This window comes from Streptosporangium sp. H16, from assembly GCF_051918855.1.
Lineage (GTDB): Bacteria > Actinomycetota > Actinomycetes > Streptosporangiales > Streptosporangiaceae > Streptosporangium.
On the sequence record NZ_JBPXMD010000005.1, the window covers coordinates 1 to 113,669 of the forward strand.

The following is a 113,669-nucleotide window of genomic DNA, read 5'->3' on the forward strand; positions in this document are numbered from 1 at the left end:
AGTGTTTGTGTGTTTCATAGGGTTACGGCGGTTATGGCGAAGGGGAAACACCCGGTTACATTCCGAACCCGGAAGTTAAGCTCTTCAGCGCCGATGGTACTGCACCGGGGACGGTGTGGGAGAGTAGGTCACCGCCGGACAATCTTTTGAAGGCCCCCACCATTGGTGGGGGCCTTCATGCTTTCACGGGTTCTTCCCGCTCACAGCCCGCTCACGGCCTTACCCGCGACTCGCTCACGGTCTTCTCACAATCGGGCCTCTCGCGATCTTTTTCACGGGGCTTTCTGGAGTTCACCGGTCTTCCCGAATTCGCACCGGGTGCCGGAAACACGGCCTCGTAATCGGGAACCCGGTAACCGGGAATCCCGATAACCGGGAGCGCTGTGAACGAGACCCGGACGAACGAGAATCCCGGACGATAAGAGTCCCGGACAACGGAGAAGCCCCGGCCCAGAAGGGCCGGGGCTTCTCCGTTTGATCACCCTCGTCAGGGCGTGATGAAGAGACCGTCGCCCACGGTCCGCTCCGCTCCGTCCGAAGGCCGGTTCACGGCCTTGTGACCGACGACCATCACGCTGGAACCGCCACCGTCGAAGTTGATGGCCTGCTTGGCTCCCAGCCACCGCATCAGCTGGGCCGCCTCCACCATCGAGGCGCCCACGGCGACGCCCGGGTTGCGCCCGTCGACGGTGGCCAGGATCAGCCCGCCCGACTTGTCGATACCGACCATCGTGCGCGGGTGGCGCCGGAGCATCATGTTGATCGAGGCGTGTCCGTCGGCCGCCGCGGTGATGCGTACCCGCCCGTTCCTGACCAGCCCGACCCCGCCACCCATGACATGTGTCTCCGGGGTGAGCGGTATGGCCCGCTGGGTGCGCAGGTCGATGACCTTGCTGTCCACCTTCATCCAGGTTCCCTGCGCGTGTTCCTGGAGCCAGACGGCCATGAGGCCGGTGCCGTGGAGCAGGTAGGTGCCCCGGGCGACGATGCCGCCGGCCTGGCGAACCTTGATGACCTTGCCCTGGGCGGCGTCGACGACGACCTCGATGCCGCCGTCGGCGGCCGTCTTGCCGCCGAACTCCTCGGTGTAGAGGACGAGCTCTTCGGCTCCGGCGGCTCGGTTGATGCCGTTGACCTCGGTTTTCGTCCCGTCGGAGGAGATCGCGGTGACCGTCGTCTTCAGCTCGGTGATCCGCGCCTTGCGGCCCTGGGTGATGACGAGACCGCTACGGCCGGGCACGGCCTCGCTGAGGAGCCTGCCGCCCACGACGGACACGCCGACCGGGTCGCCCTGCAGCGCCTTGGCCGTGTGGATGTTGAAGAAGCCGCCGTTGACCCCGGCGATGGCACCGGTCAGCTTCGACATCGAGCTGGTGCTCTCGCGCTTGGCCACGCTCTTGCCGACGCTCGTCTTGAAGGACCCCCTGAACACCTTCGGGTTGACCATCAGCACGCGCATGTCCCAGGGGCCGGTGGTCTCGGTGCCGTCGTCACCGAGATAGTCGGTCTTGGCCCGGACGTCGAACTCCTTGAGCTCCTTCACGACCTTGTCTGCCTTGGCCCGCTGGCCGAACGACCAGAGACCGGTCCGGACCATGTAACGCTCCACGGCGGGCGCGTCCGAGGCGGCGGGCTGCACGACCTTCAGGATCTCGGGAGTGAATCCCGCGGCCTCCACCGCCTGGGCCACTGTCTGTGCGGTGACAAGGGAACCGGCATCATGCCCGTTGGGCATGAGAGCGGAAACTGTCCACCCTTGGGTGGATTTGCCGTGTTTCACACTGAAAAGGGTAATTCCTGGCGCCACGCTCTGCTGGTTCTTCACCGGGGCCATGCTCACGCCCAGCGGGAACGCGGAGGAGGGAAACCCCGAACTCGCCTGCTCCGCCGCGGCGGGAATCGCCACGGCGGTGAGTGTCAGGGCCGTCAATCCAGCGACAAGGTGTCGCGACATGTGCATCTCTCCCCGTTGGTCTCCGACTTCGTGCACCATCGTGCCGAGATCCACGGGTGCGGGGGAGCGAAACACGCGAAACATCCCAAGAAAGTGTCATTACTCACGCGAGACCGTGTAGCTGGAGGGGAGCGGCGAAAAAGCCTCGGCCGGGTCAATGGGCCCGGTCAATGGGCTGATAGGCCTGGTCAATAAGGATTAGTCCCTTGATGTTTCGCCACGCGGGCGGGAAAGCGGCGCTACGGTGCGGTAGGCCGCATTTCCTCAGATCAAGCGGCACATCTTTACGAGAGGCAGCCGTCATGGGGCTGAGCGTTCTCATCGTGATCACCGCAAGTGTGTTCCTCGGTGTCATCCTCGGAGCGATCCTGACGCGTCCGCGCCGCTGGGATCTCCACATCTGCGCGGACGATCCCGTCGACCACGTCCGCATGGATACCGCGTCCGACAGACACGGTTGACCGGACACCATCGATTCAGGCGGGTCCGGTCGCGGGGAAGCCCGGACATCCGCGGGTCGTGCGGCGTCGAGGCGCCGTACGACCCGGGTCGCCGATGCGGGTCAGCCCACGCAGTGATACACCTTGCGCAGGGTCTCGTGGACGATCCAGACGGTCTTGGCACCTTCGGCGAGCAGGCAGACCGACCCGGGGACGAGCTCCAGGGTGGCGCCGCCGTCGACCTCCAGCGTGGCGCGGCCGGACAGGACCACGAACATCTCGTCACGTTCCACATCGATCACCGTGCCCGGCGTGATCTCCCAGATGCCCCGGCTCTGCTTACCGTCCGGCGAGGACCACAGCTCGATCGACGAGACGCGCGGGGAGCCCGCCAGGATTTGGTGGGGCTCCAGCTCGCCTGGTGACAGCCGTACGTCTTCGGTGGGGACGGAGAACGCCCCGGCGGCGGTGACCATCCGGGACAGATCGGCGGTCTCGGGGACGAAGATCTCGGTCATGGGGGCCTTTCAGGAACGGGGACTGTCTCTTCGGAAGGACTCCAGCGCCAGGAGGGCGACATGGAGGGAGAGACAGGATTCGACATCGTCCAGATCGGTGTCGAGGACGCGCTCCAGCCTACGGAGGCGGTCGTAGAAGGCGGGCCGGGACAGGTGGGCCCGCTGGGCGGCGACGGCCTTGTTACGGCCCGCGTCGAGATAGACCCGCAGGATCCTGGTGAGATCGCCGCCGCGCTGGGCGTCGTGGGCGAGCAGCGGGCCGAGCTCGCGCTCGGCGAAGGTCTGCAGCCGGGCGTCGTCGCGCAGAAGATGGAGCAGGCCCCTCAGGCGGAGGTCGGGCAGCCGGTAGAAGGGGCGGCCGTCGGGCTGCCTGACGGCGACGTCGGCGACCTGCTCGGCCTCCAGGAAACTCCTCCGCACGTCGCGGACCGACTCGACCACGGAGCCGGCGGCGAGGACGAAGGGGGTCGTGAAGGCGACGCGCAGGTGGTCGGAGAGCGTGGTCAGCGCGGACTCGGGCAGGACGCGCGGCGGCAGGGGGAGCAGGACGCCGACCCGGTTCTGGTCCAGCGCGCCGATCAGGGCGGGAAGGCGGGCCTCGCGGCAGGCCGCGGAGGCCGCGTCCGCCAGTTCGCCCAGCTGGGCGAGCTGTTCCTGGCCGTCCGGCATGTTCTCCGACGGCTCGGCCAGGCGGAGCACCACGCTGACGAGCTTGCGGCCGGTGAGCGGCACACCGACCGCGCGGGCGCGCGCCGCGGCCTCCTCGGGGTCGGCGTACGCGTGGGTCAGGATGCCGGTGATGATCGTGCCGTGCGCCTGGCGTTCCAGTGACTCCTGGTGGCGCTCCAGCAGGCGGCCCAGAGCGAGAGTGGTCGCGGCGCGCTCGGCGAGCACGATGTCGCGCGGCCCCGGCTCCGTGTCGCAGAGCAGGATCAGGCGGCCCCAGTCCTGGCCCCGCGCGCCGACCATGGTGACCAGCCAGCCGGAGGCCGCGTCGTAGGCGGTGCGCAGGTCGGGGGCGACCGCGCGGGAGCGGGTCTCCCAGCCCGCCAGCAGCGATCCGGTGTCGCGCCCGGCGGTCTCGCAGGCCAGCACCTGGTGCGCGAGGTTCTCCAGCAGCGCCGGGTATCCGGACAGCCGGGTGACCTGGCCGAGGACCTCCGCGGGGGAGGCGCCCTCGACCGACAGCTCGGTGAAGACCTCGTGCAGTTGCTCGGAGGCGCGGAGCTCCTCCAGCTGGGCGTCGATGATCCGGGCGTGCACCGACTCGGTGATCTGCACGAACGGTGTCTCCCTGGCCAGGGTGACCAGGGGAAGGCCGTGATCCTCGGCGGCGCGGACCACGGCGCCGGGCAACTCGCCGATGAACTTGCGGCCCAGCTCCACGATCAGCCCCGACGCGCCCACGGAGACCAGCTCGGCGATGTAGTCGGCCAGCTTGCCGGGGTCGTCGGGCAGCGCTATGCCGGTGGTGAGCACGAGCTCGCCGCCGCGCAGCAGGTGCGCGATGTCGGTGACCTCGCCCACGTGCACCCAGCGCACCCGGCTGTCCAGCCGGTCGGCTCCCGCCACGACCCGCGGATTGCCCCGGCGGACGGTGTCCAGAGCGAGGACGTCGGCGACAGTAGGGAGCACCCGCCAAGAATATCCGATCAGCATGTAAGCGCGAGTGGCATGTACTTTACAGCCTGTTTGCCCCCCGCCCGTTTCCCGGCTGCCTTCTCGCCCGTATGTCCCCGTTCCCCCGTTTCCCGCTCGCTTTTCGCCCGCCTAGGATTACCTCACCTTTTACGGCCGAGGGCGCGAGGGTGGACATGGTTGAGACCGCCGGCACGGTGCGGAGCAGGGCCACGAAGGGCGCTTCGGACGTGGAGGAGCTCGATCTCCGGCAGCTCCTGGCGGGCCTGACCGCGGTGCGCGACGGCGACTTCGGCACGCATCTGCCCGAGGACGGCGACGGGCTGCTGCAGGAGATCGCCACCGTCTTCAACGGGATGGTGGACCAGCTGTCGCTGTTCACCTCCGAGGTGACCCGGGTGGCCCGCGAGGTGGGCACCGAGGGACAGCTGGGCGGGCAGGCCGAGGTACCGGGCGTCTCGGGCACCTGGAAGGACCTCACCGACTCGGTGAACGCCATGGCGGGCAACCTCACCGACCAGGTACGCGACATCGCCCAGGTCGCGACCGCGGTCGCCACCGGCGACCTGTCGCAGAAGATCACCGTGGACGTGCGCGGTGAGATCCTGGAGCTGAAGAACACGCTGAACACGATGGTGGACCAGCTGTCGTCGTTCGCCGACGAGGTGACGCGGGTGGCCCGCGAGGTGGGCACCGAGGGCAGGCTGGGCGGGCAGGCGGAGGTGACCGGCGTCGCCGGCACCTGGCGCGACCTCACCGACTCCGTCAACTTCATGGCGGGCAACCTCACCGACCAGGTGCGCAGCATCGCGCAGGTCACCACGGCGGTGGCCAAGGGCGACCTGTCGCAGAAGATCACCGTGGACGCCCGGGGTGAGATCCTGGAGCTGAAGAACACCATCAACACGATGGTGGACCAGCTGTCGTCGTTCGCCGACGAGGTGACGCGGGTGGCCCGCGAGGTGGGCACCGACGGGAGGCTGGGCGGGCAGGCCGACGTCAAGGGCGTATCGGGCACCTGGCGCGACCTCACCGACTCCGTCAACTACATGGCGGGCAACCTCACCGACCAGGTGCGCAACATCTCGCAGGTGGCCACCGCCGTCGCCCGCGGCGACCTGTCGCAGAAGATCACGGTCTCGGCGCGGGGTGAGATCCTGGAGCTGAAGAACACGCTGAACACGATGGTGGACCAGCTGTCGTCGTTCGCCGACGAGGTGACGCGGGTGGCCCGCGAGGTGGGCACCGACGGGAGGCTGGGCGGCCAGGCCGACGTCAAGGGAGTATCGGGCACCTGGAAGGCGCTGACCGAGTCGGTGAACGTCATGGCCGACAACCTCACCGCCCAGGTGCGCAGCATCGCGCAGGTCACCACGGCGGTGGCCAAGGGCGACCTGTCGCAGAAGATCCGGGTCGACGCCCGCGGCGAGATCATGGAGCTGAAGGAGACCATCAACACGATGGTCGACCAGCTCTCGGCCTTCGCCGACGAGGTGACGCGGGTGGCCCGCGAGGTGGGCACCGAGGGCAACCTCGGCGGCCAGGCCACCGTGCGAGGGGTCTCCGGTACGTGGAAGGACCTCACCGACAACGTCAACTCGATGGCCAACAACCTGACCAGCCAGGTGCGCAGCATCGCGCAGGTCACCACGGCGGTCGCCCGCGGCGACCTGTCGCAGAAGATCACCGTCGAGGCGAAGGGCGAGGTCGCCGCGCTCGCCCAGACCATCAACACCATGGTCGACACGCTGAGCGCGTTCGCCGACGAGGTGACCCGGGTCGCCCGCGAGGTCGGCACCGAGGGCGAGCTGGGCGGTCAGGCCCGCGTGCCCAACGTGGCCGGCACCTGGAAGGACCTCACCGACAACGTCAACTCGATGGCCAACAACCTGACCAACCAGGTGCGCAACATCGCGCAGGTCACCACGGCGGTCGCGCAGGGCGACCTGACCAAGAAGATCGACGTGGACGCCCGGGGCGAGATCCTGGAGCTGAAGACCACCATCAACACGATGGTCGACCAGCTGTCGTCGTTCGCCGCGGAGGTCACCCGGGTGGCCCGCGAGGTCGGCAGCGAGGGGCGGCTGGGCGGGCAGGCCGAGGTCGAGGGCGTGTCCGGCACCTGGAAGCGGCTGACGGAGAACGTCAACGAGCTGGCCGGAAACCTGACCCGCCAGGTGCGCGCGATCGCCGAGGTGACCAGCGCGGTGACCTCGGGCGACCTCACCCGCTCGATCACCGTCGACGCCTCGGGCGAGGTGGCCGAGCTCAAGGACAACATCAACTCCATGGTGAAGTCGCTGCGCGAGACCACCCTGGCCAACCAGGAGCAGGACTGGCTCAAGTCGAACCTGGCCCGCATCTCCGGGCTGATGCAGGGCCACCGCGACCTCGCCGTCGTGGCCGAGCTGGTGATGAACGAGCTGGCCCCGCTGGTCTCCGCCCAGCACGGCACGTTCCTGCTCGCGGAGGAGAAGCCGGACGGCTCGGAGTTGCGGGTGGTCGGCTGCTACGGCCACCGGGAGACCGCCCGCCGCCACTTCTTCGGGGACTCGCTGGTGGGACAGGCCGCCGTGGCCAAGCGGTCCATCCTGGTCGAGGACATCGCCGCCGGATACATCACCGTCTCCTCGAGCCTGGGAGCGGCCGGCCCGGTCAACCTCATCGTGCTGCCGATCATCGTCGAGGACCAGGTCCTCGGGGTGATCGAGCTGGCCAGTCTCAACCGCTTCACCCAGGTGCACCGGGCCTTCCTGGAGCAGCTGGTGGAGACCATCGGCGTCAACGTCAACACGATCGTCGCCAACGCCCGTACCGACTCCCTGCTCACCGAGTCGCAGCGCCTCGCGACCGAGCTCCAGGTCGGGCAGGAGGAGCTGCAGCGCTCCAACGCCGAGCTGGAGGAGAAGGCGGAGCTGCTGGTCCGGCAGAACCACGACATCGAGACGAAGAACAGGGAGATCGAGCAGGCGCGGCAGGAGCTGGAGGACCGGGCCAAGCAGCTCGCGCTGGCCTCCAAGTACAAGAGCGAGTTCCTGGCCAACATGAGCCACGAGCTGCGCACCCCGCTCAACTCGCTGCTCATCCTGGCCCAGCTGCTGGCACAGAACCCGGCCCGCAACCTCACCGCCAAGCAGGTGGAGTACGCCAACGTCATCCACTCGGCGGGCACCGACCTGCTCCAGCTGATCAACGACATCCTCGATCTGTCGAAGATCGAGGCGGGCAAGATGAACATCAGCCTGGAGCCGCTGCCGCTGCGCCAGCTCCTGGACTACGTCGAGGCCACCTTCCGCCCGCTGACCACGGAGAAGGGGCTGCGGTTCGACGTCGTGGTCGCCCCCGACGTGCCCGAGGAACTGCTCATGGACGAGCAGCGGCTCAGGCAGGTGCTGCGGAACCTGCTCTCCAACGCGGTGAAGTTCACCGAGAAGGGCTCGGTGGAGCTCCGCATCGAGCGGGTGGGCACGATGAACCTGCCGGGGGCGTACGGGCAGGAGGCGCTCGCCTTCCAGGTCGTCGACACCGGCATCGGCATCGCCGAGGAGAACCTCTCCCAGATCTTCGACGCCTTCCAGCAGGCCGACGGCACGACCAGCCGCAAGTACGGCGGCACCGGGCTGGGGCTGTCCATCAGCCGCGAGATCGCCGCGCTCTTCAACGGCGAGATCCGGGCGGTCAGCGCCTTGGGCTCCGGCAGCACCTTCAGCCTCTACCTGCCGATCGCCGCCCTCACCCCGGCAGCCGCCCACGCGCGCACCGGAGGCGACCTCGGCGCCGCGTCCGCCCCGGTCCCGCCGGCGCATCCCGCGCCGGTGGCCGTGCCTCTCGAGAGATTCCCGGGGGCGGAGGTGCGGCGCCTGCTCGTCGTGGAGTCCCGCCCCAACGGGCTGCTCTCGCAGCTGGCCGAGAGCGTCGTGGCCGACCTGCCCGAGACGCACGGTCCCGTCCAGGTGTCGACCGCCAACGACCCGGTCTCCGCCCTGGAGATCCTGGCCGCGGACGACCACCACTGCATCGTGCTCGACCTGGGCATGCGCCAGGACGGGGCGGCCGACTTCCTGCGCATGCTGGACGACGACCCGGCGCTGCGCGGGCTGCCGGTGCTCGCCCACCACACCCGCACGCTCACCCGGCCGCAGGAGAACCTCCTCAAGGGGCGGTCCAACACCCAGCCGCTGGAGCGCCTGCCCAGCCTCGACGAGCTGCGCGAGCGCATCACCCTGCACCTGTCCGCGCCGGAGCCCGGTGACGTGCTGCCCCTGGTGCAGGCCAGCCCCGACGAGCGGCCGCAGCCGGTGGAGGAGGTGGACGCCGTGCTGGTGGACAGGAAGGTCCTGGTCATCGACGACGACGTCCGCAACGTCTTCGCGCTCACCAACATCCTGGAGCTGCACGGCATGCAGGTCCTCTACGCGGAGAACGGCCGCAAGGGCATCGAGATCCTGTCACGCAACGAGGACATCGACCTGGTCCTGATGGACATCATGATGCCGGAGATGGACGGCTACGCCGCGACCGCCGCCATCCGCAAGATGGCCGACTTCGCGGATCTGCCGATCATCGCGGTGACCGCCAAGGCCATGCAGGGAGACCGGGAGAAGACCCTGTCCGCGGGGGCCAGTGACTACGTCACCAAACCCGTCGACGCCCAGGAGCTGCTCCGCCGCATCCAGCGGTGGCTGGAGATCTAGGGCGAGGGCGGCGTCCCGCGTACCGTCGGCGTCCCCTGGCGCCCGGCGTCTCCCGGGTTCACCCCCGGTGTCCCCCCGGAGGCGCTGCCGGCCTCGTCCCCGGCGGCCGGGCTGCCCGCCTCCGGGCGGCCCCGCGACGCCGGAGGTGACGCGGCGCGGTTCAGGCGGGCCTCCAGGCCGTCGAGGAGGCAGGTCAGGCCGAAATCGAAGTTGAGCGCCCTCGTGGTGTCGACGTCCATGCACCTGAACTCGGCGTAGCGGGCGGCCAGCTCCGGATGATCGGCAGCGGCCTTCTCCACCATGGGCTGGATGGACTCGTTCAGCTCGTCGGAGGTGAGGCCCGTCCGGTCCAGCATGGACCGCCAGGAGAGTTCGGGCGCGGTGATCCCGAGCACGTAGGCCATGAGGGTCGAGGCGGCGTAGTCCTGGTCGAGGCCGCGGAACCCCGCGTGGTCGAAGGTGGCGACGAGGCCGCTCATCATCCGCATCGCGTTGGGGCCGATGGCGGGGGTCGTCCCGATGAAACTGATGACCCAGGGGTGTCTGAAGAGCGCCTGGCGGATGCCGTACGCGAAGGAGGAGGCGGCGTTGCGCCAGGTGGTCTCCTGGACGTTCAGGACGGTGAACTCGCCGTAGACCTCGTCGAGGACCAGCTCGAGCAGCTCGTCCTTGTTGGCCACGTGCCAGTAGACGCTGGTCGTCCCCGAACCGAGCCTGGCACCCAGGCGGCGCATGCTCAGCGCGTCCAGCCCTTCGGCGTCGAGCAGTTCCATCGCCGCGCGCACGATCTGCGCGCGGCTGAGGGTGGGGCTTTTCGCGGTGCGCTGCTCGCGCGTCCAGACGGAGCTGAAGTGCTCTTTCACCGTTCAAGCATAAATCCGCTGGCACGCTGTTCGAGGTTATCGTACAGTGTGCGAGTGGAATCGAACACTGTACGAGTCGAACGCGATCCGAGGCGCTGGTGGATCCTCGGAGTGCTCTGCCTGAGCCTGCTGGTCCTCGTGGTGGACAACACCGTCCTGAACCTGGCGATCCCCGCCCTCATGGTCGACCTGGGGGCCGGCCCGTCGGACATCCAGTGGATCATCGACGCCTACGTCCTGGTCTTCGCCGGGTTGCTGCTCACCTCGGGCAGCCTGTCGGACCGCTACGGCCGCAAGCGCTTCCTGATCATCGGCCTGGTGCTGTTCGGCGGAGCCTCGCTGCTCGCCGTGCTGGTCACCGAGCCCTGGCACCTGATCGGCGCCCGCGCGCTGATGGGCGTCGGCGGCTCCATCCTGATGCCGAGCACCCTGTCGATCCTGATCACCGTCTTCGACGAGGAGGAGCGCCGCAAGGCGATCGCCGCGTGGAGCGCGGTGGCGATGGTCGGCGTGATCGCCGGTCCGACGCTGGGCGGCTTCCTGCTCGAACACTACTGGTGGGGGTCGATCTTCCTGCTCAACGTGCCGGTCGCGGTCGTCGCCGTGATCGCGGCGGTGCTGCTGATGCCCGAGTCGCGCGGCCCGGCGAGAAGGCTCGACCCGGCCGGCGTGGTGCTGTCCACGGCCGGCATGAGCGCCCTGGTCTACGTGGTCATCTCCGCGCCGACCGCGGGCTGGACCTCGGCGGAGTCGCTGGTCGCCGCCGGGGTGGCGGTGGTCGCGCTGACGGCCTTCGTGATCTGGGAGTTGAAATCGGAGCACCCGATGCTCCCGCTCGAACTGTTCCGCAACCGGAACTTCAGCGGGGCGTCGTTCTCGATCGTGCTGATGTCGTTCGGCACGGGCGCGCTGCTGCTGATGCTCACCCAATACCTGCAGTTCGTGCTGGGCTACGGCCCCATGCGGGCCGGTCTCGCGCTGCTGCCGTACGCCGTGGCCGCCGCGCTGTTCAACGGGGTCGGCGCCGGTCTGGGGCAGAAGGTCAGCAACCGGGTGCTGGTCGCCGTCGGTCTCGCCGTGATGGCCGGCGGTTTCGGGGTGCTCGCCTTCATGACCGCCGACACCGGGTACGGCCTGCTGATCACCGGTCTGATGCTCATGGGGATCGGTGGCGGCCTGGCGGGCCCCGCGGCCTACGCGACGCTGATGGGAGCGGTGCCGCCCGCGCACGCCGGTGTCGGGTCGGCGCTCAACGACACCGTCCAGCAGGTCGGCATGGCGCTGAGCATCGCCGTGCTCGGCAGCGTGCTGGCCGGGGTCTACACCTCGTCGATGCCCGCCGACGCCCCGGCCGCCGCGCGCGAGTCGATCGGTGAGGCGCTGCGGCTGGGGGACGCGGGGCTGATCGGGACCGCGCGCGAGGCGTTCGTCTCGGCCATGTCGTTCGGCTCCTGGGTGGGAGTCGGCTTCACCCTCGCCGCCGCCACGCTGGCGTTCCTGGTGCTGCGCCCCGCACCCGCACCCGTGCCCGGGGTCGGTTCGGACACGGACCTGGTGAAAGCGGAGAGCTGAGAGGTCTCCCAGGCCGTCGATCCCGTGCGGCTCGCGCCATCCGTCGCGTGGCGCGGGGCGCGAGCCGCACAGGCCCCTCACGGAGGGCGATCCGCGCCGGCGTGACCTGACAGTGTGATGGGTTAGGCGCGAACATCCCGACATGTTGCAGGTATGAGCGATGGCATCGAGAGGTGATACTCGATGTATGTCGGACCTCCTTGCGCGCCATCGCGCGGTAATGCCCAACTGGCTGGCCCTTTACTACGACGAGCCCATCGAGATCGTCTCGGGCAAGGGAAACCGCGTCGTCGACGCGTCGGGCAAGAGCTACCTCGACTTCTTCGCGGGGATCCTGACCAACATGATCGGGTACGACGTGCCCGAGGTGCGGGAGGCCGTCGAACGGCAGATCGCCACCGGCGTGGTGCACACCTCCACGGTCTACCTGCTGCGCGGCCAGGTCGAGCTGGCCGAGAAGATCGCCAGGCTCTCCGGCATCCCGGACGCGAAGGTCTTCTTCACCAACTCCGGCACCGAGGCCAACGAGACCGCGCTGTTGCTGGCGACCTACGCGCGCAGGTCCGACCAGGTGCTCGCCATGCGGCAGAGCTACCACGGCCGCTCCTTCGGGGCGGTCAGCGTCACGAGCAACCGCGCGTGGAAGAACAACTCGCTGTCGCCGCTGAACGTGCACTTCCTGCACGGCGCCGACCGGCACCTCGCCCAGTTCCGCGGCCTGTCCGACGACGGCTACATCGCGGCCTGCGTCGACGACCTGCGCCACGTGCTCTCCACGGCCGTCGCCGGCGACGTGGCGGCACTGATCGCCGAGCCGATCCAGGGGGTGGGCGGCTTCACCATGCCCCCCGACGGGCTGTTCGCCGCCTACAAGGAGGTCCTCGACGCCGAGGGCATCCTGTTCGTCTCCGACGAGGTGCAGACCGGCTGGGGGCGCACCGGCTCGGCCTTCTTCGGCATCCAGAACCACGGCGTCACGCCCGACATGATGACCTTCGCCAAGGGGCTGGGCAACGGCTTCGCGGTGGGAGGCGTCGTCGCCCGCGGCGACCTGATGGACAACCTCCACGCGGTCGGGCTGGCCACCTTCGGCGGCAACCCGATCTCCATGGCCGCCGCCAACGCCACCCTGGACTACGTCCTCGACCACGACCTGCAGGCGAACGCCGCCAGGACCGGTGCCCTGATCATCGACGGGCTGCGCGAGGCCGCGCCGCGCCTGCCGATCGTCGGCGACGTCCGCGGCAAGGGCCTGATGTTCGCCGTCGAGCTGGTCGACCCGGCGACCGGCGAGCCCTCACCGGCCCTCGCCGCCCGGTTCATGGAGGAGACCAGGAAGTCCGGCCTGCTCGCGGGCAAGGGAGGCCTGAAGGGCAACGTGCTCCGGATGGCCCCGCCGCTCACCCTCACCTTCGACGAGGCCGCCGAGGGACTCGGGATCATCGTCAGCGCGCTCGAAACCATCAACGCCGAGGTCGCCTCGTGAAGAACGTCACCCACTGGATCGGCGGCGGCCCCGTAGAGGGCTCCGGCCGCACCTCCGAGATCTTCGACCCCGCGACGGGAGAGGTCTCCGGGCGGGTCCACCTCGCGTCCGCGGACGAGGTCGACGCGGCCGTGGCCGCCGCCGTCGCGGCCTGGCCCGCGTGGCGGGACGCCTCGCTGGTCAAGCGCTCGCAGGTGCTGTTCCGCTTCCGCGAGCTGATGTACGCCCACCGCGACGAGCTCGCCCGCCTCATCTCGGAGGAGCACGGCAAGGTCCACTCCGACGCGCTGGGCGAGGTCGCCAGGGGCCTGGAGGTCGTGGAGTTCGCCTGCGGCATCCCGCACCTGCTCAAGGGCGGTTTCTCCGAGGGCGTCTCCACCCGGGTCGACTCCTACTCGATCCGGCAGCCGCTGGGCGTCGTCGCCGGGATCACCCCGTTCAACTTCCCGGCCATGGTGCCGATGTGGATGTTCCCGATCGCGATCGCCGCGGGCAACGCCTTCGTCCTCAAGCCGTCGGAGAAGGACCCCTCGGCGTCGCTGCTGATGGCCTCGCTCTGGAAGGAGGCCGGGCTGCCCGACGGCGTCTTCGGCGTCGTCCAGGGTGACAAGGTGGCGGTGGACCGGCTGCTGGAGCACCCGGACGTGCGCGCGGTCTCGTTCGTCGGGTCCACGCCCATCGCCAGGTACGTCTACGAGACCGGCACCGCCCACGGCAAGCGGGTCCAGGCGCTCGGCGGCGCCAAGAACCACATGCTGGTCCTGCCCGACGCCGACCTCGACCTCGTCGCCGACGCCGCGGTGTCGGCCGGTTTCGGTTCGGCGGGGGAGCGCTGCATGGCGATCTCCGTGGTGCTGGCCGTGGACCCGGTCGGGGACGAGCTGGTCGACAGGATCGTCTCCCGGGTCTCCGCGCTGACCGTCGGCCCCGGCGACGACCCCTCCTCCCAGATGGGCCCCCTCGTCACCGGGGCCCACCGCGACAAGGTCGTCTCCTACCTCGACCTGGGCGTCTCCGAGGGCGCGAAGCTCGTCGTGGACGGCCGGCTGACCCCCGTCCTGGGCGGCGGCGCCGCCCAGGAGACCCCCGGCTTCTGGCTGGGCCCCACGGTCCTCGACCACGTGCCCGCCGGTTCCCGGGTCCACCGGGAGGAGATCTTCGGCCCGGTCCTGGCGATCGTCCGCGTCTCCTCGTACGAGGAGGGCCTGGAGCTGATCAACGGCGGCGAGTTCGGCAACGGCACCGCGGTCTTCACCAACGACGGTGGCGCGGCCCGGCGCTTCCAGAACGAGGTGGAGGTCGGCATGATCGGCATCAACGTGCCGATCCCGGTGCCGATGGCCTTCTACAGCTTCGGCGGCTGGAAGTCCTCGCTCTTCGGTGACACCCACGTCCACGGCACCGAGGGCGTGCACTTCTACACCCGGGGCAAGGTCGTCACCTCCCGATGGCTCGACCCGAGCCACGGTGGCGTCAACCTCGGCTTCCCGACCAACGGGTAACCTCCGGACCGCGAGCCCGCGCCCCTCCTGCCGGGGCGCGGGCTCGCGTATTCTCCGGCCTTTTTCCGGCATCTCCGACTCCTCCGGCGCGGCGTGCGGATTCCGCGCGTTCACGGACCCCCGGGGCGGGGGAGGGCCGGTAGGCTCCCGGGCAGATCGGTGGCGACGTCGGGAGGAAACCTCGTGGGCCTCGTGGGCAGGGACAGGCTCCGCCGGGCGCGTCTCGGAGCGCTGCTGGGAGTGGGAGGGCTGGCGCTCGCCGCCTGCGCCCAGGCGGGAGCCGTGAGCGTGGCCGGGCCGGCGCGCGGCCCCGCGCCCTCCGCCACACCCGTGACGCCCGCCGCGACGCCCACCTCTGGGTCCGGCTCGACACCCACACCGGCACCGACCCCCGCACCGACACCGTCGGCGTCCATCGGCAAGGGCGAGGGCACGCTCCAGGTGCTGACCTTCCAGGGGTACGTCGAGTACGGCGGGACCAGCTCGCGGGCCAACTGGCTCGCCCCCTTCGAGCAGGAGACCGGCTGCGTCGTCAAGCTCGACCGGGTCCGTACGAGCGAGGAGATGGCCGCCAGATTCGCCGCGGGCTCCTACGACGCCGTCTCGCCCGCCCCCGACCTGGCCGGTGAGCTGGTGGCGCGGGGGAAGGTGGCGCCGCTGGACACGGCGCTGGTCGCGGGCTACAAGCACATCCCCAAGCGCCTGCGCGAGCTGCCCGGCCTGCGCGTGGACGGCAGGGTCTACGGGATCCCCTACCTGTGGGGGGTCAACCAGGTGGTCCACGAGGAGGGCGGGCCCAAGGAACCGTCGGCGCTCTACGGAGCGGCTCCGGCGGCGATCAGGAACAGCCCGCTGAGCATCGCCGACGCCGCGCTCGCCCTCGGCGGGACGCGTCCGGAGCTGGAGATCGAGGATCCGTTCCAGCTCACCCCCGCCCAGCTCGACGCCGCCGTGAAGCTCCTCGCCGAGGACGCCGGTCCCGACCGGGTCTACTGGGACAGCTCCCTGGAGCTGGTGAGAGCCCTGTCGGCGGGGCCGGTGCGGATCGCCCAGGCCCTCCCGTACCACTTGGACCTCTTCCGGCGCGCGGGCCGGCCGATGAAGGCGTCGGAGGCGCCGGTGACCGGGTGGGCCGACGCGTGGATGCTCGCGGCCAGGCCCGCCAGCCCGAACTGCGCCTACCGGTGGCTGAACTGGATGAGTTCGGCGTCGGCGCAGCGCCCCGCCGCGGCCTGGACCGGGCTCGCCCCGGCCAACCCGGAGGCGTGCGGCGGGCACGCCCGCCGGATGTGCGAGATCTATCGCGTGCGTGACAGCCGGTGGCTGCGCGACGTCCGCTTCGCCACCCGCCCGACGCGCGATTGCGGGGGCCGGAGCGGGGAATGCACCGACTACGCCGACTGGGTGGAGCGCTGGAAGCAGCTCGTGAAGTGACCGGTTCCCCTCGGGGCCGAGCCTGACAGATCAGGTTCCGGCGGATCAGGTCCTGGCGGGGCCGGTGGGGGCCTGAGGGGTCCTGGGCCCGTCCCCTTCCTGGCGGGGCCCTGCCTCTGGCATGTCCGAATGTCTCGCGTATGGCCGCGCTTTTCGTTGTCTTGATCGCTTTTAACGATGGATTCGGTGGGAAAATCATGGTCAGTCTATCGACTGGTCAACCAGTCAGTGGGTAGGCTACCGGCCATGAGAATCCTTCTTGTCGGAGCGGGCGGCGTCGGGTCCGCCGTCGTGCCGATCGCCGCACGCCGAGATTTCTTCGAACACATCGTGGTCGCCGACTCTCAACAGGACCGGGCCGCCGCCGTCGTGGCCAGGATCGCGGATCCGCGCTTCAGTGCCATCGGGCTGGACGCCTCCGACCGGGCCGGGGTCGAGGCCGCCCTCGCCGAGCACCGCTGCGACGTGCTCTTCAACGCGGTGGACCCCCGCTTCACCATGTCCCTGTTCGAGGCGGCGCTCAACGCCGGCGCCCACTACCTCGACATGGCGATGTCGCTGTCGCGGCCCCACCCGCGCAGGCCGTACGAGCTGACCGGGGTGAAGCTCGGCGACGAGCAGTTCGCCCTCGGCGAGGCCTGGCGCCGGAAGGGCGGGCTGGCGCTGGTCGGCATGGGCGTGGAGCCGGGGCTGGCCGACGTGTTCGCGCGCTACGCCGCCGAGCACCTGTTCGAGACCATCGAGGAGATCGGCGTCCGTGACGGCTCCAACCTGGTGGTCGACGGCTACGACTTCGCGCCGACGTTCTCCATCTGGACGACCATCGAGGAGTGCCTCAACCCGCCGGTGATCTGGGAGAACGGCGACTGGCACACCACCGAGCCGTTCAGCGAGCCCGAGGTGTTCGACTTCCCCGAGGGGATCGGGCCCGTCGAGTGCGTCAACGTCGAGCACGAGGAGGTGCTCCTCGTGCCCCGCTACATCGACGCCAAGCGGGTGACGTTCAAGTACGGCCTGGGCGAGGAGTTCATCGGGGTGCTGAAGACCCTGCACAAGCTCGGCCTGGACAACGCGAACAAGATCAAGGTGGGCGGCGTCGAGGCCTCGCCGCGCGACATGGTCGCGGCCAGCCTCCCCGACCCGGCCACGCTCGGCGACCGGATGCGGGGCAAGACCTGCGCCGGGACCTGGGTGAAGGGCGTGGGCAAGGACGGCGCGCCGCGCGAGGTCTACCTCTACCACGTGGTCGACAACGAGTGGTCGATGCGGGAGTACGGCTGCCAGGCCGTGGTCTGGCAGACGGCCGTGCACCCGGTGGTCGCCCTGGAGCTGCTGGCCACCGGCGTCTGGTCGGGCAGCGGGGTGCTCGGCCCCGAGGCGTTCGACGCGGTGCCCTTCCTGGAGCTGCTCAACGCCTACGGCTCGCCGTGGGGCATGCGCGAGGAGACCGTCAGGACGCTCCTGTCGGCCTGATGCCCACTCCGTGAGCTTACTTCGTAAAGGCCGCCTAGGGTTCCGGCCGTGCCAGCCGGGCGGCCCTGCCCTCCAGGTAGCGCTGCTCGGGGAGGCTGGTGGTGCGGCGCGCGGCCTCCCGGTAGCCGGCGCGGGCGGCCTCGCGGTCACCGGCCGTCTCCAGCAGGTGCGCGCGCACCGCGTGCAGGCGGTGGTGCCCGGCCATCCGGTCGTCGCCCTCCAGGGTCGTGAGCAGGTCGAGCCCGGCCTTCGGGCCCCGCACCATCGCGAGCGCGACGGCGTGGTTGAGCGTGACCATCGGGTTGGGGGCGAGGCGTTCGAGCAGCCGGTACAGCGCGAGGATCTGCGGCCAGTCCGTCTCCTCCGCGCGTACCGCCTCGGCGTGCACCGCGGCGATCGCGGCCTGGAGCTGGTACGGGCCGAGCGGGGCCCGCGCCAGCGCGCCGGTGACGAGCGCCACCCCCTCGGCGATCGACGTCCCGCTCCACAGGCTGCGGTCCTGCTCGGCGAGCGGGATGAGCGCGCCACCGGGCCCGGTGCGTGCCGGCCGCCGGGCGTCGGTGAGCACCATGAGGGCGAGCAGCCCGGTCACCTCGCCGTCGTCGGGCAGCAGCCCGTGAACCGCGCGGGTGAGCCTGATCGCCTCGCCGGTCAGCTCGCGGCGCTGCAGGTCCGGGCCCGAGGTGGCCGTGTAGCCCTCGTTGAAGATCAGATAGAGCACGTGCAGGACCACCCGCAGCCGCTCGGCCCGCTCGGGCTCGGGAGGCAGCGCGAAGGGGATGGCCGTGCTCTTGATCCGCTGCTTGGCCCGGCTGATGCGCTGGGCCATGGTCGCCTCGGGGACGAGGAACGCGTGGGCGATCTGCGCGGTGGTCAGACCGCCGACGGCCCGCAGGGTGAGCGCGATCTGCGAGGCGGGGGTCAGGGCGGGGTGGCAGCACAGGAACAGCAGGGTCAGGGTGTCGTCCTGCCCGCCGGCCTGCTCGGCGTCGGCGGCGGGCGACAGGAGCTCGTCGGCGGGCGCCCGCGCCGCGACCATGTTCTCCCTGCGGCTGCGCGCGTACTCGCTGCGCAGCTCGTCGGTCAGCCTGCGGGACGCGACCGTGATCAGCCAGCCTCGGGGGTTGTCCGGCGGGCCCTGCTCGGGCCACTGCAGGGCGGCGGCCAGCAGCGCCTCCTGCACCGCGTCCTCGCACGCGTCGAAGTGCCCGTAGCGCCGGACGAGCACGCCGAGGACCTGCGGCGCGAGCTCGCGCAGCAGGTCCTCGGCCTCGGCGGAAACGGTCATGCCTCGGTGCCGGCCCCGTCCATGATCGGCCGTACCTCCATCGCGCACAGCCGTGCGTCCGGCCAGCGCGCGGCGATCTCGGCCGCCCGCTCGGGGGTCTCGCAGTCGATCACGCAGTATCCGGCCAGGTGCTCCTTGGCCTCCAGGAACGGCCCGTCCGTGGTCGCGGGGACGCCGTCACGCACCCGCACGGTCCTGGTCTGCGACGGATCGGCCAGCGCCTCCCCGCCGACCCACTCCCCGGAGTCGGCGAGTTCCTTCATGAGGGCGTCGGCCTCGCCCATCAGGCCGTCGAGCTCCTCCTTGGAGAGGGTCTCCCAGATCGCGGTGTTGCTGTAGATCAGCAGCATGTACTTCACGGTCTCGCTCCTCGTGCTCGCGGCACCCGGTGCGGGCGCCTCTCACAGGCATGTCGGAGCGGGGGAGCCGGTCTCGACATCCGTCCGCGCGGGAGGGAGGGTTCTCGCCCCCCGGGGGGTGCGGGTGCCGTTCCCGGCCGTACGGCGGCTCGATTCCGGGCGTGTGGGCGCGCTCCGCTGCTCCGATGCCTCGATGTGGAGAAACTACCGGAGTGGGCCGCTTCGGATGGGCTGCCGGGCGGGACGTCTCAGGCGGGCCGCAGGGTGAGCCGGTTCCGGTGGATCGCCGGGCGGATCGCTTGCGGGGGGCCGTCGGGTGAGCCGGTCTCGTGGCCGGCGCGGGGCCGGCGCGGGGCCCGCGGGCCCGCACCGGCGGTCCGGGGAGGTTCGGCGTCAGGGAAAGTTCAGAAGTTCGGGAAGGTCAGAAGAAGGCCACGCGCCGGGGAAGGGAGCGGGTGTCGTCCTGCTGCGGCAGCAGCGCGTCGGCGCACTCCGGGCAGGCGAAGAGGGCTGTGCCGTCGGGAAGGCGGCCGATCCTGATCCGCGGGCGGGGCCACTTCTTGTGGCAGGCCACGCAGGCGTCGCCCTCACGCTGGGTGCGGGTCAGCCCTTCCGGATCGAAGGTCATCGTGACGTGTGCCGTTCTGGGCGGCCCCCAGTTCATGCTAAATACCTCCAGCGTGGTGACCCCTTGTTTTCTCCCGTGGCTCGGCCGCGGGGAGGACGTCGACACGTTTCCTGTGTTGATCGCGCACTTTCTTATCGGAACCGTTATAACGCGGTCGCAGCCCGTGATCGCTGTGGCGGATGTCAAGCGGGGGTTAAATCACGGCCTACATGCGAGCCGCATAACGGCAAAAGGGACACTCGGCATCAAGCCGGGTGCCCCTTTTGGTGCGTTCTAAACGATCAGACCTCGTTCACGGCCTTCTCCAGGATCGCGAGCCCCTCCTCCAGGAGGTGGTCGGGGATGACCAGCGGCGGCAGGAAGCGCAGCACGTTGCCGTACGTGCCCGCGGTCAGCACGACCAGGCCCTCGGCGTGGCACCTTCTGGCGATCTCGCCCGCCGCCGTGGGGTGCGGCTCCTTGGTGCCGGGGACGACCAGCTCGATGGCGATCATGGCGCCCCGGCCGCGCACGTCGCCGATCATCGGGTTCCGCTCCGCCATGGCGCGCAGCCGGGGGAGCATGGTCTCGCCGATGCGGCGGGCCCTGCCGGTCAGGTCGTCGGCCTCGATGCTCTCCATCACGCCCAGCGCCGCCTCGCAGGCGAGCGGGTTGCCGCCGTAGGTGCCGCCGAGGCCGCCCACGTGGACCCTGTCGAGGATCTCGGCGCGGCCGGTGACGGCGGCCAGCGGCAGGCCGCCCGCGATGCCCTTGGCGGTGACGATGATGTCGGGCACGATGCCCTCGTCCTCGCAGGCGAACAGGTGGCCGGTACGGGAGAAGCCGGTCTGGACCTCGTCGGCGACGAAGACGATGCCGTTGGCGCGGCAGAACTCCAGGATCCTCGGCAGGAAGCCCCTGGCGGGCTCGATGAAGCCGCCCTCGCCCGCGATGGGCTCGATCACCACGGCGGCGACGTTCTCGGCGCCGATCTCCTTGGTGATCTGGTCGATCGCCTGGGCCGCGGCCTCCTCGGCGCAGTTCTCCGGGCCGGTGGGCCAGCGGAACGGGTAGGCCAGCGGCACCCGGTAGACCTCGGGGGCGAACGGGCCGAAGCGGTGCTTGTACGGCATGTTCTTGGCCGTCAGCGTCATCGTCAGCAGGGTACGGCCGTGGTAGCCGTGCTCGAAGACGACGACCGCCTGGCGGCCGGTGGCGTGGCGGGCGACCTTGACCGCGTTCTCCACGGCCTCGGCGCCGCTGTTGAGCAGGAAGGTGCGCTTCTCGTGGTCGCCGGGGGTGATCTCGTTGAGCTTCTCGGCGACCCGCACGTACGACTCGTACGGCGTGACCATGAAGCAGGTGTGGGTGAAGTCCGCCACCTGCCTGCGCACCCGTTCGACGACGCGCGGGGCGGAGTTGCCGGCGCCGGTCACCGCGATGCCGGAGCCGAAGTCGATCAGCGAGTTGCCGTCGGCGTCGACCACGACACCGCCTCCCGCGTGCGTCACGAAGACGGGCAGCGTGGTGCCGATGCCCGGGGGTACGGCGGCCTGCTTGCGCGCGAGCAGCTCGCGGGACCTCGGGCCGGGAATCTCGGTGACGAGGCGGCGCTCCTGCGGAAGCGAGGGGCCGCCCTCGGTGACGGTGCTCATGATGTGAAGCTATGTCGCGAATGCCGGTGTGCCGATGATGCACTATGGCAAAATTGCAGAGAGCATAATAGACATAACGTACAAAATGGGGGTGGTGGTGGCGCCGACGCTGAACACCGTCGTACGACGGCTGCCGCTCGGGCTCGTCGTGCTCGCCGGGCGGGAGGCGCTCGACCGGCCGGTGCGCTGGGTGGCGGTCAGCGAGCTGGAGGACCCCACCCCGTTCCTGGAGGGCGGCGAGCTCGTCCTCACCACGGGCATGCGCCTGGACGCCCGCAACGCCGGTCCCTACGTCGAGCGCCTGGTCGCCAGGGGGGTCGCCGGGCTCGGGTTCGGCGTCGGGCTCGGACACGAGACGATCCCCGAGGCGCTGGTCGAGGCCGCCGCGCGGGCCGGGCTGCCGCTGGTCGAGGTGCCGCGCGACACCCCGTTCGTCGCCATCGGCAAGACGGTCAGCGAGCTGATCGCCGCCGAGCAGTACGACGAGCTCAGCAACGCCTTCGCCGCCCAGGGTCGCCTCACCCGCGCCGCGCTGCGCCCGGAGGGCCCGCGCGCGGTGATCGACCGCCTGGCCCGCGAGCTGGGCGGCTGGGCGATCCTGCTCGACGAGGCGGGGACCGTACGGCACCTGGCGGGCAGGGGCGCGGCGGCGGCCGCCGGAGACCTCGGCCCCGAGCTGGAGCGGCTGAGAAGGATCACGAGCCAGGGCGCTCCCGCGAGCGTGGCCCTCTCCTCGCCCGAGGAGCACGTCATCGTGCGCCCCCTCGGGGCCCGCCGCGTCAGGGGATTCCTCGCCGTCGGCATCGGCCGGTCCTTCACCCCGGTCGCGCACACCGTGGTCAACGCCGCCGCGTCCCTGCTGACGCTCGCCGTCGAGCACGGCGGGGAGCACCTGGCCGCCGAGCGCCGGGTCCGCTCCGCGGTGCTGCGGCTGCTGCTGGCCGGGCAGGCGGACGCCGGGCGCGAGACGCTGGAACGGCTGGGGGAGCGGCTCGACGACGGGCCGCTGGTGGCGGTCGCCTGCGCCGGCGAGCCGGAGGCGCTGCTGGAGGCCGCCGGGAGCGAGTTCGCGGCGGCCGACGGTGACGCCGACGGTGACATCGACGGTGACAGGGTGGTCCTGCTGGTCCCGGCCTCGCGGGCCGGTGCCGTGGCCGCGGCGCTCGGCGAGCACGGCCTCGTCGGCGTCGGTGATCCGGTGGGTCTGGGCGACCTGCGCGCGGGGCTCGACCAGGCCGACCGGGCGCTCGCCGCGGCCGGGCGCGGCACCGCGCGGGTGGTGCGCTTCGCCGACCTGGCGGGTCAGGGACTGCTCTCCCTGCTCGACCCCGGCGTGGCGGAGGCGTTCTCCTCGGCGTTGCTCGCCCCCCTCAGGGCGTACGGCTCGCGCGCGGACCTGCTGGGGTCCCTGCGCGCCTACCTGGACTGCAACGGCCACTGGGACGCGGCGGCGCAGCGGCTCGGGGTGCACCGCCACACCCTGCGCTACCGCATGCGCCGGGTCGCGGAGCTGGTCGGCCGCGACCTCGATGATCCCGCGGTCCGCGCCGAGCTCTGGGTCGCCCTGGCCGTCGCCAGGTGACGGGCGCGCCCGAGTCCCCGGGAGGGGGTCCGTCGGGATGGGGGCGGGACAGGGGTGGTCGGCGGCCCCGTCCGGAGGGCGCCGTCAGGAGCGGTGGCGGTCGACGACCAGGTAGCGGGAGATGACGGCGTAGGTGACCGTGTCGTAGGTGTTGCCGTCGCGCAGGTGCCCGGCACGTTCCAAGCTGATCGCGCCCTGGGCGGCGGCCCACACGGCGTCGGCGATCTTCCTGGGCTGGGTGGGGACGATGTACCCGGCCGAGATGCAGTCGGCGATCACCCGGTCGACGATGTTCAGCGCCGCGCGGGCGAGGGTCCTGGCCCGCTCGCTCGGCATGAAGCCGGGGATCGCGCGCTCGAACATCAGGGCGTAGTAGCCGGGTTCGTTCAGCGCGGCCTCCCGGTAGGCGGGGCCCAGGGCGATGAGGTGCTCCAGCGCGTCCTTGCGCGAAGGGACGGCCTCCAGGCGGCGCCGGAAGCGCTCGAAGCCCTCCAGGTACAGTGCCTCGGCCAGGCCCTCCTTGCTGCCGAACATGGTGTAGATGACGGTCGTCGAGCATCCCGCCTCGGTGGCGATGCGGCGCATCGACAGGCTCTCAGGCCCGACGGTGACCAGCAACTGGCTGGCGACGTCGAGCAGCCTGGCGCGAAGCTGGTCCTGGGACGCCCGTTCACCGATCAGATAGGCACCCTGAAGGCCGCGCGGCGCCGAGGAGGTCATGCGCCCACGCCCTTCCACTCTCATCGTCCAACCGGTGACTTAGCCACGCCCGGGATCCTTCAAACCGGCACCTGTAAGGAATATCCCCGAATACCCCTGTTTTCGTTACAGGGGTTGGGGGCGGGTTTTATGCGGAACGGTGTGCCGCCACGGGGCTGTTGTGCGGAGTGGAGCAAGGCCGCTTCCGCGCCGGTGACATAGCGTCGGAACATGGACGTGCGCCCCTTCTGGCTCGCCGGACGCCCCGCCACGGGCGAGGCCGAGCTCACCGTGACCAACCCGCATGACGGCCGCGTCGTCGCCGTCTGCTCCGTGCCGACCGACGGCCAGGTCGAGGAGGCCGTCGCCGCGGCGGCGGCCGTGCGCAAACAGGCGGCCGCGCTCCCGATCCACGTGCGGGCCGAGGCTCTCGCGCACGTCTCGCGCCGCCTGGCCGAGCGGGCCGACGAGATCGCCGCCCTGATCACCGCCGAGAACGGCAAGCCGATCTTCTGGGCCCGCGGCGAGGTCGCCCGCGCGGTCTCCACCTTCAGGTTCGCGGCCGAGGAGACCCGCCGCCTCGGCGGCGAGACCGTGCGCCTGGACACCGAGGCCGCCTCCGCCGGCCGCCTCGCCTACGTCTCGCGCGTCCCGTACGGCCCGATCCTGGGCATCAGCCCGTTCAACTTCCCGCTCAACCTGGTGGCGCACAAGGTGGCCCCCGCCATCGCCGCCGGGGCCCCGATCGTCCTCAAGCCCGCCCCCGCGACGCCGGTGTCCGCGCTGGTCCTGGGCGAGATCCTGGCCGAGACCGACCTGCCGGAGGGCATGTTCTCCGTGCTCCCGGTGTCCAACGACCGCGCCGCCGCGCTGGTCGAGGACCCGCGCCTGCCGGTCGTCTCCTTCACGGGCTCGGCCCCCGTGGGGTACGCGATCATCGATCGGGTCCCGCGCAAGCACGTGACCCTGGAACTGGGCGGCAACGCCGCCGCGGTCGTGCTCGCCGACGCCGACCTCGACTGGGCCGCCTCGCGGATCGCGCTGTTCTCCAACTACCAGGCAGGTCAGAGCTGCATCGCCGTCCAGCGCGTGATCGTCGAGGAGTCGGTCCACGACGACTTCGTGTCCCGGCTCGTCCCGGCCGTCGAGGCCCTGGTCACCGGTGACCCCGCGGACGAGAAGACGCAGGTCGGCCCGCTCGTGTCGGCCGAGGCCGCCGAGCGCGTGGAGCGATGGGTCGGCGAGGCCGTCTCGGCGGGGGCCCGCCTGCTGACCGGCGGCACCCGCGACGGCGCCACCTTCGCGCCGACCGTGCTCGCCGACGCGCCGGCCGACGCCAAGGTCTCCCGCGAGGAGGTCTTCGGCCCGGTGATGGTCGTCCAAAAGGTGTCGGGGGTGGACGAGGCGTTCGCCGCGGTCAACGACTCCAGGTACGGGCTGCAGGCCGGGGTGTTCACCCGCAGCCTCGACAACGCCTTCCGGGCGAACCGGGAGCTCGAGGTCGGCGGTGTGATCATCGGTGACGTGCCGTCGTACCGTGCCGACCAGATGCCCTACGGAGGGGTGAAGGACTCGGGGGTCGGCCGCGAGGGCCTCCGCTCGGCCATCGCCGACTTCACCTACGAGAAGGTCATGGTGCTCACCGGCCTGACCCTTTAGAACCGGCCGCGCCTCAGCGCCGCCTCCGCGCCGGGGTCACGACGCGGAGGCGGTGGCGTAGAGGGCCTTGGCGGAGGCGCCGAAGTAGGGGCCGTACATGGTGTGGCGGTCGTCGCTGTACTTGAAGCTGCTGACCGAGACGATCGTGCCGCGGCCGGTGGAGGCGTTGAAACCGCTCAGCCACGGGCCTCCGCTGGATCCGGCGGTCATGTCGCAGCGCATGCCCTGGTCGCCGGTCTGCCCGTTCGGGTCGTCGCGCAGCGGGCCCGCGCAGTAGACCAGGTGCTCGCCGTCGTAGGGCGAGTCGGCGGGGAAGCCGAAACCGCTGGCGAGGCGTCCCCGGGGGGCGCCGAAGGCGATGTCCTGGCCGCCGACGGCGTCGCCGAGGTGCTTGCCGCCGCTGGTGTCGACCGCCACCATGCCGATGTCGTGGCTGTCGTCGCCCTCGCGCGACCAGGGGCCCGCGACGAACATGCGGCGCGCGGTGTACTGCCCGTACGGGCGGCGGCCCTGGCTGTAGCCGGGGACGAAGGTCCAGTTGTCGGCCCAGGCGCCGGTGCCGTCCTTGACGCAGTGGCCGGCGGTCACCACCAGGTCCTTGTTGGCGCTCCTGACCGAGCTGGCCGAGCACACGAAGTCGCTGCCCTTGATGGTGAGGAACACCCGCCCCGTGGTGCGCCCCACCGCCCCGCCGGAGGTCCAGCGGGCGCCCGCGGTGCGGGACGCGGCGCCGTGCGGGCTCCGGCGGGGGGTGACCCCCCGCCCGGCGGCGGAGAGCCGCCCGAGCATCCCGGTGACCTTGGCGAGCCGGTCGACGGGGAGCGCCGAGGCCATCCGGCGAGGGGTCCAGTAACCGAGCACGCGCTCCCGCTCCGACGCGGTGAGAGCGGTCGCGTGCCCGACGACGTCCGGCATGCCGGACGTCGCGCCTGTTCTCTGGGTGAGGGGTGTGACGAGGGTCTTCACGGCCCGTTGCCCGGACGTGGTGGCCGACGCGGTGGCCGTCTGCCAGGTGGCCGTCGCGCCGGTCGCCGGGGCGCTCAGCAACCCGGCGACGAGCGGGGCGGCCGCAAGCAGGGGGAGGCTTGAGGTCATGAAACCCGAGTTTGCACTACGAGGGGTGTTCTTGTGATTACTTCTGGTGAATATCAGGGGGCGCCGGTGGTCTGGGCGGCCTCGTAGACGGCCTGCGCCTCGGTCCCGAAGTAGGGGCCGAACATCCAGCCGGTGGCGAAGGCGTACTTGAAGCTGTTCACCGAGTTGAGGGTGCCCAGGCCGGTGCTCTCGTTGAAGTCGAGGAACCAGGGCCCGCCGCTCGACCCGCCGGTCATGTTGCAGTTCAGCCCGATGTCGCGGGACATCAGGAAGTCGTCGAACGCCCGCCCGGCGCAGTAGATCAGCCTGGAGCCGTTGTACGGTGCGGCCGCCGGGTAGCCGAAGGAGTGCATCTGCCGGCGGCGCGCCTGGTTGAAGGAGACGCCCTGGCCGCCGACCACGTCGGTCAGGGACCTGCCGTTCAGCGGGGCCACCACGGCCGAGGCCACGTCGTAGTTGACGTCCTCGCTGTTGTTCCACTGCGGGGTGGTGTAGAGGGTGGTCGCCACCCAGGTGCCGTGCGGCCGGTCGCCGTTCTCGTACCCCGGCACGAACACCCAGTTGCCGTGGAAGGCGCCGCCCATCCGCACGCAGTGCCCCGCGGTGATCACGGTGCTCTTGTTCTCGCTGGTCACCGCGTTCGCCGAGCACGAGGCATTGCGGCCCTGGTAGGTGAAGAACACGCGTCCGGCGGTCTTGACGATCGCCCCGCCGCGGGTCCACGCCGCGCCGGTGGAGGCACGGGCGGCCGCCGAGCCCTTGAGGGCCGTGACGGTGTCGCCGCCGGGCTCGGTCGCGGGGACGGAGACGGGGTCGGCCGCGGCCTGCGCCGCGATCGCCCCGGCGGTGAGCCGGGCGCCGTCCTTCTCGGGGACGAGGGCGGCGAGCGGCTTGGCCGCCTCCATCTTCGCCTCGGTCCAGTAGCGCTGGACGGTCTGCTGCTCCTTCCTGGTGTCGGCCGCCTCCTTCTCGACAGGCTGGGGAACGGCCCGTGCCGAGGTGACGCCGCCCGCGCCCGCCGCGCTCGCTGTGCCCGCCGTGCCCGCCGTGCCCGCTGTGGCGCCCGCGCCGGCGTCCGCCGTGGCGCCGTGCGCGATCGTCGTGGAGAGCAGGGCGCTTCCCGCGATGGCGGTGAGAATAGGGACGAGCCGTGCCTTGCGCCGCATATGTACCTCCCGAGGGCCTGTTGCTGTTCCGGGAAGCTAGTGCGCCGTACGTACGCATTTCTCAGGCTTTACAACTATTGATATGACGAAATTCGGACTTAAATACTGACTTTTATCCCGTGTTCCACGCCTAACAGATTTTCGCCATGATCCAGCCTGATCATGAGGGGTACGGCCCGGTACGGCCGATTCGACAGCGCGGTCCGAGCCGGGAGAATGGGGCGGTGCAGCCAGACACCGTCCGTTCCGTCGTCCTGCTCGGCTCGACCGGGTCCATCGGGACCCAGTCCCTCGACGTCATCGCCCGCAACCCCGGCAGGTTCCGGGTGGCCGCGCTGGCCGCCTACGGCGGCCGGATCGACCTGCTCGCCAGGCAGGCGGCCGAGTTCCGGCCCGACGTGGTCGCCGTCGCCGATCCCTCCGCCGTGCCGGAGCTGCGCGAGGCCCTGACCGCGTACGGGGTGGGCGCGCGTGTGCTGGCCGGGCCCGAGGGGGTGGCGGAGGCCGCCGCCTGGCCCGCCGACGTCGTCCTCAACGGCATCACCGGGGCGCTGGGGCTGACCTCCACGCTGGCCGCGCTGGAGGCCGGCCGGGTGCTCGCGCTCGCCAACAAGGAGTCGCTGATCGTCGGCGGGCCGCTGGTGAAGCGCCTGGCCAAACCCGGCCAGCTGATCCCGGTCGACTCCGAGCACGCCGCGCTGGCCCAGTGCCTGTGGGCCGCGGGGCCCACGGGCCCCGACGCCTCCGCCGTGCGCCGCCTGGTCGTCACCGCGAGCGGCGGGCCCTTTCGCGGCAGGTCGCGCGCGGACCTCGCGGACGTCACCCCCGAGCAGGCCCTCGCCCACCCCACCTGGTCGATGGGGCCGGTCATCACGGTGAATTCCGCCACACTCGTCAACAAGGGCCTTGAGGTCATCGAGGCCCATCTGCTCTTCGACATCGGCTTCGACCGCATCGAGGTCGTCGTCCACCCGCAGTCGGTCATCCACTCGATGGTGGAGTTCGTCGACGGCTCGACCATCGCCCAGGCCAGCCCGCCGGACATGCGCCTGCCCATCGCGCTCGCCCTCGGCTGGCCCGAGCGGGTCGCCGACGCCTCCCCCGCGGTCGACTGGACCACCGCCCACACCTGGACGTTCGAGCCGCTCGACGACGAGGCCTTCCCCGCCGTCGCGCTGGCCCGGCGGGTCGGCGAGGCCGGCGGCACGGCCCCGGCCGTCTACAACGCCGCCAACGAGGTCTGCGTCGAGGCCTTCATGGCCGGGCGCCTGCCGTTCCCCGGCATCGTCGACACCGTGGCGGCGGTGGTCTCCGAGCACACCGTGACCGAGGCCGGTTCGGTGGCCGAGGTCCTCGATGCCGACTCCTGGGCGCGGATACGGGCACGCGAGCTCACTGGGACTGCCTAGACTGATGAGTGTCGTCGACTCTTCAAGGGCTGAAAATGACTTCTGTTGCTCTCGGAATCCCGTCCGTAAGGACCAGGCCGATCGCCGAGCGACGCATATCCCGTCAAATCATGGTCGGCTCCGTCCCCGTGGGCGGGGACGCACCGGTCTCCGTCCAGTCGATGACCACCACGGTCACCGCCGACGTCAACGCGACGCTCCAGCAGATCGCCGAGCTGACCGCCTCGGGCTGCCAGATCGTCCGCGTCGCCGTCCCCTCCCAGGACGACGCCGACGCGCTGCCGATCATCGCCAGGAAGTCGCAGATCCCGGTGATCGCCGACATCCACTTCCAGCCGAAGTACGTCTTCGCCGCGATCGAGGCGGGCTGCGCGGCGGTCCGGGTCAATCCCGGCAACATCAAGAAATTCGACGACAAGGTCGGTGAGATCGCGCGCGCGGCCGGCGAGCGCGGCGTGCCGATCCGGATCGGCGTCAACGCCGGCTCGCTCGACCCCCGCCTCCTGCAGAAGTACGGCAAGGCCACCCCCGAGGCGCTGGTGGAGTCGGCGCTGTGGGAGTGCTCGCTGTTCGAGGAGCACGGCTTCCGCGACATCAAGATCTCCGTCAAGCACAACGACCCGGTCGTGATGGTCCAGGCCTACCGCCTGCTCGCCGCCCGGTGCGACTACCCGCTGCACCTCGGCGTCACCGAGGCGGGCCCGGCCTTCCAGGGCACGATCAAGTCCGCGGTCGCGTTCGGCGCCCTGCTCGCCGAGGGCATCGGCGACACCATCCGCGTGTCGCTGTCGGCTCCTCCGGTCGAGGAGGTCAAGGTCGGCAACCAGATCCTGGAGTCGCTCAACCTGCGCGAGCGCGGCCTGGAGATCGTCTCCTGCCCCTCCTGCGGGCGCGCGCAGGTCGACGTCTACACCCTGGCCGAGCAGGTCCAGGCGGGGCTCGAAGGGCTGAAGGTCCCGCTGCGCGTCGCGGTGATGGGGTGTGTCGTCAACGGCCCCGGCGAGGCCCGCGAGGCCGACCTCGGCGTCGCGAGCGGCAACGGCAAGGGCCAGATCTTCGTCAAGGGCGAGGTCATCAAGACCGTCCCCGAGTCGCAGATCGTGGAGACCCTGATCGAGGAGGCCCTGCGCCTCGCCGAGGAGATGGGCGTGGAGGTCGACCTCGACGACGACGCCCCGGGTCCCCAGGTCGTCGTCAGCTGACCGCTCGCCCGGCCGCTCGATCCTCTGGTCCCTCAGGCCGCCCTGCCGGGCGGCCGGAGGGATTTCCGCCCGCCCCCGGGATCGCTCCGGGGTGCGGGCGGCTCCGTGTGACGGCCTCCCCTCCACCGGATCCGTACCGGGGAGGGCCGGGCCTTTCGCGAGGTCCCCGCGCGTGAGCTGTACCGGGACGGGCCGGCTCTTCCGCGACGCCCCCGCGTGTGACTCGCACCGGGGTGGGCCGGTCCTTTCGTGGCGCCCCCGCGCGGGGCCTTCGCCCGGACCTCGCGTCATTACACTTAGCAATCATCTGACTACACTTTGCCAGGCATTCGGCTGTGTTCCGGATGATCGCGCCGCCCCCGGGAGACCATCGCCTCTGCCGTACGAGTAGGGGGATCACACAGTGAAGAAGAGGGTCGTCGGGATCGCCGCGAGCATCGCGATGCTGGCCGCGGCGGTGGGGGTGCCGCAGGGGGCGGTGGCCCAGGAGAGACAGGAGCTGGTCTGGGGGCCCTGCGAGGGGGCGACCCCGGTGACCGGGGCGGTGCCCGCTCCCGCCGGACGGGTCGACAACCCGATGGAGTGCGCCACCGTGAGGGTGCCGCTCGACTACGCCAACCCGCAGCAGACCATCGGCATCGCCCTGAACCGGATCAGGGGGAAGGCCACCCACGACCGTCTCGGCGCGCTGCTGGTCAACCCGGGTGGTCCCGGGGCGTCGGGCCGGGACCTGGTCAGGGGCGTCGCGGCGGGGCTTCCCGAAGGCCTGGCCGACCGGTTCGACGTGATCGGCTTCGACCCGCGCGGGGTGGGGGCGAGCGAGCCCGCGCTGAGGTGCGTCGACCCCGAGAAGTATTACCAGGCGCCCCGTCCCGACCAGGTGCCGGTCACCAGGCGCGACGAGAGCGTGCTGATCGCCCGGGCCCGCAAGTACGCCCAGGCGTGCGGCGAGCGGTGGAGCTGGATGCTGCCGCACATGACCACCGAGAACTCCGCCAGGGACATGGACGTGATCAGGGCCGCGCTCGGCGAGTCGAAGATCAGCTTCCTGGGTTACTCGTACGGGACCTACCTCGGCGCGGTCTACGCGACGCTCTTCCCCGACCGGCTCAAGCGGCTCGTCCTGGACAGCGTGGTCGACCCGCGCGGCATCTGGTACCGCTCGAACCTCGACCAGAGCATCGCCTTCCAGGACAGGCACGAGGACTTCCTGAAGTGGATCGCCCGCCACAACCCGGTCTACCGGCTCGGCGCCACCGAGAGGGCGGTCTCCTTCGCCTGGAACGCCATGCGGGACCGGCTGGGCGACCGCCCGGCCGGAGGGGTGGTCGGCCCGAGCGAGCTCGACGACGTCTACACCCTGGGCGGTTACTCCGACGCCGTCTGGCCGCAGCTGGCTAAGGCCTTCTCCGCCTACGTCAAGAAGGGCGAGGCGACCCCCCTGGTCAACACCTACCGCAAGCACGCGGTGAACGACGCCAAGGACGAGAACAGCTACGCGGTCTACCTCGCGGTGCAGTGCCGCGACGCCGCCTGGCCGCGCGACTGGGCGCGCTGGCGGGCCGACATGACCAAGGCCAACGCCAAGGCGCCCTTCCTCACCTGGCCCAACGCCTGGTACAACGCGCCGTGCGCGTTCTGGCCGCAGCAGGCGGGCAGGCCCGTGCAGATCCGTGACAACGCCGAGCTGCCGCCGATCCTGCTGATCCAGGGCGAGCGCGACGCCGCCACCCCGTACGCCGGGGCGGTGCGGATGCGCGCCATGTTCCACCGCTCCCGGCTGCTGGCCGTGCCGGGCGGCAACCACGGGGTCGCGCTCAACGGGAACGCCTGCGTCGACCGTCGCCTGGCCGCCTACCTCAGGGAGGGCACCCTTCCCGGCGGTCGCCAGGGCTCCGGCACGCCGGACGCCCGGTGCCCCGGAATTCCCGCGCCCGTACCGGTGGTCGCCCCCGCGACCGTCCGCGTACCCGCCGGGCACACGGCAGGACGAGGTGACCAAAGCAGGTAGATGAGAGGCTCTGTGTTGGTTCCTGCCAAATTCGAGGGGGTCGCGTAGGCTGAGCACGTGATGCTGCGCACAACGGCGTCGCGCGTGCTCGACGACAACGATCGAGACGAGGTCCTGGCGCTTCTCGACACCGACCCCGTCGGCAATGTCTTCGTCGCCTCCAGGGTCCGTTCGGTCGGGCTCAATCCGGCCAGGCTCGGTGGCCAGATGTGGGGGTTCGGGCCGCGCGGCGGCCTGACCTCCATCTGTTACGCCGGGGCGAACCTGGTTCCGGTCAACGCCGGTACGGACGCCGTCTACGCCTTCGCCGATCGCGCGCGCAAGCAGGGCCGCCGCTGTTCCTCGATCGTCGGCCCGGCGGACGCTGTGGAGGTGCTCTGGGAGCGGCTGGAGCCGTACTGGGGGGCCGCCCGCGCGATCCGCTGGGCACAGCCGGTCATGGTGATCGGCGAGCCGTCGCCCGTCCCCGCCGACCCGCTGGTGCGCCGCGTCCGGCCCGACGAGTTCGACATCCTGCTTCCGGCCTGCGTGGCGATGTTCACCGAGGAGGTGGGCGTCTCCCCGGAGCTCGGGGACGGCGGCGCCCTCTACCGGTCCAGGGTCGCCGAGCTGATCAGGATCGGCAGGTCCTACGCCCGCATCGAGGGCGGCAAGGTCGTCTTCAAGGCCGAGATCGGCGCGGTGACGCCGCACGCCTGCCAGATCCAGGGCGTCTGGGTCCACCCCGACATGCGCGGCCGCGGCCACGCGGTGGCGGGGATGGCCGCGGTGATCAAGCACGCGCTCGACTACTTCGCCCCGGTGGTGTCGCTGTACGTCAACGACTACAACGCCCCCGCCAGGGCCGCCTACCGCAGGGCCGGTTTCGTCGAGGTCGGCACCTTCATGTCGGTGCTCTTCTGAGGTCTCTCGCGAGGCCGGGACTCAGGGGCTGCGGACCAGCCGGGTCACGAGGTGCTCCAGCTCCGCCTCCGGATCCGCGGTGAGGCCGGCGTGGACCGGGCCGGTCTGCACGATCGTGCTGCGCGGAGCGGTCAGCCAGCGGAAGCGGCTGCCCAGCGGTTCCTCGGTCAGGGGCCCCGAGTCACTGCCGCAGGAGCGCTGGTAGGCGCCGAGCGCGTGCCGTACCCCGTCGAGGTCCACCCCGGTGTCGAGGGCGCGCAGGCGCGCCTCGTCCAGCTCCACCCGGGCGCACAGGTAGCCGCGGGACTGGCAGTACAGCAGCACGCCGGCGTTGATCAGCTCGCCGCGCTCCACGCGGGGGATGACCCGGATGACCGCGTACTCGTAGACGTCCTTCACCGGTTGTCCTTCCAGAACGCGCCCACCGAGCCGGTCTTCCACTCCTGGTCCTGACGGGGCTCCTGGCCCGAGGGCCGCGGCAGCCAGGTGCGCGGTCCCTGGGCGCGGGCCAGCAGGTGCTCGACGTACGCCTGCCGCACGGCCTGCGCCCCGTCGAACCCCGGCTCGTCCTCCAGCCACTCGTCGGGGACCTCGTCCACCACCCCGTCGAGCAGGTCCCTGGTGATCAGCTCGCTGAGCTCGGCGTCGGCCTCGGGCATCCGGGTGGCGAAGGGCGCCATCACGTGGTCGCCCGCGTCGAAGTCGCGCAACGGGTTGGCCGAGGGCCAGTTGTGGTGGAACCAGAGCGCCGCGCCGTGGTCGATCAGCCAGGTGTCGCCGTGCCACAGGAGCAGGTTCGGGTTGCGCCAGCTCCGGTCGACGTTGTGGATCAGCGCGTCGAACCAGAGCAGGCGGGAGGCGAACCCGGCCTCGGGGGACCAGGCCAGTGGCTCGAAGCCCAGCGCGCCCGGCAGGAAGTCGACCGCCAGGTTGTTGCCCTCGCTGGCCTTGAGCAGGTCCTGGATCTCCTCGTCGGGCTCGCGGGCGCCGAGCTGCGGATCCACGTCGATCACCTTCAGCTCGGGCGTACGGAATCCCAGGCGCCGGGCCAGCCCGGCGGACACGACCTCCGCGACCAGGACCCGGCGACCCTGCCCGGCACCGCGGAACTTCACGACGTAGGTGCCGAGGTCGTCCGCCTCCATGATCCCGGGCAGCGAGCCGCCCTCGCGCAGCGGCGTCACGTAACGGGTGGCTTTGATCGCTTCAAGCACCTCGCCAGGCTACCGGGTCGGCTCGCGCCTCCCGTCCAGGCGGGGGGCGGTCCGCAGGGGGCGGGAGGCGGAGGGAAGGGGTCGGGGGAAGGAGGGCGGTCCGTGCGGGGCGGGAGATGGGAAAAGGGCCGGGGAAGGAAGGCGAGGAGAAAACGGCACGGTGGGCCGGAAGAAAAGGCGGCCGCGTATTCGGGGGATGTGTTGTGTCTTGCCCTGACCTGAGCATCACATGAGTGTCACGGTGAGGAAGACAAGACCTTCATTCCCGTTGACTGTCGGCGATGCTTCTTCTTGAGTGAGAAGGGTGGCGGCGAGGGGAGGCTCGCGTGCCGTATGCGCAGCCGCTCAAAACGGGGGATCCGGCGGCGCTCGGTGAGTACGAGATCATCGGGCGTCTCGGAGAGGGTGGGCAGGGGGTGGTCTACGTCGGGGTGCGCCCCGACACCGGCTCCGAGCCCTACGCGGTCAAGCTTCTGCACGGTTCTGTGGGGGAGGACCCCGAGGTCTTCCTGCGCGAGGTGGAGCTGGCGAAGCAGGTGGCCCGGTTCTGCACGGCCCAGGTGATCGACGCCGGGCTGGACGGCGACCGCCCCTACATCGTCAGCGAGTACGTCGACGGCCCGTCGCTCCACCGCGAGGTCGCGGTCAGCGGGCCCCGCGAGGGAGGCAGGCTGGAGCGCCTGGCCATCGGCACGGCCACCGCGCTGGCGGCCATCCACCGGGCCGGGATCGTGCACCGCGACTTCAAGCCGCAGAACGTGCTGCTCGGTCCCGACGGGCCGAGGGTCATCGACTTCGGGCTGGCCAGGGCGCTGGACGCCGCGGCCACCCAGAGCGGGCGCGGCGCGGGCACCCCCGCCTACATGGCGCCCGAGCAGGTGGAGGGCGCCGAGATCAACCCGGCGGCCGACGTCTTCGCCTGGGGCGCCACGATGTGCTTCGCCGCCAACGCCCACGCGCCCTTCGGGCAGGACTCGATCGCGGCCGTCCTGAACCGGATCCTCACCGCGGCCCCGCAACTGGGCCGTCTCGACGGGCTGCTCGGCGCGCTGGTGGTCGACTGCCTGGACAAGAATCCCCGCAACCGCCCCACCAGCAGGGAGCTGCTGCTCGCGCTGCTCGGTGACGACGGGGGCCGGTCGGTGGCCGAGTCCAGGTTCTCGCCGGTGCCGGGATTCCCGCCCGCGCCCGGCGGGCCCGACGCCTCCGGCACTCCGGTCTCCTCCGGCCCTTCGGCTCTCTCCGGCCCTTCGGCTTTCTCCGCTCAGCCCGGTGTCACGGGCCTTTCCGGCAGGCGGGGTGCGACGGGGACCGGTTGGCGGGCCGGGCTCGGCGGGACCGGTGAACCGGGCGGCGCGTCCTCGGCGGGCGCGCCGCCCGGCGGGCGCGCGTTCCCCGCAGGGGGCGAGGACTTCGACGAGCCCAGGACCCACCCCGGGCAGGCGGCCACCAGGGCCTCGGTCGCGGTCTCCGGTGCGCTGCTCATCAGCGCCGCCGTGCTGGTGGGAGTCCTGGTCCCGGCGCTGAGCGGCGTCGCGCCGGGCGGCGCGCCCGTCCCGCCGGTCGTCCCTGCGGTGGAGTCCACCCCCCAGGACGACACCACGTCGCACGAGGGCAGGGCGAGCGCTCCGATCAAACCGCTCCCGAACCCGCCGACGGTCCCGGCCAAGCCCCCGCGCGCGGAGGGCGTCAAATCCTCCCCCCTGCCGCCCCCCGCCGCCACGGTGGTCGTGCCCGCGCTCGTCGGGCTGGATCGTTCCGAGGCGGCGCGTCTGATCAAGCAGGCCGGGCTGGTCACCGGGGCCGTCAGGGCGGTCAGCTCCGACCGGCCGCTCGGTGAGGTGCTCGCGAGCAGCCCGGCGCCGGGGACCGCGCTGCCGAAGAGGGGCAGGGTCGACCTGCGGGTCTCCGGTGGCACCCAGGTGCCCATGCTGGTCGGCCTCGCCAGGAGAGCGGCCCAGGCGGCGCTGGCCCGGGCAGGGCTGGCCGCCGGCGGGGTCAGCACGCGCTGCTCCGAACAGCCGGCCGGGCGGGTGCTCGCCAGCACCCCCGGCGCGGGCAAGCGTGTCTCCCCGGGGAGCGCGGTGGAGCTCGTCGTCTCCAGGCACGGTGTCCCGGTGCCACCGGTCGCCGGCCAGAGCGCGACCGACGCCTCCAACACCCTCGGTGGGGCGGGGTTCGCCGTACGGACGCGGGCGCGGCTGGTCACCGGTGCGGGCCAGGACGGAGTGGTGCTGGCGCAGAGCATCGCGCCCGGCACCTGCGCCAGGCCCGGTGCGACGATCGTGATCACGGTCGGTGTCGGGGGCCAGAGCGGACCCGGACCGGGGCCGGGGGAGAGCACCGAGCCTCCCGATCCCACGGTCCCGCCGGTGCCCGTTCCCGGGGAGGCCGCCCCTTCCGGATGAGACGTCCGGGGTGACCGGACGCGAGGAGGGGTGCTTCGGAATCAGAAGGAGGCCAGCACGAAGGCCAGGAGGGTCTTCCTGACCTCTTCCTCGGGAAGTTCGATCGTCTTGACCACCGACTGGAGCGAGCCGAGTACGGCCCAGGCCCAGATCCGGCGGGCGGGGTCCGGGTCGGGCCCGGCCAGGCGGTGGTAGATCGCGTCGCGGAAGGCGCGGATGGCCTCGCCGGGGGAACCGGGGGGCGCGTCGTCGGCGCCGCTGATGTCCTCCATGATCAGCCGGATGATCGCCCGATGCCTGACCGTGAAGGTCACCAGGGCCTCGACGAAGGCGCGGTCGTCGTCGAAGCCGTCTTCGATCAGGGCCACGATGTCCTGGCCGGCGGGTGCGATCAGCTCCGTGGCCAGGCGGTCCTTGGGATGGAAGTGGTAGGCGACGGCCGTCTTCGTCAGGCCGACGGCGGAGGCGATGTCGGCGAGCGAGGTCGCCGCGTAGCCGCGTTCGGCGAACAGCTGGCGGGCGGCGTCGAGGATCCGCTCCCGCGTGTCGTGCCCGTGCTCGAGTGTGGTCATCGTCTCAGTCCCACGCCGCCTAGAGCATTTCCGAATTTGTCCCCCTACTCTTATACCGTAGGTTCTGTACGAGCGTACAGTACGGCTTTTCAGGACGTTTGACACTCTAAAGCGGGGCGGTCACCGATGTCTGGTTTGCTGGGGCGGCTGGGAAGCTGGTGCGCGCGGCACGGCAAGGTCGTGCTGGCCCTGTGGGTGGTCGCGGCGGCGCTGCTGACAGCGGGATCGGTGTTCTTCCCCGGCCCGGTCAGCAACGACGTCAGCATTCCCGGCACCGACGCCCAGCGGGCCGTCGACCTGATGAAGGACGGCTTCGGCCCCGGCTACGGGGTGGGGAGCTCGGCCCAGATCGTCCTCTACTCGCCCGACGGCCCCCTCATCTCCGAGGACAGGAAGCGCGCGGTGGAGCGCGCCGTGGACCGGATCCGCGAGGTGCCGCACGTGGTGGAGGTGAAATCCCCCTACCAGGTGGGCGGCCTCGCCCCCAGCCTGGAGATCGGCATCATCGCGGTCAAGCTGGAGGGGAACGACACCACCAAGCTGCCTGAGACCACCAGGCTCCTCTCCGAGGCGGCCGAACCCGCACGGGCGGCGGGCATCGAGGCGGTGCCCGCCGCCTCGGGCAGCCCGGCGGACAAGGAGATCAAGACGGGGACCAGCGAGATCATCGGCGTGTTCTGCGCGCTGCTGGTGCTGCTGCTCGCGTTCGGCACCCTGGTCGCCGCGATGATCCCGATCTTCACCGCGTTGATCAGCATCGCGACCGGGCTCGGCGTGGTGAGCCTGCTCGGCCACGTCGTGGACGTGCCCAAGCAGGCGTCGATCATGGCGACGATGATCGGCCTCGGTGTCGGCATCGACTACGCGCTCTTCCTGCTCAGCAGGCACCGCAAGCTGCTGGCCGACGGCCTGCCGGTCCGCGAGGCGGTCCGCCGGGTGGTCGCCGGCTCCGGCGGCGCGGTGGTGTTCGCCGGGGGCACCGTGATCATCGCGCTCAGCGCGCTCATGCTCGCGGGCTTCCCCCTGCTGCAGACGCTCGGCTGGATCACCGGCATCTCGGTCGTCTGCGCGGTGTTCACCTCGGTCACGCTGGTCCCCGCGCTGCTCGGCCTGCTCGGGCACCGGGTCAACGCGTTGCGCCTGCCGTTCACGGGACGGCGGGGCAGTCACGGCTCCTCCGGCTGGGCCTCGCTGGGCAACTGGGTGGCCCGGCGGCCGTGGAGCGTGCTCGCGCTCAGCGTCGCCCTCCTGGGCGCGCTGGCCGCACCCGCGCTCGCCCTCAAGCTGGGCCCGCTCGACAACGGCTACGCCGACCGCGGCACCGACACGCGGCGCTCCTACGAGCTCCTGCAGGCCGGGTTCGGGCCCGGCATGAACGGCCCTCTCGTCGTGGTGGCGGACCTGGACACCAGGGTCGTCGACCGGGAGCCGAGCCCGGCCGTGCTGCGGAACCTGAAGGATCGCGTCGCGGACGTCGAGGGAGTGGTCCACGTCGGCGACCCGGTCCTCAACAGGGGCGGTACGGCGGCGCTGGTGCAGGCGATCCCCGCCTACGCCCCCGGCGACCCCCGGGCGCTCGAGGTGGTCAGGGCGGTGCGCGCGCTCGACGTCGAGGGAGCCCAGGTGCACGTGGGCGGGCAGGTCGCCGGCATGGCCGACGCCGGTGACAGGATCGCCGGACGTACGCCCCTGGTCGTCGGCGTCGTGGTCCTGCTGAGCGCGCTGCTGCTGCTCCTGGCGTTCCGCTCGCCGGTCGTCGCGATCAAGGCCGCGCTGATGAACCTGGTCTCCCTCGGCGCCGCGTTCGGCGCGCTCTCGCTGGTCTTCTCCCTGGGACTGGGCAGCCGCCTGGTCGGCATGGACCCGCCGGTCAGCGCGGACGGCTCCTACCTGAGCACGGTGTTCTTCACGGTGCCGATCGACAGCTACATCCCGCTGATGCTGTTCGCGATCCTGTTCGGCCTGTCGATGGACTACGAGGTCTTCCTGCTCACCGCCGTGCGGCAGGCGTACCTGAAGCACGGCGACAACCGCAGGGCGGTGGCCGAGGGGCTGGGGTCGACCGGCAGGGTCATCACCTCCGCCGCCCTGATCATGGTCGCGGTCTTCGTCGCGTTCGTCGCCTACCCCGATCCCATGGTCAAGATCTTCGGCGTCGGCCTGGCGGTGGCCATCGCGGTGGACGCCACGATCATCCGGGGCCTGCTGGTCCCGGCGACCATGGCCCTGCTCGGCAGGGCCAACTGGTGGTGCCCCGCCTGGCTGGACCGCATCCTGCCCGACCTATCCGTCGAGGGCCACGAGGAGGACGAGGAGAGGCCGGAGAGGCCGGAGGAGCCGCGCAGGGAACTCGTCGGCGCCGGCCGCGGCTGACGGGAGCGGGCGTCCGCCCCGTGCCGCGGGGAACGCCGGCCGGTGTCCCAGTCGCTTCCAAGTCCTCCCCAAGCGGCCTCCGCCATGCTCTCGCCCGGGAAGCGAGTTTGGGGAGAGTACGAAGATGTGGGGAAGAATCAGCGCCGTCGCCGGCCTGGTGCTGGCGAGCACGCTGGCCCTGCCGGGCACCGCGGTGGCGAAGCCGAAGGAGGTCGACGTCCCTGTCGGGACGTGGCTGGCGGCCAGGACGCATCCGGCGGTCCAGCTGACCTCGGTGTCCTACACGGCCGACGTGGCCGTGCCGACGCCCGAGGCGAACCTGGAGGCGATCAGGACCCTGACCCAGCAGGGGGTCAACGCCGTGCAGAGCGGCAAGATCTCCTCCGACGAGAACAGCATCTACCGCTGGGTCGTCCAGCAGATGGCCAAGGACCCGGGCCGTTACTTCTCGCCCGGCGGGCGGGAGCGGGTCGTCGAGGCGACGGCGGGCGGGCTGTGCACCGGCTGGTGGGTCACGCCGGACGGCTACATGGTCACCGCGGCGCACTGCGTCGGCCAGGAGGAGACCGAGCTGGCACGGACCTTCGCGGCCCAGGCCCTCACGAAGATCAACGAGAAGGACGCCGCCGACCTGGTCGCCGACCTCGGTGAGATCGCCTCCGACGAGGAGATCCTCAGGACGGCGACGAAGATCTTCCAGGTCTGGAACGCGGACAACATCAAGATCCGCAACGTCAAGAGCTCGCTCTCGCTGTTGCAGAGCCTGCCGGGCGGTGGTGTCGACAAGACCACCAAGACGGTGCCGATCGAGCTGGTCGCCAAGGGCACCGTCTACCCGGGCAAGGACGTCGCGATCCTCAAGGCCAACGGGCAGAGCAACCTGCCGACCGTGCCGCTGGGCGAGGACTCCGACGTGCGCGTCGGCGACACCCTGTACATCAGCGGATTCCCCGGTACGGTGACGCAGACCTCGATCTTCAACCTGGAGTCCAAGCTTGATCCGGCGTTCACCGAGGGCCCCTACAACGCCGCCCGCCAGACCCCCGAGGGGGTGCCGTACATCCAGACCCAGGCGCCCTCGTACCCGGGCAACTCGGGCGGTCCGGTGTTCAGCAAGGATGGCAGGGTCATCGGCATCCTCGTCGGCGGCCTGATCCAGCAGGACGGCGGCTCCACCGAGGGTGAGAGCTTCGTGCTGCCGGTCAGCATCGTCAAGGAGAAGCTGAACGAGAAGAACATCAAGCCGGCCGAGTCGTCGACGACGAAGGCCTACAACGAGGCGCTCGACCTGTTCTTCCAGAACCGGTACTCCGACGCGCTGCCCAAGTTCCGCGAGACGCAGGCGCTGCAGCCGAACCACCCGTACGTCGCCAAGTACATCAGCGACTCCCAGCAGGCCATCACCGCAGGCAAGGACGAGAGCGGCACGCCGATCCTGCCGTGGCTGCTGTGGGGTGGCGGCGGACTGATCGCCCTGTTCGTGATCGGTACGATCGCCTCGGTCGCCAGGGGCAGGCGCCGTGCCAGGGTGCCGGCCTCGTTCCCGCCCGTTCCGTACGGTGCGCAGCCCGGCCACCCGGCGCACGGCGGCCAGTACGGCCCGCCGCACTACGGGCAGCAGGGACAGCCGTACGGTGCGCCGCAGCAGTACCAGCAGCGGGCGCCCTACCCGCTCCCGGCCGCGCCCGAGGACACCCGGGCGGTCCACCCGCCCTTGCCCTACGGCCCGCCGCAGCCCCAGCGGGGCCCGGGGGGTTCCGGAAGGCCGGGAGGTCCGGGGGGTCCGGGGGCCAACACCCGGATCGCCGGGCTGGAGGCGGAGCTGGAGCAGCTGCGCCGGACCATGGGGCGCCCGCCCGAGCAGCGCTGAGCACTCTCGCCCCGCCGAGGCCGGGACGGCTCCCCTCAAGGGGCCGGCCGGCTGTACCGGCCACAGAGGTCGAGTACAGCTAGACCAGTTAAACCAGCTGGACCGGCGCCTCCGCCCGGCGGCGTCCCCGGTAGCCGCTGTGGACCAGGATGTCGCCCGGTTCGGTGAGTGGCGCGGCGGAGCGGGCCGTGACGGCCGGGCCGGCCGGATCGCCCTGACCTGCCCGGGTCGCCGGGACGGGAACGGCCGCCCTCGGGTCGGTGGCCGGGCGGGCAGGCGCGGCGAAGCGGGCGGGCGCGGCGGGACAGGCAGGGCGGGCGGGACGCGCGGGGACGACCGGGATGGCGGTGGTGGCCACGGGGTCGGCCCTGCGGTGGCGGCGACCGCGCGGCGGGGAGTCCTGGACCAAGGTCGACGACTCCGCCACGGCATGCTCGTGCAGGCGACGTCTGCCCCGGTAGGGGGCGCGGGGACGGTCGTCGCGACGGTCCGGCACGCGGGGCTCCTCGACGTGGGCGACGGAGGTCGTGACCGAGGGGAACCCGGTGCTCGCGGCCGGGGCGAACGTGCTCTCGGGAGCGAGTTCCCGGGGGGTGACGGACCCCCGGGCCGGGGCGGGCGTGTCCGTGGCGGCGCGGGAGCCGGGCCTGGGAGGTGCGGCGAACAGGTTCTCGGCCTCGGGGGAGGAGGAGAGACTCTCCACGAGGTCGCGGGCCGGGGCCGGTGCGTACGAGAGGTCGCGGGCGGGGGCGTTCCTGGGCATGCGGCGGCGGCCGGGGGCGCGGCGGCGGCCCGGGGTCCTGCGGGCCGAGGCCGGGGTTCTGCGGGCCGAGGGGGAGAGGGAGAGAGCCGAGGCGGGTGCGAGGAGCCGTACCCGCGACTGCCGGGCCTTGCCGTGCGCGAGGATCGCGACCGCGGCGAGCAGCACCGGCGCGAGTACGGCGGGGGTGTCGAACCCCGGGGCGGGCGTGGCGAGGTCGCGGACGGTGGCGGTGGGCGTGACGGCGAGCGCGCTGGTGTCGGCGGTGGAGGCCTTGGCGTGCTTGCCCGGCGAGGTGCGGCCGGCGGAGGCCGGTGCCTGGGTCCTGACCGGCGCCTTCGCGGTCGTCCGATCGCTCTGCGGGGCGCTCGCGGCGGGGTTCTTCCCGGACGCGGTCCTGCCGTCGTTCCCCGAGGCGGCCCTGGCGTCCCCGCCGTCCTTCCCGGTTCTGCCGGTCGTCGTCCCGGCGGCGTGCCCGGGGGCGGCCTTGGGCCTGCCCGGACCCGTGCCCGGCCCGGTGGGCGTGCGGGTCTCCCGCGCGGGTACGGGGGCAGGGAGCATGGCGAGCAGGCCGGGTCCTGGGCCGATCACCACCGTGTTGTCCCCGGCCGCGTCGGCGGGCCTGACGAGCGTCTGCTTCTCGGTCGCCTCCCGGTCCAGCCGGGCCTTGATCTTCTCCGGATACCCGTAGCCGACGACCTTGCCGGTGTCGCGCTCCTTGCGCTTGGCGATCCCGCCGTCGATGTTGCCCTCGATCGTGTGGATCCTGCCCCCCTCGACCCCGGTGACGATCCCGACGTGGTCGATGTGGTCGATCCTGTTCGAGCCGCTCCAGTCGAAGAAGACGATGGCCCCCGGCTTGGGGACGGTGCCCCAGGCGTCCTGCTGCCGGAACCACTGGGCGTGGTGGACGGTATAGGCGAACTGGCCGACCCACTCCTGGTAGCCGAGCTTCTCCGCCGCCCACGACAGGTACATGTCACACCAGGGGGCGGCGGTGTAGTCGGCGTCGAACTCGACGTTCTTGCCGTACCAGTCACCGAACTTGGTGTAGCCGCCACTCTTCTCGGAGTATCCGAGCTGGCTCTCCAGCAGCTCGATGAACTTGCGCATCTCAGGTGTCATTGAGGATTTCGGGGGACCCCCGGCGGCCGTGCGGGCATGGTCGCTCCGCCTCGCGACCTGGCCACCGGGAGACGAGGTTGAGCGACGGCGCGTTCACGCGAGCCCACGGGGGGTGTGGAGGGACGCGTGTGGCGGCACCACTGGCCAGTTGTCTTCCGTGCCGAGGGAGGTTACCCGGCCCCAAGGACAGGTCACGACATGCTAAAGGGCGCGTCAAGGAGCTCGGCGTCACACATGCGGATAAAAGACGATGTCAGGGGGCCTCCGGATGATCTCCGATGGTAAACCGTCCGGGAAAAAGATCTACTGGGTCGCCGCGACCGGGGCCGGGACCGCCGTATCCGCCCCGTTCGATCTTGCCGATCGTTCTTTGCGCCAGCGCCTGGTTTCTTTACCTTTTCGGCGAAATGGGTAGACATATGGGTATTTATCCCGCTATGCGCGTATGGGTGCTGAGAGATGCTGGTCACACCAGGAAAGGCTCAACAGCAACCAGTGAAGGTCAAAAGGTACGAGCCATGTGTCAACACCAGCCGCGCTGCCCACTCGCAAGCGCACCCGATCACGAAGCCGCGTCTCTCGTGGCCTTCCACCCCGAGCAGGGGTGGGGCCTGCTCTGCAACGGCGTGGTGGTCTTCGACGACACCGGAGCGCTCCTGCCTGACGGTCGCAGCACTCCCGTCCACGGCATGCCTCTGCACCGCGTCTCCTTGGGGCAGGCGGCATGATCTCGTCGCGCGTGCCCGCCGGATCGGGACCGAACACGCCACGCGGGCGGACTGCTCCGTGGCGGCCTGAGGTCTCCGGCGGCGGACGCGCGTGCGAACCGCGCCCGACCGAGGTAACCGCCGACCACGTAGGTGAACGCTCATGAACGCTCTGCTCGGAGCGCCGTACGGCCAGGAGACGTCGTGCTCCTTCGCGCCCGAGTCGGCATCCGTGCCCCAGGCACGCCATCTGACCCGCGCCTGCCTGGCGGACTGGGGACTGCACGAGCACACTACGGTCGCCGAGCTGCTCGTCAGCGAGCTGGTCACCAACGCGCTGCGCCACTCGCGGGGAACCATCGGATTCGCCCTCTCCTTCCAGGACGGCCTGCTGCGCTGCGAGGTCGAGGACGCGGACCCGGACTGCCTCCTGCCCCGCGTGCGCCGGGCACGCGACGACGAGGAGCGGGGACGAGGGCTGCAGCTGCTCGAACTCCTGTCCTGCTGCTGGGGCAGTGCCCGTACGACCGACGGCAAGGCCGTCTGGTTCGAGCTCATCGCGAACGCCCCCGAGGCCTGACCGCGAGGTCGATCGACGCGCCGCCTCCGCGCCGGCCGTACACGCCGAGAGCCGACCGCGCGAGATCGGCCGCACGCGCCGCCCCGGAGAGCCACCCGGAGATCTGCCCGGAGGCCCCGGCTGAGAAGCCCCGCCCGCGCCGTTCCGGGCGTACAAGACCGCACGACCCCGGCCACGGGCCGCAGGACCACCGCCCCGGGCCCCCGCCACCCGGTTCCACGAGGGCCGGGCGCACAGACCACCTCCGAAGGCAGGAGCCGAGTCCCCCAACCCGGTTCCAGCCGGACGCCGGAGCCGACGGGATCATCGCACTCGTCGGCTCCGGCGTCCTAGCTTTCCCGTCGTCTCCGTCTTGCCCGTCAGCCGTCGGGCGTGCGGTTCCCGTTCGCGTTCCGGATGCGCTCGCCGGTCCAGACGGCGATCTGGGCCCGCGAGTGGAAACCGAGCTTGGTCATGATGTGCTCGATGTGACCTTCCGCGGTGCGCTGGGCGATCGTCAGCGAGGCCGCGATCTCCTTGTTGCTCAGCCCCTGGGCGACGAGCTTGGCGATCTCCGTCTCCCTGCGGGTCAGCGGCGACGGCTCCTCGGCCTCGCCGGAGGGCTCGCCGCGGGGCGCCTCCTCTTCGAGAGCGAAGGCGAAGGCCTCGTCGCACCGCATCTTCGAGCCCTGCCTGACCAAGGTGTCGAAGGCCTGCTTTCCGAGAGCCTCGCGCGTGCGCTCATCGCACTCGTCGTGGTAGCGCCTCAGGTGCCCGTAACCGGACAGCGGCGCCCCGATCACCTGCCAGACCGTCTCCAGCACCCCCAGCAACCTGGCCGCTCGCCGGTGGTCGCCGTCCGCGGCGGCGATCCAGGCCAGCACCTCCACGTTGACGCCGACGCCAAGAAGATCGTTGAGTGAGCGGTTGAACCTCAGGCTCTCCTTCTCCAGCTCCGTGGCGCGCGGGGCGTCGCCCTGGCACCAGACCCCGACGCCGAGCGCCATCATCGCGTACGCCCGGTGCCAGCCCTCCCCGTGGGCGTCGCACAGCGCGATGCACTCCTCGCCGGCGGAGACGGCGCTCGGCCAGTCGCCCCGGAAGGAGTGGGCGAGGCAGAGCCGGACGAGCGCCAGCGCCTGGCCCGCCGGGTCGTCGTCGGCGCGGTGGCGCGTCACCGCCTCCTCGTACAGGCTGATCGCGAGATCGACGTCCCTACGGAACATGGCGATCATCCCCGAGTAGAGCGCGACGTAGGCCAGGACCGGCTCGTGCCCGGGACGCCGGCCGAGTTCCCTGGCCTCCTCCAGCATCGTCGCGGCGGAGACGATGTCGGCCTGGATGACGGCCAGCCAGCTGTTGGACCACAGCGCGCGGCCCCGGACCTCGTCGGAGCCGGTACCGGAGAGGAGGCTCAGGTCCAGCCAGTGGCGCCCCTCCCTGAGGTAGTGGCTCGTGATCCAGTGGTAGAGCAGGTCGGTGGCCATGCCCAGGGCCGTGGAGGTCTCCCCGGACTCGCCGAAGCAGTACTCCAGCGCGGTGCGCAGGTTGGCGTGGTCGAGGTTCAGCCTGCCCAGCCAGGACACCTGGCGCGGGCCGAACCGCTCCGCGTACGCCTGCGCCGCCAGCCGGCGATAGTGGTCGCGGTGCAGTCGCTGCAGGGCGCTCTCCTGCCCCGAGGCCACGAGCTTCTCCCGGCCGTACTGCCTGATCGTCTCCAGCAACCGGTAGCGGGTCGCGGTGGACGTCGCGGGAAGGTCCTCCCGGACCAGGATCGACTTGCCCACCAGCTCGATCACCAGGTCGACCACCTCCTCGCGGCCGATGCCGTTCCCCGAGCAGACCGCCTCGGCCGCGTCGAGGTCCAGGCCTTCGGTGAACACCGAGACGCGCTCCCACAGCAGCCGCTCCTTCTCGGTGCACAGGGCGTAGCTCCAGTCGATCAGCGCGCGCAGCGTCTGCTGGCGGGGCCGCGTCGCGGGTGAGCCGCCGGTCAGCAGCCGGAACCGGTTGTCCAGCCGGGCCAGCAGCTCCTCGGGGGAGAGGGCGCGCAGCCGCACGACCGCCAGCTCGATCGCGAGCGGGATGCCGTCCAGCCGGCGGCAGATCTCCTCCACCGCGGACCTGTTGGCCTCGGTGAGCGTGAAGTCCGGCAGGACGGCGGTGGCCCGTTCGGCGAACAGGCGTACCGCCTCCGACTGCGCCGGCGGCTCCGCGGACGGCCCGGGGCCGCCGGGGCCCGGCGGCGGTGGCAGCAGCAGGGTGGGGACGACCAGTGTCTGCTCGCCGGAGATGCCCAGTGCCTGCCGGCTGGTGGCGAGGATCCGCAGGGAGGGGGCCGCGCGGACGAGGGTTTCCGCCAGGACGGCGCAGGCTCGCAGGAGATGCTCGCAGTTGTCGAGGATCAGCAGCGCCCGCTTCTCCCGCAGGTGGTCGATGAGCACCTCCACGGGGGGCAGGTGGGAGACGTCCACGATCGCCAGGGCCTCGTTCACCGACGCGGCGAGCAGCTCCGGGTTCTCCAGCCCGGCGAGCTCGACCAGCCACACCCCGTCGGGAAACGCCCGCTGGACGTCGGCGGCGACGCGCAGGGCCAGCCGGGTCTTGCCGACCCCGCCGGGGCCGGTGAGGGTCACCACGCGTGCTCCGGACAGCAGGCGCTTGACCTCGGCCATCTCGTGCCGACGCCCCACGAAACTGGTCACCTCGGGGGGCAGATCCGTCGCCTGCCACCGCTTCGGGGGGACCGATGCCACCTCATCCATCAGTGCCTCACGCCGGCTTCGGCGAGCGGATCGCCGTATGTCCGGATCCAACCGGCACAATCCACACTATGTGCAGGCCGTTTCCCCGCGCGTTCCCGTGTCCCGGGTCCTGTGACCTGGGCGGGCACCGGCGGGGGCGCGGGCCGTGACCCGCCGCCCAGGACCGGGGGTCCCGGTGGCCGGGTGTGCCTCCGGCCGGCGGGTCCTGTCCGGTTCGGTGGCCGCCGCTCATCACGCCGGCGCGGGCACGATCACCTCACAGGAGGCCGTCCAGGAGGCCGCCCAGGTCGATGTCCACCAGGGCGGGCCCGTTCCCGGAAGGACTCTCCGAGTCCCGGGGTTCGCGCGGGCCCGTGTCCGTGCTCGTGTCCGGGGTCGTTCCCGTGTCCGGGCCTGTCTCCGTGCTCGTGTCCGGGGTCGTTTCCGGGTCCGGGTCCGGGCCCGGACCCGGGTTCGTGCCCGGGTCGGGGGCGCAGGGGGGCAGGTCGATCCGGACGCTCCGGGTGGGGAAGTCACCCATGGGATCGGTGTTGATCACCACCACCCGCGTGGCGTGCCCCCCGCACCGGGGCAGGGCGGCGAACTTCCCGGTCACCTCCCGCTCGTATTCCGTGTCGCCGGACAGCTCCAGCTCCCGCGTGCTGCTGGTCAGCGTCTCTCGCGTGTCCCCGATCGTCTGGGCGAACCCGAGCCGCACGGTCACCGGCGAGGTGCTGGGGGCCTTCACCCGGAAGCCGACCGTGGTGCCGTCGAAGGAGGTGATCGAGACCGTGGACGGCGCGCACGGCTCGCCGCGGACCCTCTCCGTGCGGCCGGCCGCCCCGCCCGGGGAACGGGGCACGGTGGAGACCGTGACCCGGCGGTAGAGGGTCTGCTCGCAGGCGGGGACGGTGAAGTCGTGCGGGACGGTGTGGGAGTAGGTCTTCAGTCCGCCGATCACGGAGGTGCGCGGGGCCGCCCGGACGAGCCGGCCGGGATCGGGCCCCTCGGCGAAGGTGACGGTCACCGCGACCTTCCCCGTGGTGGAGGCGCGGAAGCCGACCGTGGCCCCGAGCGAGTCGATTCCCACGACCCTCAGGCCGCTGACCGTGTGTACGGACCCCGGCGCCCCCGTCCCGGTGGGTTCCGGTACCGGTGGCCGGGTGGACGTGGGTACGGGCGTGGGCGGGCGGGTGGGGGCCGCGGTTCGCGAGCGCGTGGGCAACGGGGGCGGCGGCTGCGAGCCGGTCGGCGAGGGAGGCGAGGGAGGAGCGGGGGGCGGGGAGACCAGCGTCCGGGTGGGGACCGGTGACGGGGGCGAGGTGATCTGGCCGGGGTTCGCGCCGTTCGAGGAGGAGCCGGGCTTTCTGGCGGCGGCACTTCCCGAGGGGCGGCCCGGCCCGGCGGAGGGATCGGGAGGCGCCGACACCTGGCTCCGCCGCCGCTGCGCGGGGGTCTCCTCGATCATCGCGGAACCGGGCGGCGGGGTGAAGATCGTGTCGGCGGAGAGCCGGTCCTGCGGCCGGTTGGCCGCGATCACACCGGCGGTCATCGCGACGGTGATCACTCCCAGCCCGGCCAGGGTCCTGGGGCCCAGCCGGGGACGGCGCACCCGCCCCACCCGGCCGAGTACCGTCTGGGCCACCGAGGAGGCTGCCTTCGGTGCGGGCTTGGCCAGCGGGAACGCCAGTGCCAGCAGCGTGGCGAGCTCGGCCAGGTGCCGCCGCCCGCGCTGCTCCCACTCCGGCCCGTACGCCGCCAGCGCCGCCGCCTCCAGCTCCTCCAGGAACGCCCGCGCGCTCTGCGGCCGGTCCGCCGGGTTCTTGGCCATGCCCCGCGTGACCAGCCCGCGTACCGAGCTGGGCACCTCCTCCACCGGGATCGCCTCGTGCCGGTGGCGGTGCATCAGCACGAGGCGGTGGTCGGCCAGGTAGGGCCTGCGCCCGGTGAGGCACTCGAAGAACACGCACGTGGCCGCGTAGACGTCGGTCGCCGCGCTCGCCGGCGCCCCCTCCCACTGCTCGGGCGCCATGTAGGCCGGGGTGCCGGCGGTCATCCCGGCCTCCCCGACGTGGGCGGCGATGCCGAAGTCGGCCAGCTTGCTGCCGCCGTCGGCCTGGATCAGCACGTTCTCCGGCTTGTAGTCGCGGTGCACGACACCGGCGGCGTGCGCGAAGGCCAGGCCGAGCAGCGAGCCCTTGAGCACGGTCAGCGCCGCCTCCGGGCTCGTGCTGCCGTGCTCGGACAGGATCCGCCTGAGCGCGACCCCGTCGACCAGCTCCATCACGATCGCGGCTTCGAGCACGTCCTCGTAGTACTCGTAGAGCTGGACCACGTTCGGGTCCTGCAGCTCCACCATGACGCGGGCCTCCGCGCGGAAGCGCGCCAGGAAGCGGTGATCGTCCTTGAGGGTCGCGTTGAGGTATTTGATGGCTACGTAGGCGCCGGTGGGGGCGTAGGTGGCCAGCACCACGCGCCCGCCCCCGCCGGCGCCGAGTTCCCGAACCTCGCGGTATCCCGGAACCATCCCGTCCCCTTCCGAGTGCCGTCGACTTGTTCGACGGTCTCACCCCTACGGTTGGTTGTCACGATTGGTCAACTTTTGCGAATGGTGACGTTGGAATCGTGCTCGGTAGCCGACCGCGCCGGGTCAGCGGGCCGGGTGGGCGCGGGGGAGCGACTCGTAGACGGCCTCGGCCAGGCGGTAGGCGCGGAGGTTCCCCGAGGCGGCGCCCGCCATCCTGTTCATCGTGTACGCCATGCCCAGGCCGTGCTCGACGTCGCCGAGGCCCAGCGACCCGCCCATGCCGGTGTGGCCGAACGCGGTCTCCGCGCCTCTCGCGGGGGTGAGGAAGGTCAGCGCCGGGCGCATGTAGCCCAGGCCGAAGGAGCTGTCGAGGAACAGCACCCTGTCCGGCCCGTTCACCCTCCTGCGCGTCGCGCCGCGCAGGGTCTCCGGGCGCAGGATCCGCCCGGCCACCAGGTCGCGGTAGAAACCCGCCAGGCCCCGCGCGGTGGTGACGGCGCCCATCGCGGGCCAGCCCGCGCGCAGCACGACCGGGTGGTTGGCGCCGCCCCGCAGCCGGTGGATCGGAGGGTTGCCCAGGGCCCGGTTCAGCAGGCTGTCCTTGTCGAGGGAGGCCCTGGCCATCTCGTAGACCGGGTCTCCCGGCCCCTGCCCCGGCAGCTCCGGTGCCGCGGGTTCTGCGGGCGGGGCGGACGGCGAGGCGACGGGCGGATCGGCGGGGGGCGCGGGGCGATCCCCGGCGGACAGCCGGGCCGCCCGCGCCGCCACGTCGTCCGGGGCGCCGACCCAGAGCTCCAGGCCGAGGGGGCCGGAGATCTCGGCGGCCACGATCTCGCTCACGGACTTGCCCGACACCCTGCGGACCACCTCGCCGACCAGGAACCCGTACGTCAGCGCGTGGTAGCCGTGCGCGGTGCCCGGCTCCCAGATCGGCTCCTGCCCGGCCAGCCGGTCCGCGATGGCGGCCTGGTCCTCGAACTCCTCGACGGGGACCTGCTCCTCGATCACGGGCAGTCCCACCTGGTGGGTGAGGAGATGTTCGACGGTGACGCGCCCCTTGCCGCGCCGAGCGAACTCCGGCCAGACGTCCGCGACCGGGGCGGTGACGTCGAGCAGGCCGCGTTCGGCCAGCAGCTGCGCGACCGTCGCGGTCACCGCCTTGGTGCACGAGTACGCCAGCACGGGGGTGTCGCGCTCCCAGGTCCGCCCGCTGCGGCGGTCGGCGACCCCGCCCCACAGTTCCACGACCGGCTCGCCGTCCAGGAAGACCGCGAAGGCCGCGCCCAGCTCCTCACCGTCGGCGAAGTGCGCGTCGAACACCTCCCGTACCCGCGAGAAGCGTGGGTCGCAGTGCCCGTACGTCCCCACACGACCCTCGGTCCCGCCGTCTGCCGCCATCGCCCGTCCTCACCCGTCCCGGTGCTCTGGAGTGAGCACTTGCTTGGTGGCCGAGCCTAACAACCGGAGCCGTCCGCGCCCAGGAGACCAGAGGTTCTCCGCCCGCAGGTTCCATGGTGTGGCCGGGCATGGCGACGCGCGGCGCGACCTGGGAAACTCTCCTCACGCGCGATACGGGCGGGCCGTGCCCCGTCAGGTGGGAGCGTGGCAGAAAAGCCAGGTCCGGCAGTGACTAGAGTAGTTGTACTAACATCTGAAATTACTTCCCCGGGGGAGAAGCATGAGCCGTCCACAGCGGGGGACCCTTCGTGACGTGCGCAAGGGCAACCGGTCCGTGGTCCTGTGGACGCTGTACTTCGCCGACGAGCTGAGCAGGCACGATCTGGCCCAGCTGACCGGCCTCAGCGCCGCCACGGTCAGCAACGTGATCGGTGACCTCATCACGGACGGCATCGTGGTGGAGACCGGTTCCGTCGACTCCGACGGCGGGCGACCGCGGATCATGCTCAAGGTCGATCCCTCGTACGGATACGTGGTCGGGGTGGGCGTCGGGGAGACGCGCGTCCGGGTGGAGCTGTACGACCTGGCGATGGAGGAGCGGGCGAGGAAGGAGTTCGCCCTCGACCCCAGCCACCACGAACCGGCCGTGGTGGCCCGGCACATCCTCGACGGTCTCCAGGCGGTCCTGTCCGACGCCGGAGCCACGGAGTCCGAGGTGCTCGGTATGGGCCTCGGCGTTCCCGGCGTCGCCGAGCAGGGCTCCGACCTGCTCATCCACGCCCGCGCGTTCGGCTGGGACGGCGTACCCCTGGGCGCGCTCCTCCGCGAGGGCACCTCGCTCCCGATCTTCGCCGACAACGGCGTCAAGACGACGGGCCAGGCCGAGCTCTGGTTCGGTGCGGGCAAGGGCGCCCAGCACCTGGTCATGACCTTCATCGGCACGGGGGCCGGGGCGAGCATCATCAACGGCGGCGTCACCTACCGGGGAACGGCGAGCGGCGCGGGCGAGTGGGGCCACACGAAGATCGTCCTCGACGGGCGCCCCTGCCGCTGTGGCGGCCAGGGCTGCCTGGAGGCCTACATCGGCGCCGAGGCGATCCTGGCCGGCGCGGGAAGGGACCTGGGGGGTGACGACGAGGAGAGCGTCTTCGCCGAACTCCTCGCCGACCCGCTGGCGCGGCCCGCGCTCGACGAGGCCGTCCGCTGCCTGGGGGCCGGGCTGGCCAACCTGATCAACCTCTTCAACCCCGAGCGCATCATCCTCGGCGGCTGGGCCGGATCCCTCCTCGGGCGGAGGTTCCTTCCCGAGATCCGCGCCGCCGCCGCCCGGTACGCCCTGCCCCTGCCCTTCTCACAGGCGTCGATCGAGCTGGGCAGGCTCGGGGCCGAGGCGGTCGCCCTGGGCGCGGCCACCCTGGTCGTCGAGGACTTCCTGCTGCGCAGCCACGCGGTGCGCCCCGCGGGCCGCGTCACGCCCCCGACCCCGACCCCGACCCCGGAGCCGGCCGGGCACGCGCCCGTCTGACCTCGCAGGGCGAGGCGCCGCGACCGCCCTCACGGTGTCCCCGGGACTGTTGACGCCGCCTCCGTTCAGCACTTATTTTGCATTCTGTACTAAGCGTGATGATGAAGTAGGGGATGGCTGTGGGCAGGTTGTACATCGACGGGACGTTCCAGGACGCCGCCTCAGGAGGCGCCGCCCCCGTGCACGAGAAGGCGACCGGTGCGCAGATCGGCACGTACGCGCTGGGAGGTCCCGCCGACGTCGATCGGGCCGTCGCCGCCGCCCGTGCCGCGCAGCCCGCCTGGGCCGCCCTGTCGGCACCCGAGCGGGCCGGATACCTGCGGGGCCTCGCCGAGCACCTCCAGGGCCGCTACGAAGAGCTGGTCGAGCTGAGCATCCGTGAGACGGGCGGGGTGCGGGCCAAGGCCGAGGACGAGGTGAGCACGAGCATCCGCCAGCTCCTCATCTCGTCGGTCCAGGCGACCGAGAACGCCGGGGACATCCTGCCCCCGTACAAGGCGGGCAAGCTCTCGCTGTCGCGCGCGGTGCCGCTGGGCGTGATCGGCGTCATCACGCCGTGGAACTACCCGATGAACCTCGCCATGCGGATGGTCGCGCCCGGCCTGGCGTTCGGCAACACCGTCGTGCTCAAGCCCGCCGAGCTGACCCCGCTGGTCGGCGGCCACGTGCTGGCCGAGGCCGCCGAGGCCGTCGGGCTGCCCGCCGGGGTGTTCAACGTGGTCACCGGGGACGGTCCCGAGGCCGGCTGGGCACTGGCCGAGCACCGGGGGCTGGACCTGCTGGACTTCACCGGCTCCCGCGAGGTCGGCCTGCTCATCGCGGCCTCCGCGGCCACCGACCTGCGCGCGATCCGCCTGGAGCTGGGCGGCGACAACGCCTTCATCGTCCTGGAGGACGCCGACGTCGAGCTGGCCGCCTCCCACGCCATGATCGCCTCGCTGGAGTTCCAGGGGCAGACGTGCATCAGCTCCAGCCGGCACATCGTCGTCCGCGAGGTCGCCGACCGCTACCTGGAGGCCGTGACCAGGCGGGTCGAGGCACTGCGCCTGGGCGACCCGATGTCGCCGGACACCGACCTGGGCCCGCTGATCAGCGAGGGCCAGCGGACCCGGCTGCACGAGCGGATCGTCGCGCCCTCGATCGCCAAGGGCGCCCGGCTGGTCGCCGGCGGCACCTACGACGGGCTGTTCTACCGCCCCACCGTGCTGGCCGACGTGACCCCGGACATGCCCGCGTTCACCGAGGAGATCTTCGGGCCGGTCATCCCGGTGACGGTGGTCGACTCCGAGGACGAGGCCGTCGAGCTGGCCAACCGGCACCCGATGATGATGGACTCGGTGTTCACCGCCGACCTGATGCGCGGCATGGACGTGGCCGAGCGGCTGCGGGCGGGCGAGGTCCACGTCAACGACGCGCACGCCCGTCACGGGGCGGAGAACCAGATGCCGGGCTTCACCAGGCGCCAGTGGATCGGGGTCCAGCGCACCCCGCTCACCCTGCCCGGCTGGGCGAGCGACCCGGCCGGCCGCCGATGAGGAGGGCGCTGGTCGTCCGCGGCGGCTGGGAGGGACACGTCCCCGTCGAGGCGACCGAGCTGTTCGTCCCCGAGCTGGCCGCCGCGGGCTTCGAGGTGACCGTCGCCGACGACCTGGAGGTCTACGCCGACGGGCCGCTGCTGGCCGGGACCGACCTGATCGTGCAGTGCTGGACGGGCGGCGTCCTGACGCCGGAACAGGAGGCGGGACTGGTATCCGCGGTCCGCGCGGGCACCGGCTTCGCCGGCTGGCACGGCGGCGTGGTGGCGACCTTCGACGGCAGCCACGACTACCTGCGGATGGTCGGCGGGCTCTTCCTGCACCACCCCGCGGACTTCCTCACCTACGACGTCGTCATCGACCCCGCGCACGCCGGGCACCCGATCGTCGCCGGGCTGGACGACTTCACCGTCGAGACCGAGCAGTACTGGATGCTCACCGACGCCCACAACGAGGTCCTCGCCACCACGCGGTTCGTCTCCCCAAAGACCCCGATGCCCGTCGTCTGGACCCGCCGGTGGGGGAGGGGGAAGGTCTTCTTCTCCGCCGTCGGCCACCGGCTGGAGGACCTGCGGCACCCCACCGTGCACGAGCTCACCCGGCGTGGCCTGATCTGGGCCGGCCGGTGACCGCCGGTCCGCCGTCGGTGGTGCTGGCGATGTATCCGGGGTTGCCCGCCCGCCTGTTCCCCCCCGGCGTCGGCGACCGCCTCCGCGCGGTCGCCGAGGCCGACCTGGCGGTGCCGCTCACCGAGTTCGGGACCGACGAGGCGCAGGTGCGCCTGGAGCGGGCGGAGGTCCTGGTCACCGGCTGGGGCTGCCCGCTCATCGACGAGCCCGTGCTGCGGCGCGCGCCGCGCCTGCGGGCCGTCGTGCACGCGGCGGGGAGCGTCAAGGGCCACGTCGGCCAGGCCGTGTTCGCCCGGGGGATCCCGGTCAGCTCGGCCGCCTCGGCCAACGCGCTGCCGGTCGCCGAGTACACCGTGGCGATGATCCTGCTCACCGGCAAGTCCGTCCTCGCGCTCGCCCGCGAGTACCGGGCCAGGAGGGAGGACCTGCGCCTGTACCAGGGGCGGGACGACCACGGCGACTACGGGGACTACGGCAACTACGGCAGGACGGTCGGCCTGGTCGGGGCCTCCAGGATCGGCAGAAGGGTCGCGGAACTGCTCGCCCCCTTCGACCTGGACGTGCTGATCGCCGATCCGTACCTGGACGCCCGGGGCGCGCGGGCGCTCGGTGCCCGCCTGGTCGGGGTCGACGAGCTGTTCGCCGCCGCCGACATCGTCTCCCTGCACGCCCCGGCCACCGACGACACGATCGGGATGGTCGGCGCGGCCCGCCTGGCCGCGATGCGCGACGGCGCGACGCTCATCAACACCGCCAGGGGCTCCCTGGTGGACCAGGGGGCGCTCGTCGCCGAGCTGGCCACTGGCAGGCTGTCGGCGGTGCTCGACGTGACCGAGCCCGAGGTCGTCCCCGCCGACTCGGTGCTGTGGGACCTGCCCAACGTCATCCTCACCCCGCACGTCGCCGGGGCGCTGGGCAACGAGCTGGCCAGGCTGGGGGCGTGCGCGGTGGACGAGGTGCTCCTGGCGCTGGCGGGCCGGCCGCTGCGCCACCCGGTGGACCCTGAGCTGCTGGCGATCACCGCGTGACGCGTGGAGGGGCCACCTCCCGGCGGTGGCCGCCGTGTCCTGCCGTACGACGTGACGGAAACGGGCCTGCCTCGAAGACGTGAGGTCGTACGACGGGAGGTCGTACGGCGTCACGGACACGGATCGCGGCTTCACGAGGTGGCGAAAACGGATGCTCCCCCGTCCCTTTCCGAGGGCGGGGGAGCATCCGTGTCAGGTGACGTCCGGGACTCCCGGGTCAGATCCCGTTCCTGCCGATGACCCCGCTGTACCACAGGGCGCTGTCCTTGGGGATGCGCGTCTGGGTGTCGTAGTCGACGTGGACCAGCCCGAACCGCTTGTCGTAGCCGTAGGCCCACTCGAAGTTGTCCATCAGCGACCAGGCCAGGTAGCCGCGCAGGTCGGCTCCCTCCTGGATCGCCTGGTGGGCGGCGAGCAGGTGGGTGCGCAGGTAGTCGACGCGCTCGGCGTCGGCCACCCTGCCGTCCTCGGCGGAGTCGGGGTAGGCGGCGCCGTTCTCGGTGATCATCAGCGGGGTGGACGGGTAGTCCCGCGCCAGCCGCACCAGGAGCCTGCGCAGGCCGTCCGCCTCGACGGGCCAGCCCATGGCGGTCACCGGCAGGCCGGGGTCGGGGTGCTCGACGCCCTCGGTGCCGGGGAAGCGGTCGGAGGAGGGCGTGCCGACCTTCGCCGCGACGTGGGTCGGCGCGTAGTAGTTGACCCCCAGGAAGTCGATCGGGGCGCCGATGAGCTCCTCGTCGCCGTCGAGGATGTGGTCCAGGCCGGTGAAGCGGGCCGTGTGCTCCAGCATGTCGGCCGGGTAGCGCCCGTACACGATCGGGTCGAGGAAGATCCGGTTGTGCAGGCCGTCGACGAGCCTGGCCGCCGCGACGTCGTGCCGGTCCTGCGGGTCGCGGGGGGACACCGGGGTGAGGTTGACCGTGACCGAGACCTCCCCGGCGCCCGCCGCGCGCAGGGCACGGGCCGCCAGGCCGTGGCCGAGCAGCAGGTGGTGCGCCGCGAGGAAGGCCGAGGCCGGCTCGGCGCGGCCGGGAGCCTGGTCGCGGGTGCCGTACCCGAGGAAGGCCGAGCACCACGGCTCGTTGAGGGTGGTCCAGGTCCTGATCCGGTCTCCGAGCCGGTCGTACACCGCCTCCGCGTACCCGGCGAAGTGGTGGGCGGTGTCCCGTACGGTCCACCCGCCCCCGTCCTCCAGGGTCTGCGGCAGGTCCCAGTGGTACAGCGTGGCCATGGGGTCGATCCCGGCGGCCAGCAGGGTGTCCACCAGCCGGTCGTAGAAGTCGAGGCCGCGGGGGTTCACCGGTCCGGTGCCGTCGGGCTTGATCCGGGGCCAGGAGATGGAGAAGCGGTAGGTGTTGACGCCGAGGTCCCTCATGAGGGCCACGTCCTCGGCGTAGCGGTGGTAGTGGTCGCAGGCGACGTCGCCGGTCTGTCCGAGGTGCACCCGGCCGGGGGTCCTGGAGAAGGTGTCCCAGATGGAGGGGGTACGGCCGTCCTCCGCGGTGGCGCCCTCGATCTGGTAGGCGGCGGTGGCGACCCCCCAGCGGAAAGCGGGCGGGAACAGGGCCAGGCCGGTGCCGGTCCGGTCGTCGGTCTGGGTCATCCCTTGATCGCTCCTTGCGTGGTTACGCGGATGTGTCGCCTGACGAGCAGCGCCGGGACGACGATCGGTGGCCGGGCGCCGGGCAGCGCCCAGCTGGTGCCCAACCGGTGCCCCGCCGATGCTCTCTGCGCATCGAGTCACCCTCCCGCGCTTTGTGAGCGCTCACGGGGAGTGGCGACTGCTCAACTTCGAGGCTTAATTCATATTGAAATTTAAGAGGCAAAGCTTCATCTGCGTCAAGATGGTGTTATCGAGTCGTTTCCCAGGTTACGGACAGTGCCGATCAGTGCCGGAGGGACGTTGGAACCTCCGGCCGCCGCCCGCCACCTGGAGCGAAAGCCGTCGCCCGGGTCCGATAGCTTTCCGTGGGTGACTGTCCTTCTGCCCGGTGTGGCGCTCACCGACCACGTGTTCACCGTCCCCCTCGACCACGCCGACCCCGGCGGCGAGACGATCGAGGTCTTCGCCCGTGAGGCGGTGGACCCGGCGCGGCAGGGGGAGGACCTGCCGTGGCTGCTCTTCCTGCAGGGCGGTCCCGGGGGCAAGTCACCGCGCCCGGCCGCCGCCGACGGGTGGCTGGGGCACGCCTTGAAGACCCACCGGGTCCTCCTGCTCGACCAGCGGGGGACCGGCCGCAGCACCCCCATCACCGCGAAGACCGCGCGCGGCACGGACGCCGAGCTCGCCGCCCGCCTCGGGCACTTCCGGGCCGACTCGATCGTGGCCGACGCCGAGCTGATCCGGCGCGAGCTCTGCGGCGACCGGCCGTGGGAGACCCTCGGCCAGAGCTACGGCGGTTTCATCACGTTGACCTACCTCTCCCGGGCTCCCGAGGGCCTGGCGGCCTGTTACGTGACCGGGGGCCTGTCCGGGCTCGACGCCACCGCCGACGACGTCTACTCCCGCACCTACCCGCGCGTCCGCGACAAGGTGAACCGCTACTTCGCCCGCTACCCGCACGACTCGGGCCGTCTGGACGCGATAGCCGACCACCTGCGCCTTCACGAGGTCCTCCTCCCGGACGGCGACGTGCTGACCGTGCGCCGCCTGCAGACCCTCGGCATGTGCCTGGGCATGAGCGACGGGGCCGAGTACCTGCACTGGGTGCTGGAGGAGGCCTGGACCGGCGACAGGCTCTCCGACCTGTTCCTGTACGAGGTCATGATGGCCACCGGCTTCGTCGGCAACCCGCTCTACGCGGTCCTGCACGAGTCGATCTACGCCCAGGGTGCCGCCACCGGCTGGGCCGCGCACCGGCTGCTGCCCGAGGAGTTCGAGGAGGACGCGGCGACGACGCTGCCCACCGGGGAGATGATCTACCCGTGGATGTTCGACGAGATCGCCGCGCTCCGCCCCTTCAAGGGTGCCGCGGAGATCCTCGCCGCGGCGACGGGCTGGCCCGCCCTCTACGATCCCGCCCGGCTGGCCGCCAACCGGGTCCCGGTGGCCGCCGCCGTCTACTACGACGACATGTACGTCGACGAGGGCCTGTCCATGCGCACCGCACGGGCGGTGGGCAACCTGCGGACCTGGGTGACCAACGAGTGGCAGCACGACGGTGTCCGCGTCTCCGGGGGCGCCGTCCTCGCCCGCCTGATGGACATCTCCCGCGGCGTCCACGGCTCCTGAACGTGCCCGGCTTCTTGGACGTGCGCGGCTTCCTGGACGTTCACGGCTCCTGGACGTGCGCGGCTCCCGCGACGACCGGGCCTCCGGACGTCCACGGCACCCGGACGGCGGGGACGGCGGGGACGGCGGGGACATCGCGGCACCTCCCGCCGCCGGGCGGGAGGTGCAGGCCGGGCGGTCTCAGGTGGAGTCGGCCGTCTCGGTGAGGGGGAGACGCACCTGGAAGCGGGTGTCGCCGGGCTCCGACTCCACGCGCAGGTCGCCTCCGTGGCGGCCGGCGACGATGCGGAAGGAGATGTCCAGGCCGAGGCCCGTGCCCTCGCCGACCGACTTCGTGGTGAAGAACGGTTCGAAGATCCGCTCACGCAGGGCCTCGGGGACACCGGGGCCGGTGTCGCAGATCTCGATCAGTGCGACCGTGTCGTGCTCCAGCCGGGTGCGGACGGTCAGGACGCCGGTTCCGGCCATCGCGTCCAGCGCGTTGTGGATCAGGTTGGTCCACACCTGGTTGAGCTCCCCGGCGTAGGCGGGGATGGGCGGCAGCTCGGGGTCGTAGTCGGTGGCGATGGTGATCCCCGGCGGGATCTTGCCGCGGAACATGGTGAGGGTACTGTCCAGTAGCTCCCGCACGTCCACCGTCTGGTACGGCGCCCGGTCCATCTGGGAGTACTGCTTGGCGGAGGCGATCAGGGAGGAGATCCGCTCGGTCGCGTCGGTCACCTCGTGCAGCATCTGGGTGATCTCGATGGCCTCCGACAGCCAGTGCATCGCCCCGTCCAGGTAGCGCTCGCCCAGCGCCTCGCGGACCTTGTCCAGCTTGCCGGCCTTGAACCCGGCGGCCACCAGCGGCGGAGCGATCTCCCAGGCGTCCGCCACCCCCGCCTCCTCCAGGGCGTCGGCCAGCTCGTCCTCGGCGTCGGAGATCTGCAGCGGGGAGCGGGAGGGCGCCTCCGAGGTGCTGGTGACGCACATCTCGTGCAGGTCGATCAGCGCGCGCAGCCGCTCGGGCTCGATGCCGTCCTCGGCCAGCGCGGCCAGCCGCCCGCGCGAGGTCCTCATCCTCTCCCGCAGGTCGTCCACGGCCCGTACGGCCGCCGCCGCCGGGTTGTTGAGCTCGTGGGTGAGCCCGGCGGTGATCGTGCCGAGCGCGGTCAGCCGCTGCCGCCGGTCGATGAACTCCCGCTGGGCCATCCCGCCCAGGCGGGCACCGTCCAGAAGGTGCACCGCCATCGGGAACCACTCGGCCATGATCATGCCGTACTTCCTGGCCGGAAGCATGAACATGCGCGTCGGCTTGGTGGCGCGCAGCGTGTGGCCGTAGGTGGCCGGGGCACGGTCGCCCAGGTAGGCCAGGACCGCGCCGCCGTAGACGCCGGGTTGCGAGGTCGGGGTCATCGTGACCGGCCCGGCGGTGGTCTCGGTGATCATCACCACCTCGCCGTCGATGAGCACGGCGAAGCAGTCGGCCGGATCACCCTGCTTGATGATCGCCTCGCCCGCGTCGTACTCCGCCTCGTCCCCGTACCTCGCGAGCCACCGGAGCTTGTCCTCGTCGAGTTTCTCGAAGAGGAACAGCCCGCGGAGCACGTCAATGTCGATCATTTGGTCTCCCTCGTGAGTACAGGGAGGGACCTCGTCCGGGTTGGTCACATCTTCTCCAGGTAGCGGTGGACGAGTGCCACGGCCATCGCGCCCTCGCCGACCGCCGAGGCGACCCGCTTGATCGAGTCCGCCCGGACGTCGCCTGCGGCGAACACCCCCGGCACGTTCGTCTCCAGGTGGTACGGCTCCCGCCGGAGCGGCCAGTTGCGCGGCCTGTTCTCGTCGGCGGTCAGGTCGGGGCCGGTGAGGACGAAGCCTCTCGCGTCGCGCTCGATGGTGTCGCCGAGCCAGTCGGTGATCGGCTGGGCGCCGATGAAGACGAACAGCCACTCGGCCTCGACGGTGCGCTCGCCCTCGGGGCCCTTCAGCGTGATCCGCTCCATGTGGCCCTCGCCCTCGGCGCCGATCACCTCGGTCTCGGTGTGCACCTCGATGTTCGGGATCCGCGAGATCTGCTCGATCAGGTAGTGCGACATGGTCCGCTCCAGCCCCTCCCCCCTGACGATCAGGTGGACCTTGCTGGCGTACCCCGACAGGTAGACCGCGCCCTGGCCGGCCGAGTTGGCGGCCCCGACGATGTAGACCTCGCAGTTCGCGCACTCGGGCGCCTCGGTCAGGGCCGCGCCGTAGTAGCAGCCGGAGCCGATGAAGTCCTCCAGGCCGGGGGCGTTCAGCCGCCGGTAGGAGACGCCGGTGGCCAGGATGACGGTGTGCGCGGCGATCGTACCGCCGTCGGCGAAGCCGACCACCCGGGCCCGGCCCTTGACCTCCAGGCTGGTGACCGTGCGGGCGGTGAGTATCTCGGCGCCGAACTTCGCGGCCTGGCGCCGCGCCCGGTCGGCGAGCTGGGCGCCGGAGACGCCGTCGGGGAAGCCCAGGTAGTTCTCGATCCTGGAGCTCTGGCCCGCCTGCCCGCCCGAGGCGTGCTGCTCGACCATCACGGTACGCAGCCCCTCGGAGGCGCCGTAGACCGCGGCGCCCAGCCCGCCGGGGCCGCCCCCGATCACGATCAGGTCGTAGAAGTCGGTGGCCGGAGCGGTGGACAGCCCCACGGCCTGGGCCAGTTCCGAAAGGCTCGGCGCGACGAGCTTCGTACCGTCGCCGGTGATGACCAGCGGCAGCCTGGCCGGGCTGACGGCCGCATTCTCCCCCGCCGCCTTCTCCTGGGCCGCCGCGAGCAACTCGGCGCCCTCCGGAGAGTCGGCCAGCATCCAGCGGTAGGGCACCTGGTTGCGCGACAGGAAGTCCCTGACCTCGTACGACGGGGCCGACCAGCGGGCGCCCACCACCCGCAGCTCGTCGGACTCGCGCCGGTCCGTCCGCTGCCAGGCGTCGAGCTGGGCGTCCAGCACCGGGTAGAACTTCTCCTCCGGCGGGTCCCACGGCTTGAGCATGTAGTGGTCGAGGTCGACCACGTTGATCGCCTGGATCGCGGCCTCGGTGTCGGCGTAGGCGGTCAGCAGCACGCGGCGCGCGTAGGGATACAGGTCCATGGCCTGCTCCAGGAACTCCACGCCGTTCATCTGGGGCATCCGGTAGTCGGCGAGGATCGCCGCCACGTCGTCGCCCCGCAGTCGCAGCTCGCGGACGCTGGCCATGCCGTCGGCCGCTGTGTCGGCCCGGACGACGCGGTAGGAGTGGCCGTAGCGTCGCCGCAGGTCCCGGGCGACGGAACGGGACACGCCGGGATCGTCGTCGACCGTCATGATGACCGGTTTTTCCATGTCCTGCCTTCCCCCGATATGGAGACATCCGATATGGAGACAATCTCTCCAAAGGATGTCACATCCGTGTTAAACCCAAGGTTTGTCAAGAGTGGTCGTGGGGGGCGAGGGGCCCAGGTGACGGGGGAGAAGCATAGGGACGGTGACCGGGTGCCCCGGCGGCGCGCAGCAGAGCGGCCGGGCGGTCGCGGTCGGCGAGGAAGCGTCTGAGGTCGGGGTCGGTGGCCCAGATCCCGCGCATGGCCTCGTGCCCGACCCGGTCGGCGACGATCTGCAGGGAGATGTCCTGCCTGACGTACTCGACCGCCATCGCGACGACGGCCGGATCCTCGGTGTAGACGCCCCACGCGGTGCCCCCGGCGAAGCCGCCGATCAGGGCCTCCCGCCGGTCACCCGCGACAACCAGCAGTCGGTGGTCCGGGTTCTCCTTCGCGGTCCCCTCGCCCTCGTGGACGGCGCCGGGGGAGGGGAAGCGGTGCTCGTACAGGTTGCCGACCGGTTCCCGTGCCGCCCCGAAGTGCATCACCGAGGTCTCGACGCCGCGCTCGACCGCCCGCCTGATCAACGAGGAGAGGAGTCCCATCTCCTCGGGCCAGATCGACAGGAACAGGTCGCCGCGTGCCCCGGCCACCACGTCCTCGGCCCGGGCGAGCAGCGCCCCGGCGTCCTTGAGGTTGTGGATCAGGTAGGCCTTGGGCGGCGCCACGATCGCGGGCAGCGAGACCTCCAGCGACTCGATCGAGTCGGTGAACTCCCTGCGCATGCGCTCCAGCAGGGATCGCGGCGGCAGCGGCAGGTAGTCGGTGGCGTCGTCGGAGCCGCGTAACTCGTAGGCCGCCCCTTTGGCCACCAGCTTGCCGAGCGTCTCGTAGACGGTGCTGCGTGGCACGCCTGAACGCTTGGCGACCTCGTAGCCGTTGAGGGGCTGTCCGGCGCCGACCAGGGTGACGTACGCCTTGGCCTCGTAACCCGACATGCCCAAGCGCTGTAATTGCTCCACTACGTCCCGCATCGCAGTTATGGTACGGCGCGAGGTACCCGTTTAGCGCTGTCCTAAAGCACCTGTTTTGTAGGATTTTCGTGACGTTAGCTCGTTCCGGCCCGTGGAACTGGGGTAACGGAACGGGTAAGCGCTCTCTGGGGAAACATTTTACTTTCCCCGGTCCGGCGGATTCATCGTGCGTGCTCAGACGCCCGATGACGATCATGCGCCGGAGCCGGTCCCGGTCCGGCGCCCACCCGGACCGGCGAGGTCCCCGGCGGGGCGCGCCGGGCGGCCGGAGCCCGTCCCGCGCGGGTGGCGCGCCCGGTAATTTCGGTCCGGTCCGTGCTTCCGGTCGGCTTCCGGTCGGCTTCCGGTCGCCGCTACCCCGCTCTCAGGGCCCGGAGGGCGAACCCCACGACCGTGTCGGCGTACTCGTGGGTGAGGGGGGCGGTGCGCAGCATCCAGCGGTGGTAGATCGGCCCGTACAGCAACTCGACGGCCACGTTCAGATCCGCGTCCTCGGCCACCTGGCCCGCCCGCCGGGCGGCGCGCAGCCGCTCCCTCGTCGCCTCCAGGTGCGGCCCCATGATCCGCTCGATGATCTCGGTGTTGATCCCGGGGTCGTTCAGTGCCTCGACGGTCATCGCCCGGCTCATCGTGTCGAGCTTGGGGTCGTTGTACTCGTCGACGATGGCCCGCAGCACGACGCGCAGGTCGGCGCCGAGGTCGCCGGTGTCGGGCAGCGCGAAGTGCCCCTTCTCGTCCCCGGTCACGGCGAGGACGGCGTCGACGAAGACGGCGCCCTTGGACGGCCACCAGCGGTAGATCGTCTGCTTGCCCACCCCCGCGCGGGCGGCGATCGCCTCCACCGTCAGCTTGGCGTACCCGGACTCGGCGACCAGGTCGAAGGCGGCGCTCAGGATGGCCTGGCGCGACTGCTCGCTGCGACGGGCCGGGTTCGGTGTTTTCACGTGCCCGAATGTATCATCCGGCGAGTCGGAACGTCTCGTCTTGCCTGTCTTCGTCTTTCTCGCCTTCGCCGTCCCCGGCCGTCTCGCCGACCGGCCCGCCCTCGGGGGATCCGGGCACCGGCGACCATGAGCCCGGGTTCCGGTCCTGGCCGGGAGGGGGCGAAGTCCTGGCCGGGAGAGGGCGAAGTCCTGGCCGGGAGAGGACGAAGGGGGCGAGAGGGTGAAGTGGAATGCCGAAGGCCGCGGCCGCCCCCGGCAGGGCGTCCGCGGCCTTCGGAGTCCGTCGGTCGGGATCAGACCTGGTCGGCCTTCTCCAGAGCGGAGCAGCAGGTGTTCACGATGAGGCGGGTGACCAGGTAGGGGTCGACGTTGGCGTTCGGACGCCGGTCCTCGATGTAGCCCTTCTTCTCCACCTCGACCTGCCACGGGATGCGGACCGAGGCGCCGCGGTCGGAGACGCCGTAGCTGAACTCGTTCCAGGGGGCGGTCTCGTGGAGGCCGGTGAGACGCTCCTCGATGCCGGAGCCGTAGTGCTTGACGTGCTCCAGGGCGTTCGCGGCGAGGGCCTCGCAGGCGGTGACGATCGGGTCGTAGCCCTCGCGCATCGCCTTGGTGGAGAAGTTGGTGTGCGCGCCCGCGCCGTTCCAGTCGCCCTTCACCGGCTTGGCGTCCAGGGTGGCGCCGACGTTGAAGGCCTCCGCGGTGCGGTAGAGCAGCCAGCGGGCGATCCACATGTGGTCGGAGACCTCGACGGGACCGGCCGGGCCGATCTGGAACTCCCACTGGCCCGGCATGACCTCGGCGTTGATGCCGGAGATGGCCAGGCCCGCCTCGATGCAGTAGTCGAGGTGCTTCTCGACGATCTCGCGGCCGAAGACCTCGTCGGCGCCGACGCCGCAGTAGTAGCCACCCTGCGGGGCCGGGAAGCCGCCGATCGGGAAGCCGAGCGGGCGGCCCTCCTTGAAGAAGGTGTACTCCTGCTCGATGCCGAACCAGGACTCCTGGTCGGCGTACTTCTCGGCGACCTCGACGAGGGCGGCGCGGGTGTTGCTGGCGTGCGGGGTCATGTCGATGTTGAGCACCTCGCACAGCACCAGCACGCTGTCGCCGCCGCGGATCGGGTCCGGGCAGGTGAACACCGGCTTGAGCACGCGGTCCGAGGAGGAGCCGTCGGCCTGGTTCGTGCTGGACCCGTCGAAGCCCCAGATCGGGAGCTCCGCGCCGTCCGCCATCACCTTGGTCTTGGAACGAAGCTTGGCGGTCGGCTCGGTGCCGTCGATCCAGATGTATTCAGCCTTGAAGGTCATCGGCGGAGTCCTTGAGAATGGAGGGATCTGCTGCCCCCAAAGATTCGCAAGTCGCGATTTCGCATCTGTTGCCCGTGTGTGAACAGGGTGTTACCCAGCCCTATATGGGCAGGCAGTGGCCGTGTTGAAAATCCGCACACCCCTGTTTCAGGGCTGTGAGCTGCCGTTTCGCGGGACGGTTGGAACGATGGAGACATGCGTCACAGGGGAGACCGATTATTGCTCTAGGTGGCTTGAATCCCCTTTGTCGCATATGGGATAGGAAGTGTGGAAGGCGAGGGGTCAGGAAGTGCCGAAGACGCGGGCCGAGACCGACTCGTGGGCGAGTCTCCGCATGATGTCGAGCACCCTGCCGTGCACGACGGTGCCCAGGACCATGGCCTCGACCGCGGCCTCGCGGGAACCGTCGAGCGGGATGGTGCCGATCTCGTGTTCGGTCACGAGCAGCAGGGCGGCGTCGGCGTAGGGCCGCAGTGCCTCGCCGTCGGCGGGCATGCCGAGGCGGCCGAGGGTGAGGACGGCCTGGGCCAGCTCGTCGCGGGCCGGGGCGCCGGGATCCACCTGCCAGCCGAGATCGTCGATCATGGCGTCGGCCTCGGCGCGGGCGCGCGCCCACTCCTCGCCGGACGCGTGCGGCTCGACCGCCGGGGCGATGGCGTAATGCGCGGTGCCGAGCACGCGGTGCAGGTTCAGGCTCGTGTCGTCGACGGCGGCCGTCACCTTGGCGATGGAGGCGATGGACAGCCGTCCCACCTCCAGCAGTGCCCGGATCAGCCGCAGCCTGCGCAGGTGGTCCTCGCCGTAGCTCGCTCTGGTGGCCGAGATCTGCTCCCCGGCGGGAAGCATGCCCTCGCGCAGGTAGTACTTGATCGTCGGGATGGGTACGCCCGATGCGGCGCTGAGCTCGGATATCCGCATCATTGGATAGTACAGGTAGCCAATTCGGCGGCCGTCCCCCGGCCGTCCCCCGGCCGCGCCGCGATCCGCCGCCGGGGGCGTGCCCGGCGGGGCGGGGAGAACGTTCCAACGGGGCGAGGGAGGACCTTCTAGCGGAGCGAGGGGCGCACGTCGATGACGGTCATCCCGGCGGCGAGGGCGGAGGCCACCCCCTCGTCGGTGTCCTCGTAGGCGACGCAGGCGTGCGGGGCGACGCCGAGGCGGCGTGCCGCGAGGAGGTAGACGTCGGGGGCCGGCTTGCCGTAGCGGACGTCGTCCCTGGTGACCACGGTGTCGAAGAGGGGGCGCAGGCCGGTGACGCGCAGGGTCTCCTCCACGGCCTGGCGGGCGCCTCCCGAGGCCACGGCCATCGGCACCCGTCCCCGGTGCGCCTGCGCGACCGCGCTGACCGTCTGGTGCGGGGTGACCGTGTGGATCAGCCACTGGTAGGCGTCCAGGGCCGCCGCGCGCACCGCCTGGTAGTCGAGTTCGGCTCCGGTCTCGGTCTCCAGCTCGGCCAGCAGGCGGTCGGCGGACAGGCCGGTGCGGGCCTGGTACCAGGCGGGGTCGAGGTCCACCTGCCATCCGGCCAGCGCGGTCCGCCAGGCGCTCTCGTTGGCGGCGGCGGTGTCGACGAGGGTCCCGTCGCAGTCGAAGACCAGGGCGGCGTACGGCGTGGAGGGCTGGAGTCGCTGATGGAGCATGGTGGCCTAACGCGTGAAAGTGGATCTCCCTCCACTTTACCGCGCACGTGAGCGGTCGATCGCTCGCCTGGGGGATGGTCGCGTCACCGTGATCGGGTGAGACCGCGACGGCGGGTGCGAGGGCCTGCCGGGGTGGGGAACCTGCCGGAGGGGGAGGGGAAAGGTCTAGCTGATATCGCCCCAGCCGTCGTGCCTGGCCCTGGCCAGCTCGGCCTCCATCTCCTCCAGCTCCTGCATGAACCCCTGGAACCCCCTCGGGCCCAGACGGCGCCAGACGAGCAGCTGCAGGGACCGGGTCTCCTCGTCGAGGGGCGGCTCCTGGCGGAGCGGCGCCAGCAACTCCTGGGCCTGGCGGTCCGCCGCCTGGAGCTCCTCGACGGTGAAGCGGACGCCGTGCTCGCGCTCCAGCAGCCGGATGTGCGGGTCGTTGCGCAGTCTCTGGTCCCTGGCGCGCCTGGCGCGCCGGGCGGCCAGCTCGTCGTGGACGTGTGCGCCGGAAACCTGGTGCGGCGTGTCGGCCGGACGTCGAGTCATCGTGGGGTTCGCCTCCGTCGGGCGGCTCCTTTTCTGGAACCTCTGTTAGAAACGACGCCCGACAGGCGCCGAAGGTTGTCGGAATTTTTTCCCGAAGCCCCGGCGCCGTGGGCGTTGTGCCCCCAACCGTGCCCTCGACGGCCTTGACGCGAGCTTGACTTGAGAATAATTTTCACCCAGATGACTTCCGATGAAAGGAATACTTGTGGCCGCAGGCGCGCTCGGACGCATACAGACCGAGACGCCCGCGCTGCCCGAGGCACTGCGCCGGGTGGGGGAGGCGATCCTGGCCGACCCCGCCGAGGCGGCACGCTCCACGATCATCACGCTGGCCGAGCGGAGCGGCAGCTCACCCGCCACGGTGACCCGCTTCTGCCGGGTGTTCGGCTTCGCCGGGTACGCCGGGCTGCGGGTCGCGCTGGCCACCGAGAACGGGCGCGCCGCGCAGGCCAACTGGGACGCGGGGGTAGGCCACGAGATCGGCCCCACCGATCCGCTCGACGCGGCGATCGGCGTGATGGCCGCCGCCGACTCCCGGCTCATCCAGGAGACGGCGGCCCAGCTGGACGCGGGCACCGTCGCCAAGGTCGCCGAGGCCATCGTCGCGGCCCGCCGCGTCCTCATCTTCGGGGTCTCCACCAGCGGGGCGGTGGCCCTGATGATGGGCGGGCGGCTGCGCCGGATCCGGGTCCCCTGCTGGAGCCACGCCGACGCGCACGAGGCGCTCGCCGACGCCGCGCTGCTCGGCGAGGGCGACGTCGCGATCGGCATCTCCCACCAGGGCCGGACCCGCGAGGTGCTGGAGTCCCTCGGCGAGGCCGGCGACCGGGGCGCGCTGACCGTCGCGGTCACCTCCTTCGCCCGCTCCCCGCTGGCCGAGCTGTCCGACCTGGTGCTGACCACAGCCAGCCGCGAGACCACCTTCCGGCTGGGCGGCCTGGCCGCCGTCCACTCCCAGCTCTTCGTCCTCGACACCGTCTACGTCGCGGTCGCGCAGCGCACCTACGAGCAGACGAACGAGGCCTTCGAATTGACGATCCGGGCTCTGGAGAGCCATCGCGTGGAGAGGAGCTGACCGTGGAGATCGGGGCTTCCGAGTACGTTCACGAGATCAAGGCCCTGGTGGACGAGGTGTCCAGGACCCAGACGGCCGCGGTGGGGGACGCGGCGGCGCTGATCGTCAAGTCCCTGCACGGCGGCGGCGTGATCCAGGCGTTCGGCTCGGGCCACTCCGAGGCGATCGCGATGGAGATCGCCGGGCGCGCGGGCGGCCTGGTGCCCAGCAACCGCCTGGCCCTGCGCGACGTCGTCCTGTACGGGGACGCCCCGGTCGGCATCCTCCTCGGAGCGGCCGGCGAGCTGGAGCGCGACCCCTCGGTCGCCCGGCGGATCTACGACCTGGCCCCCGTCGAGCCGCGCGACGTGTTCGTGCTGATCTCCAGTTCCGGGGTGAACGGGTCGGTGGTCGAGCTGGCCTCGATCGTCAAGGAGCACGGGCACGACCTGATCGCCCTGACGTCGGTGCAGCACAGCACCGCGATGACCTCCCGCCACCCCTCGGGCCGCAAGCTGCTCGACCTCGCCGACGTGGTGCTCGACAACCGCGCCCCGTACGGCGACGCGGTCCTCCCGCTCCAGGACGGCGGCACGTTCGGGGCGGTCTCCACGATCACCTCGGCGCTGCTGGCCCAGATGGTCGTGGCCGAGGTGGTGCGCGGCCTGACCGAGGCGGGCCTGACCCCGCCGATCTACCGTTCCGCCAACGTGACCGGCGGCGACGAGCACAACCGCGCTCTCGAGAACCGCTACGCCGGAAGGATCCGGCGAGGTGCCTGACCACCGTCTCCCACCCCCGGGCCACCTCTCACTCCCAGGCCACCGCCTTCCACTCCCAGGCCACTTCCAGGAGGAAGCATGACCCAGCTATCCAGGCGCGAGCTCCTGCGCAGCGCGGCCCTGGCCGGCCTCACCCTGCCGGTCCTGTCCGCGTGCGCCACCCCCGCGGGCAACGGCGGCGCCGCCTCCTCGGCGCCCGTCGTCGGGGCCACCAGCGCGGCCAACCCGCTCGGCTTCGCCGAGGACAAACCCCTGGAGGTCTGGATCTTCGACGGCGGTTTCGGCGACGCCTACGCCACGGACGTCCACGAGCCGCTGCTCAAGGCCAAACACCCCAAGCTGGAGATCAGGCACAACGCCACCAAGGAGGTCGCCAAGACCCTCCAGCCGCGCTTCGCCGGCGGCAACCCGCCGGAGTTCGTCAACAACTCCGGCGCCAACGCGATGGACTTCGGCGCCCTGGTCCAGGACGGCCAGCTCGCCGACCTCACGCCGCTGTACGACGCGCCGAGCTGGGACGACCCCGCCGTCAAGGTGCGCGACACGATCGACCCGAACGCGATCGAGCTGGGCAGCTACGACGGCAAGCCGTACGTCCTCAACTACGCCAACACCGTCTGGGGCATCTGGTACTCGCAGAGGCTCTTCGAGGCCGAGGGCTGGCAGGTCCCCAAGACCTGGGCCGACTTCCTGGCGTTGTGCGAGACCATCAAGAAGTCGGGCAAGATGGCGCCCTTCACCTACGCGGGCAAGCACCCGTTCTACATCTACGAGGCCATCCTCACGCTCGCCGCGAAGATCGGCGGCAAGGACGTGCTGAAGAACATCGACAACCTCCAGGACGGCGCCTGGAAGGCCGAGCCGGTCAGGCAGGCCGCGGAGGCCTTCGTCGAGATCGGGTCGAAGTACCTGCTGCAGGGCACCGCGGGGCTCGACCACGTGCAGACCCAGACGGCGCACAACAAGGGCCAGGTCGCGATGCTGCCCTGCGGCTCCTGGCTGGAGAACGAGCAGAAGGACTCCACCCCGGCCGACTTCGGCTACGCGATGTTCGCACTCCCCGACTTCGGCTCCTCCGACGCCCTGCCGTACGGCACCCTGCACGCCCAGCCGGGCGAGGAGTACGTCGTCCCGGCGAAGTCGGCCAACCCCCGCGCGGGCCTGGAGTACATGCGCGCCATGCTCTCCAAGGAGGGCGCGGGCAAGTTCATGGAGCTGGTCTCCACGCTCACGGTCGTCAAGGGCGCCGGCGAGGGCCGCACGCTCAAGCCCGGCCTGAAGAGCGCCTCGGCCGCGCTGGAGGCGGCGGGCGACAACGCCGTCTGGTTCCTGTTCCGCAAGTGGTACGTCGAGATGCACGACGAGGTGGCCGCCGCGACCGGGCAGCTCATGGCCGGCAAGCTCACCGTCGACCAGTGGGCGGAGCGCGCGCAGCGCAAGGCCGACGCCATCAAGAAGGACTCCTCGGTGAAGAAGTTCAGCCGGTGACGACGGCACGCGGCGGCGGTACGTCGTGCACGCCGCGCATGAGGCGCGGCGGGACGGTGAGCCGTCCGGGGAAGGACGACCAGGTCATGAAGCATGTCGGGACGGCGCCGGCAGGCGGCGGCGCGCCACCGAGGGAACGGTAAGCCGGGATGAACCACGGCAGGACACGGTTCGTCACGGGATTCCTCGCGATCCCGGTGGCGCTCTACCTGATCTATGTGATCGCGCCCTACGCGCAGGCCTTCTACATCGCGTTCACCGACTGGCGCGGGGTGAACGCGAGCCCGCGCCTCGTGGGCCTGGAGAACTTCCAGCGGCTGCTGGCCGACAACGTGTTCTGGCAGGCGGTCAGGCACAACCTCGTCCTGCTGGTCCTGATGCCGATCCTCACGCTGGGGATCGCGCTCTTCTTCGCCTTCCTGCTCAACGCGGGCGGGCGGGGCGGCACCGGGGGCATCTGGGGGTCGAAGTTCTACCGCGTGGTGTTCTTCTTCCCCCAGGTGCTCGCCGTCGCCGTGGTCGCCGTCCTGTTCCAGCAGGTCTTCAGGCCCGACCGCAGCGGCATGCTCAACGCGCCGCTCATCGCCCTGGGGTTCGAGCCGATCGGCTTCCTGTCCAGCACCGACGTCGCGTTCTGGTCGATCCTCGCCGTACTGGTCTGGCAGGCGGTCGGCTTCTACGTCGTGCTCTTCTCGGCGGGCATCGCCTCCATCCCGCGCGACCTGTTCGAGGCGGCGGCGATCGACGGCGCCGGGGGGCCGCAGCTGTTCCTGCGGGTCACGCTGCCGCTGCTGTGGGACACCATCCAGGTCGGCTGGGTCTATCTCGGCATCGCCGCGCTGGACGTCTTCGCCATCGTGTGGGTGATGACGGCCGAGCACGGCGGCCCGGACCACTCCACGACCGTGATGGCGGCGGAGATCTACCGCACCGCCTTCCAGTACTTCAAGTTCGGCTACGCCTCCGCGATGGGCGTGGTGCTGTTCTTCTTCACCATCGGGTTCGCGGCGCTGGCCCTGCGCCTGTCGCGGCGTGAGCGGATCGAGTTCTAGTGGCGGACGTCGTGATTCCCCAAAGCAGGGCCCTGGCCCGCGAGGAGCGCAGGAGGCGCCTGGGACCCCTGTCGGCCCTGACGCACGTCGCGCTGCTGGTCTGGACGGTCCTGGTGGTCGTGCCGATCGTGTGGACGTTCCTCGCGTCGGTGAAGAGCGAGGACGAGATCTTCGGCGACGCCTGGTCGCTGCCGGCCTCCCTGCGCCTCGACAACTGGGCCCGCGCCTGGGAGCAGGCGCACATCGGCCAGTACATGATCAACAGCATCGTCGTGGTGGCCTTCGGCACCTTCGGCACGATGCTGTTCGGCTCGATGGCCGCGTACGTGCTGGCCCGCTACCGGTTCCGGGGCAACCGGTCGATCTACCTGCTGTTCGTCTCCGGCCTGGCCTTCCCTGTCTACCTGGCGCTGACCCCGCTGTTCTTCGTCGTGCAGAACATGGGGACGGTCCCGGTGATCGGCCCGTACATCGGGCTGAACACGCACGGCGGGCTGGTGCTGGTCTACATCGCGTACTCGCTGCCCTTCACCGTCTTCTTCCTCGCGGCCTTCTTCAGGACGCTGCCGGGGGCGGTGGCCGAGGCGGCCTTCGTGGACGGGGCCTCGCACGCCCGGGTGTTCTTCCAGATCATGCTGCCGATGGCGAAGCCGGGCATCGTCAGCGTGACCATCTTCAACGTGCTCGGCCAGTGGAACCAGTACCAGCTGCCCCTGGTGCTGCTCAACTCCGACCGGGACAAGTGGGTGCTCACCCAGGGCATCGCCGACATCTCCACGGCCGCGGGCTACGACGCCGACTGGTCGGCCCTGTTCGCCGCGCTGAGCATGGCCATCCTGCCGATGCTGATCGTCTACACGCTCTTCCAGAGCCAGATCCAGAAGGGCCTCACCGCGGGCGCGCTCAAGTAGTGGCCGCCGTCCCGGTCCTGATCGCCCCCACCGGCACCGGGCACGCCGCCGCGCTCTCTCCCGCCGGGGCCCTCTCCGCGACATTCTGAATCGGCGTCGTTGACGCTCTCGAATAACGAGAGTTATCGTCAGCTATATGAGAGCGTTGGCTCCCGAGCTCATGCCCATCTTCCGGTCACGACTCCAGGCACGCCTTCTGGCCCACCTGTTCCTGGCCGCCGACGAGGAGTTCACGATCACCGATCTGGCCGGTTTACTCGGCTCTCCTCTTCCCACCGTCCAGCGCGAGGTTCATCGCCTCGTGCGCGCCGGTCTCCTCCGGGAGCGCAAGATAGGCAGAGCGCGGCTTGTCAGGGCCAACAACGAGACCGCCGCCTCGCGGCCACTGGCGCAACTGCTGGCCGTCACCTTCGGTCCTCCCGCGATCATCTCCGAGGAGTTCGCGTCGGTGTCCGGGGTCGAACGGCTCGTCATCTTCGGCTCCTGGGCCGCGCGCTATCACGGCCGGCCCGGTCCCCAGCCCAACGACGTGGACCTCCTGGTCATCGGCTCGCCATCCCGGGGGGACGTCTACGACGCGGCGGAGCGAGCCGAGCGTCGTCTGGGTATTTCCGTGAATCCGGTGTTACGGAGCGTATCCGCGTGGGAGTCTGGCGGCGAAGGCCTGCTCCGCGAGATCGCGAGCGGGCCGACGGTCGTGGTGGAGGTCTAGAGGGAGATCGGCAGTGCAGTGGACCATCGGCGAAGCCGCGATCCGCAAGCTTCTCGACAATCGTGAGCTCCAAAGCGTTCCTCTGGCCGATCACATGGCCGAGTCGATGCTCGAATCGGCGCGAAATCATCTCGAATCGGTGGAGCTGATCCGTGACGCCGACCCCGACGGCGCGTACGCCCTCTGCTACGACGCCGCGCGGAAGGCTTCCGCCGCGCTCCTGCAGGCCCAGGGGCTGCGTGCCACGTCCGCCGGTGGTCACATCGCCCTCAGAGAAGCCGTCACGGCTCAGTTCGGGCAGACGAGGGAAGGTGCCCCTCTCCGTCGGCTCGACCACATGCGGCGCAGAAGAAACGTCCTCGAATACTCCGGCCAGCCCAGTGAGGCGGTCACCGGCGACGAACTCGACGAGGCGACCACATGGACAGCCGAGATCATCGACTTCTGCGAACGCCTTGTGCCGCGACTCGACCTCTTCCCGTAGAAGCGCTCCGCGGACAGTGATCACCGGGATCACCGTTCGCCGCAGGACCGGCATGTCGGGGTCCGGAAGGGCGGAGCACGGTCTTTCTGGGGAGATGACGCCGACGCGGTGCCCGGGTCATCGGTTCGGGAGGTTCTTCAGTGCCTCGCGGCGGCTCAGGCCGCTGATGCGGGTGTGGTCGACGTAGCGGACGACCTCGCCGGGGTTCGTCTTGGCGTACTCGCGCAGGGCCCAGCCGATCGCCTTGCGGGCGAAGAAGTCGTTGTCGGACAGGCTCGGCTCGATGCAGGCGTACAGCAGGCCGGTGTCGGTGGCGGACTTGAAGCGGTTCTGGCTGAGGATGGCCGTGCGGCGCTTCCACAGGTCGGTGCCGCGGGCCCAGCGGAGCATGAGGGGGCGCATGGTGTCGGGGAAGGCCGCGAGCAGGCCGCCGACGCGGTGGACGGCGAGCTCGTCGACGTAGTCCCACCAGGCTCCGGTGACGATCATCTCCTCGTACGCCGGCAGCGCGTCGAGCGTCTGGAAGGCGCGATAGAGGCGGAAGCCGGTCAGCTCGATCGCCGCGTAACGCTCCTCGCGGTATTCGGCCCCGCGCCACAGGGCCAGCGTCGCCTCCCGCCACGCGGACGCCGTGTCGACGGGATAGTCGGCGAAGACCCGCTTCAGCGCGGCGCGGCGGGGAGCGGCCTGCACGCCGAGGAACGGCATCGACGACTTCATGTAGGCCTGCATGACCGGGGCCTTGGCGGGGTCGGCCACGTCGGTGAGCGCCATTCGCACGGCCTTCTGCAGTATCTCCATGCTCGCCCACCACTTCCCGTTCGCTTCGCGGACGCTTGATTCTCACAGGCCGCGCCGCTCGCCGCGCCGGGTTCCGCGGGCGTCATGCCTTCTGGCTGCTCCGCTCGCCGGTCGCGAGGCCGTCGAACAGGACGGTGATGTAGTGCTCGGCGAGGCCGGTGGTGTTGAGGCGGCCTCCCGGGCGGAACCAGCGCACCGCCACCCAGATGGTGTCGCGGATCATGCGGTAGGTGAGCTTGGGGTCGACGTCGGCACGGAACAGGCCGTCTGCCTGGCCGAGCTTGATCTGCTCGACCCACATGCGCTCGACCTCGTCCTCGGCCTTGACCAGGTAGTCGAAACGGTCGCCGGGCAGGGACCTCAGGTAGTTCCAGTCGTTCTGCATGACGGTGATCGCCGCGCGGTGCGGCTCCAGCGTGCCGAACCCGATGCGCACCATCTCTGAGAGGATCGTGCGGGGGTCGCCGCTTCGGTCCAGGGCGGTGCGGTAACGGCCGACGAGGTCGTCGAGGAAGGTGGTCAGCACCTCGTCGACGATCGTCTCCTTGGAGTCGAAGTGGTGGTAGAGGCTTCCGGACAGGATGCCGGCCTCCTCCGCGATCTCCCGGACGGTGGTCGCCTGGAAGCCCTTGCGGGCGAAGAGTTCGGCGGCGAGCTTGACGAGATGGTCGCGGCGCTCCGAGGCGGGGCCGGATGTGGCCGCGCGCCTGGTCCCGCCCTGGCGCCTGACCGGGGTGGTGGTCGCGCCGCCGGAGTTCTTTCGCGTGTTCACGCCCCCATTATGAGCCCTTGCGCAATCGCTTGTTCACCGGAACGCGCCAGCTGACTCCTGTTCCCGGCTCTGGCCGAACGCTTGCGGCACTCGCCGCCGGGCGGGCGGCGGACGGCTCTCGTTCCCGGCTCCGTATCAGCGGACCTCACACTCGTCCATCGTCCCGATCTGCAAAATCATGAGCCGAAGGCCTATGGTCAGCCCACTAGCAATTAGGAAACTTTCCTATTAGATTTGCGCAAAGCCGCTGTGGGAGCGCTTTCCCCAGGGGTCCGGTACAACGTGGTGTCTGCGCGTCTTCGGCGGGAAAGCCGACCGGCCGTCAGGCGAGGAGGGGTGAATGAAGCGCGGCCCAGAGCTGCTCCGCCTGGCGGAGACGGTGGTCTTTCCCGGCTTCGAGGGCAAGTCCCCGCCCGACTGGCTCCGACGCCGGCTCGGCGAGGGGCTGGCCGGAGCGGTGCTGTTCTCCAGGAACATCGCCACCCCCTCCCAGGTGGCCGACCTCACGGCCGCGCTCCGGGAGGAGAACCCCCAGGTCCTGGTCGGCATCGACGAGGAGTCTGGCGAGGTCACCCGCCTGGAGGCCGCGGGCGGGAGCACCAGGCCCGGCAACTTCGCCCTCGGCGTGGTCGACGACACCGGCCTCACCGAGGAACTCGCCGCCGACCTCGGCCGTGACCTGGCCCGGGCGGGCGTCAACCTCAACTTCGCCCCCTCGGCCGACGTGAACTCCAACCCCGACAACCCGGTGATCGGCCTGCGCTCCTTCGGCGCGGATCCCGACCTCGTCGCCCGGCACACCACCGCCTGGATCCGGGGCATGCAGTCGGCGGGAGTGGCCGCCTGCGCCAAGCACTTCCCCGGCCACGGCGACACCTCGGTCGACTCCCACCACGGCGTGCCTCTCGTCGCCGCGCCCCCCGGCGAGCTGCGCGACGTGGCGCTGCGGCCCTTTCGCGCGGCCGTCGAGCAGGGGGTGCGCACGGTCATGACCGGGCACCTGCTCGTCTCCGCCCTGGACCCCGCGATGCCCGCCACCCTCAGCCGCCCGGTCCTGCACGACCTGCTCAGGGTCGAGCTGGGATTCGAGGGCGTCATCGTCACCGACGGCATCGAGATGGCCGCCGTCTCCGGCCCGTACGGCATCGGCGGGGCCTCGGTCCTCGCCGTCGCCGCGGGCGCCGACGCGATCTGCGTGGGCGGCGAGCACGCGGGGGAGGAGACCGCGATCGGGATCCGCGACGCGATCGTGGACGCCGTGATCGAGGGAAGGCTCTCCGAGGAACGGCTCGCCGACGCCTCCCGGCGCGTCTGCGAGCTCGCCCTCTGGACCACGACCACCCGCCGGAGCGCGCTCTCGGACCCCGGCGCCTCGGGCCGTCCCGGCACCCCGTCGATCGGCCTGGCCGCCGCCCGGCGGGCGCTGCGGATCACCCGCCGCTCCGCGGCCGCGGTGTTCCCGCTGGCCGCCCCGCCGCACGTCGTCGAGCTCGCCCCCGAGATGAACCTCGCCATCGAGAAGGACACCCCGTGGGGCGTCGGCGAGCCGCTCGGCAAGCTCCTCCCCGGCACCACGGTCACCCGGCTGGCCGCCTCCACGGCCACCGGAGGCGCCATCGAGGCCGTGCTCGCCGCGGCGGCCGAGCGTCCCCTGGTCATCGTCGTCCGCGACGCGCACCGCCACCCCTGGCAGGCCGACGCGCTCCGGCACCTGCTGGCCGCCCGCGCCGACGCCGTCGTGGTCGAGATGGGACTGCCCGGCCGTTCCGACCTCGGCGCCGTCCACGTCGCCACCCACGGGGCCTCCCGCGTCTGCGGCCAGGCCGCCGCCGAGCTCCTCGCCGGAGACACGGGCGCCGCCTGACCGGGAGGGCCCCGCCCGGAGTACGGCGGCCGGGATTCTGTCGGGGCGAGCTGCTTGAATCGCGGGATGAATGCGGCACAGTTGCTGGCGGACCAGCGGGAGATCCACGGGGTCGATCTGGCCGGGCTCTCGCTCGGCGATCATCTGACCGGTGACGGGCCCTACGTGTTCAGGGAGTGCGATCTCACCGGCGCGGACCTCGCCGGGGCGTCGCTGGTGGAGGCCTCGTTCGAGAAGTGCGTGCTGGAGGGGGCCGACTTCCGCCGCGCGGACCTGGACGGGGCGCGTTTCACCGGCGGCGGGGGAGCGGGGCTCAGGTTCGCGAACGCCGAGCTCGTCGACGCGACCTTCACCGACGTCGACCTGTCGGGCGCGCGCTTCGAGCTGGCCCTGCTCACCGACGTCACCTTCACCGGCTGCCGCATGATCGGCGCGGTGCTTTCCGCCTGCCGGGGCACCGGCTACCGGTTCGACGGGTCCAACCTGGCGCTGGCCGACCTCACCGGCTGCTCGTTCCGAGACCTCCATCTGCGGGGCGTCCGCTTCGACGACGCCAACCTGTCGGGCTGCGACTTCACCAAGACCGTGTTCGAGGACTGCCGCATGATCGGCGCCCGGATCGTCGAGACGGTCTTCACCAAGGCGGACCTGCGCGGCGCCGACCTGGGCGAGGTCGACGACACCCGGCTCCGGTCGCTGCGCGGAGCGGTCGTCAGCCCTGCCCAGGCCGCCCTGATCCTCGCCGCCCGCGGCCTCACCGTGAACTGACGGCTCGGGGCCCCTGCGGCTTCGCCGTATCGGTTAAAGATCGCATCTAGACATGAAAGGTGAACAGCCGGGAAACTCTGCATGATCGCGGCGAAAGGGGCCTGGCATGGGCGGGATCTGTGACGGGCGTGTGGTGATCGTGACCGGCGCCGGGCGCGGCATCGGCAGGGAGCACGCCCTGGAGTTCGCCAGGCAGGGAGCCAGGGTCGTGGTCAACGACCTCGGCACCGGCCGCGAGGGCGACGGGCGTTCCGCGGGCCCGGCCCTGGAGGTGGTCGAGGAGATCCGCGACCTGGGCGGCCGGGCCGTGGCCAACAGCGACGACGTCACCGAGTGGGGTGGCGCGGCCCGCCTGGTCAAGACGGCGCTGAGCGCCTTCGGGCGGCTGGACGTCCTGGTCAACAACGCCGGGTTCGTCCGTGACCGGATGCTGGTCTCGATGACCGAGCAGGACTGGGACGACGTGATCCGGGTCCACCTCAAGGGCCATTTCCTGCCGCTGCGGCACGCGGGCGCCCACTGGCGGGAGCGCTCGGAGGCGGGCGACCCCGTGGACGCCCGGGTGATCAACACCTCCTCCGGGGCGGGGCTGTTCGGCGGCGCCGGCCAGGGCAACCACTCCGCGGCCACGGCGGGCGTCGTGGCACTCAGCCGGGTCGCCGCGGCGGAGCTCGGCCGCTACGGCGTCACGGTGAACGCGATCGTCCCGACCGCCCGCACCCGGATGACCGAAGGGGCCCTCACCACGACGACGGCCGGGCCGGTGGACGGCTTCGACGCCACGCACCCGGCCAACATCGCGCCGCTGGTGACCTGGCTCGGTTCGGCCGGATCCCGGCACGTCACCGGCAGGGTCTTCGAGGTCGAGGGCGGTGCCGTCTCCCTCGCCGACGGCTGGCGGCACGGCCCCCGTGCCGACCGGGGCGCCCGCTGGGACCCCGCCGACATCGGCGACGCCGTCGCCAAGCTCCTCCTCGACACCCCCGACCCGGAACCGGTTCGCGGGGCTTAGAACCTCTGACGCGCAGCCCGCCCGTCGTGGTCGCGTGCCTTGACAGGCAGCCATCTGGCTGCCTAAGTTAAAGGCAGCCAAAAGGCTGCATATCGACAGGCGGCAACCTGGGTACGAGGGCGGGCATGGACGAGGTGTTCAAGGCGCTGGCCGATCCGAGCCGGCGCGCGCTGCTCGACTCGCTCAACGCCCGCAACGGGCAGACGCTGCGAGAGCTGTGCGCCGGACTCGACATGGCCAGGCAGTCCGTCAGCAAACACCTCGCGGTGTTGGAGGAGGCAGGGCTCGTCGCCACCGTGCGGCGGGGCCGGGAGAAGCTGCACTACCTCAACGCCGCGCCCGTGCACGAGATCGCCCATCGGTGGATCAGCCGCTACGACCGCGCCAGGGTCCAGGCCCTGGCGGACCTGAAACTCGCCCTGGAGGAGACCCCGATGGACGCGCCGACCTTCGTCTACACCACCTACATCCGCACCACCCCGCAGAAGCTCTGGCAGGCGCTGACCGAGCCCGCCTTCACCCGCCGCTACTGGTCCACGGAGTTCACCACGGACTGGTCCGTCGGCTCGCCGATGACCTGGGACAACCACGGCGTGCTGATCAGCGACCCGGAGCAGGTCGTGCTGGAGGCCGAACCCTACAGCCGGCTCTCCTACACCTGGCACACCATCACCCCGGAGCTCGCCAAGCGCTTCGACTGGGACGAGGAACTGCTCGCCCGGCTGTCCGGCGAGGCCCGCTCGAAGGTCACCTTCACGATCGAGGAGGCCGCGCAGGTCGTGAAGCTCACCATCGTGCACGACGACTTCGAGCCCGGATCGAGCATGGCCGAGATGGTCAGCCACGGCTGGCCGAACGTGCTGGCGAGCCTGAAGTCGCTGCTGGAGACCGGCGAACCGCTGCCGGACGACGCGTGACCTCCCCGATCAGGGCTCCACGACGTCACGAGGTGCCGCCGGGGACCGCCCCGGCCGCCTGACCTGGAGCGAGGTGGCGCCGGGCGGTGGCATAGGCTTCCAGAGCCTGACGGAGACGCCGGAGACGCCGGAGACGCCGGAGACGCCGGAGACGACGGGGACACCGCCCGTGGTGTGCCCGGGTGGGCGGCCGCCGGGTCCCGTTCGCCGTCGCGGCGCCGGTGGCAAGGCCACGAGGGTGCCGGGGGAGGAGATGCCGATGTCCGATCCGGCGCCGTGGCCGTTCAGGCTTCCGGTCGTGCAGGCTCCCATGGCCGGTGGGGCGTCCACGCCCGAACTGGCCGCGGCCGTGTCCGAAGCCGGCGGCCTGGGCTTTCTCGCGGCCGGCTACAAGACGGCCGCGCAGATGCGCCAGGAGATCGAGCGGACGCGCGAGCTCACCTCCCGTCCGTTCGGGGTGAACGTGTTCATGCCCACGGCCGACGACGTCGATCAGGCCGAGATCGACGCCTACGCGCGGGTCATCGAGGGGGAGGCGCTGCGGCTGGGCGCCGACCTGGGGGTCCCGCGCGGAGGCGACGACGACTTCCCGGCCAAGGTCGCGGATCTGCTGGCGGACCCGCCCGCGGTGGTGAGTTTCACGTTCGGCTGCCCGGAGGACGAGCTGATCCGGGCGTTCCGCGACAGGGGGACCACGGTGATGGTCACGGTGACGTCGGCGGCCGAGGCGCGGCTGGCCTCGGCCGCCGACGTTTTGTGCGTCCAGGGCGAGGAGGCGGGCGGCCACCGTGGGTCGTTCACCAACGCGGACGCCGAGGCGATGAGCCTGGAGAGCCTGCTGTCCCGGGTACGGGAGGCGTCACGGCTTCCCCTCGTCGCGGCCGGTGGTGTCACCTCGGCCGCCGACGTCTCCCGGGTCCTGTCCGCGGGAGCGGTCGCGGCCGCGGCGGGCACCGCCTTCCTGCTCTGCCCCGAGAGCGGCGCAAGCGCGGTCCACCGTGCGGCGCTGACCGATCCCCGCTTCACCCGCACCGCCGTCACCAGGGCCTTCACCGGACGTCCGGCGCGCGGCCTGCTCAACCGGTTCATGACGGAGTACTCCGGCCGGGCACCTGCGGCCTATCCGCAGCTCCACCACCTGACGGCGCCGCTGCGGCGCGCCGCGGCGGCCCACGGGGACGCCGAGGCACTGCACCTGTGGGCCGGGACCTCCTGGAGCCGGGCACGGAACGCGCCGGCGGCGGACATCGCCGTGGACCTGTCCGCGATCTGAGAACGGCCTCCGATGTGACACGGCTCCGCGACGTTACCCGGGGGCGACCACGCGCGGGGAGGGGACGGGTGCCGGTCAGCGCGGGACGGTGTCGCGGTGGGCGGCTAGCCACGTGTCGAACGACTGCAGCCTCGGGTTGAGTTCGCGCAGCAGCTCGACGTCGATGAGCTCGGCGATGTCCGGGGCGGCCGCGATCAGGTACTGGAGCATGTTGCCGACCTCGCCCGCGCCCGGGAACCCCGCGGCCCGGATCATGTCGGGGCCGACCGCCTGGTAGGTGACGGGCTCGCCGAGCGCCAGGCTCAGCGCGGCGGCGTACTGCGCGCCGGTGAGCACGGACCCGGCGACGCTCACCCGCCTGCCGGCCATCCCGATCCCGTGGCGGAAGATCCCCAGCGCGGTCCTGCCGACGTCCTCCGCGGCCTGCGCGGCCACCCGTGCCTCGCCGAACCCGAGCGGCAGCACCAGCGCGCCCGTCTCGTCACGCCGGGGCGCGAACATGTCCCGGAACGCCTCGTAGTAGACGTTCGCCTGCAGGAAGGTGGTGGGCACGCCCGACTCCAGGAAGAACCGGTCGGCCTCGGCCTTGCCGTCGGCGTGCGGCACCTTGTACGAGCCCTCGAAGCTCGGCGTCCCGTCGCCCGGCCGGAAGTAGCCGCGGGTGTCGGACAGCGTGGACCAGACGAAATGCCGTACGCCGGCCTCCTGTCCCGCCCGCGCCGCGTTGCCGGCCTGCTCCTGCTCCTTGGTGGTCGCGGGCCGCGCCCGCTCCTCCTCGGGCGTGCGAGGCTCCCAGAAATTGGTCACCACGAAGGCGCCGTGGGCGCCGTCGAACGCCTTGCGCAGGCTGCTCGCGTCGTCGAGATCGGCCCCGACGACCTCGGCCCCGAGCGCGGCCAGCTCCCTGGCACGCGCCGAACCCGGGTCCCGGGTCAGGGCTCGCGCGGCGAACCGCCCACTGCGATCGTCGAGGATCGCGCGGACAAGCCCGCCCCCTTGCGCTCCGGTCGCACCCACCACGGCGATGATCTGCTGCTCGCTCATAGCGACAAAACCCTCACGTGTTCAGATTGATGTATCAACCTGGCCACCATACAGCGCCAGGTTGATACGTCAAGCAACGGGTAGAGTGGCGTCATGGGATGGGAACAGGAACTCGGCGAGGCCGACCGGATGTGGCGCACGTACATCGAAATGGCCAAGCACCTCGGCTCGCACCTGCAGCAGCACCTGCAGCGCGAGTGCAACCTGTCCGCGGCCGACTTCGAGGTCCTGGTCCGGCTCACGGAGTCGGAGCGGCGGGAGATGCCCGTCGCGGAGGTGGCCGCCGCGACCCAGTGGGAGAAGAGCCGCCTGTCCCACCAGCTCACCCGGATGGCGCAACGCGGGCTGGTCGAGCGAGTGGACTCCAACGACCGCCGCTACCCCGACGTGCGGCTCACCGACAAGGGCTACGCGGCGATCAACAAGGCCGTCCCCGAGCACACCGAGATGGTTCACGCCCTGTTCGTCGACGTGCTGGGGCCTGAGCGGCTGGCCGGCTTCGCGCAGGCCTGCGCCGACGTGCTCCGCGCACTCGACGAGCACCGGGAGCGGGACTGCTCATTGTGATCATGATCCCGCGCCGCGGAAAGCACCCCTAGGGTGTGGCGAAAAACGGAGATCATTCGCGCCCCGATCACCCCTGCTCCCCCGGGTGGCCGCGCTGGCCGCGACGAGCTGTCACAGATCGCGACGCCACCCGGTCTTTCTTGGCGAACCGAACGCCGCAAGAGCGACAGGAGCGTGAGCGTGCCCTCAACCAGGACCACCATCCGGACCCGGGTCAGGATGAGCTCACGGCCCGTCGACGAGCCGCATCGCGCGTCGAGCCAGCTCGAGCTCCTCTTCGATCTCACCTTCGTGGTCGCGGTCGCGGCCATCACGGCGCAGTTCGCGCACGCCATCGCTGAAGGTCATGGCCCGGCCGGGCTGGTCCCGTTCCTCCAGGTGTTCTTCGCGATCTGGTGGGCGTGGATGAACTTCACCTGGTTCGCCTCGTCCTACGACACCGACGACGTTCCCTACCGGCTGCTGACCATGGTGCAGATGGCGGGGGTGCTGGTCCTCGCCGCCGGCGTGCCCGCCGCGGTCGGCCACTCCGACTACGGGATCATCACCCTGGGCTACCTCATCATGAGGATCGGGCTTGTAGCCCAATGGCTGAGGGCCGCGTTCGAAGACCCGGCGAGCCGCCGTACGGGGCTCCGCTACGCCGCGGGCATAGGTCTGGTCGAGCTGGGCTGGTTGCTCCGGCTCGCTCTCGTGGAGGCGGGCCTCCTGCCGGCGTCACTCCAGCTGCCGTTCTTCGCCTGCCTGGTCGTCCTGGAGCTGGCGGTGCCGTGGTGGGCGGAGCGGGTCAGGGCAACCACCTGGCACCCGCACCACATCGCCGAGCGCTACGGCCTGTTCACGATCATCCTGCTGGGCGAGAGTGTCCTGGCCGCGAGCAGAGGGGTTGAAGGGGCGCTCGAAGCGGGTCCCCTCGTCGTCATCGCCGGATCCGGTCTCGTCCTGCTGTTCGCCCTGTGGTGGCTGTACTTCCTGGTCGAGGCAGGGAAGGGGCTCAGCGACCGGCGTCATCGGTCGTACTGGTGGGGGTACGGCCACTTCGGCGTCTTCGCCGCGCTGGCGACTCTTGGCGCCGGGCTCGAGGTGGCGGTGGAGCAGAGCGGGCGCCAGGTGGCGGCATCGCCGACGGCGATCGGCTACGCGGTCGCCATCCCGGTCGGTGTGTATCTCATCCTGCTCCGGGCGGTGCACGCGCTGGTCGACGCGGACTCCGTCATCCCCCGCACTGCCGTGGCGGGGTGCGTCGGCGCAGTCGTGTTGTCGCCGCTCGCGGCGCCGTGGATCGGGGTGGCCGCCGTGGTCGCGCTGATCGCGACCGCCTGCGTCGCGCTGGTCGCTGTCGCCATCTGGGCGGCACGTGGCTGAAGGAGCATCACGCACGCATCAGAGAACAGAATCGCCACGTCCGTCCTGGTCATCGGGACCGGAGGGGCCGGGCTGCGGGCGGCCGTCGAACTCGCCGAGCGCGGGGTGGATGTCCTCGCGGTCGGCAAACGGCCGAAGGCGGACGCACACACCTCGCTCGCGGCGGGCGGCATCAACGCGGCCCTCGCCACGATGGACGACCCCGAGGACACCTGGCAGTAGCCGGACTTGTCACAAGTGCCAGGGCTGTCCTGTCTTAGCTGGCGATCGGGCCACATCACTGAACGGGGGAAGTTGTCGTGACCGCGTTGGCGATGGTCGCCGAGTTCGACGATGTCGCGGGCCGGACCGCCGACGCCGTCGAGCTGCTCGGAGAGCGGCATGCCGTACCGGCTGCGCGCCAGGGCGAGCGCTTCGCCCGCCTGTTCACCACCGGCCAGATCGCCGTCCGGCTGATCCACGCGGTCAGCAGGCCGGCCGTACAACCCATGGAGGAGACATGAGCACCCCGAACGATGAGAACGAGTTCCTGTACGAGCTCCACGTCGAGATCGAGGAGGAACTGATCATCGCCGAGGCCAGCCACCCGGAGGAGGAGATGGGGCAGCCGGTCACCGAGTGGCTGTACGACCCGACGGACGTCGAGCGCGAGAAGATCGCTCTGCGGGTGCTGCGCGACGCGGTCGAGGTGCTGGAGGACGGCTCGCGGCCGGGTGACGACGTTGCCTGAGCCGCGGATCGACACGCTCGCCGGCCTTCGCGAGCACCTGCAGTGGGCGATCGAGCTGGAGCACGCGACGCTGCCGCCGTACCTGATGGCGCTGTACTCGCTGGATCCGGAGCGCAACCCGGCGGCCGTCGAGGTGGTGAGCAGCGTCTTCGTGGAGGAAATGCTGCACCTGGCGCTGGCGGCGAACCTGCTCAACGCCGTCGGCGGCGCCCCGCGGCTCGACACGCCCGAGATGCTGCCGCCTCACCCCCGCAAGCTGCCCCACGGCGACCTCGAGCTGTCGCTGGTGCCGTTCGGCCCGGAGGCGCTGGAGATGTTCCTGCGCCTGGAACAGCCCGCACCGCCCGGCGCACCGCCGGAGGACGACAACTACGAGACCATCGGGCAGTTCTACGCCGCGATCGAGCAGGGGTTGCGCTACTTGTGCGACACGCTTGGCGAGAAGGAGGTCTTCTCCGGCGACCCGGCCCGGCAGGTGAGCGGCGGCCACTTCCGCCATACCGGCGGCAGGCTGGTCGCCGTCACCGACCTCGCCTCCGCGCTGGACGCGCTTGAGGAGATCGTCGAGCAGGGGGAGGGCAACGCCCGCGGCGAGGTCTGGGACGGTGACCAGGACGAGGTCGCCCATTACTACCGCTTCATGGAGCTGAAGCTCGGCCGCCGTTACCGGCGCGGGGACACCCCTGAGTCCGGGCCCACCGGTGAGAAGCTCTCGGTGGATCTCACCGGGGTGTTCCTCCTGACGCCCAACCCTGCGGACCGCGCCGCGCAGGAGGAGTTCAACCACACCTACTGTGCGATCCTGCACCTGCTGGAGGTCGCCTTCAACGGCAGCCCGACGATGCTCGCCGTCGCTACCGGGGAGATGTACGCGCTCAAGGCCCAGGCGCAGGAGCTGATGCGGCTGGGCGGCCCCACCTTCGAGTACGTCCCGCCCGAGCTACGCCGCTGGAGCGCGGCCGACCACCAGCGGATCGTCGTGCTCCGCAACGGGCCGTACGTCGTGTACGGCCGCATCCCCCTGCGGCGCAAGCGGAAGATCGTCTCCGCCGAGCAGAAGAACGCGCTCACCTGGAAGACCGGCGAGCCGCTGGAGACCGAGGAGATCTATGCGCTGTGCCGCTGCGGCCATTCGGGTGCCAAGCCGTTCTGCGACGGTACCCACGCCGCGATCGGCTTCGATGGCACCGAGGCCGCGCCGATGCGGCCCTACCAGGAGATGCAGCACGTGCACGACGGCGTCGGCATCTCCGCGCAGCGGGTGGGCGATCTGTGCATCCACGCCGCCTTCTGCATCGGCCGCGCCAGGCCCATCGCCAAGATGCTCGACGACACCGCCGACAGCGACGTGCGCTCGAACATCATGGGCCGCATCGATCACTGCCCCTCCGGCTCCTACAGCTACGCCCTCGAACGCGGCGGAGAGACGATCGAAGCCGACCTCCCGCGCGCCATCTCGGTGCTGGAGGAGGAGGACGGCCTGGCGAGCGCGCTTTGGGTGACCGGCGGCATACCCATCACCCGGTCGGACGGCCGGCTCCTGGAGACCAGGAACCGGATGACGCTGTGCCGTTGCGGCCACTCCGGCAACAAACCGCTGTGCGACGGCACCCACCGCGAGATCGGCTTCCACGAATGAACGACCAGAAAGGCAATCCCATGAACCAACCCGTCGTCCTCCTCGTCCACGGCGCCTTCGCCGAGTCGGCCAGCTGGAACCGCGTCATCCAGCGCCTACGCAACAACCAGCTCACCACGGTCGCCGTGGCCAACCCGCTGCGCAGCGTGGAGGGCGACGCCACCTACCTGCGCGACGTGATCAATGGCATCGGCGGCCCTGTCGTCCTGGCCGGCCATTCCTATGGCGGCATGGTGATCAGCCAGGCGGCGGCGGGCAACCCGGCCGTGCGCGCCCTGGTCTACGTCGCAGCCTTCGCCCCCGAGCCCGGCGAGAGCGCGCTGCTGCTGTCGAGCAAGTTCGAGGGCAGCACGCTCGGCCAGGCGCTGCAGGCCTACCCGGTGGCCTCCGGCGGCAACGAGTTCCGCATCGACCCCGCGAAGTTCCACCGCCAGTTCTGCGCCGACCTCGACACCGAGGAGGCCACGCTGATGGCCGCGACCCAGCGGCCGGTGACCGAGCGCGCCCTGTCCGACGGGCTCGCCGTCGACGAGGCGCCCTGGCGCACCATCCCGTCCTGGTTCGTCCACGGCGACAAGGACCTCAACATTCCGGCCGCCGCACTGCGCTTCATGGCCGAGCGCGCGGACTCGCGCGGCACCCGCGAGGTCGCCGGCGCCTCCCACGCGCTCGCGGCCTCCCAGCCCGACGCCGTGACAGCGACTATCCTCGAGGCTGCCGGCCACGCGCGAGGCTGACGAACCCCTGCCCAGGCCAACGGGCGAATCGATGTGGGGCACATGAACGCGGAATCCCCGGAACAGGCGGACGCTCTCGGTCGAGCGGCGTCCGCCTTCATCGAGCTGCGCCCGCGGCTGTTCGGCATCGCGTACCGGATGCTCGGCAGCGCGGCCGAGGCCGAGGACATCGTCCAGGAGGTGTGGCTGCGCTGGCAGGACACCGACCGCGAGACCATCGAGAACCCGCCGGCCTTCCTGGCGCTGGTCACCACCCGGCTGGCCATCAATCTGGCCCAGTCGGCGCGCGTGCGGCGCGAATCCTACATCGGCCCCTGGCTGCCGGAACCCGTCGACACCAGCATTGACCCCACCGTCGGCGCGGAACGGGGCGAAGCGCTGGAGCTGGCCGTCCTGCTGCTGATGGAAAGGCTCAATCCCACCGAGCGCGCCGCGTACGTCCTGCGCGAGGCCTTCGACTACCCCTACCCGCAGATCGCGGAGATCCTCCGGCTCACCCCGGTCAACGTCAGGCAGATCGTGAGCCGCGCCCGCAGGCGCCTGACCGCTGTACGGCACGAGCCCATCGACAGGGTTGAGCACCGACGCCTGCTGGAGACCTTCCTCGACGCCGCCCAGACGGGAAACGTCGGCGCCCTGGAGAAGCTCTTCGCCATCGACGTCGTCAGCTCCTCCGACGGCGACGGCATCAGGGGATCGGCGAAGTTCCCCGTGCTGGGCAGCGAGCGGGTGGCCGGGTTCGTGGCCGCGTTCTCGCCGTGGTTCTGGCCGGGTGCCGCCATCACGTGGGTCGAGATGAACGGCCTGCCAGGTGTGCTCGTCAACCGGGACGGCAGCGGCGTCGCCCTGCTCGCCATCGAGGCCTCCAGGGAGGGAATCCACCACCTGCTGTGGATACTCAACCCGATCAAGATTGAGGCCTTCGAGCGGTCTCGTAGCCGCTTTGTCACAACGTAACGGGCTGTCCGGTCTTACTTGCCAACCCCGAAAGAGGCGGCAGACCATGACCGAGGCGGGCGCCGAGTCGCTGGCGGAGATGCTCGACGAACGGCAGCACCTGCTCGAGATCGCCCTGTGGATGTTCGGCTCGGACACCACGGCCGACCACATCGTCCAGGAGACCTATCGCCGCTGGTACGCCCTCGACCAGGAGGAACGCGCCGCCATCGCGGAGCCGCGCGCCTGGCTGACGCGGACAGCGGGAAGCATTTGCCTGGGGCTCCTCGCCGCCCCCGAAACCGACCCTAACCACATGCCCGGCGGCCCGGTGACCCCGTCCCAACCCGTGCCGGGTCCGGCCTCGTATCAGGTCGGGTATGGCCGGGCGATGCTCGCCAGGCACGACCGGGTGGCTCGCAGGTTCGCCGCAGCCTGCCAGGCGGGCGACACTGAGGAGCTGCGGGAGGTCCTGGCCGCCGACGCGATCGTCGTCAGCGATGGCGGCGGCAAGGTGCGCGTCGCGGTACGGCCGTCCTACGGCGTGGACGCGGTCGCACAGGTTGTCACGGCGCTGCTGATCGACCAGCCCGGAACCGATCTGGCGATCGGATCGGTGAACGGCAGGGCAGGGCTCGTGCTGCGGCGGGCGGGCAAGGTCGTGGCGGTGGTCAGCGTGAGCGTGGCCGGAGCCGAGGTCACGGCGGTGTGGATCGTCCTCAACCCCGACAAACTCCAGCGTTGGCACTGAAGAGCATGCCGGTGAACGACCAGATCCTTTCCACGGATCACGACTACATCGGGGCGGAGTCCAAGCCGCTCTGCTCCACGCGCGTCGCCGTGACCGGCGGCAGCTCCTCCCACGGGCGGGCCAGCGGCCAGGCCAGGTCCGCCGACGGCACCCTCTCCCTGGAGCTGCGGATGCCCGACGAGCTCGGCGGCGACAACCTGGGGCCGAACCCCGAGCAGCTCTTCGCCGCCGGATACGCCGCCTGCTTCCACGGCGTGCTCAGCCTGCCGGCCGGGCGGCACCTGCTCGACCCGGCCACGATTTCGGTGGAGGCCACCGTGGCCTTCGGCAGGGATCCCGCCGACGGCGGGTACCGGCTGCGCGCCGACCGCGGGCTGGGACAGCCTGACCGCCTCCGAGCCGCAGATCGTCAGGCTCGTCGCCGGCGGCGCCACCAACAAGCAGGTCGCCCTCGAACACGAGGCCGCCTGTCACAACTTAAGGGGCTGCCTTGTCTTAGCTGACGACCGGGGCGCACACGAGCGTCCCGGAAGACAGAGGGGGCTGGTAATGAAGATCGTGGTCATAGGCGGCACGGGGCTCATCGGGTCGAAGCTGGTGAAGAAGCTCGGCGAGCACGGCCACGAGGCCGTGGCCGCCTCGCCGAACACCGGCGTCAACACGCTGACCGGCGAGGGCCTGGCCGAGGTGCTGAAGGGCGCTCAGGTGGTGATCGACGTGTCGAACTCGCCCTCGTTCGAGCGCGAGGCCGTCATGAAGTTCTTCCAGACCTCCACGGGCAACCTGCTGGCGGCGGAGGCGGCGGCGGGCGTGGGCCACCACGTCGCGGTGTCGATCGTGGGCACCGAGCGGATGCCGGAGAACGGCTACTTCGCAGCGAAGATCACCCAGGAGAAGCTGATCGAGAAGTCGGGCATCCCGTTCTCGCTGGTGCACTCCACCCAGTTCTTCGAGTTCGACCGCGGCATCGCCGACGAGGCCACAACCGACGGCAAGGTGCACATCGCGCCGGTGCTGTTCCAGCCGATCGCGGGCGACGACGTGGCCCAGGCGGTCGGCAGGACCGCGGTGGGGACGCCGCTGAACGGCCGGATCGAGATTGCCGGACCGACCCAGTACAAGATGGACGAGTTCTTCCGCAAGGCGCTGGCCGCCTGGGGCGACACCCGCGAGGTCGTCACCGACCCGCAGGCGCGCTACTTCGGCAGCGCGCTCGGCGAGCGGTCGCTGGTGCCCGATGACGGCGCGCAGCTCGGCACCATCACCTACAAAGACTGGCTCGACCAGTCCACCGCGAAGTAGGGCCGGGCGATGGACAAGCCTCGATCGACCGCGTGGCAGACGGCGCTGACCGTGCTGCAGGAGGCGCAGCCGCCGTTCATCCCCGAGGGCGCGCAAGCGATGACGGTGGTGATCGAGTACCCGCCCGGAGACCCGGGCGCGCCTCCGCACCGCCACTCCGGTCCCGCCTTCGGCGTCGTGCTCGAGGGCGAGATGCTGATGGAGATGGAAGGGGAGCCCGAGCGGGTGATCCGGGCCGGCGAGGCGTTCTGGGAGCCGGGTGGCGACGTCATCCACTACCAGGACGGCAACAACCGCGACGACGTCCCCCTACGGTTCACGGTCACCATGCTGTGCGAGCCGGGCAAGCCCATGTTCACGCTGGTGGAAGAGACCGAGCTGGCCCAGCGCAAGGACCGCCGCGCGCCGCGCCCGTCCTGAACCCGCGAAGTACCGACAGCGTGACGGCACCGGCTGCCGTCATCGCTGCCTGATCCCAGGATCGAACCGGGCCGCCGGCCCACCGGCCGGCGGTCCGGTCCGCCATGCCAACAACCTGAGGTATGACACGAATGAACCACGAACGACCGGTTCGGATCGACACGCTCGCCGGCCTCCGCGAGCACCTGCAGTGGGCGATCGAGCTGGAGCACGCGACGCTGCCGCCGTACCTGACGGCGCTGTACTCGCTGGATCCAGAGCGTAACCCGGCGGCGGTGGAGGTGGTGAGCGGCGTCTTCGTGGAGGAGATGCTGCATCTGGCGCTGGCGGCGAACCTGCTCAACGCCGTCGGCGGCACGCCACGCCTGGACATGCCGCAGATGCTGCCGCCGCACCCGCGCAAGCTGCCGCACAGCGATCTGGAGGTGTCGCTGGTGCCGTTCGGGTCGGAGGCGCTGGAGATGTTCCTGCGCCTGGAGCAGCCGGCGGCGCCGAGCGCGCCGCCGGAGGACGACGGTTACGAGACGATCGGGCAGTTCTACGCGGCGATCGAGCAGGGGTTGCGCTACCTGTGCGACACGCTCGGCGAGAAGGAGGTCTTCTGCGGCGACCCGGCCCGGCAGGTGAGCGGCGCCCACTTCCGTCACACTGCCGGATCGCTGTTCGCCGTCGAGGACCTGGAGTCCGCGCTCGGCGCGCTCAAGGAGATCGTCGAGCAGGGGGAAGGCAACGCCCGCGGCGAGGTCTGGGACGGTGACCAGGACGTCTTCCACCCCGAGCGGGACGAGGTCGCCCACTACTACCGCTTCCAGGAGCTCAAGCTCGGCCGCCGCTACCAGCGGGGTGACACCCCGAAATCCGGGCCCACGGGGGAGGAGCTCGTGCTCGACCGGGCCGGTGTGCTCCCGATGACGCCCAACCCGCGGCCCGCCGAGCCGGGCACTGCCGTACGGGCTGCGCAGGATCTGTTCGACACCACCTACAGCACCCTGCTGAACCTGCTGGAGCAGGCATTCAACGGTGACCCGGGGCGGCTCGCGGACGCCACCCGCACCATGTTCACGCTCAGGGCCCACGCGCAGGCCCTGATGGCGCTGCCCGGCGGCGCCGGTCCCACTTTCGCCTACGTGCCGCGCGAAGCACGTAGCTGATCCATAGCGAAAGGAGGCACATCATGAACAAGCACATCCTCGAGCCCGCCGCCTGGGAGCCGGCGCAGGTCACGTCGAAGCCGCCGTTCCTGTACGAGCTCGGCCTCGAGGGCGCCCGCAAGGTCCTCGACGACCTGCAGGCCGCCCCGATCGCCAAGCCGGACGTAGACGAAAAGTGGATCATCGTCCCTGCCGAGGCCGGCAACGTGCGGGTGCGGATCGTCAAGCCGGTCGGCTAGAGACGGGCACGCTCCCCGTCGTCCTGTACGTGCACGGCGGCGGCTGGGTCATCGGCAACGCGGGCACCCACGACCGGCTCGTGCGCGAGCTCGCCGTCGGCGTGGGCTCGGCCGTCGTCTTCATCGAGTACGACCGCTCACCCTCATCGGGCTGCACCGCGTTGGCGGTGTCAACGGGCTGATCGACAGGGTGCGGACGGCTGTCGGCGGCGGCGCCGAGCAGCTCAACTTCTGGGTGGGCAACGAGCCGGCCGGATTCAGCAGCTCGGCGCTGTCAGTCGTCGGCATCGTGTTCGGCCTGGGCTTCGTGCTCTCCTTCGGCTACTGGACCACGAACTTCGTCGAGGTGCAGCGGGCGATGGCCACCCGTTCGATGACTGCCAACGAGCTCGGCGCGATCTCCCCGCCCGGGCAAGGAGCGGCGTTCGTCGCCGCCGGGACGGCCTTCGTGGTCGACATCGCCGTCAGCGTCCTCACTACGGCCAAACCGGTGAGCGAGCTGCGCGGCCTCGTCTTCTCAGGGACGCCGAAACAGCTGCGCACCGATCCGGCGGCGACGCGGCTGCTCTTGCGGGCGCACATCGACCGGTATGGCGCGGCTGGCGACGGGCCGCTGTTCCGTTGACCTCTCTGGTCGAACCGGTCTCCGTCGATCACCTCGACGTTCGGCTACGACGCGAGTGGGGCGCGCACCCGCACCACCGACGGCCGCGGCAATGCCACCTGGACCATCTACAACGGTCTCGGCCTGGTCGAGTCTGTCATCGAGCCAGCCACCACCGCTCCTCCGAACGCCGCGGATCGGACCTGGACCAGCGTCTACGACGCCACCGGCAACCTCATCCAGCGCGTCGACCCCGTGGGGACGGCGACCTACGCCTGGGATGCCGCCGACCGGCTCGAAACCGCGAGCGACCCGGTGACCGGGCGCACCTGGACCTACGGTTACGACAACGCCAACCGGCTCAAGACCAAGACCTCCGCGAGCCCGGTGGGCACCCAGACCTAGTACTCCAGTGACACTTTGAGATCATGGTTGGGATCTGCGTTGGTAGTGAGATCGCCGGGCCTGGGCTTGATGACGGCGTCGCCATTGTGACCAGCGCAGGATCTCGCTGATCCGCCGGGTCGGGTGAAGGACGAGTACGGCGAGTAAGCGGCCGATCTCGGGCATGGTCAGAGGGATCTGCCCGTCGCCCTGCGTTCATACCGCCACCGGCGCCTTGATGGCCGGGTGATGCCGGTAGTCGAGCATTTTCACATCGGAGTAGGTGTAGTCGAAAAGCGAGCCGGCTTGACGTAGACGCAGTCTGGGGAACTCGAAAGGGGTGCGCGAGAGCTGCTCGGTCACCTGCTCGACGTGGTTGTCGTAGATGTGGCAGTCACCGCCGTTCCAGATGAGGTCGCCTGGCTCAAGGCCGACCTGCTGCGCCACCATGTGCGTGAGCAGGGCGTAACCGGCGATGTTGAACGGGACGCCGAGGAACAGGTCCGCGCTGCGCTGGTACAGCTGGCAGGAGAGCCTGCCGCCGGCGACGTGGAACTGGAAGAGGGCATGACATGGCGCGAGTGCCATTTTGGTCAGCTCGGCGACGTTCCAGGCTGAGACGATCATCCGGCGGGAGTCCGGGTCGCGGCGCAGAGCGTCGAGAACGTCGCTGATCTGGTCGATGTGCCCGCCGTCCGGGGCGGGCCAGGAGCGCCACTGTGTGCCGTAGACCGGGCCGAGTTCGCCATCCGCGTCGGCCCATTCGTCCCAGATGGTGACGCCGTGCTCGTGCAGCCAGCCGATGTTCGAGTCGCCACGCAGGAACCACAGCAGTTCGTACACGATGGGCCTGATGAGCACTTTCTTGGTGGTGATCAGCGGGTATCCCCGCGAGAGGTCGTAACGCAGTTGGTGCCCGAAGACACTTCGGGTGCCGGTGCCCGTCCGGTCGGCTTTGGCCGTCCCGGTGGTGAGCACCAGCCGCAGCAGGTTTTCGTACTGGGTGTCCACCACGGTCGTCGATCCTTCCAGCTCAAGGGCGCTTTTCTGGGCGAAGGGCCGGGACGGCTCAAATCGCTTGAAAGCCATAGGCCAGGGATTCCGGTTCGGCCTCGTCCGCTTCCAACCAGGTCCTGATCCCGGCCAGTGCGCCGGGGCCGAGGTCGGAGCCGACGTCGCGGGCCAGATCGGTCACGGAGATGGAGCGAAGGGTCTCCCGCCAGGCCGTCTCGGCGCCGGCCATGGCGCGGGAGATGGGACAGGGCGTGGTGCAGGCCTGTGGCGCGGCGGCCAGCGGGCCGCGCCGGCGGATCTCGGTGCAGACGAAGGGCGGGCCTGGCCCGTCGACGGCCTCGATGATGTCGAGCACCGTGATCAGCTCGGGGGAGCGGGTGAGGAGGTAGCCGCCCGCCTTGCCCTGGACCGAGTGGACGAGTCCGGCACGTGAGAGGGCTTGAAGTTGCTTGGCGAGGTAACTGGGGGAGACGTCGTGCAATCGCGCCAGCCGCGCGGCCGGCACCGGTTCTCGCACCGTGGTCAGGACGACACAGCAGTGCAGCGCCCACTCGACCCCACTGGACATCTTCACGTGTTCACTCCACTGCACCCCCTGCTGGTCCAGGTGTCCCAGTGATATGGCGGAACCCCTGGTCGAGGCAGGACGGGGATTTCCCCTTTTCGCCCCGGGGCGAGAGACCCCGGTCCGGCGTGCACCTGCCAACGGCCTTGACGTCCTGCGCACTCGATGCCAGGGCTGTGGGCGAGTCGGTCGGGGCGCCGCACAGGTGGCCGGGCACAGGGTTGGCCGTTCCCGGCTGCCGGTATGGACGCGAAAGCCGGCTCGGCAGTGCCCGCCGTGATCGCCGAAACCAGCACATCGGCCGCAGCGACGCTTGGGCCAACCTTCTTGCTGTTCTTCAGGGACATCAAACCGCTGCTCCCGTTCCAGTTGACGTGACGAGGCGGATCGATGCCCGGTGGTGGACGAGCCTCTCCGCGCTCTTACCCAACACGACGAGACAGGACATCCCCGTGTGATGGTGCCGGATGAATGTCCACGATCCGAGACGGGTCGGACTACCCGCGGTGTGGGGATCGTCACAGCTCGCGTTACCCGTCGGCGGCGTGAGGTCCCGGGGCATGCGAATGACCAAGGGTGTCGGGTGGGCCGTTCACACGCTCCTCAACCTCGACACGGTCGGCGGGGCCCCCGTGGGCAACGGCCGGCCGGCCGAGAATCGGACGCGTCATCCGGTCCGCCTTCGAATGATCTCCCGGCGGCATCGGGGCGCGTTCACGGACGAGGGTGAAGGACGGCTCGGGTTCGAGGAGTCGTCGGCAGCGCCCCCGACCAGATCATCACAAAGCACCGCCCTGTGTCGTCGTACTGGGTGAAGAGCGCGAAAGGGGGCGATGGAGTGCGGGGTCAAGCTCTCCGACGGGGTGGAGGTCAGGGTCCGCCCGCTCACCTCGATTGACCGCGAGGCCGTACGCGACCTGCGACGATCCAGGGCGCTGTTCAATTCTCACGTGTGACGAACAGCACTTACACAGAGCGATTCACTTCGTCGGGATTCCTTACTGTCGTCAATGGCCGACCTCTTCGCCGATTACCAGCGATCAAGGAGAAATGCTTCCCGCCCCCGCATCGCTTGAAATCAAGTCCAATAAAACGATCTATTGAGGTTTCGATGCATCCGATCGCCGAAGAGCCCATGGCCGATGTTCGCGATATGTACATGGCACACACCGCGATGCGCCGCGAGTTCAAGCTGCTCCCCAGGCTCGTCTCCGACGTCGAGCCGGGCGACGTCCGGCGCGCCGGGGTCGTCGGAGCCCACGCCGAGCTGGTGTGCCGCGTCCTGCACCTGCACCATGAGGGCGAGGACCAGGTGTTGTGGCCGAAGCTCCTCGAGCGCGGCGGCGAGGAGACCGCGGCCATCGTGCCGGTGATGGAGGAGCAGCACCACGCCATCGAGAAGGCCCACGCGCAGGTGACAGGGCTCCTTCCGGGCTGGCGTTCCACCGGGCGGGGCGGTGCCGAACTCGCGGAGGTCTTCGACGGGCTGCTGACCGTGATCCTGGAGCACATGAGGATGGAGGAGAAGGAGATCCTGCCGCTGGCCGAGAAGTACATCACCGCCGCGGAGTGGAACCAGCTCGGCGAGCACGGGGTGGCCAAGACCCCGAAGAAGGAACTGCCGCTCGTGTTCGGCATGGTGATGTACGAGGGCGATCCCGGGGTGGTCAGGAGGGTGCTCATGGAGGTCCCGGGGCCGCTCCGCCTGCTCATGCCGGTCATCGCGCGCCGCCTCTACACCGGCCATGCCAAGCGCGTCCACGGGACCGCCACGCCGCCCCGCATCGGCACCTGACGCCGCGGGCAGGCCGGCAGCCGGGTGAAGGGCTGCCCGGGTCCGGCCGGGCACAAGGGCGAGGGAATGTGATTCAAGGGGCATCGAGTAGCGATGTCCGGGTGCGGGAGTTTCCGGTGAGCCGGTGAGACAGGCACCGGGCGTACTCCTCCTGGATTCGGCTGTGGGGTGCCTTTTCGGTGCCCGCGCGGGGGCCAGCGCGGGCACGTCCAGCCCTTATGACGCCGGTCCGGCGGCAGTGACGCTTATCACCGTCGTCGGCGCGCCCTCGCTGTCACAACCGTCGGCTCTGTTTCGTCGTGTGAGTAAGGCAAAGTTAGGGGCACGAATGCTTTCCTCGACGGCCAAGCGCCGCTCATTTCAATTCTCGCACTGGTCATTCATGTTCGCGGAGATCGCCGTCTGGTCATTCGTCGTTCTGATGGTGACCGGGGCGGTGCTGATGGTGTTCTACGACCCCGGCATGTCCAAGGTGACCTACGACGGCCCCTACGGCCCGCTGCGTGGACTCCTGGTCAGCAAGGCGTTCGACTCGACCATGCATCTGAGCCTGGAGCTGCGCGGCGGCCTGCTCATCCGCCAGATGCACCATTGGGCGGCGCTCGTCTTCGTGGCGGCCGTCGTGTCGCAACTGCTGCGCATGTTCCTCACCGGCGCGTTCCGCCGCCCGCGCACCGGGCAGTGGCTGATCTGGGTGACGCTGCTGGCACTGGGCATGGCCGCGGGCGAGACCGGCAACGTCCTGCCCGACGACATACTGTCGGGTGGCAGCCTGTGGCTGATCATGTCGGTCGCGCAATCCGTCCCCGTGGTCGGCACCTGGGCGCTGTCGCTGCTGTTCGGCCCGGACTTCCCCGGTGACAGGGTCGTTCCGGTCATGTACGGGGGGCACCTGCTGGTCGCGGTCGTCGTGGCCGCACTGCTGATCGCCCGTGAACTGCTGGTGCGGCGGCACGGCCACTCCCGGTTCGTCGCCTCGCTGCCGGCGCGGCGGAGTGCGCGCCCGACGATGGCGCTCGCGACGGTCGGCATGCTGGTCATCCTCGGGCTCGGGGTCCAGATCGCCCCCATATGGCTGTACGGTCCCGCCAAGCCGACGCAGATCTCGGCGGGCTCGGTTCCCGGCTGGTACATGGGGTTCCTCGACGGCGCCCTCCGGATCATGCCCGGGTGGGAACTCACCATCGGCGACCATACGCTCAGCCTCGCGGTCCTCATCCCCGCACTGGTGATACCCGGGGTCTTCTTCACCGCCCTGGCCGCCTACCCGGCGGCCGAGCGCTTCCTCGTCTCACGGCGCGGCCACCGCGACGCACTGGGCCGGCCCAGGAAAGCGGGCCGCACGGTCCGCGAGACGCTCGCGCACGACCTGCTCGATCGGCCGCGCGGGGCGCCGGTGAGGACGGCCGTCGCGGTCGCCGGCGTCACGTTCTACGGCCTGCTGTGGGCGGCCGCGGCCAACGACCAGATCGCCCTCTGGTTCCACCTCACCGTCGAGGCTGTGACGATCTTCTTCAGGTTCGCCGTGGTCACCGGCCCCGTCGTCGCCTTCATCGTCACCCGGTGGATCTGCCTCGCGCTCCAGCAGGCGGATCGCCACGTGGCCGAGCACGGGGTGGAGACCGGGATCATCACCCGATTCCCGGAGGGCGGGTACCACGAACGGCTGGCACCGGCGCGGCAGGAGCGCCGGGAGCCGACGATCACCTCGGGGAGATGACAGTGACACCGAACAGGCCGCAGGTGGTGATCGTCGGAGCCGGGGTCGCCGGATACCAGGCGGCGCTGACCCTGTCCCGCAAGGTGGGCGGCGACGTGGAGATCGTGCTGGTCAATCCGGCCGCCGTCACGCTGCCCCCGGAGTTGCTCCCGCAGCTGATGACGGGCGTCCTCGACCCGGGTCGGGTGAGCAGGCCGCTGGCCGCGACGCTGCCGCAGGTGCGAGTGGTGCTCGGCACGGTCACCCACATCGACACCCACGCCCGGCGCGTCCTTTACGAGCGCGGCGTGCTGGACTACGACCGGCTGATCATCTCGGCGGGAGGCGTGAGCGAGGTCGCCCACGCCTCCACGATCTCGGCGCACAGCGTCGGCTTCCACAACGTCGGCCAGGCCCTCCGACTGCGCGACCACATCCACCGGCAGCTCTCCCTGGCGGCCGCGAGCACCGATCCCTTCGAACGCGCGGCGTGCTGCACGTTCGTCGTGCTCGGCGCGGGATACGCGGGTACGGCGGCAGCCTCGGCCGGGCAGTCGCTGTCCCAGTCGATCGCCCGTCGCTGTTCGCGATTGCACCGGCAACCGATCCGCTGGATCCTGGCCGATCCCGCCGAGCGGCTGCTGCCCGACATGCGGCCCCGCCTGTCCAGGACCACGGCGCGGGTGCTGTGGTCGCGGGGCGTGGAGGTCCGGACGCGGACCTCGATCGGCCAGCTCACCTCCCGGGGACTGCGGCTCACCGACGGCGAGTTCGTTCCCACCCGCACGATCGTGTGGAGTTTCGGGGTGCGCCCCGATCCGCTCGTGGTCAACCTCGGACTGGCGGCCGAGCAGGGCAGGATCAGGGTGGACGAGCACCTCGCCGTACCCGGCGTTCCGAACGTCTACGCCTGCGGCGATGTGGCCGCCGTCCCCGACCCCACCAGGCGCGGCAGGATCGCCCCGATGAGCGGGCAGCATGCGCTGTGTCAAGGCAGGCTGGCAGGCGACAACGTCGCGGCCTCCCTCGGCTACGGCTCACGCCGGCCGTACCGGCACCGGATCCGCACGCCGGGGCAGCCGCTGTACGCTGCCTGAGGTCATCGGAGCACCGGGCCCCCGGCGCTTCGCGCGAAAGGCGGGGAAGCGTCGGCGGCCGTCCGGCGGAGAGCCACGGACTCAGCCGCGGACTCACGGCAGCGGGCCCTCTCCGGCGCGGCACCGGCGTGGTGCCACCATGCGGCTTGGCGCCGGTGGAGTCGGCGGCACGCTCCGGCCACGAGCCCGCGGGAAGGCACGGGTGTTTCAGCCGGTGCCCTGGCCTGTCCAGGCGTGCAGCTTGTCGGGGTTGACGACCATCCACACCCGGGTGAGCACCTCGGCGCGGGTTTCGGTCGCGATCACCACCACGGTGACGCCACCCCTGCGGATGACGGCGCCGGGCCGTCCGTTGACGTCCTCTTCGCTGAGTTCCATACCCGGTTGCTTGCGTAGCAGGCCGAGGAACAGACGGGCCGCCTTCTGGGCGCCGACGACCGGGCGCAGGGCGGCGTGCGCTTTGCCTCCGCCGTCGGAATGAACGACCACGCCGTGATCCAGCGTGGCGACCAGAGCGTCGATGTCCCCGCTCTCGCAGGCCTGCCTGAACGCGGAGATGACCTCGCGGTGCCGCTCGACGTCGTCCGCCGGGCGGGCCCGTTCCCCGGACAGTCTGCGTCGGGCGCTGACGGCGAGCTGGCGGCAGGCCGCCGGGCTGCGGCCGGCCACCTCGGCTATCTCGGTGAACGGCATACCGAAGACGTCGTGCAGCACGAACACGACACGTTCGGCGGGTGTGATCGTCTCCAGCACCGTCAGCATGCCCATGCTGACGGACTCCTGCAGCATCATCTGGTCGGCGGGGTCGTCCACCGGGCCGGCGGCGCTGGTCCAGGCGCCGTGGTCGCGCAGAGGCTCGGGTATCCACTCGCCCACGTAATGTTCGCGCCGCACTCTGGCCGAGGTCAGGTGATCCAGGCAAATCCGGCTCGTCACCTTGCTCAGCCACGCGATGGGCGACTTGATCTCGCGCCGCTCCTGCTCGGCCATCGTGTACCAGCGTGAATACGCCTCCTGCACGACGTCCTCGGCGTCGTGCGCGGAACCGAGCATCCGATAGGCGAGCCCCAACAGGGTCCGGCGCTCGGCGGGAGCCGTGTCGTCAAGGATCCACACCCTCCGCCGTACTGCGTCTGTCATGCCCCTATGACGATATTGCCGGCGCGAATGTGAGGAGCCGTACCCGCCCGCCGCCGTCCTCTCATCGGAGGGGGTCCCGTGGGCCGGCGCACACCGCCGCCCGATCGTCGTCGGCAGCGGGGGCGCGTCCCGGCAGTGGGGACGACGTGCCGGGGCCCGGCTCGCGAGGCGGCTTTGCGCCGCCCATCCCGGCCGAAGTAAACAAAACTTTACATTGTTATGCGGAAATCGGCTGACAAATGTCCAGGCTGCGTCGTCAGGATGACATGCGAGCCATCACGCCGTCATCGGCGATCACTGTCCCTGACTCCGCGCCCTACCTGGCCGGACCACGGCGAGCGCCCGGCCGCCCTCCGGCTCGGTGCGGCGTATGACGGTCGACATCGACTGCGCGGCGACGGCTCTTCAGCGGCTGGACGAGCAACCGGAGCACATGGTCATGATCTTGCGCAGCCGGCGGACGCGGCCGGACACGGCCCGGACCGCCTTCGTCGACGTCCCGGAGGTGTCGTGGAGCACCTTCGCGGCCCGTGCCGGTCACACGGCCGGTCACACGGCCGGTCACGGTGGTGCCGACGGCGGGGTGTCGTAACGGTGACGACTCCAGCGATCGCACTGCTCGACGCCCATGGCGCCGTGATCAGGTGGACGCGAGCCGCGGAAGACCTCCTCGGCCACCGTACCGGCGATGTTCTCCGCCGTCGCGGCGTGGACCTGCTCATGCCCGGGGATCGCGCGGCCCAGGTGTCCACCTGGGCTCGCGGGTACGCTCACCAGGACCACTGGTCGGGCCTCGTCGAAGCCCGGCACCGCGACGGCCGACCGCTCCTGCTGCGCCTCGACGCCTGGCGGCTGGACTTGCGGGACGGAGGAACCGCTTGGCTCCTGTCGGCGACGCCGGCGCACGCCGGCCAGCCGGAGGGCCAGGTGCTGGAGCCCTTCTTCGGACCGTCCCGTGCGGCCCTGTCGCTCTGGGACGATGACCTTCGATGCGTCGGGCGCAACGAGACGGCACGACGCCTGCGGGCGACCCTTGTCCCCGGCCGGGCCACCGGCTCGCTGGAGGAGGTCGTGCCGGCAGGCGCGTTGCGACAGGTGCTCTCCGACGGTAGCGCCCTGGTCGCCAAGGAGTTCTCCCGGCCCTCGGCGGACGAGCGCGAGGGCCGTACCTTCTCTGTCTCGATCTTTCGCCTCGACGGTGAGGACGGCCGATCGCCGGTCGTCTGCTCACTGGTTCACGACATCACCCACACCACGGCGCGCCGGCGGTTATCGCTGCTTCTCGAAGCGGGCGTCCGGATCGGCGCCACGCTCGACGTCAGCAAGACCGCGCAGGAACTGGCCGATCTGGCCGTGCCGGTGCTGGCCGACTACGTCACGGTCGATCTCGCCGAGTCGGTCCTGCCGGACGACGAACCTCTGCGCCGGCTGGCCGCCTCGGACACGAGCATTCCCGTCTTCCGCCGCGCGGGCAAGGCGTCGAGCCACCCCGGACGCCGGGAATCGTTGTGGGAGCTCGGGGACGCCGTGTTCGTGCCTCCCCTGTCTCCCTTCGTGAAGGTCATGTCCTCACGCGCGTCGTACTTCGAACCCGCGCTGGACGCCTCGCCAGGCACCTGGCTCGACGCGGACCCGGACCGAGCCGAGATCATTCACAGCACCGGGGTACACAGTCTGATCATCGTTCCGCTTCTGGCTCGCGGTGACATCCTGGGCATCGTGGTGTTCGTCCGCACCGACGATTCCGAGCCGTTCGGCATGGACGACCTCATGCTGGCCGAGGGGCTGGCCGCCCGCGCCGCGCTGAGCATCGACAACGCCCGCCGCTACACCCGTGAGCACACCGCCGCCCTGGCCCTGCAACGCCATCTGCTGCCACGTGCCCTGTGCGGCGGCGGCACGCTCGAGGTGGCCGCGAGTTACCGGCCCTCCGACATCCACGCGGGCGTCGGAGGAGACTGGTACGACGTGATTCCCCTGCCCAACGGTCACCTCGCCCTGGTCATCGGCGACGTGACCGGCCACGGCCTCTCCGCCGCCGCCATGATGGGACGCCTGCGCACCGTCGTACGCACCCTCGCCCACCTGGGGCTTCCGCCGGACGAGGTGCTCACCCACCTCGACCATGTGATCGCGCACATGATCGAGGAGGAGAGCGCGGCCGATGGCAGCGGGCCCGACGTCATGGCCGCCACCTGCCTGTACGCGGTCTACGACCCGGCCAGCCGGCACTGCACCATGGCCAGCGCCGGTCACCCGCCCCCCGCCATCGTCGACCCGGCCGGTGAGGTCACCTTCCCCCGTCTGCCGACCGGCACCCCGATCGGCCTCGGCCTGTGCTCCTACCGATCCCGCGACCTGTATCTCGCCGAGGGCAGCTTGATCGTTCTCTATACCGACGGCCTGATCGAGAGCCGCACGGACGACCTTGAGGCGGGAATGGGACGCTTGGGCGACATCCTGGCCCGGACGACCCGCCTGGCGCCGGATCTGTGCACGGCGGTGCTCGACGCCCTGACGGGCGAGTCCTTCGAGGACGACGTCGCCGTCCTCATCGCCCGCACCCTTGGCTGAGCGGGAGGTCGGGTATCGGACATCACGCTAAGAGTCCGGGAAGGAGAGGCGGGGAAGGGACGCGCGTCACGCACGCTCCGAGGGGCCCGGAGCAGCGGCGCACCGGGCCCCTCGGAGCGGGGAAGCCGGGCCGGTCATCTCCGGCCGGCCTCCTCGACGGACTTGAGCACGGCGTCGGCGATCGAACGCGGGTCGACACCGAAGTGCTCGCGTACGGACTCCCGGGTGCCGGAGAGGCCGAACCCGTCGGTGCCGAGGGAGGTCCACGGCCGGTCGATCCACGGGCTGATCTGATCCGGTACGGCGCGCATCCAGTCGCTGACCGCGATCACCGGGCCCTCGGTCCCGGCCAGGGCCTGCCGGAGGTAGGGCACCGCGGTGGAGGTCATCGCGTCGCGGCGCAGCTCGCTCCACGAGGTGACCGACCAGACGTCGACGCCCACGCCGTACTCCTCCCGGAGCAGCCGCTGCGCGGCCAGCGCCCAGTGGATCGCGGTGCCGCTGGCGAGCAGATGGGCCTGGCCACCGCCGCTGGAGTACCGGTAGATGCCCTTGAGGATGCCCTCGCGCACGCCCTCGGGCATCGCGGGCTGGGGGAGCGGCTCGTTGTAGAGGGTGAGGTAGTAGAAGACGTCCTCGCCGTCGGGCCCGTACATGCGCCGAAGCCCTTCGCGCACGATCTCCGCGACCTCGTAGCCGAAGGCGGGGTCGTAGGCGAGACACGCGGGGTTGGTCGAGGCGATCAGCTGGGAGTGCCCGTCGCCGTGCTGCAGCCCCTCGCCGGTCATCGTGGTCCGTCCCGCGGTGGCGCCGATCAGGAATCCGCGGCCGAGCTGGTCGGCCAGCGCCCACATCTGGTCGCCGGTCCGCTGCCAGCCGAACATCGAGTAGAAGATGTAGAACGGGATCATGGCCTCGCCGTGGGTGGCGTAGCTGGAGGCGGCGGCCGTGAACGACGCCATCGATCCCGCCTCGGTGATGCCCTCGATCAGGAGCTGTCCGTCGACCGCCTCCTGGTAGGACAGCAGCAGGTCCCGGTCGACCGACTCGTAACGCTGGCCCAGCGGCGAGTAGATCTTGGCGGTGGGGAACAGCGACTCCATGCCGAAGGTCCTGGCCTCGTCGGGCACGATGGGCACCCAGCGGCGCCCGGTCTCCGGCTCCTTCATGAGGTTCTTGACCAGGCGGACGAAAGCCATCGTGGTGGCCATCGGCTGCTTGGACCCCTTCTCCAGGGCCCGGAACGGCCCCTCGGCCGGCGCCGGCAGTGGCCGGTGGGAGACGGTTCGGCGAGGGATGGGCCCGCCCAGTGCCCGGCGGCGCTCGGCCACGTAGCGGACCTCGGGCGAGTCGGCCCCGGGGTGCAGGTACGGCGGCAGGTCCGTGTCGAGCGCCTCGTCCGGCACCGGCAGCCCGAGCCGGTCGCGCAGCGCCCGGAACTCCTCCTGGGTGAGTTTCTTCATCTGGTGGTTGGCGTTGCGCGCCTCCACGCCGGCTCCGAGCGTCCACCCCTTGACGGTCTGCACGAGGATCACCGTAGGCGCGCCCCGGTGGTCGAGGGCCCGGCGGTAGGCGGCGTGCACCTTACGCGGCTCGTGGCCGGCCCGCGAGCCGCCGACGATGCGCCGCAGGTCCTCGTCGGAGTACGGCACGTCCAGCCCGTGGAACAGCTGCCGCCTGATGTAGTCCCCGGTCGAGGTGGTGAAGGTCTGGAACTGCCCGTCCGGCATCTCGCCCAGCCGGGACAGCAGCTCGTCCGAACCGAGCAGCCCGTCCCATTCGGCGCCCCACAGCGCCTTGACGACGTGCCAGCCCGCGCCCCTGAAGACGCCTTCGAGCTCCTGCACGATGCGGGTGTTGCCGCGCACCGGCCCGTCGAGCCGCTGCAGGTTGCAGTTGATCACGAAGGTCAGGTTGTCCAGCCCTTCGCGGGCGGCCAGGGTGAGGGCCGCCGTGGACTCGGGCTCGTCCATCTCGCCGTCGCCGAGGAAGGCCCATACGTGGCTGAGCGAGGTGTCCTTGATGCCGCGGTTGTGAAGGTAGCGGTTGAACCTGGCCTGGTAGATCGCGTTGAGCGGCCCGAGGCCCATGGACACCGTGGGGAACTGCCAGAACTCGCGCATGCTCCGCGGGTGCGGGTACGACGGCAACCCGCCCTCGGGCTCGCGCCGGAACAGGTCGAGCTGCCCCTCGGTCAGCCGTCCTTCCAGGAACGCGCGGGCGTAGATGCCCGGGGACGCGTGGCCCTGGAAGTACACCTGGTCGCGGCCGCCGTGGAAGAAATGGTTGAATCCGACCTCGTACAGCCAGGCGGCCGAGGCGTAGGTGGCCAGATGGCCGCCGAGCCCGAGCCGGCTGCCCCTGGTGATCATCGCCGCCGCGTTCCACCGGTCGTAGGCCGCGATCCGCTCCTCTAGTTCGAGGTCACCGGGGTAGCCGGGCTCCTCGGACGTCGGCACGGTGTTGATGTACCGGCTGCTCGTGGCCAGCCGCTTCAGCAGGTACTCGGCCCGTTCGGGGCCTGCCGCCCGGCGGACCGCCTCCAGCGACTCCAGCCATTCCGCGGTTTCCTGCGGGTCGACGTCCTTCTCCATACCACCATTAAACATCCTATGATCGGTCATTTGATGTTTTCGTCTCCAAGTGGACCAGTGAAACCTGTCACACGACTCCCGCTTCGTGATCAGATCCGGCGGGCCGTGCTCGACGGCCTGATCAGCGGCCGGTTGGGGCCCGGTGACCGCGTGGTGGAACGGCGCACGGCGGCGGAGCTCGGCGTCAGCCGGGCTCCGGCACGCATCGCGGCCGTAACCCGTGGTGAGGTGCCGACTTCATCGAAACCAAGCGGTGTGGCGGTACGGCCTGAGCCGCTTGCCCCGTACGCAACCAGGTTGCGCCCCAGCAACCGAGCCTGCCGTACCACGCGCCGGGCGCCGGGCACGACGAACTCTCCCGGCCGGGTCAGGTCCGGCACGACGGCGCCCTCACCGGCCGCGAACGCGTCGGCGACGCCCGCCACCGTCAGGTACTCGGTGGTGACGAGCCGGCCGCCGTGGTCCACCGGCAACCCGCCCTCGGCCATGTGCGAGCTCGGCGGCTCACCCGCGGCCCAGACCAGGGTGCCCGCGTTGAGTTTCGTCCCGTCCGAGAGCACCGCCACCCCGTCGGCCGCCGATGTCAGCCGGGTGCCGAGCCGCACGTCCGCGGTGCGGCGGGCGAGGATCTCCCGCGGTCCGGGCAGGAGGTCGGCACCGGCCTCGACCAGGGTCCAGCTCAGGTCGGTGAGATCGATCGTCTTGTGGTCGGTCAGGGCCTCCTCGGCCAGTACCTGCATCTCGGCCAGTGCCCTGACGCCGGAGAACCCGCCCCCGACCACCACGAACGTCAGCGCCCTGCGCCTCACCTGTTCATCGTCGGTGCAGGCGGCCGAGATCTGGGTCAGCACGTGGTTGCGCAGGTGTACGGTCTCGAAGCCGTCCTTACAGCCGATCGTGTGTTCCGCCAGACCCAGGATGGGCGGCCCTCCGGTGCTCAGGCCGGTCGTGACGACGAGGATGTCGTACAAGATCACCCTGGGCGGTCCCTGGGCCGGCCGGAATTCGGCGGCGCGGGCCTCGTGGGCTGTCGGCGTGACCTGCCCGGTCAGCACCCGCACCTCCTGGGGCACCTCTCCGGGCGAGGCGGCCACGAAGCGCGGCCCGGCCGTGCCGCCGGCCACGTCGGCAAGGGGCGATCGGTCGTTCACGGAGCCACGCGGGTTCACCAGCGTGACGCTCACTTCGCCGGAACGGATGAGCTTACGCAGCCTCATGGCACTGTGCGTGCCGACACACCCGCCACCCACGATCAGAATGTGCTTTGCCGCCGCCTGTCTCCTTTCAGGCTCTCCACCTAATGACGGGACGGCATGGCCGTGTGTGAGGACATGCGAGAGCCTTCGTCCTCACACACGGCCGGCGAGGGAAACAGGCGGGACCGGCACGACCGGTTTCCTCGTGAGAACATGAGCCCTGGACGACGTCGCCCAAGGCTCACGTCATCATGTCCGCGTTGTGCCCGCCGGAGGGTCCTCATGCTCTCGAAACGCGCCGAGTTTGTCGGGGTTCATCACGATCCACACGTCCGAGATGAGGCCCCCGCAGAGGTGCAGGACAACGACCGCAGCCGTGGTGCCGGCCACGCGGACGATGAGCCCCGGCCCGCCGTTGACCGACGTCTCCACGAGGGTCACATCGGCCTGCCCGCCGAACAGGTCGAGGATGTAGCGCGTGGCCTGCTCGGTGCCGCTGACCGGCTGCAGCGGGACACGTACCCGGCCGCCGCCATCGGTGATCACGATGACGTCAGGGGCGAGCAGGGCGGTCAAGCCGGAGACCTCGTCCATCCCCTCGCAAACGTCTTTGAACACCTGGACGATGTGGTCATGCCGGTGCTCGGGCGCCCAGGGGCCCGCCGGCCGGCCGCCGGCCGCGCCTTCCCCGGAACGCGGGCGCTCGGTCGCGTGCGGCGAACTCGGACGTGCCCTGTTCAGCCGGTCGCAGCACAGGCGGCTCGTGACGCTGACGAGCCAGGCAGTCGGCCAGCCGACCTCCTCCTGCATGTCCTCCGGCATCGCGTACCAGCGGGCATAGGTCTCCCGCACCACGTCCTCGGCCTCGCGCGCCGAACCGAGCAGACGCTCGGCGACCTCGCCCAGCAGCCGCCGCTCACCCACGATCGCGCTGATCCCCGCGTCGGCACAGCGCGCAGGCCGGTGCGGCTCAAACATGACGCACACGACGACAACGAACGGGCCCGGCCCAGAGGCGGGCGCCGGCGCGGCGGCGTTCCCGGACCGGCGTCCGGCGAACGTGCCGGGCGTCGATCTCGTCGCGCCGGGCGCCAGGCCGGGCGTCGAGTACGGTGCCGCGGGGCACGCCGTCGGCCGCCCGGGTCGTTCCGGAGGCGCGGTCCGGCACTACGTCCGCGTGGCCGCCGCGCGAGAGGCGGACTTTCCACAGTTGCGTGAGGCTCATACCCTAACGACGACGCAGGGGGCCTCCGAGTAAGGTGCGTGCGGGAGCCGGCCGGCGATGTCGCGTTTGGCGTGGACGAACCTCCGCGTCCGCCGTCAATGGAGCCCCCGAGTTCGACGCCCGACCACCACGCCGAGCATTGAGACCGGACGGACATCCACGGAACGCTCTGCAAGGTGCGGGCCGCGGCGCGGCGCCGGCTCACCGACGATCGGCTCGATCACCGTTTCAAGCACACGGGCGGACCGGACGCCAACGGCTCAAGCAGGAGAGCCGGCGAGATCTTCCGGCAGTACCTCGAAAATCATCACACAACGCCGTGCTGTCCCGTCGTACTGAGCGAGGAGCCGAGAGGAGTCAGGGAGAGGGGACCCGCACGTCCTGATCATCGCTGGGCGCGAGCTCATTCGTTCCGCTGAGGTGGCACCGATGTTCACGGCTGTCCGGCGACAGCCTGATGTCCCGATCAATCGGAATTGTTGATTTGTCTGAAGTCGGATTGGCACGTCTTTTTGTCCGGTGTCGGCGGCGGTGCGATCACGGAAGTGGACGGCCGATCCGGAAAGGCCTCGGCGACGGTCGAGCTCACATTGCGTGAGACCTGTCACGCCGGCCTCATCCTTTTCCGCCCCAACGGCGACGGTTGTTCATAACGACTCCAGATTCGCCAACAGCGACTGGACGAACGCAGGAGATGATCCCATGCAAGCCAAGACGCTCCGGGCCGCCGCGCTCGGCGTGGCCGTGGCCGCGACCCTCTCCGGGGGGATCGCGCTTCCGGCCCATGCCGGCGGTGAGAACGCCACGACCACGGTGCGGGCGGCGGGCGGCTCCGAAGGCCCGGGGAGCCTGGTGTCGGCCAAGGCCATCGCCAACCTTGACCCGGTGCTCGCCTCGGTGACCAAGCGGGCGGATCGGATCACCTATCGATCCCGGTCGCTGAACGGTGAGGACATCGTGGTCAGTGGAGTGCTCCTCACCCCGAAGGGCAGGGCTCCCAAGGGAGGCCGGCCGGTGGTGTCATGGGCACACGGGTCCAGCGGCATCAGCGATCGGTGCGCCCCGTCCAGCACGCCGAACAAGGACGGCAAGGTCGATCTGTACGGTTACAGCGCTCTGGTCGCGGAGCTGCTGAAGGCCGGTTACGCGGTGACCGCGACCGACTACGAGGGTCTGGGCACCGCCGGTGAGCATCCCTACATCGTGGCCGACAGTGAGGGCCGTGGCGTGATCGACGCCGTTCGCGCGGCGGTGCAGGCCGATTCGACGTTGTCGACCTCGTGGTTCGCCGTCGGGCACTCCCAGGGCGGGCAGGCCGCCATCGCCGCCGGGGAACTCTCCAAGAGCTGGGGCAAAGGCCTCGACTTCCGAGGCACGGTCGGGCTGGCACCGGTGACCGATGTCGGGCAGGCCTACAACTACGGTTCGCCCGCTCCGGTGGACCGCGGCTTCTATCTGCTGGCTCTGCACGGTCTGAAGACGGTGCACCCCGGCCTGCGCTACGACCAGTTCCTCGGCGATCAGGCGATGGACATGCTGCCCAAGGTGGAAACGGACTGCACCGCGAAGATCTGGGAAGACTTCTCGGCCGACCTCGGCGACACGTTGAACGACTACCAGTTCACCCCGCAGACCCTTGAGGCGGCGCTGCGGCTGCAAGGCTGGCTGGACGCGCAGAGCGTGCCTCGCGGGAAGAGTCCGGCCCCGATGCTGCTGCTCCAGGGCGATCGGGACCCGTCCATCAAGATCGCGGTGACCAAGCAGGCGGTTCGCAACGCTCGCGCGGCCGGCACCGCGGCCGAGTTCCGCCTCTACCCGGGGGAGGACCACTACTCCGTACTGGCCCCCCGCGGTCAGGGCGGCGCGGCCACCGACGTCATCGATTGGCTCGACAGCCACAGGACCCGGTAGCGGCAGGCCATCTACATGTTGGAGAAGAAAGTATGTTGACGGTACGCGCCGCAGGCGCCAGCCCGTTCACCGCCGTCCGCGACGGTGAGCGTGACGCGATCTACGCCGAGCTCCTGAGCACAGGACCCGCGCATCCGATGACGGCGCGCTCGGGGCCGGTCGGTTGGCTGATCACCGGGCACGAGGAGGCGCGGTCGCTGCTGTCCGACCCACGGCTGGTCAAGGGCGGCCGGCGGTACGGGACGTACGCGGCCAGGTTGCCGCAGGAACTGGCCCGCGGAGCCTACTCGCACATGCTGTTGGCCGACGGGGCGGATCACGCCCGGTTGCGCAAGCTGGTGACCTCGGTGTTCACCCGGCGCAGGATCGAAAAGCTGGCCCCGAGGATCCAGCGGCTGACCGACGACCTGCTGTCGGCGTGCGACGGCTCCGACTCGGTCGACCTCGTGTCCGCGCTGCTCGCCAACCCCGGCCAGCTCGCCTTGCTCCGCGACGATCCCGGCCTGCTCGAGGCGGCGATCGAGGAACTGCTGCGCTACGACGGTCCGGTGCAGAACACGATGCCGTACGTGGCGGCCGAGCCGATCGAGGTGGGCGGCGTGAGGATCGAGGCGGGCGAGACGGTGATCATCGCGTTGCAGGCGGCCAACCGCGACCCGGCCCGTTTCCCCGAAGGCGACCGGCTCGACCTCACCCGTCAACGCGCTCCGCACACGGCCTTCGGCCACGGCATGCACTACTGCCTCGGCGCGTCCCTGGCCCGCGTCGAAGCCCGCATCGCCCTTGGCACACTGCTGGCCCGCTACCCCCCCCCTGCGACTCGACACCGGCCCCGGCACCGTGACCCGCTACCCATCCATGATCTTGAACGGGCTCAACGCCCTGCCCGTGCACCTGCGCTGAGTCTGGACGACGTCAAGAGCTCTTTGCCCGCGATGGGGGATGGACGTGGCACATAGCGGCATAACTTGGGCAAAGGGCGACATAGGTATCCTCCGTGGTGCGCCCGGCTGGATCACGAAGGAGTGCCATGGTGCTACCCGACCGGGGACAAGCCGCCCCCTCCCCGAGTCTGATCTTCGAGGGCGCGGCACCGTGACGCTCGATGATCGCGTCACCCTGGTCAACATCGCGTTCAGGATGCTCGGCTGCGCGCATGACGCCGAGGACGTCGCGCAGGAGGCCTACGCGCGGTGGTATGGCCTGTCCGACGAGGCTCGGCGCGAGATTCGGTCGCCGGCCGCGTGGCTGGTGCGGGTGACCTGCAGGATCTGCCTGGACCAGCTCAATTCGGCCCGGGCGCGCCGGGAGCGGTATGTGGGGGACTGGCTGCCCGAACCGCTCCCGGACGAGACCCGGTGGACCAGCGCAGGGAAGTCCCGGCCGGGCGATCCCGCCGAGCAGGTGAGTCTCGACGACTCCGTCAGCATGGGCGTGCTCGTCATGCTGGAATCCGTCACCGCCGCCGAGCGGGTCGCCTTCGTCATGCACGACGTTTTCGACCTGCCCCACACCGAGATCGCCGAGATCGTGGGGCGTAGTCCGGCGGCCTGCCGTCAGCTCGCCGCCTCGGCCCGGCGCCACCTGCAGTCCGACCGGCGCCGTACCGTGACCGCCCACCAGCATCGCAGCGTCGTCTCCGCGTTCAGGGTCGCCTGCGAGCACGGCGACCTCGACGCCCTGATCAGCCTGCTCGACCCCGAGGTCCGCGTGCGCGCCGACGGCGGCGGAAAGGCTCGCGCGGCCCTGCGTCCGATCCTCGGCGCCGAGAAGACCGCGCGGTACTTCGCCGGCCTGTTCCACAGGAGATTCGCCCAGGAGATCGTCGAGGAGAACGTCAACGGCCGCCTCGGCCTGGTCGGCTACGCCGATGGCGAGGTCATGGCCGTCATGGCCGTCGCCGTCCGGGACGACCGCATCACCGACGTCTGGATAATCGCGAATCCAGACAAGCTCCATGCCTGGAAGGACGTCAGCCGTCGGATATGAGCGCTGAGCGGTCGGTCCGGGCCGAGACTCTCATCCGAGTCGAACCGACCTCCACGCTGCCGGCGACACGTCATCCAGCGCGGCGTCGTCTCGGCCCCGGCCGTCGCGTCCAGCGCCCACCCGGCCGCCCGCACGGCGAATTTTCCCGGCCGTACCGCGAACGTCATCACAACCGGCGGTCCTATTCCGTCAAAGAAGAAGAAGGACACCGAACGAAATGCGGGAGGAGCGTCGTGCCGGCTGACCCGGAGCAGGCCCCTCTCTCCGCGCGCCCGATCTTCGATGAGCACACCGCCGTGATGCTGGACGAGCGCGTCACCCTGGTCAACATCGCGTTCAGGATGCTCGGCTCCGCCAACGACGCCGAGGACGTCGTGCAGGACGCCTTCGCACGATGGTTCGCCCTGTCCGACGAGGCTCGGCGCGAGATTCGGTCGCCGGCCGCGTGGCTGGTGCGGGTGACCTGCAGGATCTGCCTGGACCAGCTCAATTCGGCCCGGGCGCGCCGGGAGCGGTATGTGGGGGACTGGCTGCCCGAACCGCTCCCGGACGAGACCCGGTGGACCAGCGCAGGGAAGTCCCGGCCGGGCGATCCCGCCGAGCAGGTGAGTCTCGACGACTCCGTCAGCATGGGCGTGCTCGTCATGCTGGAATCCGTCACCGCCGCCGAGCGGGTCGCCTTCGTCATGCACGACGTTTTCGACCTGCCCCACACCGAGATCGCCGAGATCGTGGGGCGTAGTCCGGCGGCCTGCCGTCAGCTCGCCGCCTCGGCCCGGCGCCACCTGCAGTCCGACCGCTGCCGCACCGTGACCGCCCACCAGCATCGCAGCGTCGTCTCCGCCTTCAAGAACGCCTGCGAGCACGGCGACCTCGACGCCCTGATCAGCCTGCTCGACCCCGAGGTCACCGTGCGCGCCGACGGCGGGGGGA

At 70.8% G+C, this 113,669-nt stretch carries 99 protein-coding genes, 1 rRNA gene and 1 pseudogene (1 of these 101 running past the window's edge); 64 read left to right on the forward strand and 37 right to left on the reverse strand.

Going from position 1 to position 113,669, the window contains the following annotated elements:
* Nucleotides 1–23: 23 nt before the first annotated feature.
* Nucleotides 24–140 (forward strand): 5S ribosomal RNA (gene rrf / locus ACTOQ2_RS10025).
* A gap of 347 nt (nt 141–487) precedes the next feature.
* On the opposite strand, the gene ACTOQ2_RS10030 is transcribed toward rrf, so the two are convergent.
* Nucleotides 488–1,690 carry a phosphodiester glycosidase family protein gene (locus tag ACTOQ2_RS10030; protein WP_440099380.1) on the reverse strand — a complete coding sequence of 401 codons (1,203 nt, stop codon included), beginning with the start codon at nt 1,688–1,690 and terminating at the stop codon, nt 488–490.
* Between the two features lie 566 nt (nt 1,691–2,256).
* Here ACTOQ2_RS10030 and ACTOQ2_RS10035 point away from each other — a divergent pair.
* Nucleotides 2,257–2,415, forward strand: coding sequence for a hypothetical protein (locus tag ACTOQ2_RS10035; protein WP_440099381.1), 159 nt, complete (start codon nt 2,257–2,259; stop codon nt 2,413–2,415).
* A gap of 101 nt (nt 2,416–2,516) precedes the next feature.
* Here ACTOQ2_RS10035 and ACTOQ2_RS10040 read toward each other — a convergent pair whose 3' ends face one another.
* Both ACTOQ2_RS10040 and ACTOQ2_RS10045 read right to left on the reverse strand, forming a co-directional pair.
* On the reverse strand, nt 2,517–2,912 hold the full coding sequence (locus tag ACTOQ2_RS10040; protein ID WP_440099382.1) for a cupin domain-containing protein: 396 nt from the start codon (nt 2,910–2,912) through the stop codon (nt 2,517–2,519).
* Between the two features lie 9 nt (nt 2,913–2,921).
* The gene (locus ACTOQ2_RS10045; RefSeq protein ID WP_440071018.1) at nt 2,922–4,547 is read right to left on the reverse strand and encodes a PucR family transcriptional regulator; all 1,626 of its coding nucleotides are present in this window, start codon (nt 4,545–4,547) and stop codon (nt 2,922–2,924) included.
* A gap of 179 nt (nt 4,548–4,726) precedes the next feature.
* On the opposite strand from ACTOQ2_RS10045, the gene ACTOQ2_RS10050 reads away from it, so the two are divergent.
* Nucleotides 4,727–9,244 (forward strand): HAMP domain-containing protein, encoded by a 4,518-nt coding sequence (locus tag ACTOQ2_RS10050; RefSeq protein WP_440099383.1) that lies wholly within the window; start codon nt 4,727–4,729, stop codon nt 9,242–9,244.
* On the opposite strand, the gene ACTOQ2_RS10055 is transcribed toward ACTOQ2_RS10050, so the two are convergent.
* Complete coding sequence (locus ACTOQ2_RS10055; protein WP_440099384.1) at nt 9,241–10,107, reverse strand: TetR/AcrR family transcriptional regulator; 867 nt, start codon at nt 10,105–10,107, stop codon at nt 9,241–9,243. The genes ACTOQ2_RS10050 and ACTOQ2_RS10055 overlap by 4 nt on opposite strands.
* Nucleotides 10,108–10,161: 54 nt before the next feature.
* Here ACTOQ2_RS10055 and ACTOQ2_RS10060 point away from each other — a divergent pair, with 54 nt between their 5' ends.
* The 5 genes from ACTOQ2_RS10060 to ACTOQ2_RS10080 all read left to right on the forward strand — a co-directional run bounded on the left by ACTOQ2_RS10060 (nt 10,162) and on the right by ACTOQ2_RS10080 (nt 17,574).
* Nucleotides 10,162–11,679 (forward strand): MFS transporter, encoded by a 1,518-nt coding sequence (locus tag ACTOQ2_RS10060; RefSeq protein ID WP_440099385.1) that lies wholly within the window; start codon nt 10,162–10,164, stop codon nt 11,677–11,679.
* A gap of 187 nt (nt 11,680–11,866) precedes the next feature.
* Nucleotides 11,867–13,165 carry an aspartate aminotransferase family protein gene (locus tag ACTOQ2_RS10065; protein ID WP_440099386.1) on the forward strand — a complete coding sequence of 433 codons (1,299 nt, stop codon included), beginning with the start codon at nt 11,867–11,869 and terminating at the stop codon, nt 13,163–13,165.
* Nucleotides 13,162–14,667, forward strand: coding sequence for a CoA-acylating methylmalonate-semialdehyde dehydrogenase (locus ACTOQ2_RS10070; protein WP_440099387.1), 1,506 nt, complete (start codon nt 13,162–13,164; stop codon nt 14,665–14,667). The genes ACTOQ2_RS10065 and ACTOQ2_RS10070 overlap by 4 nt, the downstream gene beginning before the upstream one ends.
* A 183-nt stretch (nt 14,668–14,850) precedes the next feature.
* The gene (locus ACTOQ2_RS10075; protein WP_440099388.1) at nt 14,851–16,101 is read left to right on the forward strand and encodes an ABC transporter substrate-binding protein; all 1,251 of its coding nucleotides are present in this window, start codon (nt 14,851–14,853) and stop codon (nt 16,099–16,101) included.
* Nucleotides 16,102–16,347: 246 nt separating this feature from the next.
* On the forward strand, nt 16,348–17,574 hold the full coding sequence (locus ACTOQ2_RS10080) for a saccharopine dehydrogenase family protein (RefSeq protein WP_440099389.1): 1,227 nt from the start codon (nt 16,348–16,350) through the stop codon (nt 17,572–17,574).
* 34 nt (nt 17,575–17,608) lie between these two features.
* Here ACTOQ2_RS10080 and ACTOQ2_RS10085 read toward each other — a convergent pair whose 3' ends face one another.
* The 4 genes from ACTOQ2_RS10085 to gabT form a co-directional block, all read right to left on the reverse strand.
* Complete coding sequence (locus ACTOQ2_RS10085) at nt 17,609–18,862, reverse strand: RNA polymerase sigma factor (protein ID WP_440099390.1); 1,254 nt, start codon at nt 18,860–18,862, stop codon at nt 17,609–17,611.
* Nucleotides 18,859–19,212, reverse strand: a complete 354-nt coding sequence (locus ACTOQ2_RS10090; protein ID WP_362834476.1) for a YciI family protein — start codon at nt 19,210–19,212, stop codon at nt 18,859–18,861. The genes ACTOQ2_RS10085 and ACTOQ2_RS10090 overlap by 4 nt, the downstream gene beginning before the upstream one ends.
* A gap of 430 nt (nt 19,213–19,642) precedes the next feature.
* Nucleotides 19,643–19,885 (reverse strand): hypothetical protein, encoded by a 243-nt coding sequence (locus ACTOQ2_RS10095; RefSeq protein WP_344920498.1) that lies wholly within the window; start codon nt 19,883–19,885, stop codon nt 19,643–19,645.
* Between the two features lie 245 nt (nt 19,886–20,130).
* A complete protein-coding gene (gene gabT / locus ACTOQ2_RS10100; RefSeq protein WP_440099391.1) occupies nt 20,131–21,483 on the reverse strand; it encodes a 4-aminobutyrate--2-oxoglutarate transaminase in 1,353 nt (450 codons plus the stop codon).
* 85 nt (nt 21,484–21,568) lie between these two features.
* Here gabT and ACTOQ2_RS10105 point away from each other — a divergent pair, with 85 nt between their 5' ends.
* Nucleotides 21,569–23,065 (forward strand): PucR family transcriptional regulator, encoded by a 1,497-nt coding sequence (locus tag ACTOQ2_RS10105; protein WP_440099392.1) that lies wholly within the window; start codon nt 21,569–21,571, stop codon nt 23,063–23,065.
* Between the two features lie 84 nt (nt 23,066–23,149).
* On the opposite strand, the gene ACTOQ2_RS10110 is transcribed toward ACTOQ2_RS10105, so the two are convergent.
* Entirely contained in the window at nt 23,150–23,785 is a 636-nt protein-coding gene (locus tag ACTOQ2_RS10110; protein ID WP_440099393.1) for a TetR/AcrR family transcriptional regulator, read from the reverse strand.
* A gap of 210 nt (nt 23,786–23,995) precedes the next feature.
* Here ACTOQ2_RS10110 and ACTOQ2_RS10115 point away from each other — a divergent pair, with 210 nt between their 5' ends.
* Nucleotides 23,996–25,423 carry an aldehyde dehydrogenase family protein gene (locus tag ACTOQ2_RS10115; RefSeq protein WP_440099394.1) on the forward strand — a complete coding sequence of 476 codons (1,428 nt, stop codon included), beginning with the start codon at nt 23,996–23,998 and terminating at the stop codon, nt 25,421–25,423.
* Nucleotides 25,424–25,459: 36 nt separating this feature from the next.
* Here ACTOQ2_RS10115 and ACTOQ2_RS10120 read toward each other — a convergent pair whose 3' ends face one another.
* On the reverse strand, nt 25,460–26,518 hold the full coding sequence (locus ACTOQ2_RS10120; RefSeq protein ID WP_440099395.1) for a trypsin-like serine peptidase: 1,059 nt from the start codon (nt 26,516–26,518) through the stop codon (nt 25,460–25,462).
* 53 nt (nt 26,519–26,571) lie between these two features.
* Complete coding sequence (locus ACTOQ2_RS10125) at nt 26,572–27,684, reverse strand: trypsin-like serine peptidase (protein ID WP_440099396.1); 1,113 nt, start codon at nt 27,682–27,684, stop codon at nt 26,572–26,574.
* Nucleotides 27,685–27,908: 224 nt separating this feature from the next.
* On the opposite strand from ACTOQ2_RS10125, the gene dxr reads away from it, so the two are divergent.
* The 4 genes from dxr to ACTOQ2_RS10145 all read left to right on the forward strand — a co-directional run bounded on the left by dxr (nt 27,909) and on the right by ACTOQ2_RS10145 (nt 33,209).
* Nucleotides 27,909–29,093, forward strand: coding sequence for a 1-deoxy-D-xylulose-5-phosphate reductoisomerase (gene dxr, locus ACTOQ2_RS10130; protein WP_440082923.1), 1,185 nt, complete (start codon nt 27,909–27,911; stop codon nt 29,091–29,093).
* A gap of 35 nt (nt 29,094–29,128) precedes the next feature.
* Nucleotides 29,129–30,295: a flavodoxin-dependent (E)-4-hydroxy-3-methylbut-2-enyl-diphosphate synthase gene (gene ispG / locus ACTOQ2_RS10135; RefSeq protein ID WP_362834450.1), complete on the forward strand. Its 1,167-nt coding sequence runs from the start codon at nt 29,129–29,131 to the stop codon at nt 30,293–30,295.
* Between the two features lie 403 nt (nt 30,296–30,698).
* Nucleotides 30,699–32,306, forward strand: a complete 1,608-nt coding sequence (locus ACTOQ2_RS10140; protein WP_440099397.1) for an alpha/beta hydrolase — start codon at nt 30,699–30,701, stop codon at nt 32,304–32,306.
* A 60-nt stretch (nt 32,307–32,366) separates the two neighbouring features.
* The gene (locus ACTOQ2_RS10145) at nt 32,367–33,209 is read left to right on the forward strand and encodes a GNAT family N-acetyltransferase (RefSeq protein WP_440071148.1); all 843 of its coding nucleotides are present in this window, start codon (nt 32,367–32,369) and stop codon (nt 33,207–33,209) included.
* A 21-nt stretch (nt 33,210–33,230) separates the two neighbouring features.
* On the opposite strand, the gene ACTOQ2_RS10150 is transcribed toward ACTOQ2_RS10145, so the two are convergent.
* Nucleotides 33,231–33,608 (reverse strand): DUF3037 domain-containing protein, encoded by a 378-nt coding sequence (locus tag ACTOQ2_RS10150; protein WP_440099398.1) that lies wholly within the window; start codon nt 33,606–33,608, stop codon nt 33,231–33,233.
* On the reverse strand, nt 33,605–34,423 hold the full coding sequence (locus ACTOQ2_RS10155; protein ID WP_440099399.1) for a HipA family kinase: 819 nt from the start codon (nt 34,421–34,423) through the stop codon (nt 33,605–33,607). Before ACTOQ2_RS10155 ends, ACTOQ2_RS10150 begins: the two co-directional genes overlap by 4 nt.
* Nucleotides 34,424–34,749: 326 nt before the next feature.
* Between ACTOQ2_RS10155 and ACTOQ2_RS10160 the strand changes: the two genes are divergently transcribed.
* Entirely contained in the window at nt 34,750–36,831 is a 2,082-nt protein-coding gene (locus ACTOQ2_RS10160) for a protein kinase domain-containing protein (protein WP_440099400.1), read from the forward strand.
* A 41-nt stretch (nt 36,832–36,872) separates the two neighbouring features.
* Here the strand turns inward: ACTOQ2_RS10160 and ACTOQ2_RS10165 are convergent, their stop codons facing one another.
* The gene (locus ACTOQ2_RS10165; protein ID WP_440099401.1) at nt 36,873–37,403 is read right to left on the reverse strand and encodes a TetR/AcrR family transcriptional regulator; all 531 of its coding nucleotides are present in this window, start codon (nt 37,401–37,403) and stop codon (nt 36,873–36,875) included.
* 126 nt (nt 37,404–37,529) lie between these two features.
* On the opposite strand from ACTOQ2_RS10165, the gene ACTOQ2_RS10170 reads away from it, so the two are divergent.
* Nucleotides 37,530–39,776, forward strand: coding sequence for an MMPL family transporter (locus ACTOQ2_RS10170; protein WP_440099402.1), 2,247 nt, complete (start codon nt 37,530–37,532; stop codon nt 39,774–39,776).
* A 124-nt stretch (nt 39,777–39,900) separates the two neighbouring features.
* Nucleotides 39,901–41,646, forward strand: a complete 1,746-nt coding sequence (locus ACTOQ2_RS10175) for a trypsin-like peptidase domain-containing protein (RefSeq protein WP_440099403.1) — start codon at nt 39,901–39,903, stop codon at nt 41,644–41,646.
* Nucleotides 41,647–41,734: 88 nt separating this feature from the next.
* Here ACTOQ2_RS10175 and ACTOQ2_RS10180 read toward each other — a convergent pair whose 3' ends face one another.
* Nucleotides 41,735–43,519 carry a CHAP domain-containing protein gene (locus ACTOQ2_RS10180; protein ID WP_440099404.1) on the reverse strand — a complete coding sequence of 595 codons (1,785 nt, stop codon included), beginning with the start codon at nt 43,517–43,519 and terminating at the stop codon, nt 41,735–41,737.
* A 530-nt stretch (nt 43,520–44,049) separates the two neighbouring features.
* Between ACTOQ2_RS10180 and ACTOQ2_RS10185 the strand changes: the two genes are divergently transcribed.
* Together ACTOQ2_RS10185 and ACTOQ2_RS10190 are read left to right on the forward strand one after the other, a co-directional pair.
* The gene (locus tag ACTOQ2_RS10185) at nt 44,050–44,259 is read left to right on the forward strand and encodes a DUF5999 family protein (RefSeq protein ID WP_389912735.1); all 210 of its coding nucleotides are present in this window, start codon (nt 44,050–44,052) and stop codon (nt 44,257–44,259) included.
* A 142-nt stretch (nt 44,260–44,401) separates the two neighbouring features.
* Nucleotides 44,402–44,818: an ATP-binding protein gene (locus tag ACTOQ2_RS10190; protein WP_440099405.1), complete on the forward strand. Its 417-nt coding sequence runs from the start codon at nt 44,402–44,404 to the stop codon at nt 44,816–44,818.
* Nucleotides 44,819–45,177: 359 nt separating this feature from the next.
* Here the strand turns inward: ACTOQ2_RS10190 and ACTOQ2_RS10195 are convergent, their stop codons facing one another.
* The 3 genes from ACTOQ2_RS10195 to ACTOQ2_RS10205 all read right to left on the reverse strand — a co-directional run bounded on the left by ACTOQ2_RS10195 (nt 45,178) and on the right by ACTOQ2_RS10205 (nt 51,466).
* On the reverse strand, nt 45,178–47,562 hold the full coding sequence (locus ACTOQ2_RS10195) for an ATP-binding protein (RefSeq protein WP_440099406.1): 2,385 nt from the start codon (nt 47,560–47,562) through the stop codon (nt 45,178–45,180).
* A gap of 256 nt (nt 47,563–47,818) precedes the next feature.
* On the reverse strand, nt 47,819–50,068 hold the full coding sequence (locus tag ACTOQ2_RS10200; RefSeq protein ID WP_440099407.1) for a protein kinase domain-containing protein: 2,250 nt from the start codon (nt 50,066–50,068) through the stop codon (nt 47,819–47,821).
* Between the two features lie 123 nt (nt 50,069–50,191).
* Nucleotides 50,192–51,466: a serine hydrolase domain-containing protein gene (locus ACTOQ2_RS10205; protein ID WP_440099408.1), complete on the reverse strand. Its 1,275-nt coding sequence runs from the start codon at nt 51,464–51,466 to the stop codon at nt 50,192–50,194.
* Nucleotides 51,467–51,746: 280 nt separating this feature from the next.
* On the opposite strand from ACTOQ2_RS10205, the gene ACTOQ2_RS10210 reads away from it, so the two are divergent.
* From ACTOQ2_RS10210 to ACTOQ2_RS10225, 4 genes are all read left to right on the forward strand, one after another.
* Nucleotides 51,747–52,991 (forward strand): ROK family transcriptional regulator, encoded by a 1,245-nt coding sequence (locus ACTOQ2_RS10210; RefSeq protein ID WP_440099409.1) that lies wholly within the window; start codon nt 51,747–51,749, stop codon nt 52,989–52,991.
* 119 nt (nt 52,992–53,110) lie between these two features.
* Nucleotides 53,111–54,526, forward strand: a complete 1,416-nt coding sequence (locus ACTOQ2_RS10215; protein WP_440099410.1) for an aldehyde dehydrogenase family protein — start codon at nt 53,111–53,113, stop codon at nt 54,524–54,526.
* A complete protein-coding gene (locus ACTOQ2_RS10220; RefSeq protein ID WP_440099411.1) occupies nt 54,523–55,155 on the forward strand; it encodes a ThuA domain-containing protein in 633 nt (210 codons plus the stop codon). Before ACTOQ2_RS10215 ends, ACTOQ2_RS10220 begins: the two co-directional genes overlap by 4 nt.
* Entirely contained in the window at nt 55,152–56,183 is a 1,032-nt protein-coding gene (locus ACTOQ2_RS10225; RefSeq protein ID WP_440099412.1) for a hydroxyacid dehydrogenase, read from the forward strand. Before ACTOQ2_RS10220 ends, ACTOQ2_RS10225 begins: the two co-directional genes overlap by 4 nt.
* Before the next feature lie 217 nt (nt 56,184–56,400).
* Here ACTOQ2_RS10225 and ACTOQ2_RS10230 read toward each other — a convergent pair whose 3' ends face one another.
* The gene (locus tag ACTOQ2_RS10230) at nt 56,401–57,786 is read right to left on the reverse strand and encodes a GH1 family beta-glucosidase (RefSeq protein ID WP_440099413.1); all 1,386 of its coding nucleotides are present in this window, start codon (nt 57,784–57,786) and stop codon (nt 56,401–56,403) included.
* A 369-nt stretch (nt 57,787–58,155) separates the two neighbouring features.
* Between ACTOQ2_RS10230 and ACTOQ2_RS10235 the strand changes: the two genes are divergently transcribed.
* Nucleotides 58,156–59,415, forward strand: coding sequence for an alpha/beta fold hydrolase (locus tag ACTOQ2_RS10235; protein ID WP_440082942.1), 1,260 nt, complete (start codon nt 58,156–58,158; stop codon nt 59,413–59,415).
* 180 nt (nt 59,416–59,595) lie between these two features.
* Here ACTOQ2_RS10235 and ACTOQ2_RS10240 read toward each other — a convergent pair whose 3' ends face one another.
* The 8 genes from ACTOQ2_RS10240 to ACTOQ2_RS10275 form a co-directional block, all read right to left on the reverse strand.
* Nucleotides 59,596–61,017, reverse strand: coding sequence for an ATP-binding protein (locus tag ACTOQ2_RS10240; protein WP_440099414.1), 1,422 nt, complete (start codon nt 61,015–61,017; stop codon nt 59,596–59,598).
* A gap of 44 nt (nt 61,018–61,061) precedes the next feature.
* Nucleotides 61,062–62,741, reverse strand: a complete 1,680-nt coding sequence (locus ACTOQ2_RS10245; RefSeq protein WP_440099415.1) for an FAD-dependent oxidoreductase — start codon at nt 62,739–62,741, stop codon at nt 61,062–61,064.
* Nucleotides 62,742–62,826: 85 nt separating this feature from the next.
* A complete protein-coding gene (locus tag ACTOQ2_RS10250) occupies nt 62,827–63,753 on the reverse strand; it encodes a TrmB family transcriptional regulator (RefSeq protein WP_440099416.1) in 927 nt (308 codons plus the stop codon).
* 353 nt (nt 63,754–64,106) lie between these two features.
* Nucleotides 64,107–64,697 carry a TetR/AcrR family transcriptional regulator gene (locus tag ACTOQ2_RS10255; RefSeq protein WP_440099417.1) on the reverse strand — a complete coding sequence of 197 codons (591 nt, stop codon included), beginning with the start codon at nt 64,695–64,697 and terminating at the stop codon, nt 64,107–64,109.
* 293 nt (nt 64,698–64,990) lie between these two features.
* Nucleotides 64,991–66,004 (reverse strand): glutamine synthetase, encoded by a 1,014-nt coding sequence (glnII, locus tag ACTOQ2_RS10260; protein WP_440071061.1) that lies wholly within the window; start codon nt 66,002–66,004, stop codon nt 64,991–64,993.
* Between the two features lie 282 nt (nt 66,005–66,286).
* Nucleotides 66,287–66,922: a MerR family transcriptional regulator gene (locus ACTOQ2_RS10265; RefSeq protein WP_440099418.1), complete on the reverse strand. Its 636-nt coding sequence runs from the start codon at nt 66,920–66,922 to the stop codon at nt 66,287–66,289.
* 128 nt (nt 66,923–67,050) lie between these two features.
* On the reverse strand, nt 67,051–67,644 hold the full coding sequence (locus tag ACTOQ2_RS10270) for an HAD family hydrolase (RefSeq protein ID WP_440071063.1): 594 nt from the start codon (nt 67,642–67,644) through the stop codon (nt 67,051–67,053).
* Nucleotides 67,645–67,809: 165 nt separating this feature from the next.
* Nucleotides 67,810–68,178, reverse strand: coding sequence for a hypothetical protein (locus ACTOQ2_RS10275; RefSeq protein WP_440071064.1), 369 nt, complete (start codon nt 68,176–68,178; stop codon nt 67,810–67,812).
* Nucleotides 68,179–68,368: 190 nt separating this feature from the next.
* On the opposite strand from ACTOQ2_RS10275, the gene ACTOQ2_RS10280 reads away from it, so the two are divergent.
* The 7 genes from ACTOQ2_RS10280 (at nt 68,369) to ACTOQ2_RS10310 (ending at nt 74,661) form a co-directional block, all read left to right on the forward strand.
* Nucleotides 68,369–69,253, forward strand: coding sequence for a MurR/RpiR family transcriptional regulator (locus tag ACTOQ2_RS10280; RefSeq protein WP_362677758.1), 885 nt, complete (start codon nt 68,369–68,371; stop codon nt 69,251–69,253).
* A gap of 2 nt (nt 69,254–69,255) precedes the next feature.
* The gene (locus ACTOQ2_RS10285) at nt 69,256–70,014 is read left to right on the forward strand and encodes a sugar isomerase domain-containing protein (RefSeq protein WP_440082952.1); all 759 of its coding nucleotides are present in this window, start codon (nt 69,256–69,258) and stop codon (nt 70,012–70,014) included.
* Nucleotides 70,015–70,092: 78 nt separating this feature from the next.
* A complete protein-coding gene (gene ngcE, locus ACTOQ2_RS10290) occupies nt 70,093–71,502 on the forward strand; it encodes an N-acetylglucosamine/diacetylchitobiose ABC transporter substrate-binding protein (RefSeq protein ID WP_440099419.1) in 1,410 nt (469 codons plus the stop codon).
* A gap of 149 nt (nt 71,503–71,651) precedes the next feature.
* Nucleotides 71,652–72,554: a carbohydrate ABC transporter permease gene (locus ACTOQ2_RS10295; RefSeq protein ID WP_362677752.1), complete on the forward strand. Its 903-nt coding sequence runs from the start codon at nt 71,652–71,654 to the stop codon at nt 72,552–72,554.
* Nucleotides 72,554–73,465, forward strand: coding sequence for a carbohydrate ABC transporter permease (locus ACTOQ2_RS10300; protein WP_440099420.1), 912 nt, complete (start codon nt 72,554–72,556; stop codon nt 73,463–73,465). The genes ACTOQ2_RS10295 and ACTOQ2_RS10300 overlap by 1 nt, the downstream gene beginning before the upstream one ends.
* A gap of 136 nt (nt 73,466–73,601) precedes the next feature.
* Nucleotides 73,602–74,177 carry a helix-turn-helix domain-containing protein gene (locus ACTOQ2_RS10305; RefSeq protein WP_440099421.1) on the forward strand — a complete coding sequence of 192 codons (576 nt, stop codon included), beginning with the start codon at nt 73,602–73,604 and terminating at the stop codon, nt 74,175–74,177.
* A 13-nt stretch (nt 74,178–74,190) separates the two neighbouring features.
* A complete protein-coding gene (locus ACTOQ2_RS10310) occupies nt 74,191–74,661 on the forward strand; it encodes a hypothetical protein (protein WP_440099422.1) in 471 nt (156 codons plus the stop codon).
* 117 nt (nt 74,662–74,778) lie between these two features.
* On the opposite strand, the gene ACTOQ2_RS10315 is transcribed toward ACTOQ2_RS10310, so the two are convergent.
* Both ACTOQ2_RS10315 and ACTOQ2_RS10320 read right to left on the reverse strand, forming a co-directional pair.
* Nucleotides 74,779–75,462: a DNA alkylation repair protein gene (locus ACTOQ2_RS10315; RefSeq protein ID WP_440099423.1), complete on the reverse strand. Its 684-nt coding sequence runs from the start codon at nt 75,460–75,462 to the stop codon at nt 74,779–74,781.
* 82 nt (nt 75,463–75,544) lie between these two features.
* Entirely contained in the window at nt 75,545–76,234 is a 690-nt protein-coding gene (locus ACTOQ2_RS10320; protein ID WP_440099424.1) for a TetR/AcrR family transcriptional regulator, read from the reverse strand.
* Nucleotides 76,235–76,574: 340 nt separating this feature from the next.
* On the opposite strand from ACTOQ2_RS10320, the gene ACTOQ2_RS10325 reads away from it, so the two are divergent.
* The 5 genes from ACTOQ2_RS10325 to ACTOQ2_RS10345 all read left to right on the forward strand — a co-directional run bounded on the left by ACTOQ2_RS10325 (nt 76,575) and on the right by ACTOQ2_RS10345 (nt 82,068).
* Entirely contained in the window at nt 76,575–78,098 is a 1,524-nt protein-coding gene (locus ACTOQ2_RS10325; RefSeq protein ID WP_440099425.1) for a glycoside hydrolase family 3 protein, read from the forward strand.
* Nucleotides 78,099–78,164: 66 nt separating this feature from the next.
* Nucleotides 78,165–78,866 carry a pentapeptide repeat-containing protein gene (locus tag ACTOQ2_RS10330; RefSeq protein ID WP_440099427.1) on the forward strand — a complete coding sequence of 234 codons (702 nt, stop codon included), beginning with the start codon at nt 78,165–78,167 and terminating at the stop codon, nt 78,864–78,866.
* Between the two features lie 106 nt (nt 78,867–78,972).
* Complete coding sequence (locus ACTOQ2_RS10335) at nt 78,973–79,878, forward strand: SDR family oxidoreductase (RefSeq protein ID WP_440099428.1); 906 nt, start codon at nt 78,973–78,975, stop codon at nt 79,876–79,878.
* 125 nt (nt 79,879–80,003) lie between these two features.
* A complete protein-coding gene (locus tag ACTOQ2_RS10340) occupies nt 80,004–80,795 on the forward strand; it encodes an ArsR/SmtB family transcription factor (RefSeq protein WP_440099429.1) in 792 nt (263 codons plus the stop codon).
* Nucleotides 80,796–81,054: 259 nt separating this feature from the next.
* Nucleotides 81,055–82,068, forward strand: a complete 1,014-nt coding sequence (locus ACTOQ2_RS10345) for a nitronate monooxygenase (protein ID WP_440099430.1) — start codon at nt 81,055–81,057, stop codon at nt 82,066–82,068.
* A 75-nt stretch (nt 82,069–82,143) separates the two neighbouring features.
* Here ACTOQ2_RS10345 and ACTOQ2_RS10350 read toward each other — a convergent pair whose 3' ends face one another.
* The gene (locus ACTOQ2_RS10350) at nt 82,144–83,112 is read right to left on the reverse strand and encodes an NmrA/HSCARG family protein (protein ID WP_440099431.1); all 969 of its coding nucleotides are present in this window, start codon (nt 83,110–83,112) and stop codon (nt 82,144–82,146) included.
* 93 nt (nt 83,113–83,205) lie between these two features.
* Between ACTOQ2_RS10350 and ACTOQ2_RS10355 the strand changes: the two genes are divergently transcribed.
* The 17 genes from ACTOQ2_RS10355 to ACTOQ2_RS10435 all read left to right on the forward strand — a co-directional run bounded on the left by ACTOQ2_RS10355 (nt 83,206) and on the right by ACTOQ2_RS10435 (nt 93,958).
* A complete protein-coding gene (locus tag ACTOQ2_RS10355; protein WP_440082965.1) occupies nt 83,206–83,679 on the forward strand; it encodes a MarR family winged helix-turn-helix transcriptional regulator in 474 nt (157 codons plus the stop codon).
* 180 nt (nt 83,680–83,859) lie between these two features.
* Complete coding sequence (locus tag ACTOQ2_RS10360) at nt 83,860–85,044, forward strand: low temperature requirement protein A (protein WP_440099432.1); 1,185 nt, start codon at nt 83,860–83,862, stop codon at nt 85,042–85,044.
* A 45-nt stretch (nt 85,045–85,089) separates the two neighbouring features.
* On the forward strand, nt 85,090–85,266 hold the full coding sequence (locus ACTOQ2_RS10365; protein WP_440099673.1) for an FAD-binding protein: 177 nt from the start codon (nt 85,090–85,092) through the stop codon (nt 85,264–85,266).
* Between the two features lie 77 nt (nt 85,267–85,343).
* Nucleotides 85,344–85,547, forward strand: coding sequence for a hypothetical protein (locus tag ACTOQ2_RS10370; protein ID WP_440099433.1), 204 nt, complete (start codon nt 85,344–85,346; stop codon nt 85,545–85,547).
* Entirely contained in the window at nt 85,544–85,774 is a 231-nt protein-coding gene (locus ACTOQ2_RS10375) for a hypothetical protein (RefSeq protein ID WP_440099434.1), read from the forward strand. The genes ACTOQ2_RS10370 and ACTOQ2_RS10375 overlap by 4 nt, the downstream gene beginning before the upstream one ends.
* Nucleotides 85,758–87,413, forward strand: a complete 1,656-nt coding sequence (locus ACTOQ2_RS10380; protein WP_440099435.1) for a ferritin-like domain-containing protein — start codon at nt 85,758–85,760, stop codon at nt 87,411–87,413. Before ACTOQ2_RS10375 ends, ACTOQ2_RS10380 begins: the two co-directional genes overlap by 17 nt.
* A 20-nt stretch (nt 87,414–87,433) precedes the next feature.
* Nucleotides 87,434–88,150 (forward strand): alpha/beta fold hydrolase, encoded by a 717-nt coding sequence (locus ACTOQ2_RS10385; RefSeq protein WP_440099436.1) that lies wholly within the window; start codon nt 87,434–87,436, stop codon nt 88,148–88,150.
* A gap of 42 nt (nt 88,151–88,192) precedes the next feature.
* Nucleotides 88,193–89,107: a sigma-70 family RNA polymerase sigma factor gene (locus ACTOQ2_RS10390; RefSeq protein WP_440099437.1), complete on the forward strand. Its 915-nt coding sequence runs from the start codon at nt 88,193–88,195 to the stop codon at nt 89,105–89,107.
* Between the two features lie 46 nt (nt 89,108–89,153).
* Nucleotides 89,154–89,837 (forward strand): hypothetical protein, encoded by a 684-nt coding sequence (locus tag ACTOQ2_RS10395; RefSeq protein ID WP_440099438.1) that lies wholly within the window; start codon nt 89,154–89,156, stop codon nt 89,835–89,837.
* A complete protein-coding gene (locus ACTOQ2_RS10400; protein WP_440099439.1) occupies nt 89,828–90,340 on the forward strand; it encodes an OsmC family protein in 513 nt (170 codons plus the stop codon). Before ACTOQ2_RS10395 ends, ACTOQ2_RS10400 begins: the two co-directional genes overlap by 10 nt.
* 46 nt (nt 90,341–90,386) lie before the next feature.
* Nucleotides 90,387–91,139, forward strand: coding sequence for an SDR family oxidoreductase (locus ACTOQ2_RS10405; RefSeq protein WP_440099440.1), 753 nt, complete (start codon nt 90,387–90,389; stop codon nt 91,137–91,139).
* Nucleotides 91,140–91,148: 9 nt separating this feature from the next.
* Nucleotides 91,149–91,559, forward strand: a complete 411-nt coding sequence (locus tag ACTOQ2_RS10410) for a cupin domain-containing protein (RefSeq protein ID WP_440099441.1) — start codon at nt 91,149–91,151, stop codon at nt 91,557–91,559.
* 131 nt (nt 91,560–91,690) lie between these two features.
* Entirely contained in the window at nt 91,691–92,710 is a 1,020-nt protein-coding gene (locus ACTOQ2_RS10415; protein WP_440099442.1) for a ferritin-like domain-containing protein, read from the forward strand.
* Between the two features lie 23 nt (nt 92,711–92,733).
* The gene (locus ACTOQ2_RS10420; protein WP_440099443.1) at nt 92,734–92,949 is read left to right on the forward strand and encodes a hypothetical protein; all 216 of its coding nucleotides are present in this window, start codon (nt 92,734–92,736) and stop codon (nt 92,947–92,949) included.
* 29 nt (nt 92,950–92,978) lie between these two features.
* Entirely contained in the window at nt 92,979–93,131 is a 153-nt protein-coding gene (locus ACTOQ2_RS10425) for an alpha/beta hydrolase fold domain-containing protein (protein WP_440099444.1), read from the forward strand.
* An 8-nt stretch (nt 93,132–93,139) separates the two neighbouring features.
* Nucleotides 93,140–93,574: a hypothetical protein gene (locus ACTOQ2_RS10430; protein ID WP_440099446.1), complete on the forward strand. Its 435-nt coding sequence runs from the start codon at nt 93,140–93,142 to the stop codon at nt 93,572–93,574.
* Nucleotides 93,575–93,808: 234 nt separating this feature from the next.
* Nucleotides 93,809–93,958, forward strand: coding sequence for an RHS repeat domain-containing protein (locus ACTOQ2_RS10435; RefSeq protein WP_440099447.1), 150 nt, complete (start codon nt 93,809–93,811; stop codon nt 93,956–93,958).
* 21 nt (nt 93,959–93,979) lie between these two features.
* Here the strand turns inward: ACTOQ2_RS10435 and ACTOQ2_RS10440 are convergent.
* The 3 genes and pseudogenes from ACTOQ2_RS10440 to ACTOQ2_RS10450 form a co-directional block, all read right to left on the reverse strand.
* Nucleotides 93,980–94,144: pseudogene (locus ACTOQ2_RS10440) on the reverse strand (IS701 family transposase); the annotation flags it as partial.
* A 9-nt stretch (nt 94,145–94,153) separates the two neighbouring features.
* Nucleotides 94,154–94,951 carry a thymidylate synthase gene (locus ACTOQ2_RS10445; protein ID WP_440099448.1) on the reverse strand — a complete coding sequence of 266 codons (798 nt, stop codon included), beginning with the start codon at nt 94,949–94,951 and terminating at the stop codon, nt 94,154–94,156.
* Nucleotides 94,952–95,006: 55 nt separating this feature from the next.
* Nucleotides 95,007–95,519: an RrF2 family transcriptional regulator gene (locus tag ACTOQ2_RS10450; RefSeq protein WP_440099674.1), complete on the reverse strand. Its 513-nt coding sequence runs from the start codon at nt 95,517–95,519 to the stop codon at nt 95,007–95,009.
* A gap of 240 nt (nt 95,520–95,759) precedes the next feature.
* On the opposite strand from ACTOQ2_RS10450, the gene ACTOQ2_RS10455 reads away from it, so the two are divergent.
* From ACTOQ2_RS10455 to ACTOQ2_RS10475, 5 genes are all read left to right on the forward strand, one after another.
* The gene (locus ACTOQ2_RS10455; protein ID WP_440099449.1) at nt 95,760–95,894 is read left to right on the forward strand and encodes a hypothetical protein; all 135 of its coding nucleotides are present in this window, start codon (nt 95,760–95,762) and stop codon (nt 95,892–95,894) included.
* 455 nt (nt 95,895–96,349) lie between these two features.
* Nucleotides 96,350–96,472: a hypothetical protein gene (locus ACTOQ2_RS10460; protein ID WP_440099450.1), complete on the forward strand. Its 123-nt coding sequence runs from the start codon at nt 96,350–96,352 to the stop codon at nt 96,470–96,472.
* A 197-nt stretch (nt 96,473–96,669) separates the two neighbouring features.
* Nucleotides 96,670–97,311, forward strand: coding sequence for a hemerythrin domain-containing protein (locus ACTOQ2_RS10465; protein ID WP_440099451.1), 642 nt, complete (start codon nt 96,670–96,672; stop codon nt 97,309–97,311).
* Between the two features lie 382 nt (nt 97,312–97,693).
* Nucleotides 97,694–99,031, forward strand: coding sequence for a cytochrome b (locus ACTOQ2_RS10470; protein WP_440099452.1), 1,338 nt, complete (start codon nt 97,694–97,696; stop codon nt 99,029–99,031).
* Complete coding sequence (locus tag ACTOQ2_RS10475; RefSeq protein WP_440099453.1) at nt 99,028–100,107, forward strand: NAD(P)/FAD-dependent oxidoreductase; 1,080 nt, start codon at nt 99,028–99,030, stop codon at nt 100,105–100,107. Before ACTOQ2_RS10470 ends, ACTOQ2_RS10475 begins: the two co-directional genes overlap by 4 nt.
* 207 nt (nt 100,108–100,314) lie before the next feature.
* Here the strand turns inward: ACTOQ2_RS10475 and sigJ (ACTOQ2_RS10480) are convergent, their stop codons facing one another.
* Entirely contained in the window at nt 100,315–101,247 is a 933-nt protein-coding gene (sigJ, locus tag ACTOQ2_RS10480) for an RNA polymerase sigma factor SigJ (RefSeq protein WP_440099454.1), read from the reverse strand.
* 370 nt (nt 101,248–101,617) lie between these two features.
* Here sigJ (ACTOQ2_RS10480) and ACTOQ2_RS10485 point away from each other — a divergent pair, with 370 nt between their 5' ends.
* Together ACTOQ2_RS10485 and ACTOQ2_RS10490 are read left to right on the forward strand one after the other, a co-directional pair.
* Nucleotides 101,618–101,839 carry a hypothetical protein gene (locus ACTOQ2_RS10485; protein ID WP_440099455.1) on the forward strand — a complete coding sequence of 74 codons (222 nt, stop codon included), beginning with the start codon at nt 101,618–101,620 and terminating at the stop codon, nt 101,837–101,839.
* Nucleotides 101,840–101,841: 2 nt separating this feature from the next.
* The gene (locus tag ACTOQ2_RS10490; RefSeq protein WP_440099456.1) at nt 101,842–103,821 is read left to right on the forward strand and encodes a SpoIIE family protein phosphatase; all 1,980 of its coding nucleotides are present in this window, start codon (nt 101,842–101,844) and stop codon (nt 103,819–103,821) included.
* A gap of 134 nt (nt 103,822–103,955) precedes the next feature.
* Here ACTOQ2_RS10490 and aceE read toward each other — a convergent pair whose 3' ends face one another.
* The 3 genes from aceE to ACTOQ2_RS10505 form a co-directional block, all read right to left on the reverse strand.
* Nucleotides 103,956–106,415, reverse strand: coding sequence for a pyruvate dehydrogenase (acetyl-transferring), homodimeric type (aceE, locus tag ACTOQ2_RS10495; protein ID WP_440099457.1), 2,460 nt, complete (start codon nt 106,413–106,415; stop codon nt 103,956–103,958).
* Between the two features lie 89 nt (nt 106,416–106,504).
* Nucleotides 106,505–107,632 carry an NAD(P)/FAD-dependent oxidoreductase gene (locus ACTOQ2_RS10500; RefSeq protein ID WP_440099458.1) on the reverse strand — a complete coding sequence of 376 codons (1,128 nt, stop codon included), beginning with the start codon at nt 107,630–107,632 and terminating at the stop codon, nt 106,505–106,507.
* 228 nt (nt 107,633–107,860) lie between these two features.
* Entirely contained in the window at nt 107,861–108,589 is a 729-nt protein-coding gene (locus ACTOQ2_RS10505; RefSeq protein WP_440099459.1) for a sigma factor, read from the reverse strand.
* A gap of 949 nt (nt 108,590–109,538) precedes the next feature.
* Here ACTOQ2_RS10505 and ACTOQ2_RS10510 point away from each other — a divergent pair.
* The 4 genes from ACTOQ2_RS10510 to sigJ (ACTOQ2_RS10525) form a co-directional block, all read left to right on the forward strand.
* The gene (locus ACTOQ2_RS10510; protein WP_440099460.1) at nt 109,539–110,747 is read left to right on the forward strand and encodes an alpha/beta hydrolase family protein; all 1,209 of its coding nucleotides are present in this window, start codon (nt 109,539–109,541) and stop codon (nt 110,745–110,747) included.
* Between the two features lie 32 nt (nt 110,748–110,779).
* Entirely contained in the window at nt 110,780–111,706 is a 927-nt protein-coding gene (locus tag ACTOQ2_RS10515; RefSeq protein WP_440099461.1) for a cytochrome P450, read from the forward strand.
* A 136-nt stretch (nt 111,707–111,842) separates the two neighbouring features.
* Nucleotides 111,843–112,736, forward strand: coding sequence for an RNA polymerase sigma factor SigJ (sigJ, locus tag ACTOQ2_RS10520; protein ID WP_440099462.1), 894 nt, complete (start codon nt 111,843–111,845; stop codon nt 112,734–112,736).
* Nucleotides 112,737–112,969: 233 nt separating this feature from the next.
* Nucleotides 112,970–113,669, forward strand: partial view of an RNA polymerase sigma factor SigJ gene (sigJ, locus tag ACTOQ2_RS10525; RefSeq protein WP_440099463.1) — the 5' portion only. 251 nt of this gene lie beyond the right edge of the window; 700 of the gene's 951 nt are visible here — the first part of the coding sequence; its start codon is at nt 112,970–112,972; its stop codon lies beyond the right edge, outside the window.

Coding starts and splice junctions, on each gene's coding strand:
- ACTOQ2_RS10200 (WP_440099407.1), bottom strand. CDS start 50,068: ATGGTTCCGGGATACCGCGAGGTTCGGGAACTCGGCGCCGGCGGGGGC.
- ACTOQ2_RS10240 (WP_440099414.1), bottom strand. CDS start 61,017: ATGATCGACATTGACGTGCTCCGCGGGCTGTTCCTCTTCGAGAAACTC.
- ACTOQ2_RS10305 (WP_440099421.1), top strand. CDS start 73,602: ATGAGAGCGTTGGCTCCCGAGCTCATGCCCATCTTCCGGTCACGACTC.
- ACTOQ2_RS10220 (WP_440099411.1), top strand. CDS start 54,523: ATGAGGAGGGCGCTGGTCGTCCGCGGCGGCTGGGAGGGACACGTCCCC.
- ACTOQ2_RS10115 (WP_440099394.1), top strand. CDS start 23,996: ATGGACGTGCGCCCCTTCTGGCTCGCCGGACGCCCCGCCACGGGCGAG.
- ACTOQ2_RS10355 (WP_440082965.1), top strand. CDS start 83,206: ATGGGATGGGAACAGGAACTCGGCGAGGCCGACCGGATGTGGCGCACG.
- ACTOQ2_RS10510 (WP_440099460.1), top strand. CDS start 109,539: ATGCAAGCCAAGACGCTCCGGGCCGCCGCGCTCGGCGTGGCCGTGGCC.
- ACTOQ2_RS10295 (WP_362677752.1), top strand. CDS start 71,652: ATGAACCACGGCAGGACACGGTTCGTCACGGGATTCCTCGCGATCCCG.
- ACTOQ2_RS10475 (WP_440099453.1), top strand. CDS start 99,028: ATGACAGTGACACCGAACAGGCCGCAGGTGGTGATCGTCGGAGCCGGG.
- ACTOQ2_RS10505 (WP_440099459.1), bottom strand. CDS start 108,589: ATGTTTGAGCCGCACCGGCCTGCGCGCTGTGCCGACGCGGGGATCAGC.
- ACTOQ2_RS10065 (WP_440099386.1), top strand. CDS start 11,867: ATGTCGGACCTCCTTGCGCGCCATCGCGCGGTAATGCCCAACTGGCTG.
- ACTOQ2_RS10375 (WP_440099434.1), top strand. CDS start 85,544: ATGAGCACCCCGAACGATGAGAACGAGTTCCTGTACGAGCTCCACGTC.
- ACTOQ2_RS10175 (WP_440099403.1), top strand. CDS start 39,901: ATGTGGGGAAGAATCAGCGCCGTCGCCGGCCTGGTGCTGGCGAGCACG.
- ACTOQ2_RS10105 (WP_440099392.1), top strand. CDS start 21,569: ATGGGGGTGGTGGTGGCGCCGACGCTGAACACCGTCGTACGACGGCTG.
- ACTOQ2_RS10095 (WP_344920498.1), bottom strand. CDS start 19,885: ATGAACTGGGGGCCGCCCAGAACGGCACACGTCACGATGACCTTCGAT.
- ACTOQ2_RS10210 (WP_440099409.1), top strand. CDS start 51,747: ATGAGCCGTCCACAGCGGGGGACCCTTCGTGACGTGCGCAAGGGCAAC.
- ACTOQ2_RS10395 (WP_440099438.1), top strand. CDS start 89,154: ATGACCGAGGCGGGCGCCGAGTCGCTGGCGGAGATGCTCGACGAACGG.
- ACTOQ2_RS10145 (WP_440071148.1), top strand. CDS start 32,367: ATGCTGCGCACAACGGCGTCGCGCGTGCTCGACGACAACGATCGAGAC.
- ACTOQ2_RS10190 (WP_440099405.1), top strand. CDS start 44,402: ATGAACGCTCTGCTCGGAGCGCCGTACGGCCAGGAGACGTCGTGCTCC.
- ACTOQ2_RS10050 (WP_440099383.1), top strand. CDS start 4,727: ATGGTTGAGACCGCCGGCACGGTGCGGAGCAGGGCCACGAAGGGCGCT.
- ACTOQ2_RS10280 (WP_362677758.1), top strand. CDS start 68,369: ATGAAAGGAATACTTGTGGCCGCAGGCGCGCTCGGACGCATACAGACC.
- ACTOQ2_RS10415 (WP_440099442.1), top strand. CDS start 91,691: ATGAACCACGAACGACCGGTTCGGATCGACACGCTCGCCGGCCTCCGC.
- ACTOQ2_RS10275 (WP_440071064.1), bottom strand. CDS start 68,178: ATGACTCGACGTCCGGCCGACACGCCGCACCAGGTTTCCGGCGCACAC.
- ACTOQ2_RS10040 (WP_440099382.1), bottom strand. CDS start 2,912: ATGACCGAGATCTTCGTCCCCGAGACCGCCGATCTGTCCCGGATGGTC.
- ACTOQ2_RS10315 (WP_440099423.1), bottom strand. CDS start 75,462: ATGGAGATACTGCAGAAGGCCGTGCGAATGGCGCTCACCGACGTGGCC.
- ACTOQ2_RS10090 (WP_362834476.1), bottom strand. CDS start 19,212: ATGCTGCTGATCTACAGCAACACCGCGATCTGGGAGACCCTCTCCAAG.
- ACTOQ2_RS10120 (WP_440099395.1), bottom strand. CDS start 26,518: ATGACCTCAAGCCTCCCCCTGCTTGCGGCCGCCCCGCTCGTCGCCGGG.
- ACTOQ2_RS10080 (WP_440099389.1), top strand. CDS start 16,348: ATGAGAATCCTTCTTGTCGGAGCGGGCGGCGTCGGGTCCGCCGTCGTG.
- ACTOQ2_RS10485 (WP_440099455.1), top strand. CDS start 101,618: ATGACGGTCGACATCGACTGCGCGGCGACGGCTCTTCAGCGGCTGGAC.
- glnII (WP_440071061.1), bottom strand. CDS start 66,004: ATGACCTTCAAGGCTGAATACATCTGGATCGACGGCACCGAGCCGACC.
- ACTOQ2_RS10340 (WP_440099429.1), top strand. CDS start 80,004: ATGGACGAGGTGTTCAAGGCGCTGGCCGATCCGAGCCGGCGCGCGCTG.
- ACTOQ2_RS10515 (WP_440099461.1), top strand. CDS start 110,780: ATGTTGACGGTACGCGCCGCAGGCGCCAGCCCGTTCACCGCCGTCCGC.
- ngcE (WP_440099419.1), top strand. CDS start 70,093: ATGACCCAGCTATCCAGGCGCGAGCTCCTGCGCAGCGCGGCCCTGGCC.
- ACTOQ2_RS10165 (WP_440099401.1), bottom strand. CDS start 37,403: ATGACCACACTCGAGCACGGGCACGACACGCGGGAGCGGATCCTCGAC.
- ACTOQ2_RS10390 (WP_440099437.1), top strand. CDS start 88,193: ATGAACGCGGAATCCCCGGAACAGGCGGACGCTCTCGGTCGAGCGGCG.
- ACTOQ2_RS10205 (WP_440099408.1), bottom strand. CDS start 51,466: ATGGCGGCAGACGGCGGGACCGAGGGTCGTGTGGGGACGTACGGGCAC.
- ACTOQ2_RS10195 (WP_440099406.1), bottom strand. CDS start 47,562: ATGGATGAGGTGGCATCGGTCCCCCCGAAGCGGTGGCAGGCGACGGAT.
- sigJ (WP_440099454.1), bottom strand. CDS start 101,247: ATGACAGACGCAGTACGGCGGAGGGTGTGGATCCTTGACGACACGGCT.
- ACTOQ2_RS10405 (WP_440099440.1), top strand. CDS start 90,387: ATGAAGATCGTGGTCATAGGCGGCACGGGGCTCATCGGGTCGAAGCTG.
- ACTOQ2_RS10350 (WP_440099431.1), bottom strand. CDS start 83,112: ATGAGCGAGCAGCAGATCATCGCCGTGGTGGGTGCGACCGGAGCGCAA.
- ACTOQ2_RS10170 (WP_440099402.1), top strand. CDS start 37,530: ATGTCTGGTTTGCTGGGGCGGCTGGGAAGCTGGTGCGCGCGGCACGGC.
- ACTOQ2_RS10460 (WP_440099450.1), top strand. CDS start 96,350: ATGGAGTGCGGGGTCAAGCTCTCCGACGGGGTGGAGGTCAGGGTCCGC.
- ACTOQ2_RS10455 (WP_440099449.1), top strand. CDS start 95,760: ATGGACGCGAAAGCCGGCTCGGCAGTGCCCGCCGTGATCGCCGAAACC.
- ACTOQ2_RS10250 (WP_440099416.1), bottom strand. CDS start 63,753: ATGCGGGACGTAGTGGAGCAATTACAGCGCTTGGGCATGTCGGGTTAC.
- ACTOQ2_RS10345 (WP_440099430.1), top strand. CDS start 81,055: ATGTCCGATCCGGCGCCGTGGCCGTTCAGGCTTCCGGTCGTGCAGGCT.
- ACTOQ2_RS10035 (WP_440099381.1), top strand. CDS start 2,257: ATGGGGCTGAGCGTTCTCATCGTGATCACCGCAAGTGTGTTCCTCGGT.
- ACTOQ2_RS10245 (WP_440099415.1), bottom strand. CDS start 62,741: ATGGAAAAACCGGTCATCATGACGGTCGACGACGATCCCGGCGTGTCC.
- ispG (WP_362834450.1), top strand. CDS start 29,129: ATGACTTCTGTTGCTCTCGGAATCCCGTCCGTAAGGACCAGGCCGATC.
- ACTOQ2_RS10230 (WP_440099413.1), bottom strand. CDS start 57,786: ATGACCCAGACCGACGACCGGACCGGCACCGGCCTGGCCCTGTTCCCG.
- ACTOQ2_RS10125 (WP_440099396.1), bottom strand. CDS start 27,684: ATGCGGCGCAAGGCACGGCTCGTCCCTATTCTCACCGCCATCGCGGGA.
- ACTOQ2_RS10335 (WP_440099428.1), top strand. CDS start 78,973: ATGGGCGGGATCTGTGACGGGCGTGTGGTGATCGTGACCGGCGCCGGG.
- ACTOQ2_RS10110 (WP_440099393.1), bottom strand. CDS start 23,785: ATGACCTCCTCGGCGCCGCGCGGCCTTCAGGGTGCCTATCTGATCGGT.
- ACTOQ2_RS10325 (WP_440099425.1), top strand. CDS start 76,575: ATGAAGCGCGGCCCAGAGCTGCTCCGCCTGGCGGAGACGGTGGTCTTT.
- ACTOQ2_RS10465 (WP_440099451.1), top strand. CDS start 96,670: ATGTACATGGCACACACCGCGATGCGCCGCGAGTTCAAGCTGCTCCCC.
- ACTOQ2_RS10470 (WP_440099452.1), top strand. CDS start 97,694: ATGTTCGCGGAGATCGCCGTCTGGTCATTCGTCGTTCTGATGGTGACC.
- ACTOQ2_RS10185 (WP_389912735.1), top strand. CDS start 44,050: ATGTGTCAACACCAGCCGCGCTGCCCACTCGCAAGCGCACCCGATCAC.
- ACTOQ2_RS10385 (WP_440099436.1), top strand. CDS start 87,434: ATGAACCAACCCGTCGTCCTCCTCGTCCACGGCGCCTTCGCCGAGTCG.
- ACTOQ2_RS10410 (WP_440099441.1), top strand. CDS start 91,149: ATGGACAAGCCTCGATCGACCGCGTGGCAGACGGCGCTGACCGTGCTG.
- ACTOQ2_RS10500 (WP_440099458.1), bottom strand. CDS start 107,632: ATGAGGCTGCGTAAGCTCATCCGTTCCGGCGAAGTGAGCGTCACGCTG.
- ACTOQ2_RS10270 (WP_440071063.1), bottom strand. CDS start 67,644: ATGCTCCATCAGCGACTCCAGCCCTCCACGCCGTACGCCGCCCTGGTC.
- ACTOQ2_RS10450 (WP_440099674.1), bottom strand. CDS start 95,519: ATGTCCAGTGGGGTCGAGTGGGCGCTGCACTGCTGTGTCGTCCTGACC.
- ACTOQ2_RS10330 (WP_440099427.1), top strand. CDS start 78,165: ATGAATGCGGCACAGTTGCTGGCGGACCAGCGGGAGATCCACGGGGTC.
- ACTOQ2_RS10180 (WP_440099404.1), bottom strand. CDS start 43,519: ATGCGCAAGTTCATCGAGCTGCTGGAGAGCCAGCTCGGATACTCCGAG.
- gabT (WP_440099391.1), bottom strand. CDS start 21,483: ATGAGCACCGTCACCGAGGGCGGCCCCTCGCTTCCGCAGGAGCGCCGC.
- ACTOQ2_RS10420 (WP_440099443.1), top strand. CDS start 92,734: ATGAACAAGCACATCCTCGAGCCCGCCGCCTGGGAGCCGGCGCAGGTC.
- ACTOQ2_RS10265 (WP_440099418.1), bottom strand. CDS start 66,922: ATGCGGATATCCGAGCTCAGCGCCGCATCGGGCGTACCCATCCCGACG.
- ACTOQ2_RS10085 (WP_440099390.1), bottom strand. CDS start 18,862: ATGACCGTTTCCGCCGAGGCCGAGGACCTGCTGCGCGAGCTCGCGCCG.
- aceE (WP_440099457.1), bottom strand. CDS start 106,415: ATGGAGAAGGACGTCGACCCGCAGGAAACCGCGGAATGGCTGGAGTCG.